At 34.1% G+C, this 115343-nt stretch carries 112 protein-coding genes, 1 tRNA gene and 1 pseudogene; 20 read left to right on the top strand and 94 right to left on the bottom strand.

All coding sequences use genetic code 11. The annotated features are described in order from the left end of the window. Positions 1-98 precede the first annotated feature (98 nt). Positions 99-1055 (top strand): L-threonine 3-dehydrogenase, encoded by a 957-nt coding sequence (locus RT412_RS12830; protein ID WP_313341049.1) that lies wholly within the window; start codon positions 99-101, stop codon positions 1053-1055. Positions 1056-1095: 40 nt separating this feature from the next. Here RT412_RS12830 and RT412_RS12825 read toward each other — a convergent pair whose 3' ends face one another. The 5 genes from RT412_RS12825 to RT412_RS12805 form a co-directional block, all read right to left on the bottom strand. After that, positions 1096-1581: a CD3072 family TudS-related putative desulfidase gene (locus tag RT412_RS12825; protein WP_313341051.1), complete on the bottom strand. Its 486-nt coding sequence runs from the start codon at positions 1579-1581 to the stop codon at positions 1096-1098. Continuing rightward, a complete protein-coding gene (locus tag RT412_RS12820; protein ID WP_313341053.1) occupies positions 1582-2139 on the bottom strand; it encodes a CD3073 family putative ECF transporter S component in 558 nt (185 codons plus the stop codon). Positions 2140-2333: 194 nt separating this feature from the next. Further along, on the bottom strand, positions 2334-3164 hold the full coding sequence (gene amrS, locus RT412_RS12815) for an AmmeMemoRadiSam system radical SAM enzyme (protein WP_313341055.1): 831 nt from the start codon (positions 3162-3164) through the stop codon (positions 2334-2336). A 21-nt stretch (positions 3165-3185) separates the two neighbouring features. Continuing rightward, entirely contained in the window at positions 3186-4052 is an 867-nt protein-coding gene (locus RT412_RS12810) for a GNAT family N-acetyltransferase (protein WP_313341058.1), read from the bottom strand. Between the two features lie 61 nt (positions 4053-4113). After that, the gene (locus RT412_RS12805) at positions 4114-4599 is read right to left on the bottom strand and encodes a flavodoxin (RefSeq protein ID WP_313341061.1); all 486 of its coding nucleotides are present in this window, start codon (positions 4597-4599) and stop codon (positions 4114-4116) included. A 181-nt stretch (positions 4600-4780) separates the two neighbouring features. Here RT412_RS12805 and RT412_RS12800 point away from each other — a divergent pair, with 181 nt between their 5' ends. Continuing rightward, positions 4781-5284 (top strand): hypothetical protein, encoded by a 504-nt coding sequence (locus tag RT412_RS12800; RefSeq protein ID WP_313370801.1) that lies wholly within the window; start codon positions 4781-4783, stop codon positions 5282-5284. Positions 5285-5533: 249 nt separating this feature from the next. Here the strand turns inward: RT412_RS12800 and RT412_RS12795 are convergent, their stop codons facing one another. The 18 genes and pseudogenes from RT412_RS12795 to RT412_RS12710 all read right to left on the bottom strand — a co-directional run bounded on the left by RT412_RS12795 (position 5534) and on the right by RT412_RS12710 (position 21420). Next, positions 5534-6121, bottom strand: coding sequence for a HutD family protein (locus RT412_RS12795; protein WP_313341067.1), 588 nt, complete (start codon positions 6119-6121; stop codon positions 5534-5536). Positions 6122-6228: 107 nt separating this feature from the next. Beyond that, the gene (locus RT412_RS12790) at positions 6229-6777 is read right to left on the bottom strand and encodes a GNAT family N-acetyltransferase (protein ID WP_313341069.1); all 549 of its coding nucleotides are present in this window, start codon (positions 6775-6777) and stop codon (positions 6229-6231) included. Positions 6778-6858: 81 nt separating this feature from the next. Further along, on the bottom strand, positions 6859-7521 hold the full coding sequence (locus RT412_RS12785) for a DUF4268 domain-containing protein (RefSeq protein WP_313413293.1): 663 nt from the start codon (positions 7519-7521) through the stop codon (positions 6859-6861). Between the two features lie 124 nt (positions 7522-7645). Continuing rightward, positions 7646-7939, bottom strand: a pseudogene (tnpA, locus tag RT412_RS12780) (IS200/IS605 family transposase); the annotation flags it as partial. Then, complete coding sequence (locus tag RT412_RS12775) at positions 7924-8151, bottom strand: DUF488 family protein (protein ID WP_313341075.1); 228 nt, start codon at positions 8149-8151, stop codon at positions 7924-7926. The gene RT412_RS12775 and the pseudogene tnpA, both read right to left, overlap by 16 nt. Positions 8152-8250: 99 nt before the next feature. Then, a complete protein-coding gene (locus RT412_RS12770) occupies positions 8251-9312 on the bottom strand; it encodes a 4Fe-4S dicluster domain-containing protein (protein WP_313341077.1) in 1062 nt (353 codons plus the stop codon). A gap of 11 nt (positions 9313-9323) precedes the next feature. Next, the gene (msrB, locus tag RT412_RS12765) at positions 9324-9794 is read right to left on the bottom strand and encodes a peptide-methionine (R)-S-oxide reductase MsrB (protein ID WP_313341080.1); all 471 of its coding nucleotides are present in this window, start codon (positions 9792-9794) and stop codon (positions 9324-9326) included. Positions 9795-9806: 12 nt separating this feature from the next. After that, the gene (locus RT412_RS12760) at positions 9807-10397 is read right to left on the bottom strand and encodes a GNAT family N-acetyltransferase (protein ID WP_313341083.1); all 591 of its coding nucleotides are present in this window, start codon (positions 10395-10397) and stop codon (positions 9807-9809) included. Positions 10398-10416: 19 nt separating this feature from the next. After that, on the bottom strand, positions 10417-10959 hold the full coding sequence (locus RT412_RS12755; protein ID WP_313341086.1) for a prolyl-tRNA synthetase associated domain-containing protein: 543 nt from the start codon (positions 10957-10959) through the stop codon (positions 10417-10419). A gap of 135 nt (positions 10960-11094) precedes the next feature. Further along, positions 11095-12483 carry a dihydrolipoyl dehydrogenase gene (gene lpdA / locus RT412_RS12750; protein WP_313341088.1) on the bottom strand — a complete coding sequence of 463 codons (1389 nt, stop codon included), beginning with the start codon at positions 12481-12483 and terminating at the stop codon, positions 11095-11097. Between the two features lie 12 nt (positions 12484-12495). Next, a complete protein-coding gene (locus RT412_RS12745) occupies positions 12496-13797 on the bottom strand; it encodes a dihydrolipoamide acetyltransferase family protein (RefSeq protein ID WP_313341091.1) in 1302 nt (433 codons plus the stop codon). 32 nt (positions 13798-13829) lie between these two features. Then, a complete protein-coding gene (locus tag RT412_RS12740; protein WP_313341093.1) occupies positions 13830-14837 on the bottom strand; it encodes an NAD(+)/NADH kinase in 1008 nt (335 codons plus the stop codon). A gap of 72 nt (positions 14838-14909) precedes the next feature. Beyond that, positions 14910-15881 (bottom strand): alpha-ketoacid dehydrogenase subunit beta, encoded by a 972-nt coding sequence (locus RT412_RS12735; RefSeq protein ID WP_313341096.1) that lies wholly within the window; start codon positions 15879-15881, stop codon positions 14910-14912. Next, positions 15878-16834: a thiamine pyrophosphate-dependent dehydrogenase E1 component subunit alpha gene (locus tag RT412_RS12730; RefSeq protein WP_313341504.1), complete on the bottom strand. Its 957-nt coding sequence runs from the start codon at positions 16832-16834 to the stop codon at positions 15878-15880. The genes RT412_RS12735 and RT412_RS12730 overlap by 4 nt, the downstream gene beginning before the upstream one ends. A gap of 35 nt (positions 16835-16869) precedes the next feature. Next, entirely contained in the window at positions 16870-17229 is a 360-nt protein-coding gene (locus RT412_RS12725; RefSeq protein ID WP_313370365.1) for a Lin0512 family protein, read from the bottom strand. 344 nt (positions 17230-17573) lie between these two features. Beyond that, a complete protein-coding gene (locus RT412_RS12720; protein WP_313341099.1) occupies positions 17574-19502 on the bottom strand; it encodes a sigma-54-dependent Fis family transcriptional regulator in 1929 nt (642 codons plus the stop codon). Positions 19503-19607: 105 nt separating this feature from the next. Next, positions 19608-20285 (bottom strand): ElyC/SanA/YdcF family protein, encoded by a 678-nt coding sequence (locus RT412_RS12715; RefSeq protein WP_313341102.1) that lies wholly within the window; start codon positions 20283-20285, stop codon positions 19608-19610. 268 nt (positions 20286-20553) lie between these two features. Further along, positions 20554-21420, bottom strand: a complete 867-nt coding sequence (locus RT412_RS12710; RefSeq protein WP_313341105.1) for a patatin-like phospholipase family protein — start codon at positions 21418-21420, stop codon at positions 20554-20556. Between the two features lie 112 nt (positions 21421-21532). Here RT412_RS12710 and RT412_RS12705 point away from each other — a divergent pair, with 112 nt between their 5' ends. Further along, positions 21533-21703 (top strand): hypothetical protein, encoded by a 171-nt coding sequence (locus RT412_RS12705; RefSeq protein ID WP_313341108.1) that lies wholly within the window; start codon positions 21533-21535, stop codon positions 21701-21703. A gap of 70 nt (positions 21704-21773) precedes the next feature. Here RT412_RS12705 and RT412_RS12700 read toward each other — a convergent pair whose 3' ends face one another. Then, positions 21774-22454 (bottom strand): hypothetical protein, encoded by a 681-nt coding sequence (locus RT412_RS12700; RefSeq protein ID WP_313341111.1) that lies wholly within the window; start codon positions 22452-22454, stop codon positions 21774-21776. Between the two features lie 96 nt (positions 22455-22550). Beyond that, positions 22551-22946: a nucleoside-diphosphate kinase gene (ndk, locus tag RT412_RS12695; RefSeq protein WP_313341114.1), complete on the bottom strand. Its 396-nt coding sequence runs from the start codon at positions 22944-22946 to the stop codon at positions 22551-22553. Positions 22947-23077: 131 nt separating this feature from the next. Here ndk and RT412_RS12690 point away from each other — a divergent pair, with 131 nt between their 5' ends. Both RT412_RS12690 and RT412_RS12685 read left to right on the top strand, forming a co-directional pair. Further along, the gene (locus RT412_RS12690) at positions 23078-23425 is read left to right on the top strand and encodes a hypothetical protein (RefSeq protein ID WP_313341117.1); all 348 of its coding nucleotides are present in this window, start codon (positions 23078-23080) and stop codon (positions 23423-23425) included. An 11-nt stretch (positions 23426-23436) separates the two neighbouring features. Beyond that, positions 23437-23916 (top strand): S-ribosylhomocysteine lyase, encoded by a 480-nt coding sequence (locus RT412_RS12685; protein WP_313341120.1) that lies wholly within the window; start codon positions 23437-23439, stop codon positions 23914-23916. Between the two features lie 74 nt (positions 23917-23990). Here the strand turns inward: RT412_RS12685 and typA are convergent, their stop codons facing one another. The 6 genes from typA to RT412_RS12655 all read right to left on the bottom strand — a co-directional run bounded on the left by typA (position 23991) and on the right by RT412_RS12655 (position 31740). After that, positions 23991-25814 carry a translational GTPase TypA gene (typA, locus tag RT412_RS12680; protein ID WP_398439425.1) on the bottom strand — a complete coding sequence of 608 codons (1824 nt, stop codon included), beginning with the start codon at positions 25812-25814 and terminating at the stop codon, positions 23991-23993. 245 nt (positions 25815-26059) lie between these two features. Beyond that, positions 26060-27235, bottom strand: a complete 1176-nt coding sequence (locus tag RT412_RS12675) for an amidohydrolase (protein WP_313370358.1) — start codon at positions 27233-27235, stop codon at positions 26060-26062. 16 nt (positions 27236-27251) lie between these two features. Further along, complete coding sequence (gene trpS / locus RT412_RS12670; RefSeq protein ID WP_313341129.1) at positions 27252-28250, bottom strand: tryptophan--tRNA ligase; 999 nt, start codon at positions 28248-28250, stop codon at positions 27252-27254. Positions 28251-28383: 133 nt separating this feature from the next. Continuing rightward, positions 28384-29634 (bottom strand): diguanylate cyclase, encoded by a 1251-nt coding sequence (locus tag RT412_RS12665; RefSeq protein WP_313370356.1) that lies wholly within the window; start codon positions 29632-29634, stop codon positions 28384-28386. A 65-nt stretch (positions 29635-29699) separates the two neighbouring features. Continuing rightward, positions 29700-30401, bottom strand: coding sequence for a hypothetical protein (locus RT412_RS12660; RefSeq protein ID WP_313341138.1), 702 nt, complete (start codon positions 30399-30401; stop codon positions 29700-29702). A gap of 70 nt (positions 30402-30471) precedes the next feature. Next, positions 30472-31740, bottom strand: a complete 1269-nt coding sequence (locus RT412_RS12655) for a hypothetical protein (RefSeq protein WP_313341141.1) — start codon at positions 31738-31740, stop codon at positions 30472-30474. A 175-nt stretch (positions 31741-31915) separates the two neighbouring features. On the opposite strand from RT412_RS12655, the gene rlmH reads away from it, so the two are divergent. Then, positions 31916-32395, top strand: a complete 480-nt coding sequence (rlmH, locus tag RT412_RS12650; RefSeq protein WP_313341144.1) for a 23S rRNA (pseudouridine(1915)-N(3))-methyltransferase RlmH — start codon at positions 31916-31918, stop codon at positions 32393-32395. A 39-nt stretch (positions 32396-32434) separates the two neighbouring features. Here rlmH and RT412_RS12645 read toward each other — a convergent pair whose 3' ends face one another. From RT412_RS12645 to RT412_RS12600, 10 genes are all read right to left on the bottom strand, one after another. Beyond that, the gene (locus tag RT412_RS12645) at positions 32435-32701 is read right to left on the bottom strand and encodes a VOC family protein (protein ID WP_313370363.1); all 267 of its coding nucleotides are present in this window, start codon (positions 32699-32701) and stop codon (positions 32435-32437) included. Positions 32702-33199: 498 nt separating this feature from the next. Further along, positions 33200-33463 carry a DUF5050 domain-containing protein gene (locus tag RT412_RS12640; RefSeq protein ID WP_313341147.1) on the bottom strand — a complete coding sequence of 88 codons (264 nt, stop codon included), beginning with the start codon at positions 33461-33463 and terminating at the stop codon, positions 33200-33202. Next, positions 33460-33963: a hypothetical protein gene (locus tag RT412_RS12635; protein WP_313413292.1), complete on the bottom strand. Its 504-nt coding sequence runs from the start codon at positions 33961-33963 to the stop codon at positions 33460-33462. Before RT412_RS12635 ends, RT412_RS12640 begins: the two co-directional genes overlap by 4 nt. Positions 33964-34097: 134 nt before the next feature. Beyond that, complete coding sequence (locus RT412_RS12630; RefSeq protein ID WP_313341153.1) at positions 34098-34307, bottom strand: hypothetical protein; 210 nt, start codon at positions 34305-34307, stop codon at positions 34098-34100. 110 nt (positions 34308-34417) lie between these two features. Continuing rightward, positions 34418-34834, bottom strand: coding sequence for a hypothetical protein (locus RT412_RS12625; protein ID WP_313341156.1), 417 nt, complete (start codon positions 34832-34834; stop codon positions 34418-34420). Between the two features lie 39 nt (positions 34835-34873). Further along, on the bottom strand, positions 34874-35557 hold the full coding sequence (locus tag RT412_RS12620) for a response regulator transcription factor (protein ID WP_313341159.1): 684 nt from the start codon (positions 35555-35557) through the stop codon (positions 34874-34876). 14 nt (positions 35558-35571) lie between these two features. Continuing rightward, positions 35572-36879: a HAMP domain-containing sensor histidine kinase gene (locus RT412_RS12615; protein WP_313341162.1), complete on the bottom strand. Its 1308-nt coding sequence runs from the start codon at positions 36877-36879 to the stop codon at positions 35572-35574. 9 nt (positions 36880-36888) lie between these two features. Further along, the gene (locus RT412_RS12610) at positions 36889-37632 is read right to left on the bottom strand and encodes an ABC transporter permease subunit (protein WP_313341165.1); all 744 of its coding nucleotides are present in this window, start codon (positions 37630-37632) and stop codon (positions 36889-36891) included. After that, positions 37633-38343, bottom strand: coding sequence for an ABC transporter ATP-binding protein (locus RT412_RS12605; RefSeq protein WP_313341168.1), 711 nt, complete (start codon positions 38341-38343; stop codon positions 37633-37635). It lies immediately after the preceding gene. A gap of 61 nt (positions 38344-38404) precedes the next feature. After that, positions 38405-39673 (bottom strand): hypothetical protein, encoded by a 1269-nt coding sequence (locus tag RT412_RS12600; protein ID WP_313341171.1) that lies wholly within the window; start codon positions 39671-39673, stop codon positions 38405-38407. 321 nt (positions 39674-39994) lie between these two features. On the opposite strand from RT412_RS12600, the gene RT412_RS12595 reads away from it, so the two are divergent. From RT412_RS12595 to RT412_RS12560, 8 genes are all read left to right on the top strand, one after another. Next, positions 39995-40219: a MoaD/ThiS family protein gene (locus tag RT412_RS12595; RefSeq protein WP_313341174.1), complete on the top strand. Its 225-nt coding sequence runs from the start codon at positions 39995-39997 to the stop codon at positions 40217-40219. 255 nt (positions 40220-40474) lie between these two features. Continuing rightward, positions 40475-40954, top strand: coding sequence for a 4Fe-4S dicluster domain-containing protein (locus tag RT412_RS12590; RefSeq protein WP_313341177.1), 480 nt, complete (start codon positions 40475-40477; stop codon positions 40952-40954). Then, the gene (locus RT412_RS12585; RefSeq protein WP_313341180.1) at positions 40955-42790 is read left to right on the top strand and encodes an aldehyde ferredoxin oxidoreductase family protein; all 1836 of its coding nucleotides are present in this window, start codon (positions 40955-40957) and stop codon (positions 42788-42790) included. A 139-nt stretch (positions 42791-42929) separates the two neighbouring features. Then, the gene (nuoE, locus tag RT412_RS12580) at positions 42930-43418 is read left to right on the top strand and encodes an NADH-quinone oxidoreductase subunit NuoE (protein ID WP_313370967.1); all 489 of its coding nucleotides are present in this window, start codon (positions 42930-42932) and stop codon (positions 43416-43418) included. After that, positions 43411-45210 carry an NADH-quinone oxidoreductase subunit NuoF gene (locus tag RT412_RS12575; RefSeq protein WP_313341186.1) on the top strand — a complete coding sequence of 600 codons (1800 nt, stop codon included), beginning with the start codon at positions 43411-43413 and terminating at the stop codon, positions 45208-45210. The genes nuoE and RT412_RS12575 overlap by 8 nt, the downstream gene beginning before the upstream one ends. Continuing rightward, entirely contained in the window at positions 45200-45946 is a 747-nt protein-coding gene (locus RT412_RS12570; RefSeq protein WP_313341189.1) for a 2Fe-2S iron-sulfur cluster-binding protein, read from the top strand. Before RT412_RS12575 ends, RT412_RS12570 begins: the two co-directional genes overlap by 11 nt. Positions 45947-46003: 57 nt before the next feature. Then, the gene (locus RT412_RS12565) at positions 46004-46318 is read left to right on the top strand and encodes a hypothetical protein (protein WP_313341192.1); all 315 of its coding nucleotides are present in this window, start codon (positions 46004-46006) and stop codon (positions 46316-46318) included. Between the two features lie 306 nt (positions 46319-46624). Then, positions 46625-46843, top strand: coding sequence for a small, acid-soluble spore protein, alpha/beta type (locus RT412_RS12560; protein ID WP_313341195.1), 219 nt, complete (start codon positions 46625-46627; stop codon positions 46841-46843). 31 nt (positions 46844-46874) lie between these two features. Here RT412_RS12560 and RT412_RS12555 read toward each other — a convergent pair whose 3' ends face one another. The 14 genes from RT412_RS12555 to RT412_RS12490 all read right to left on the bottom strand — a co-directional run bounded on the left by RT412_RS12555 (position 46875) and on the right by RT412_RS12490 (position 62222). After that, positions 46875-47774 (bottom strand): LCP family protein, encoded by a 900-nt coding sequence (locus RT412_RS12555; RefSeq protein WP_313341198.1) that lies wholly within the window; start codon positions 47772-47774, stop codon positions 46875-46877. Between the two features lie 89 nt (positions 47775-47863). Next, positions 47864-48415, bottom strand: coding sequence for a cob(I)yrinic acid a,c-diamide adenosyltransferase (locus tag RT412_RS12550; RefSeq protein WP_313341201.1), 552 nt, complete (start codon positions 48413-48415; stop codon positions 47864-47866). A 12-nt stretch (positions 48416-48427) separates the two neighbouring features. Then, the gene (gene rsmA, locus RT412_RS12545; protein WP_313341204.1) at positions 48428-49294 is read right to left on the bottom strand and encodes a 16S rRNA (adenine(1518)-N(6)/adenine(1519)-N(6))-dimethyltransferase RsmA; all 867 of its coding nucleotides are present in this window, start codon (positions 49292-49294) and stop codon (positions 48428-48430) included. An 8-nt stretch (positions 49295-49302) separates the two neighbouring features. After that, a complete protein-coding gene (gene rnmV / locus RT412_RS12540; protein ID WP_313341207.1) occupies positions 49303-49848 on the bottom strand; it encodes a ribonuclease M5 in 546 nt (181 codons plus the stop codon). 18 nt (positions 49849-49866) lie between these two features. After that, positions 49867-50499 (bottom strand): uridine kinase, encoded by a 633-nt coding sequence (gene udk, locus RT412_RS12535; RefSeq protein ID WP_313341210.1) that lies wholly within the window; start codon positions 50497-50499, stop codon positions 49867-49869. Between the two features lie 234 nt (positions 50500-50733). Next, positions 50734-51435: a response regulator transcription factor gene (locus tag RT412_RS12530; RefSeq protein WP_313341213.1), complete on the bottom strand. Its 702-nt coding sequence runs from the start codon at positions 51433-51435 to the stop codon at positions 50734-50736. Further along, a complete protein-coding gene (locus tag RT412_RS12525) occupies positions 51425-54133 on the bottom strand; it encodes a sensor histidine kinase KdpD (protein WP_313341216.1) in 2709 nt (902 codons plus the stop codon). Before RT412_RS12525 ends, RT412_RS12530 begins: the two co-directional genes overlap by 11 nt. 36 nt (positions 54134-54169) lie before the next feature. Further along, positions 54170-54730, bottom strand: coding sequence for a K(+)-transporting ATPase subunit C (gene kdpC, locus RT412_RS12520; protein WP_313341219.1), 561 nt, complete (start codon positions 54728-54730; stop codon positions 54170-54172). Positions 54731-54741: 11 nt separating this feature from the next. Beyond that, complete coding sequence (kdpB, locus tag RT412_RS12515; protein WP_313341222.1) at positions 54742-56799, bottom strand: potassium-transporting ATPase subunit KdpB; 2058 nt, start codon at positions 56797-56799, stop codon at positions 54742-54744. A gap of 15 nt (positions 56800-56814) precedes the next feature. Next, positions 56815-58500 carry a potassium-transporting ATPase subunit KdpA gene (gene kdpA, locus RT412_RS12510; RefSeq protein ID WP_313341225.1) on the bottom strand — a complete coding sequence of 562 codons (1686 nt, stop codon included), beginning with the start codon at positions 58498-58500 and terminating at the stop codon, positions 56815-56817. Next, the gene (locus RT412_RS12505; protein WP_313341228.1) at positions 58497-58586 is read right to left on the bottom strand and encodes a potassium-transporting ATPase subunit F; all 90 of its coding nucleotides are present in this window, start codon (positions 58584-58586) and stop codon (positions 58497-58499) included. Before RT412_RS12505 ends, kdpA begins: the two co-directional genes overlap by 4 nt. Positions 58587-59098: 512 nt before the next feature. Next, a complete protein-coding gene (locus tag RT412_RS12500; RefSeq protein WP_313341231.1) occupies positions 59099-59833 on the bottom strand; it encodes a 3D domain-containing protein in 735 nt (244 codons plus the stop codon). A gap of 385 nt (positions 59834-60218) precedes the next feature. Continuing rightward, positions 60219-61085, bottom strand: coding sequence for a pyridoxamine kinase (locus RT412_RS12495; protein ID WP_313341234.1), 867 nt, complete (start codon positions 61083-61085; stop codon positions 60219-60221). 309 nt (positions 61086-61394) lie between these two features. Beyond that, complete coding sequence (locus RT412_RS12490) at positions 61395-62222, bottom strand: glycosyltransferase family 8 protein (RefSeq protein ID WP_313341237.1); 828 nt, start codon at positions 62220-62222, stop codon at positions 61395-61397. 416 nt (positions 62223-62638) lie between these two features. Between RT412_RS12490 and RT412_RS12485 the strand changes: the two genes are divergently transcribed. Continuing rightward, entirely contained in the window at positions 62639-64129 is a 1491-nt protein-coding gene (locus RT412_RS12485) for an IMP dehydrogenase (protein WP_313341241.1), read from the top strand. Between the two features lie 67 nt (positions 64130-64196). On the opposite strand, the gene RT412_RS12480 is transcribed toward RT412_RS12485, so the two are convergent. Beyond that, a tRNA-Pro gene (locus tag RT412_RS12480) sits at positions 64197-64270 on the bottom strand. Positions 64271-64414: 144 nt separating this feature from the next. On the opposite strand from RT412_RS12480, the gene RT412_RS12475 reads away from it, so the two are divergent. Beyond that, positions 64415-64783, top strand: coding sequence for a DUF1292 domain-containing protein (locus RT412_RS12475; protein WP_398439413.1), 369 nt, complete (start codon positions 64415-64417; stop codon positions 64781-64783). Positions 64784-64873: 90 nt separating this feature from the next. Here the strand turns inward: RT412_RS12475 and RT412_RS12470 are convergent, their stop codons facing one another. The 3 genes from RT412_RS12470 to RT412_RS12460 are packed head-to-tail and all read right to left on the bottom strand — an operon-like array spanning position 64874 to position 72030. Then, positions 64874-65923, bottom strand: a complete 1050-nt coding sequence (locus RT412_RS12470) for an NAD(P)H-dependent oxidoreductase (protein WP_313341244.1) — start codon at positions 65921-65923, stop codon at positions 64874-64876. Positions 65924-65962: 39 nt separating this feature from the next. Then, on the bottom strand, positions 65963-67177 hold the full coding sequence (locus RT412_RS12465; protein ID WP_313341247.1) for a lactate dehydrogenase: 1215 nt from the start codon (positions 67175-67177) through the stop codon (positions 65963-65965). Further along, entirely contained in the window at positions 67177-72030 is a 4854-nt protein-coding gene (locus RT412_RS12460; protein ID WP_313341250.1) for a cytidyltransferase, read from the bottom strand. The genes RT412_RS12465 and RT412_RS12460 overlap by 1 nt, the downstream gene beginning before the upstream one ends. Before the next feature lie 159 nt (positions 72031-72189). Here RT412_RS12460 and RT412_RS12455 point away from each other — a divergent pair, with 159 nt between their 5' ends. Continuing rightward, complete coding sequence (locus RT412_RS12455) at positions 72190-73083, top strand: fumarylacetoacetate hydrolase family protein (protein ID WP_313341253.1); 894 nt, start codon at positions 72190-72192, stop codon at positions 73081-73083. Here RT412_RS12455 and RT412_RS12450 read toward each other — a convergent pair. The 11 genes from RT412_RS12450 to RT412_RS12400 all read right to left on the bottom strand — a co-directional run bounded on the left by RT412_RS12450 (position 73080) and on the right by RT412_RS12400 (position 83361). Then, positions 73080-73463 (bottom strand): DUF4363 family protein, encoded by a 384-nt coding sequence (locus RT412_RS12450; RefSeq protein WP_313341256.1) that lies wholly within the window; start codon positions 73461-73463, stop codon positions 73080-73082. The genes RT412_RS12455 and RT412_RS12450 overlap by 4 nt on opposite strands. Positions 73464-73466: 3 nt before the next feature. Further along, positions 73467-74105: a DUF421 domain-containing protein gene (locus RT412_RS12445; protein ID WP_313341259.1), complete on the bottom strand. Its 639-nt coding sequence runs from the start codon at positions 74103-74105 to the stop codon at positions 73467-73469. Between the two features lie 78 nt (positions 74106-74183). Continuing rightward, positions 74184-75281 carry a PIN domain-containing protein gene (locus RT412_RS12440; protein ID WP_313341262.1) on the bottom strand — a complete coding sequence of 366 codons (1098 nt, stop codon included), beginning with the start codon at positions 75279-75281 and terminating at the stop codon, positions 74184-74186. Positions 75282-75425: 144 nt separating this feature from the next. Further along, positions 75426-75935, bottom strand: coding sequence for a CarD family transcriptional regulator (locus RT412_RS12435; protein WP_313341265.1), 510 nt, complete (start codon positions 75933-75935; stop codon positions 75426-75428). Positions 75936-76144: 209 nt separating this feature from the next. Beyond that, on the bottom strand, positions 76145-77068 hold the full coding sequence (locus RT412_RS12430) for a transketolase family protein (RefSeq protein ID WP_313341268.1): 924 nt from the start codon (positions 77066-77068) through the stop codon (positions 76145-76147). Beyond that, a complete protein-coding gene (locus RT412_RS12425) occupies positions 77061-77879 on the bottom strand; it encodes a transketolase (protein WP_313341271.1) in 819 nt (272 codons plus the stop codon). Before RT412_RS12425 ends, RT412_RS12430 begins: the two co-directional genes overlap by 8 nt. 9 nt (positions 77880-77888) lie before the next feature. Further along, the gene (gene fsa / locus RT412_RS12420; RefSeq protein ID WP_313341274.1) at positions 77889-78533 is read right to left on the bottom strand and encodes a fructose-6-phosphate aldolase; all 645 of its coding nucleotides are present in this window, start codon (positions 78531-78533) and stop codon (positions 77889-77891) included. Next, positions 78534-79307: a WecB/TagA/CpsF family glycosyltransferase gene (locus RT412_RS12415; RefSeq protein WP_313341277.1), complete on the bottom strand. Its 774-nt coding sequence runs from the start codon at positions 79305-79307 to the stop codon at positions 78534-78536. Between the two features lie 2 nt (positions 79308-79309). Next, on the bottom strand, positions 79310-80362 hold the full coding sequence (csaB, locus tag RT412_RS12410; protein ID WP_313341280.1) for a polysaccharide pyruvyl transferase CsaB: 1053 nt from the start codon (positions 80360-80362) through the stop codon (positions 79310-79312). After that, a complete protein-coding gene (locus tag RT412_RS12405; protein WP_313341283.1) occupies positions 80359-82506 on the bottom strand; it encodes a DUF5693 family protein in 2148 nt (715 codons plus the stop codon). Before RT412_RS12405 ends, csaB begins: the two co-directional genes overlap by 4 nt. 18 nt (positions 82507-82524) lie before the next feature. Further along, the gene (locus RT412_RS12400) at positions 82525-83361 is read right to left on the bottom strand and encodes a class I SAM-dependent methyltransferase (RefSeq protein WP_313341286.1); all 837 of its coding nucleotides are present in this window, start codon (positions 83359-83361) and stop codon (positions 82525-82527) included. A gap of 191 nt (positions 83362-83552) precedes the next feature. Here RT412_RS12400 and RT412_RS12395 point away from each other — a divergent pair, with 191 nt between their 5' ends. After that, entirely contained in the window at positions 83553-84041 is a 489-nt protein-coding gene (locus RT412_RS12395; protein WP_313341289.1) for a hypothetical protein, read from the top strand. A 44-nt stretch (positions 84042-84085) separates the two neighbouring features. On the opposite strand, the gene RT412_RS12390 is transcribed toward RT412_RS12395, so the two are convergent. The 9 genes from RT412_RS12390 to RT412_RS12350 all read right to left on the bottom strand — a co-directional run bounded on the left by RT412_RS12390 (position 84086) and on the right by RT412_RS12350 (position 94904). Beyond that, positions 84086-84682, bottom strand: coding sequence for a hypothetical protein (locus tag RT412_RS12390; protein ID WP_313370851.1), 597 nt, complete (start codon positions 84680-84682; stop codon positions 84086-84088). A 21-nt stretch (positions 84683-84703) separates the two neighbouring features. Further along, the gene (gene coaE, locus RT412_RS12385; RefSeq protein WP_313341295.1) at positions 84704-85330 is read right to left on the bottom strand and encodes a dephospho-CoA kinase; all 627 of its coding nucleotides are present in this window, start codon (positions 85328-85330) and stop codon (positions 84704-84706) included. Beyond that, the gene (gene polA, locus RT412_RS12380) at positions 85317-88037 is read right to left on the bottom strand and encodes a DNA polymerase I (protein WP_313341298.1); all 2721 of its coding nucleotides are present in this window, start codon (positions 88035-88037) and stop codon (positions 85317-85319) included. The genes coaE and polA overlap by 14 nt, the downstream gene beginning before the upstream one ends. A gap of 178 nt (positions 88038-88215) precedes the next feature. After that, positions 88216-88794, bottom strand: coding sequence for a hypothetical protein (locus RT412_RS12375; RefSeq protein WP_313341301.1), 579 nt, complete (start codon positions 88792-88794; stop codon positions 88216-88218). Next, positions 88795-90198 (bottom strand): sodium:solute symporter family protein, encoded by a 1404-nt coding sequence (locus tag RT412_RS12370; protein WP_313341304.1) that lies wholly within the window; start codon positions 90196-90198, stop codon positions 88795-88797. 235 nt (positions 90199-90433) lie between these two features. Further along, complete coding sequence (alr, locus tag RT412_RS12365) at positions 90434-91591, bottom strand: alanine racemase (RefSeq protein WP_313341307.1); 1158 nt, start codon at positions 91589-91591, stop codon at positions 90434-90436. A 79-nt stretch (positions 91592-91670) separates the two neighbouring features. After that, positions 91671-91976 (bottom strand): hypothetical protein, encoded by a 306-nt coding sequence (locus RT412_RS12360; RefSeq protein ID WP_313341310.1) that lies wholly within the window; start codon positions 91974-91976, stop codon positions 91671-91673. A gap of 221 nt (positions 91977-92197) precedes the next feature. Then, a complete protein-coding gene (nhaC, locus tag RT412_RS12355; RefSeq protein ID WP_313341313.1) occupies positions 92198-93625 on the bottom strand; it encodes a Na+/H+ antiporter NhaC in 1428 nt (475 codons plus the stop codon). Positions 93626-93725: 100 nt separating this feature from the next. Then, positions 93726-94904: a pyridoxal phosphate-dependent aminotransferase gene (locus tag RT412_RS12350; protein WP_313341316.1), complete on the bottom strand. Its 1179-nt coding sequence runs from the start codon at positions 94902-94904 to the stop codon at positions 93726-93728. A 335-nt stretch (positions 94905-95239) separates the two neighbouring features. Between RT412_RS12350 and RT412_RS12345 the strand changes: the two genes are divergently transcribed. Next, positions 95240-97189: a sigma 54-interacting transcriptional regulator gene (locus RT412_RS12345; RefSeq protein WP_313341319.1), complete on the top strand. Its 1950-nt coding sequence runs from the start codon at positions 95240-95242 to the stop codon at positions 97187-97189. 121 nt (positions 97190-97310) lie between these two features. On the opposite strand, the gene RT412_RS12340 is transcribed toward RT412_RS12345, so the two are convergent. The 12 genes from RT412_RS12340 to RT412_RS12285 form a co-directional block, all read right to left on the bottom strand. After that, on the bottom strand, positions 97311-97850 hold the full coding sequence (locus tag RT412_RS12340) for a 2-oxoacid:acceptor oxidoreductase family protein (RefSeq protein ID WP_313341322.1): 540 nt from the start codon (positions 97848-97850) through the stop codon (positions 97311-97313). Further along, positions 97850-98674, bottom strand: a complete 825-nt coding sequence (locus tag RT412_RS12335) for a thiamine pyrophosphate-dependent enzyme (protein ID WP_313341325.1) — start codon at positions 98672-98674, stop codon at positions 97850-97852. Before RT412_RS12335 ends, RT412_RS12340 begins: the two co-directional genes overlap by 1 nt. After that, complete coding sequence (locus RT412_RS12330; protein ID WP_313341328.1) at positions 98649-99812, bottom strand: 2-oxoacid:acceptor oxidoreductase subunit alpha; 1164 nt, start codon at positions 99810-99812, stop codon at positions 98649-98651. The genes RT412_RS12335 and RT412_RS12330 overlap by 26 nt, the downstream gene beginning before the upstream one ends. Then, positions 99812-100006: a 4Fe-4S binding protein gene (locus RT412_RS12325; RefSeq protein WP_313341331.1), complete on the bottom strand. Its 195-nt coding sequence runs from the start codon at positions 100004-100006 to the stop codon at positions 99812-99814. Before RT412_RS12325 ends, RT412_RS12330 begins: the two co-directional genes overlap by 1 nt. 15 nt (positions 100007-100021) lie before the next feature. Beyond that, positions 100022-101098, bottom strand: a complete 1077-nt coding sequence (gene buk / locus RT412_RS12320) for a butyrate kinase (protein ID WP_313341334.1) — start codon at positions 101096-101098, stop codon at positions 100022-100024. Positions 101099-101120: 22 nt separating this feature from the next. Next, positions 101121-102032, bottom strand: a complete 912-nt coding sequence (locus RT412_RS12315; RefSeq protein WP_313341337.1) for a bifunctional enoyl-CoA hydratase/phosphate acetyltransferase — start codon at positions 102030-102032, stop codon at positions 101121-101123. 518 nt (positions 102033-102550) lie between these two features. After that, positions 102551-102988, bottom strand: a complete 438-nt coding sequence (locus tag RT412_RS12310; protein WP_313341340.1) for a HutP family protein — start codon at positions 102986-102988, stop codon at positions 102551-102553. Positions 102989-103008: 20 nt separating this feature from the next. Continuing rightward, positions 103009-103623: a cyclodeaminase/cyclohydrolase family protein gene (locus RT412_RS12305; RefSeq protein ID WP_313341343.1), complete on the bottom strand. Its 615-nt coding sequence runs from the start codon at positions 103621-103623 to the stop codon at positions 103009-103011. Between the two features lies 1 nt (position 103624). After that, entirely contained in the window at positions 103625-104866 is a 1242-nt protein-coding gene (gene hutI, locus RT412_RS12300; protein WP_313341345.1) for an imidazolonepropionase, read from the bottom strand. Positions 104867-104957: 91 nt separating this feature from the next. Next, complete coding sequence (gene ftcD / locus RT412_RS12295) at positions 104958-105848, bottom strand: glutamate formimidoyltransferase (protein ID WP_313341348.1); 891 nt, start codon at positions 105846-105848, stop codon at positions 104958-104960. An 11-nt stretch (positions 105849-105859) separates the two neighbouring features. Beyond that, the gene (locus tag RT412_RS12290) at positions 105860-107881 is read right to left on the bottom strand and encodes a urocanate hydratase (RefSeq protein WP_313341351.1); all 2022 of its coding nucleotides are present in this window, start codon (positions 107879-107881) and stop codon (positions 105860-105862) included. A gap of 194 nt (positions 107882-108075) precedes the next feature. Further along, the gene (locus tag RT412_RS12285) at positions 108076-109257 is read right to left on the bottom strand and encodes a M20 family metallopeptidase (RefSeq protein WP_313341354.1); all 1182 of its coding nucleotides are present in this window, start codon (positions 109255-109257) and stop codon (positions 108076-108078) included. 217 nt (positions 109258-109474) lie between these two features. On the opposite strand from RT412_RS12285, the gene RT412_RS12280 reads away from it, so the two are divergent. Continuing rightward, positions 109475-111148, top strand: a complete 1674-nt coding sequence (locus RT412_RS12280) for a BTAD domain-containing putative transcriptional regulator (RefSeq protein ID WP_313341357.1) — start codon at positions 109475-109477, stop codon at positions 111146-111148. Positions 111149-111264: 116 nt separating this feature from the next. Here the strand turns inward: RT412_RS12280 and RT412_RS12275 are convergent, their stop codons facing one another. The 3 genes from RT412_RS12275 to RT412_RS12265 form a co-directional block, all read right to left on the bottom strand. Then, the gene (locus RT412_RS12275; protein ID WP_313341360.1) at positions 111265-113628 is read right to left on the bottom strand and encodes a PEP/pyruvate-binding domain-containing protein; all 2364 of its coding nucleotides are present in this window, start codon (positions 113626-113628) and stop codon (positions 111265-111267) included. A gap of 29 nt (positions 113629-113657) precedes the next feature. Further along, positions 113658-114269: a TetR/AcrR family transcriptional regulator gene (locus tag RT412_RS12270; RefSeq protein WP_313341363.1), complete on the bottom strand. Its 612-nt coding sequence runs from the start codon at positions 114267-114269 to the stop codon at positions 113658-113660. Positions 114270-114563: 294 nt separating this feature from the next. Continuing rightward, a complete protein-coding gene (locus tag RT412_RS12265; protein WP_313341366.1) occupies positions 114564-115124 on the bottom strand; it encodes a hypothetical protein in 561 nt (186 codons plus the stop codon). Positions 115125-115343 lie beyond the last annotated feature (219 nt).

The following is a 115343-nucleotide window of genomic DNA, read 5'->3' as shown; positions in this document are numbered from 1 at the left end:
AACAATAACGATATTCAGATTATTATTTATATTCCATAATTTTTTTGTTATCATATATAATAACAAAATAGCTTGATGCTAAATATGGGAGGTATATTGTGAGAAAAATATTAATTACGGGAGCATTAGGGCAAATAGGCACTGAATTAACAGCAGAAATGCGTAAAATTTACGGTTCGGGCAATGTAGTGGCCAGTAACAGAAGAATAAAAGAAGGACATGAGCAGCTAATTGAATCCGGACCATTTGAAATCATAGATGTCAATGACCCTGTAGCATTGGCATCAGCTGTAGATAAACATAAAATAAACACCATTGTAAATCTTGCAGCCATTCTATCGGCCACAGGAGAAAAAGATCCGCAACAATGCTGGAATATAAATATGAACGGACTGTACAACGTCTTAGAAATATCCAGAGAAAAAAACTGCATGTTATTCACACCGTCATCCATTGCTGCTTTCGGTCCTTTAACTCCAAAGGACGAAACTCCTCAGGACACAATACAAAGACCCACTACTATGTACGGAGTAACAAAGGCAGCAGGTGAATTGTTATGTGATTATTACTTTAAAAAATTCGGAGTTGATACAAGAGGCGTCCGTTTTCCGGGACTTATTTCATACAAAACACTGCCAGGAGGAGGAACTACGGATTATGCGGTACATATTTATTATGAGGCTTTAAAAAACCAAGAATACACTTGTTTTATCCAAAAAGGAACTTACATGGATATGATGTATATGCCAGATGCTATAAGTGCCATTATTGATTTAATTGAGGCAGATTCAGGCAGATTAAAACACCGTAATGCTTTTAACGTTACCGCTATGAGCTTTGAACCCGAGATGATAGCTGCATCCATAAGAAAATTTATACCGGAATTTAAACTAAGTTATGACGTTGACCCAATAAGACAGGAAATAGCCAATTCATGGCCTAATTCATTAGACGACTCTGCAGCAAGAGAAGAATGGGACTGGAACCCTAAATATAACTTAGATACCATGACACAAGACATGCTTGAGAAATTAAGAGTTAAATTAGACGTTTGACAAGATGTCAGGCTGTTGAAAAAGTTCAGCAGCCTATACTCTATTTTATTAAATTATTTAATTCTGCCATAAACTTATTGCCTTTTTCACCATCATAGTAATCTGTTGGAACATCTATATGTTTTAGCTGGATATTTTCTTTATTTAATATGTATATCAGCTCTTCCATCAAGATTCCTTTATTCCCGTTAATACCGCATGTAGGGCTTTCATTTATTCCTATGATTCCCAGCACTTCATAACCATTGCTTAAATATTCTTTTATAACAATAACCGTATCATTTGCAATTCTTTTATTAATATTTCTGAAATTTTTATTATCATATTGTTCTTTTGTCATCGGCTCTCTTTTTAATCCCAAATATCTGTATTCAGGACATGGAAGCTGATGTATGCCTATATCATTGTTAATTAATTCAATAATGATATCTTTGTATGCGCCCTTAGCCCTTGCCAAAGGATAAACCACTGAGTTTTGATTTAATATACAATGAGATATTAGTATAATTCGCTTGTTTCTTTCCATTTAATTAGAACCTTGAGTAAATTTCTTGGGTATTTTGCTTATTAACAGTGATACTATTATACAGCTTGCAATTTTATCAACAATATTGCTTGTGATTCTTGGTATGAAGGCTGCAGTAAAAACGGACTGTCCGGATTTAACCAACCATGTAAAAAATACATCGTTAAAATCCCCTGTAATTCCTCCATAAACGTATGTAGCAATCGGTGTACCTATAAGAGGTGCAGCGACCGCTAAAATTAATCCTGTAACAATTGATGTTACAATGTTGAATTTCCACTTTCTTGCTATTAACCCTACTATAATACCTACTGCAATATTAACCAATGCAAATGGAATATTTTTTGGGTTTGTCAATATACCCTGAATTACGTTTGTTAATCCTCCTACTGCCGCTCCATACCAAGGTCCGAACAATGCAGCAGAGAAAATTGTGCCAACTGTATCTAAAAACAGCAAAGGTATATTCAATAATCCGACTACAGTTCCTAATACAATATTAATTGCTATTGCTACTGCTGAAAAAACCAATTTAAAATTAGAGTTATTTCTATTCATGACTGCCTCCTCGCTTGTCAATTAAATATCATGCTCAGAATATCATATTAATTGAATTCAAGTCAAATTCGTGTGTTTTATACTTAAACGTCCAATTATTAAATTAAGCTATAATAGAAAAAATCAAACGCCTCCGATTTTCGTATTTCTTCGAAATCAGAGGCAATATATCGTAACTAAATTTTTTCTTTCAATTAACAATTTCCTTCATAAACATATTTGAGTTTATATCTGGCTGTTTCAGCAAGCTCATATAGCTTTTTTACGTCCGTAGGATTTTTATCCTTCATTTTATGGCAAGGAAAAAACCTTGATATATGCAAAGGTATTTCATAATCTACGGAAGCTATAAATTCAGATAAATTTACAATTTCCTGTTCACTGTCATTTTCACCCGGAATTATAAGTGTGGTTATTTCTATATGGGACCGGACATGAGCTGTTTTAATAAATTTTTTAACGGTTTCAAAATCTCCGCCTATATTTTTATAAAACTTTTCGTTAAAACCCTTTAGGTCAATATTAAAAGCGTCAATATATGGAAGTAGTTCCTTTAATATTTCTTCATTAACGCAGCCATTAGTCACTACCACATTTTTTAATTTGTTCTTTTGTGCCAAGACAGCACAATCTCTTACATATTCATAGCCGATTAATGGTTCATTGTATGTATATGCAATACCGATATTTCCCCGAGTCTCAAAGTCCAATGCGACTTGTACCAAATTTTCCGGCCCAGCATATTGGGTTTTTATATCATTATTTTTTGCCATGGAAATATCATGGTTCTGACAGAATGCACATTTCAGATTGCAACCAAAGCTTCCCACAGATAAAATCATGCTGCCGGGATAAAAGTGTCTGAGGGGTTTCTTTTCTATAGGATCTAAAGCTAAGCATGTAATTTCTCCATAATTAACAGAAGCAATCTTTCCGTCTATATTGCTTCTTGCATTGCATAATCCTGTTTGATTTTCACCTAATTTACATTGATGATGACATACCCTGCATTCTAATTTGCTCATTTTCATTACCTGATAACCCATTTATTTTGTAATTCTATAATAATCCATAGTGTAATTTTCTTTGAAACCACACGTTTTATACAGGTTCAAAGCATTTTTATTGCTTGTTTCAACCTGTAAAGTAATTATTTCAACATTCTTTTCTTTTAATTCCTTAATTGACAGCAGCAATAATTCCCTGCCGTAGCCCTTGCCGCGATATTCAGGCAAAACTTCGAGACCGTATATACCCCCGATATTATCATTAATTTCTAATCTTGTCTTTCCGATTAAAGCATCATCTTTTTTGATAATATAAGTAGGTGATAATAATAATTCTTCAATATCACTTTCATTAAGGAATTCAAAATCAGCCTTTGCAATTTTATTTATATCGTCGCAAACTACTTTTCTGAAAACTAAATCATCAAATTTAATTTCGTGTATTACATTCATATCCAGATTCATGTCGTATTCTGAATGATGATATTCACAATTTAAGCTTTTAATAAATGCAATACCACCAGTAGAATTATTGTCGCTCAGCAAGAGCATTTCATTGGATTTCCTCTTATAAAATTCATCCTTTACCAAAGAAAACAATCTTGTAAAAATCCCTTTTCTTCTGTAATCAGGATGCACCATGCCGTTAACTTCTAATGCATCCCCGCCAAAACTGCCAATTCCTATATATCCGATAAGCTTATTATCTTCATAAAGCATAAATTCATTTATATGATTTAAATTATCACTATTCTTTTCATCCCTGTTTAGCTTATAGTCAATTTCTAATTTTAAATAAGTCTTATCATAATCGAAACAAATATTTTTCAAATTATTGATATCTGTATAATCATCTTTATCTAAATTTTCTTTTAATTTAACAAATAAATTGTTAGAAATAGTCATTAATCACCTCTAATTAATATATTTATTGTTCAATTTAACCTTCTATTTGAGCAATATCTTATCATAAATAAGTACGATTTTTATTAATCCAATCTGATATATGTCTTGCTGCCTGTGTTGATGTTAATGGACTTTTCATGTCTGTTTGTATAAAGTAGCTGTCGATTACCTTTCCTCCTTTTGATTCTACACGTTCTGCAACTGATTCGTATACAGGATATGGGGTTTTATCGTCGGCTTGTGTAATAAAAACAAATACATTCTTATCTGTAAAGTCAACATTACTGAGAAATGTATTGATTGGTATTGAACTTTTACTTGCCCATACGGGAGAACCGATAAATATATTGTCATAATTCTTTACATTAAAATCAATTGATTTTATTTTACCTTTTAATCCAAGCAATGCTTTGAATGCTGCACCTGCAAAGCTTATATCTTTAATAAGTTCAATTTTTTTAATATCACCATTTACTTCTTTCGATATTTCTTGTGCGATCGTTTCCGTGTTGCCGCTTCTTGAATAATACACAACTAAATTTTTCATCGCTCTCCTCCAATATACAAAATTAATTACCTTATTATACCACATATAATTAAATTAAACAGCAAATGATTATAAGAAATAAAAATACTACCGTTATAAGTAAACATATTGTGACTTTTATTATTTACTTACATAAAATATAACATAGTTCTTCAAATTTTTATCGAAATAGGAGAGTGCGATGAATAATAATATATTTAATAGAATGCCACATATTTATCGAAACAATATACACAGTGCCAATGAAAGCTATAATAACAAAGTTTTTATGAACGAATTTCAAGTACCGATTAATCGTAATATAGGTTTTGTAGAGGTTTTTGTATTTACGGACCGTGGAGAATTTGCTATACCCGGTGCATTAATAACAATATATGTAAGACAAGAAAACAATGATGTTCCTATTTTTAATATACCTACCGAAAATTCTCCTATTATAGTAGGTTTACCGGTTGCTCATCCTTTAGGAACCTTAATCAGAGGTCCGGAATATTATTTCACAGCATATGATATCACTGTGAATGCTGCAAATTTTGCGCCGTATAGATGCAATAATATCCGTCTATTTGAAGGGATTACAACGAAATTTAATGTTGATATGCTTAGATTAGTACCGCAACAATATCCTCTTCCCGAGAATGTAGTTAATATACCACCTCATCCAAGGGATGTACTAAATGCCTAAAATTATTAATTAAGCAGATGATCCAAATCTTTAAGCAGATGACCCAAATTTATAATTTGGTGTCAGTCGCTTATACTGTAAGTATAAAAGTGTGACAGTTGAGTTGAAATGATATATATATATATACCATACTCGCTGTCACAATTTATTATCGGATAACTCTATTAATTCATATTATGACATAGGCTTTATTATGCCTTTTCACACCTTGCCCCTGAGGGGTATTAATCTCATCCTGACATCTCACAATCAGATGGCAGCAAATATTTTAATTAATTTTGAATCATTTATCTGAACTTTAATTTTTATGTTACCTTCAATGTCTTCAAAAATAATTAAATCATTTTTAACAATATCAATGCTTTCGCTGTTTGGTAATTCAAAGGAAGCACTGCCATATCCGCAGAAAAACATCAACCAACTTTTATTATTTAATGTATTATCTGTTTTAATAACTTCACTTTTATCTATTACAGACATACTTGCTGATACGTTTTTATTAGTCATTAAATTAAAATCTACAACCTTTCCTGTTGCTGATGATTCCCAGCCACCATCAAACACATCTATATTTTCATATGGTTTTAAAACTATATCATAATGATTTTTATGAAATACATGCGCAGTTCCTTGAAGCATGATTAAATGACGCGTCAAATTTTCAAGATTAGTATATTTTACTTCTTCATCTGAATACGATGTCGCCATACTGACTCTAAACAAAAAATCTCTAAATACATAAGAAGCTTCAGGCGGATAAATAAAGTATTGTCTGCTTTCACCACCAGCCCATTTTGAAACTATAATATCTTTTTCGCTTATCACCGTTGTTTTCAATTTTATTACCTCTTTTTTATAATATATCTCCTCAGCTTTGACCATCAATAAAATCATGAAAAAAGTCGTAGCATAAATCTACATAAATGTGAAGACAGTCCCAACTGTCACAATGATTTAATCATAATTATTTCTCCATAATAGCTTTCATCTTTTAATTTAAAAGCTTTATTAATAACTCCACATTTTACAAAACCGAACTTTTCATAAAGGTTAATTGCCTTATAATTATTTTCTACAACTGTAAGTTCTATTTGCTCAAAACCAATTTCTTTAGCTTTATCGATTATTTCGATTAATATAATATTGCCTATTCCCATACCCCAAAACTTTCGCTTAACAGCAATTCCAAATGATGCACGGTGAGATAATTTTATTCTTTCGCTGACACAGCTAATACTTGCATTTCCTGCTAATTCTCCCTCTATAAATGCTGCAATCATGATGCTGTTTTTACTGTAAATCATTCTTTTTAATATATTTTCCTCTTCCTCAATAGTCATAGTGACTTCTTCCGGATAGCGAACCATGAATTCCGTTTCGCCGGATGTAGCTTTTAAATAGTCTATCATACTTTCCGCATCTTCAACTAACGGACTCCTTAAAATACAGCTTACATCGTTTTTTAAAACTACCTCTTTTTTCTCAAAAATCATATTGATACCCCTTCTTTAGTTAAAGTTTTAAACGATAGAAAGGTTAAATACAGAAATAAACTATATCATATTTATCTGTAATTACTTTGCATCAGATGCTTTTTTTAGTGGTTCCTTTATAGCTTTTTCCAATCTAACCATACGATCACATAAGAATATTTTAATCTTATCCCAATCATCTTTATTTGTAATATTGACCTCTATAAGTTTATCACTAATACGGGAAGATTTTTTATTATCTAACCTTTCCCAAATAAGTGGATAACCATATGCACTCTCTATATTATCTTTATGTAAAAAAAGCAAATCATATATTTTTTTATTGTCTTCTTTAACGCTCTTACTTATTGCTAATTCTACACTTGCATAATTCTTAGTCACGATAAAATTAAAAGGACATCCACCAACTCCTGACCCGTTGGATAACCAATGGTCTAAACCCGGATTTACATTTTTGTACTGTGGAGATATTTTGTTGAATTCATTTAATAATTCAGTCCAAAATAATTTTCTTAATTCTATAGTGTTACGATTTGTTTCCTTAAATTCCTTTTCTTCACGATTTTTATCAGCCATTTTTATTAAGTAATCTTCGGCTTCTTTTACAGGTATTATTTGTTCAATATCAAGTAATACCTGCTCGTTGTATTCATATGGAGTAACCTTAAAGCATTGAATTTTTATACCATGATTTAGCATCCACATAACAGTTGATGTAACTTCTTTTCTAAAATTCCCTGCCACTAATATCATTCTCTGATCATTCTCATTCAAAGAAATTTCATTAAATGGTTTGCCATTAAAAAACTCTACTATGTTTTCTTCTGCATTTTCATTTATTGAATATTTATCTAAAAATGCTTGGTAAATATCTTTGTGACCAGAATGTTTCTTTCCACAATTTTTCCCGTATACTTGGATATTCTTTCTTCAATAATCTGCTGCTTGCACTTTTATATGCATTGATAAATTTACTGATTTCTGATTTGGGATGTGCCTTGAATAATATATGTACATGATCTTCATCATGATTCCATTCTAACAGTGTTATATTGTAATTTGGACAAATGTACTCAAATATTTCTTTCGCCCTGTTTGATATGCTTTCGTCAAATACTTTTCTTCTGTATTTTGGAATAAGGTAATTTAGAGTTGGGGGAATTCTTGGAGTTTTAGGTTAAACTCGTCCATTGTATCCGGATTATGATTGAAAATCTTTCTTAATTCATTGCTTGGACTTATTTCTTTTGCCCATTTACTTATATTTATTTTTTCTTTACTGATACCCCTTGGCCACAGACGATCTACCAATATCCTGTAACCGTCATCTTCTGAAAGTTCTGCGTATACTCTTTTAACTTTTATAGTGTACATTTTGTATTCTCCTTACTGAAACAAATATTTTACTAAATATACTATACCAAATCCTGCAAACAGCAGAATATACATCATTACTCATTAATATTGACTTCTCTATCTTAACCAAGGTGCATCTTCTCTGATTATCGGACGTACGCCATACTTTTCATCAAATCCTTTTAATATCTTTCCCCGCACTTCACTTGATGTTTTAATTTCGGATATTAATTCTTCCGATATACCATACGTGAACGGACAGTTCGCTATACATATCGCACAATCCGTTCCCAGACACCTCCATCGTCTGTAGCATTCCTCAGCATTTATTTTCCATCTTAAAACTCCGTCCTTTTCCTCTCTGTCGGTTTTAGAGATTGCTTTGCCGGGACATGTTCTTGCACATCTGCCACAGTCGGTACAAAATTCTTTCACACCAAAATACTGTTTTTCGTCAGGTATCAAAGGAAGATCCGTAGTTACCACACCTAATCTGACGCATGATCCGTATTCCTTAGTTACAATAAGTCCGTTTCTTCCAAACTCACCTATACCTGCATCCATAGCAACCAATGGAGCAACAACCAAGTAATTCCCGTCCATATGATTCATTGCATCGTAGCCAAGCTCTCTTATATAGTACGAAAGAACCATACCGATAGTGGCTGCCTCCACATATCCTTTTACCACTCCTATTGCCTCTGATAACTTTGGCGCCCTCATTATCATTTCATTGTCCATTGCATATGCGAAAACTATTCCGTATTTATGTTTATTTGTTACTACTTCACCGTAGTTTTCCTTATGTCTGCCTCTGTGAGAATAGTAATGGTAATCTTTCATTTCTGTTATACCCACTAATCCGGCATTATAAAACTTAGCGAGACCTTTTAATTTTTCAGTCATAGATATGGCATCAACTTCTACCTTGTTTTTTGCAGGCTTTCCTTCACTTAATTTCCTTATATCACCTAAATATCTAAATGCTGAATCGACTATAGGTGAATTAATCTTATCATACATAACGGAGCCCTCTTGTCCCATTTGAGGCAGTGCTCTTAATGAATCATCTATTTCCTTCATGTGAGGGTTTCTGCAGTAATAATCGTTGTATATTTCGCTTCCCTCTTCATAATTCATTCTTGAAAACATGATGTTTCTTTCATCGTATTTATTCATCGGCGACTCCTTTACTTAATTAATTCAACAAATTCTCCGTATCCTTCTTTCTCCATTTCCGACAATGGTATAAATTTCAAGGAGGCACTGTTAATGCAATATCTTAATCCGCCCTCTTCTACAGGGCCGTCATTAAAAACATGACCTAAGTGGGAATCGCTGTTCTTGCTTCTTACTTCTGTTCTTTCCATGCCAAATGATTTATCTCTTTTGTATACAATTACATTTTTGTCTATTGGCTTAGTAAAACTTGGCCATCCGCAGCCGGAGTCATATTTGTCCGTGGATACAAAAATAGGCATACCTGTAACTATATCTACATAGATTCCCGTTTCTTTATTGCTCCAATATTCATTGTCAAATGGTGGCTCTGTATAATTCTTCTGTGTTACGTTATATTGCTCTTTAGTAAGTTTTTTCTTGATTTCCTCATCAATAGGCTTGCTGTATTTTTCAATCTCTACTTTTTTATTATTATCCATAGTACTCCTTTGTTAACTTAAATCCCATGCTTCCAAAATTTTCTTGTTCATTCTTTCATAGTCTTCTTTTAGTATTGAATAAATTGCCGAATCGCAAATTCCCATATTATTTTTACCGGCTTGTCGTAAAATACCCTCAAATTGCATTCCTGATTTTATCATAACTTTCCCTGAGCCGGGATTTTTAGTATCATGCCTTGCTTCTACTCTGTTTACTCCAACCTCTTCAAAGAAAAACTTCAATAATGTCTTCAATGCTTCAGTTGTAATTCCTTTATTCCAGAATCTTTTTCCGACAACGTATCCTACCTCAAATAATTTCAGATCATCAAACAATCTGAATGCTCCTATTCCTCCGATTACTTCATTTGTTTCCTTAAGCACAATACACCAATGATAATAATTGTCTCTTTCATAATCATCGACATATCCTTGTACGACCTTCTCTGTTTCCTCCATATTTCTATGTGTAGCCCAGGTTATATATCTTGTAACATCATCATCATTAGCCCAATTGTTATACATTTCTTCAACATCTGTTAATTCAAACTTCCTTAAAATCAATCTTTCGGTTTCGATTGTCTTTGTTCCTAAATGATTCATATTTGCCCCCTGTATTTTATTATAGCTCTAATATAACAGGTTCATGACCTGTATATGGCAAAAAAACATTTATAATATCTGATGTTTTAATTTTTAAACTTGTGGTATTTACGCATGGATGACATCCAAAATATTCACTTTCTAAAACATCCTTATCGATAACTAATCTAACCTTATGTTCCTTGTCATACATAAGACCCATTATACTGAGAGAACCCGGTGCAATATTTAAAAATTCCTCCATATATTTACCGTCCGCAAAAGATAATCTTGAGCTTCTTATTTGTTTAGATAAATCTTTAGTCAGAAATCTTTTATCTCCCAACATAACCAAAAGATAAAAATCCTTCTTTGAGGAATTACACAGAAAAAGATTTTTGGCTATACTAACTCCCAGTAAGGATTCCGTATTACCTAAATCTTGTATTGTCTTTGCTTCAGGATGATCAATTCCTGTGAATTGTATATTCAATTTATTTAATAAGTCATATGTGTCGATTTCCTTCTGTAACCTGTTGCTATCATTAGGTTTATTGTAAAACAGAGTGTTTTCTTTATGCATCTTTTGCACTTCCTTTCTGTTGCTCGGCACTAAGGATAGATCTCTATTTCTTAATCATTTGTTATATTTTACTATAGTATTATTATTCTTACAACAATAAAAAAAGTGACAGCGTTTTGTAACTGTCACAATAAGTTATTTCTTAGGAATATGAATGGCATTTCCATAAGCTGAATGTGCGGCCTCATGGAGAATTTCTCCTACTGTTGGATGGGCATGTATTGTAGAAGTAATTTCATCTATTGTAGCTTCCAGTCTGATGGCAAGTGCTCCTTCCACTATTAAATCGGTTGCTCTCGGTCCTGATATATGGAGACCTAATATTTCTCCGGTGTCAGCGTCTGCAATGTATTTTGCAATTCCGTCAGTATCCCCTTCTATTATTGATTTCCCATTTATATACATGGGAGCAATACCAACCTTTATAGCATAACCTCTTTCTTTTGCTTGTTTTTCTGTTAGTCCTACTCCTGCAAGCTCAGGCTTTGTGTAAACACAATATGGTATTGTTTTAAAATCAATTTGAGATTTTCTATTCATTATGTACTCTGCCGCGACGATACCTTGTGCTGATGATACATGAGCTAACATTGCCCCTCCTGTACAGTCTCCCACAGCATAAATGTTATCTATATTAGTTTTCATATTTTTATTAACTTTTACTCTTCCTTTTTCAGTTGTTACTCCTGCTTTTTCTAAGGATAAGCTTTCTGTAACCGGCCTTCTGCCTATTGACAAAAGAACCTTTTCTGCCTGTATTGTTGTTTTCCCTGAAGCTGAAGAAACATTTAACTGTAATCCATTATTTGAATTATTAATTGATTCAAGCTTTGTATTATTGTAAATTTTCACTCCATTTTTTAACAGCTTATCCTTTAGCGGCTTTACTATGTCCTGATCCATATTTGAAACTATGTCGGGGAGCATTTCAACTATGGAAACCTTGCAGCCTAACGAAGAGTAAATGCTTGCTATTTCTGCCCCTATTACTCCTCCCCCTATTATTGCCATGCTTTTGGGAATTTCTTTTAAAGCCAGAACCTCGTCACTGGTTATAACCCCCGGTAAATTTATTCCGGGCAATGGAATTATAACAGGAGCTGAACCGGTTGCTATGATGGCATAGTCAAAATATAAAATAATTTCACCTTCATCGTTTTTTATTTTTATCTGATGGCTGTTAACAAAGCTTCCTTCACCTGCTATTTTCGTTACTTTATTGCTTCTTAATAACGTTTGTACTCCGCCTACTAATCTGTTTACAATTGTTTCTTTTCTTTTTTGCAGCTTCTCCCAATTTATTTCAGCTCCTTTTATGTCAATGCCTATTTCCTTAAACTCTTTATTGACATTTTCCATTTCAACAGAGGTATACAGCAGAACCTTTGTTGGAATACAGCCTCTGTTTAAACAAGTTCCGCCTAACTTATCTTTCTCAACAATAGTTACCTCAGCTCCCAATTGTGCAGCACGTATAGCTGCAACATAACCACCAGGACCTCCTCCTAAAATCACTATTTTCATTGCAGTTCCTCCCTATAATAAAAGAAGCCCCGGCTTCTCGATATAATCTTTTAATTTTGCTAAAAATTCTGCCGCTACTGCTCCGTCCACCACTCTATGATCTGCTGTTAAGCTTAAATTCATCATAGGCTTGATTTTTAATTCTCCATTAATGACCACTGCTTCTTCCTTTATTGAATTTATTCCAAGTATAGCAACTTCCGGTTGATTAACAATGGGTGCGAATGATTCAATTCCATACATACCCAAATTACTTATTGTAAATGTTCCACCGGTAAGTTCGTCCGGTAATAATTCGTTGTTCCTGGCTTTTTCAGCCATTGCTTTTATTTCTTCAGAAATTTCTTTTAATCCTTTAACGTTGGCATATTTAACAACGGGTACTAAAAGACCTTCAGGAAGTGCAACGGCAACTCCGATATTTACGTAATTTCTGATTATTATATCATTTTCTTCAACCGAACTGTTTAATAATGGAAATTCTAATAAAATTCGGGATAAAATCTTTACTAATATGTCATTATATGATATTTTAGCTGTTTCCTTTATTTCTTCCCTGAATTGTTTCATTGTAGTTATATCAACCTTTATATTAAAGGTGACAGTTGGTGATATCTGCTTGCTTTCAAGCATCCTTTTTGCAATAATTCTTCTCATTGCACTCATTGGCTTTCTGAATTCCTGAGGATCTGCAAACCTTTGAAGTTCTTCACTCAGCTTAAATTTAATAACATCATCCTTCATTATACGAGTATCTTTTTCAATTTTAGATATATCAACTCCAATATTGTCTGCTACCAATAATGCTGTAGGCGATATTTTTTTCTTGCTTTCTTTTTCTTGCTCTGAATAATTTTTAATGTCATTTTCAGTTATAGAGCCATCCGCTCCCGTACCGTTAATTAAATTTATATCTACTCCTAATTCTGCAGCTATTTTCTTAGCTCTTGGGGAAGCTTTAACTCTTCCGCCTGTGACTGCGACCATAGTTGACGGCTTAACGCTATTATCTGCTTTTATCTCTGTTTTTTCCGATTCTTCAGCACCTGTCTTATTTAGTAATTCTGTTATATCTTCATCCTCATCTGCAATAATTGCAACGGGAGCTAAAACAGGAACCGTTCCGCCGCTTACTAAAATTTTTCTTAATATACCTTCATTTATTGCTTCATATTCATTTGTTAATTTATCTGTTTCAACATCGAAAAGAATTTCACCCTTCTTTATTATATCTCCTTCTTGCTTTCTCCAATTTGAGATAACACCTTCACTCATAGTGAGCCCTAATTTAGGCATTACTAAGATATTTGCCATATTGTCCTCCTTATTAAACGTTACAAATTATATTAAATCCTCATTTTGCATATTAAAAAACCATTGCTTTGTGCTGTTTCCAAAACTCTTTTAACATTTATACGTCTTGGTCCGTTACGTGTTATCTTAAAAACAAATTCTTGATTTTCAAAAAATTGTATTTCTCTTTCTCCATCAAGAGCTATAGTTCCTCTGAAGCTCGTAGTATATTTATATTCATCGTCTAAATTTAAAATTATCGGCTCTGAAACAGACACCGGAGTAACAACTCCTGCCGCTACGGCTGCAAATACTTTAAAGTTATTATTATTTATATCTACATATGCACCATAATCATCTTTTGATGAAATAATTTTTTTACTCCCGACAATTGCGGAAAATCCTATTGATGCCGGATGACACCTTGAAACAAAAATTTTGTCAATGCTATCCATATCCCATATTGCCTTTGAGCCAACAAAAGCTTCTTTAGATATAACTGCATCAATAAGTGCTATATCCTTAAGCACATCATCCTTAAAGATTTCTATACGCTTATCTCTTTCCACATATAAGCTTTCATCAAAGCACCTATGAGCTACTGCCGCAGCGGCCATTCCTGCAACTGTACCCTCCATCATAACTGGATAAGCATTATTTGTTCCAGTAGAAATAGAAATTAAGGGAGTATTTTTTACAACCTTTGCTACCGCTCTGTTTGTACCGTCACCTCCAAGTACAACTATACAGCCGACATTTGCTTTTTCCATCTGTTCTGCAGCTGTAAGCGTATCTTCGATACCATCATACCGATACATATTTATTACATTTATTTCACACCTTAATTCATTACAAGTATTTAGTTTATCTTCAATCCTATATCCCATATTGAAGGAATCCGGCATCATATATACTCTATCAACACCAAGTGCTTGAGCTCCCAGAATAATTCTCTCCACAATATTTATTTTTTCATTGTTATCTATAACCGTGGCATGGGACACCAACCTTCTAATATCTTTGCCGGATGCGGGATTTGCTATTATTCCTATGGAAATCATATGCCAACCTCCTATTAAAAAAGAAACAAGTAGCTTTAATAATAATAATTAAAGCTACAAAATTCTTGTTACTTAAAACAATGATTTAACTGCAGCTACAATATCCTGATCATTAGGCAACACATAATTTTCTAAATTTGCAGTGAAAGGAATAGGTGTATTTAATGCTCCTACTCTTTTAATCGGAGCGTCTAATTCAAAGAAATACTCTTCAGCTATTACAGATGCAATTTCTCCGGTAAATGCCCCTCTTTTAGCTTCCTCGCTTACTAACACTACCTTGTGTGTTTTTTCTAATGATTTGAAAATTGTTTCTTTATCAAGAGGGAATAAACTTCTCAAATCTATAACCTCAGCATTTATTCCGTCTTTAGCCAATATTTCTGCAGACTTTAATGAATCAAGCACCTGTCGTCCATAGGTTACGATAGTTACATCTGTACCTTCCTTTGTAACCGAAGCTTTGCCAAGTGGAATAGGTTCAATTTTATCTTCAACCTCGCTTTTAACAGAATACAGTACCTTATTTTCTATAAATACAACAGGATTATCATCGTCTATGGCCGTAAGCATCAATCCATATGCATCCTGAGCATTTGATGGATATACAACTTTTAGCCCAGGTACATGTATCAGCCATGATTCAATGGATTGAGAGTGCTGTGCAGCAGCACCGATACCGCCACCTGCAGGTACTCTTACCACCATAGGAAGAGCAAGCTTTCCACCAAACATATATCTCATTTTAGCTGCCTGGTTTACTAACTGATCCATTCCAACAGTTACAAAGTCAATAAACATTAATTCAGCTATCGGTCTCAATCCGCATGCTGCCGAGCCAACTGCGGCTCCTATTATAACTCCCTCGGAAATCGGAGTATCTCTTACTCTCATCTCACCGAATTCTTCCCACATTCCGGATGATACTCCGAAGCATCCGCCAAACTTTCCAACATCTTCGCCAAAAAGTAGAACATCAGTATTTTCTCTCATTCTTTGGCTCATACCTTCTCTTATACCTTCTGCATACGTCATTTTTCTCATCTCACTCTGCCCTCCTCAACTATATCAGTATATACATCTTCAAGAGCTGACTCTAACGCAGGCACATTGCTTTCGTCTGCAAATCTTTCGGCTTCTTTTACCATATTTTCAACATAGGAAATTTGTTTTTTTATTTCATCTTCAGTCATAATATTATTTTCTACCATATATTTTTCAATTCTTGGAATCGGGTCTTTTTTTAACCACGCTTCTAATTCATTATCAGGTCTGTAAACAGTCATATCACCTTCAAAATGTCCCCTGTGTCTATATGTCTTACATTCAATTAGTGTGGGACCTTGTCCTTTTCTTGCTCTTGCAACGGCTTCACCTACAGCTTCATAAACTGCAAACACATCATTACCGTCAACAGTTATACCTGGTATATTATAAGCTGTAGCTCTTACAGATACATCTGTTATTGCTTGATGTCTTTCCTGGCTCACTGAAATACCATATCCGTTATTTTCGCAAACAAATACTACCGGCAACTTCCAAACACTTGCTAAATTCAAGGCCTCATGGAATGTACTTTGGTTTGTTGAAGCATCACCAAAGAAGCAAACACATACCTGACCTGTTTTTTTGTATTGTACAGCCAATCCTGCTCCGACAGCTATATTGTGGCCTGCACCAACAATGCCGTTAGCTCCAAGTATACCTTTTGTTGCATCGGCAATGTGCATTGATCCGCCTTTACCTTTACAATAGCCTGTTTCTTTTCCAAACAGCTCAGCCATCATATTGTCTAAGTTTCCGCCTTTAGCAATGATGTGACCATGGCCTCTGTGTGTACTTGTAATGTAGTCATCATTGTTCAGATTAGCACACGCACCTGTTGCTACGGCTTCTTCACCTATGTATAGATGAACGAATCCGGGGATTTTGCCTTCTGCAAATAAGTCCTTTGCCCTTGATTCAAATTTACGAATCTTCAGCATTGTTTCATACATGTTTTTAATTTGTTCGTTTGTAATGTTCAAAATTATTACCTCCCATCATTTTTTATTTCTACTTTTACACTTGCAACTGCGACCTCTATCGAACCATCTTTGTCTCCAAATTTAGTGAAATAAAGACCATCTGTTTTTAAGCCGCCATAAACGCACTTAACTGTAATCTGCCCTACCGGAAAGCATTTAATTACTTCTTCTTTTATTACTTCATCCGGTCTTGATACCGCAACTGTCGCCTCAATAAATACGTTTTCATCTATGTTGCCCTGAGTGAATCCGCACACTTCATTTAATCCAATAAGACAACTTTTAGATACTGCATCCTTTGCCGCTTTTACCGAAGCCTTAGTAACGTCCTGTCCATGAAAGTCTATACCAATGCCAAATTCTATTATGTATCTTTTCGTATCATCACCCCCTGCTTGTTTGTATTTATGAGTAGCAATATATATGCCAATGATATAAAATTAATATAATTGTGTAAAATAACTTAATTATAGTTGAAATTTAAGCATAAAATTAATCCTTTAAAAAAACATATCGACAATTGTTTTATGGATTAGGATATAAAAAAATATCAATATGAGACTATTTTCTCAAATTGATACTATTACAAAAATAAACAGCTAATACGATAAAAAAACTGTCTCAATTTGAGAATTAATTTGAGACAGTTTTATTGCACTCACAGTATAAGCGACCGACACCAAGACAGAGATTTGGATCGTCTGCTTAATTATTGTGCTAATTTTTCTATTTTATCCAAATCTATTGAATACAATTTTATTTTTCTATATATTGTTGCCTTGCTTATATTTAAGTCCTGTGCTGCTTTTGCTGCATTTTTGTTGTTTACTGATAAGGCTTGGAGAATGCTGTCTTTTTCAATTTCCTTCAGATTAAAAGACGTTAATTCCTTGTTAACATAACCGCTTTGCTTTGACAGTACAATATTATTAATAACTTCTCCTTCTGACATGTGATAAGCTCTTTGAATAATGTTTTTCAGCTCTCTGACATTTCCTACCCATTCGTGTTGCATTAGCTTACCTTCAAAAGAAGAACTGAATGTTTTATTGATTTCTTCATTTTCTTTATTAAGTTCATTTAAAAAGTATTTTGCAAGCTCTAATATATCCTCTTTTCTATCCTTTAGAGGAGGAATTCTTAAATTAATAACATTTAATCTATAGTATAAATCCTGCCTGAAAGAGCCGTCTCTTATTTCATCAAGCAAGTTTCTATTAGTTGCTGCAATTACTCTTACATCTAGATCTCTTTCAAATGTACCGCCAATTCTTACAATTTTATTATTATCTAATACCCTTAAAAGCTTAGGCTGTATATCTAATGGTATTTCTCCGATTTCATCTAAAAATATAGTGCCGCCTCTTGCCAGCTCAAATTTTCCGGGTCTGCCACCCTTCATTGCACCTGTAAAGGAACCGCTTTCATAACCAAAAAGCTCGCTTTCAAATAACTCCTTTGGAATTGCAGAGCAATTTATTGCTATGAAAGGTGCGTTCCTTCTGAAACTTTCATTATGTATTGATTGAGCATACAATTCCTTTCCCACTCCGCTTTCACCTTCAATCAAAACGGAACAATTTGTTTTAGAAATCTTCTTTGCTGTTTTTATTAATTCTTCCATTTTGCTACTAACTGTAACAATGCTGTCAAATGTATAGTTTGCTTTAAAACCGGCTAATTTGCTTATTTCTTTTCTTATTTGTTTAGCTTCTCTGACTAAAAAAACTGCCCCTATAACATCATTACCTAAAATAATTGGAGATATGGTCAAAGAGCATTCAATTTTTTTATCGTTTATAACAAGTGTTATATCTGAGTATTTAATTTTTTGTTTATTATTGAATATGTTGCTAACAATATTAAAATCTTTAAATACTTCCATAATTTTTATATTGTATATTTCAGTTTCATCCAATTTAAATATTTCCGGTATTTGATGGTTAAATTTATAAATTTTCATTTCGCTGTTCATAATCATTAAACCATCAAGGATTGAATCAAAGGTCGTATCCATGAGCTTGTATGATTCAAGTATAGTGAATTGTTTTTCAATGCTGTTGGCACTTGATACTGCTATGCCATATGTATGTGCCTGTACATCTTCAGCTCTTCCCGATAAATCAAAACATCCAATTAATTCACCTTTACTGTTATGTATGGGTGCGGCGGAGCAGGTCCATCTATGATGATATTCGCAATAATGCTCGGCTCCTATTACCTGTATAGGCTTATTCATTGCAAGACAAGAGCCTATTGCATTATTCCCAACACTTTTTTCATCCCATAGGGAGCCCAACACAAAATTTAGTTTTTTATGATTTTCTTCTAAGGCTTTGTTAATAATCAAATCAATTATTATACCTTTTTCATCAGTCAGAACGACGCTATAGCTTGTATCTTTTACTATTTCAAATACATTCTCCATAATGGGTCTGGCTACTTCTATAAGGTCCTTCCTTTTACTTAAGCTTTCAGCCAAAACCTTATCGGTTACCTTAGTTCCCTTTCCAAATTCGAAATCTACTTTCATTTCTTCGCATCTATACCAGGACGATAAAATTTCAGGTCTTATGTCTTTAGATACCTCATAACCTCTAACAAACTTTTCCCAATCTTCTTTTAGTTTATTAAACAATTCTATTCCTCCCCTCCTAACAATAGGTATATTATATGATATGTTTTTCAGTTAAGGAATTATGTTATTTTGAATTATAACACAGAATGAAAATGTTTTTAATTTTTAATCGTTGGTTACATCTCCATTACCGCTCACGGGTATCGCTTCTCCTCCTATTTTCGAACCCGGCTTTACTGTAGCTTTTATAAAATCTTTTACTCTTGCTGCTTTTTCTCTGAATTCTCTTAAATCCTGCCCTGCATAAATCCTGACATCTGCCGAAACTCCATATGCTTCTACTCCAAGCCTTTCGGCAATGTGAAGAGCTCTGTAAAGGTGATAACTTTGTGTTACAATTACTATTTTATCCGCTTGAAATATTTCCTTTGCGCGATATATACTGTCGTAGGTGGATATGCCTGCATGATCCATGAATATATGCTCCGATGGTATCCCCTTATCTATGGCATATCCTTTCATAATATTTACTTCATCATATCCTTTTTTGGTATGATCTCCGCTCATCAATAATCTGTCCGAAACCCCTTTTTCATACAACTCAATTCCGGTTATTAACCTGTCCTGCAGCATCGGACTTGGCGAGCCATCGCTTCTCACCCCTGCACCAAGAACTATTATACAATCCGGCTTAATATTTAATGCTTCGTCCAATGAAACAATTAAATCCTTGGTTGATGACTTAACGTATGCATTTATAAATATAGATGACAGAAAAACAACTACAGCTAATATTAAAAATGTTATAGATATATATTTTGCTAATTCAAGTGATTTCTTCATAATTTCTCCCGTTGTTAAAAATACGTTTATTTTACAGTTCTACTCCGTCTAATCTGTCTTTGAGACCCTTTACATATTCTATCAGCCTTGTAACTCTTTGATTTCCATTATTCATATAAACACCTCTTTTATCATCAGCTAAACATAAAATTTAATTAATTACATTTTACCAAATTTATTGAAAATATAAAAGATATTATATTATCTATCTGCAGCAGTTATTAAGTTAATAACTGTTTCCGGCTCAAGTTCATTGTCATCGAATATTTTATCGGCATCCGGACGATAATACTATATCAATTTTTTTAATTGCTTTTTTAACATCCCTATAACCTAAGTAATATGTGTCTTTAAGTTTTCTGTTATCAAAATTTAATGTTCCGTTAAACAAATTACCTAAGTACCTTGATGGCTGTATTAATAGAATTTCTGAATATGGATATTTTCTTTTCAAAGCTTGAGGATTTATTCTTTCGCAAGAAATAGCAATTATTTTGTTTACTCCTCTTTTGTTCAGCGGATAAATCGGTAATGCATCATTGATTGCACCATCCACATAATATTGATCCCCGATTTTTTCGGGAGGATATATGATCGGTATGGCTGAAGTTGCTAATAATATATCTTTGATAAAGTTTGCTTCCGGTTTCTTTATATGTATATATTGAGTGAAGCCGGATTTTCTGCCTTTATACCAATCCATTGCAGTTTTTAATACTCTTTCTTCTTCTGGGATTTCTGTTACATTTGCTACGGTTACATAAGTATCTAAGGTTGTTCCTTCTAAATTTTCAAGTCCTATCGTATCGAATAAGTTAACAAATCCGTCTCTTGTAAACAAACTGTCAAACTGAACCTTTTTACCAAATAAAATCATTCTGATAGTTTTTACTAAGCTATCTAAATCCACACCATCTGTAAAAAACACCTTAGATAAATTATAATTCAGCCATATATTTGCTGTTTCTTTCCAATCCATTGTTTGAATCAGAAAACTATTTATAGCTCCAATGGAGGAACCGGAATAAATATCTATATAATTGTTATACCCAAATTCACAAAGCGCCTTCCATGCTCCTATTTGATAGACTCCTTTAGCTCCTCCGCCACCTAATACTAATCCTATTCCGGACATAAAATCACCTCCATTCATTTTATGCAAATCTGAACGGAGGGTTAGGATTTTTTGTATAAATTTCAAAGGTTAATAGATACTAAAAATATAATCATTACAGGAAGGGATGCTTATGAAAAATAATAAAAACAGAATGAGATACAGAGAAAAAAGCAATGCAGAGTTAAGAAAAATGGAACCAAAGGATAATGCTGATATTGGAATAATTGATGGCAAAATATTGGGTATTCATGACGGTGGTCATGAAAAAATGAGAACAGATATTAAAAATAAAAAAGATTGATAAAAATAAAAACGGGAGCAAAGAAATTTATCGCTCCTGTTTTTATTTTAGAAATTTAAATTATTTCAATTTATTGTATAATTCGTATACCTTTTGTTGTTATATCGTTGCCTATGTTAGCTTCAGAATCATTCGATTTATTTATTCCTTGATTATTAATATCCGACCAAAGAATCTGAGTTTGTGCCATTACTAAATTCCCGTATATTGCATTTTGAAATTTACTATCTAAATTTATTTTCCAGCTGCTACCTTCCTTCGTCAGGATAACATCCACTACTTCTTTAAATTCTGTATATTCGCATTCATCAACTATATCTACGAACAAATCATTATATTTTTGCTTCATGGCTGCATCATCAAGCTTGTTATCTCCAAGATTATTGTTTTCATTGGCCAAAGCTACTGATTTATTAGCATAATCTTGAGGAACAGTCGTTAAATCCTTTGTTTTAATTTCCAACTTGATTTTGGCAGATTCCTCAATTTCCTCAACCGATAAAATATTATACTCCAAAGCTTCAAATATTTTTTTATTTCTTATAACATTTCTATCATCTGCACTGCCTATTAATTTTATTGCATCGTAATTTGTTAATACTTCTTTATTAGTCTCTTTTACTGCTGTCATAATATTTATCAAGGCCTGACTTGGCGTCTCTTTTTCCGTTTCCACTCCAGATACTATATCACAAGCTGTTAGAGCAAATACTAATGCAATTAAAAGTATAACCGTCGTAATTTTCTTCACTTTCTTATCCCTCATTATGTAATTTATACTGTATGATTATACCATTTTATCAAATTTTGTCAAAGAAAATAATTTTATAGTCCAATATTATCATTTTCAAAACCAAATGCCTATTTCCCGTTCTGAGCTTTCCTTGGAATCTGAAGAATGCACGCTGTTTTCTGTTTTGGATATACCATATTTTCCTCGTATTGATGTTGGTTCTGCTTTTTCCGGATCAGTAGCACCATTAATTTTTCTTGCTTCTGTTATGGCATTTTCTCCTTCAATTATTAAAGCGCAAATTTCTCCTCTTGTAATATAACGTATTAATTCTCCGTAAAATGGTTTTTCTTTATGTTCTATATAATGTTTTTCTGCTATTTGTTCAGTTGGCTTAATTATTTTTATTGCTGATATATGAAGATTAGTTTTTTCATAAACTGAAATTATCTCCCCCATTAATTTTCTTTCCAGAACATCCGGTTTTATGAGTACTAAAGTTCTTTCCATTATTATCCCTCCGTGTTTTTCCCATATCTTACTACAAAGTTAACAAAAAAGGAATATTAAATTTACATTTCCCAATTGAAATAGTATAATGTAAACAAATATTACAATATAATATAGGAGATTTTTGATTAATGAAAGAAATCAACGGTTCAGAAAAACAAAAAAAATTAGTGCGAATTGTTCTTGAAGAAAAAGAAGTTCCATTGATTATAAAAGATATTGAAGAATTAGAATTTAATGATACTAAATACAAAAGCGCAGAAAAGTTTGAATATGACAGAAGGATTATTTTAGAAACACCTTGGAATATAAGTGTTGTTCTGCAAAACAAAACAAGTAAAATCAGCGAAATTCTCGACATAAATTTAAACAGAAACGGAATCACTGATGTAAACGGCAAAAAAATATTTTCAGCTCTCAGAGCAAAATATAAGGCATCTAATATAATTGACAACAACGAATTAGCAGAGAAAATTTAGGGGGAATAAAAATGAAAAAAATTGAGAGCTTTCAGGTTAATCATCTGAATTTGAAGCGAGGAATTTATGTATCAAGAAAGGATATTATATGTGAGCATACGCTTACTACCTTTGACATAAGAATGAAGGAACCGAATAACGAACCGGTTATAAATACAGCTGAGCTGCACACCGTTGAGCATTTAGGTGCCACTTTTCTTAGAAATCACAATGAATATGATACTTTAACCGTATATTTCGGACCTATGGGATGCAGAACAGGGCTTTACGTTATATTTAAGGGTGATTTAAAGTCAACTGATGTCATTGACATAATCAAAGAAATGTTTGATTTTATTATGAATTATGAAGGTGATGTGCCTGGTGCCGATGCAAAGTCCTGCGGAAATTATCAGGATATGAATTTAAATATGGCTAAATATGAAGCCGCTAAGTTTTATAATGAAGTACTCTTAAACTTAAAGGAAGAAAATCTTAATTATCCGGAATAATAAACAATAGATTTGCAAGCATAGGTATTAAAAGGGGCGCATAGCGCCCTTTTTATCAACTGCTTCTCAATTGCTTACTCTCGTGTCTTTAATTTATTTGCTTGTTTTCTTCTTTCCATTTCAGTTAAATATCTTTTTCTTAATCTGATGTTGTCCGGAGTTACTTCAACCAATTCATCATCATTGATAAATTCAAGTGCTGATTCTAATGTCATAACTCTTGGAGGTGTTAATTTTATTGCATCATCTGCTGATGAAGAACGAGTATTGGATTGTTTTTTCGCTTTACAAGGATTAACGGTTATATCCTCTCCTCGGGCACACATTCCTATAATCATTCCTTCATACACCTTATCGCCGGGATTAATAAACAATGTTCCTCTGCTTTCAAGGTTTGCCAATGAATAAGCAATTGCCTCGCCTTGTTCGGTGGATATTAGAACTCCGTTTATTCTTTGAGGTATTTCACCTTTATATTTTTCATAATGATCAAAACTTCTGACTATGGTCCCTTCGCCTCTTGTATCATTGATTAACTCTGTTCGGTAGCCAAGAAGTCCCCTTGTCGGTACCATGTATTCAATCTTTACATAGTTTCCGTCAGGAACCATTGAAACCATCATTCCTTTTCTTACATTGAGCTTTGATATAACTGAGCCGGAATAAATTTCAGGTGTGTTTACGAAAACTCTTTCAATCGGCTCCATTACTACGCCTTCAATTCTCCTTAATATTACTTCAGGTCTTGAAACTGAAACCTCATATCCTTCTCTTCTCATATTTTCAAGCAATATGGATAAATGAAGCTCTCCTCTTCCAGAAACCTTGTATCCGTCAACTGCTCCTTCCAATGGCTCAACCTTTAACCCCACATTAACCTCAAGTTCTTTTTCTAATCTTGCCTTTAAATGTCTTGTAGTCACATATTTGCCTGATAATCCGACGAATGGTGAAGTATTGATTAGGAAATTCATTGACAGTGTCGGTTCTTCAATTTTTATTGTTTCCATCGGAATTACTTTATTTTCATTGCATATGGTATCACCTATGGAAATATTGGAAATTCCTGATACAACAACTATATCTCCGCTGTATGCCTCGCTTACACTGATTCTGCTAAGTCCCTGATATACATATATGTTTGATATTTTTTGCTTTTCCACCGATCCGTCATGCTTGGCAACAGAAACTGTCTGCCCTTCTTTTATGGTGCCGGCTGTAACTCTTCCTATTCCTAATCTGCCTATATAATCATCATAAGCAAGTGATGATATCTGCATCTGCAAATCATCATTGTCTTTGTCCGGGTATGATTCCACATGTTTTATTATTGTATCAAATAAAGGTGTTATACTGTCACTCGGTTGATTCAATTCATATTGAACTATACCTTGTTTAGCTATACCGTAAAGTATCGGGAAATCTAATTGCTCATCTGTTGCATTTAATTCAACGAATAAATCAAATACCATATCAACAACTTCTTCAGCTCTGTGATTTTTTTTATCAATTTTATTTATTAACAATATTGGTCTTAAGCCGACTTCCAAGGATTTTTGTAAAACAAACCTTGTTTGAGGCATAGGACCTTCTATTGAATCAACCAAAAGAATTACTGTATCAACAGTCTTCATGATTCTTTCAACTTCAGATGAAAAGTCAGCATGACCAGGTGTATCAACTATATTTATTTTATAGTCATTATGCATTACTGAACAGTTTTTAGAATAAATAGTAATTCCTCTTTCACGTTCAATAGCATTTGAATCCATTACCTGATCCACTAACTCTTGATTTTCTCTAAAAACTCCGCTTTGCTGCAAAAAAGCATCTACTAATGTAGATTTTCCTGCATCAACGTGGGCTATTACTGCTATATTTATAATATTATTTTTCATACATACCATCCTTTTTTTAACCACGGATTATTTTATTCTTTTTAAAGACAATATGCAAGTTTTTTTTATACATTAACTTGTTATTTTTTCATATTTAAAAGGGAACGTTGAAAAGCGTCCCCCTACTTGATAGCAGGCTGTTGAAAAGGTTCATCCTGCAAGGCGCCGGAAGACGGGCAACCGCAGCGTATTCAAATATACGTGAGGATTGACCGGCTGAACGGCAACGAAGCAGGGGGGCTTTTTCAGCAGCCTATTTTATTGTTTTTATAAACCACTTTCCCATCTATAATGGTCATTACTGTTTCATAGTCAATATCCAACAACGGATTACCTTTGAATATGGCTATATCCGCATCCTTTCCAACCTCTATGCTTCCTACCCTGTCAGCAATTCCGGTTATCTGTGCAGGATTAATAGTTATTGCCTTCCAAGCTTCTTCCTCAGGTAATCCTGCTTTAACTGCCATGCCGGCGCACATATTTATATGTTGAATCGGTATAACATTAGAATCAGTTATTATTGCTATTTTTATACCTGCTTCATGCAATATTTTTGGTGTTTCGAAGCTTTTATTTTTAAGCTCGTATTTCACTCTTGAACCGAAGGTTGGTCCTATTAAGCATGGTTTTCCTGCCGCTTTTAATTCATCGGCTATCAAATGTCCTTCTGTGCAGTGATCCAATGTTATGTCTAAATCAAATTCCTTAGCGATTCTGAGAGCCGTAAATATATCATCAGTTCTGTGAGCATGAGCTTTTAACGGTATTTCCTTTCTCATAACAGGCAGCAGTGCTTCAAGCTTCAAGTCAAAGTCAGGTTTTTTATCGGGGTCTTCCACGGAAGCCTCTAAATCCTCTTTATATTGCTTTGCTTCATATAATGTTTCTCTTAACAATGCTGCAATAGCCATTCTTGTAACAGGAGATTTATGTTGTTCATCATAAACTCTCTTTGGATTTTCACCAAAGGCAATTTTCATGGCAACAGGGTCTTTTATAACCATGTCATCAACTCTCTTGCCGTATGTTTTCATGGCAAGGAAGGATCCTCCTATAACATTTGCGCTGCCGGGTCCTGTTACTGCACAGGTTACTCCTCCTTCAATGGCATCTATGAAGCCCTGGTCCAATGGATTAATGGCATCAATTGCTCTTAGCTGCGGTGTAATCGGTTCAACTGCTTCATTACCGTCCTCACCCTCAAAGCCGATACCCTCTTCCCACAAGCCTATATGGCAATGTCCGTCTACAAATCCGGGTGTGACCAGCATACCGTTTGCGTCTATTATTTCCGCATCATCAGGCATTTCCAAATCGGTCCCTACGGCTTTTATTTTGCCTTCTTCAATAATTATTTGTCCGTTAGAGATATCTTCGCCTGCCATTGTTTTTATATAACCATTTTTAATTACTAACATTCTTCCTCCAAATATATTATTTAGGTAAAAATCCAACCTTTTTTGATACTTTTCTAAGTGTTTTGTTTGCTGCAGTATCTGCCTTTTCTGCACCTGTTTTGTAGATTTTCTCTAAATAATCTTTATTTTTCAATAAATAATCAATTTTTTCCTGTATCGGTCGAAGTTCATTGATAACAACCTCCGCCACATCGTCCTTAAACTGAGCGTAGCCTTTACCCTCATAATCGGCTACTATTTCACCATATGATTTGTTTGTTATTTTAGAATAAATGTTTAACAAGTTTTTAATTCCCGGTTGTTCATCAGAATATTTAACCACTCCAAAGGAATCTGTTACTGATCTTTTGAATTTTCTTCTTATTACATCAATATCATCTGAAAGCAATATATATGCATTTTCATTGGAATCTGATTTAGACATTTTACTTAACGGGTCCTGCAAACTCATTATTTTAGCACCTTCCTTTTCAATGAAAGGTTCGGGAATTTTAAAAGTTTCACTGAATCTGTTATTAAATCGCATAGCAATATCTCTTGTGATTTCCAGGTGCTGTCTCTGGTCCTCACCTACAGGTACCAAATCTGTCTGATAAAGAAGAATATCTGCTGCCATTAAAACGGGATATGTAAACAACCCTGCAGTAATTGCACTGTGGTCAAGCTTCTTGGATTTATCCTTAAATTGAGTCATTCTGCCTAATTCACCGTAATATGAAAAGCAGTTTAAAATCCAACTAAGCTCTGCATGTGCCGGCACATGTGATTGTATAAACAATGTTACTTGTTCAGGATCAATGCCTGCCGCTATGTAATTTGCAAGTACTTCAAGTGTATTTTTTCTTAAATCCTTTGGTTCTTTTGGAACTGTTATAGCATGCATATCTACAACACAATAATAACTGTCATATTCGCTTTGAAGTTTAACCCAGTTTTTCAGTGCTCCTAAATAGTTTCCAAGAGTAAGTGAACCGGATGGCTGCATACCGCTGAATATTACCTTTTTATTTTCCATTGTTATCCTCCATATATAAAATTGCTATCCTACATATATAAAAAGAACTTTCTTCCACAATGGAGCAGAAAGCTCTCAAGTTTTTTTGATTATACTACAATGATTTTTATTTGTCAAAAATACTTTAAACAAATTATATCATATATTTTATACAATTTCTTCCGCATGTTTTTGCTTTATACATCATATTATCCGCTTTTTGTATCATCATATCTGCAGTATCACCATACATATATCCTACCGCGCCAAAGCTTCCCGTAAATTCATCAATATTTGGAATTTTAATTTTACTGATACCTAATCGCAAATCTTCCAATAATACACCGGCATCAGCTATAGGCGTATCAGCTAATAATATTATAAATTCTTCTCCGCCCCAACGTGCAAGACAATCCGCTTTACGTATCCTTTTCTTTATAAAATCAGTTATATTTTGTAAAACCAAATCACCTACACTATGACCATATTTGTCATTTATTGTTTTAAATTTATCAACATCTAACATTGCAATCGAAAAGACTCTTCCCGTTCTTTTAAAGCGTTCAATTTCTTCTTCCAATCTGTTTACAAAAAACCTTCTGTTATAAGTATTGGTTAAATAGTCTGTTACAGATAATTTTTCTAATTCTTCTCTCGCTTTAATTCTATCGCTTATGTCACGGAAAATTCCTACATAATAATCTTTATCATTAATTTTTAAAGATGAAATCGAAACCTCAGCATCAAAAACTTGTCCATCTTTATGCTTGATTTTTAACTCTTTTACTTTTTTATCTGCAAATAAGCTATTAATGGTACCATTATTATTCATGTTTTCAAAATCATTACTTACAGTAAGCTCATGAAGCTCTTTGCCAAGAATCTCATCTTTTGTATATCCAAACAACTGAACTGCAGCAGGATTCCAAAGAGAAACATAACCTTTATCATCTGTCATAATCATACCGTCCTGAACAGAATTAATTACAGCATTTAAAATAGATTCCTTCTCCTTGATTTCAACTTTAACCGCATGCAGCTTTAAAGCCATCTCAATTGTAACAAGCAAGGCAGAGTTGTCCATTCCCTTTTCTATAAAACCGTAAGCACTTATATTCCTTATTTGGTCAATTATTTTATCAGAAGCATTAGCCGTAAGAAATATTATAGGCAGCTCCTTGTGGTTGTTTATGATTTTAGCAGCTTCTATACCATTCATCTTACCTGCCAATTCTATATCCATAAGTATTAAATCAGGAGCTGAATTGTCGTATACTTTTTCTACTGCCTCTTCACCGGTTATAACATTATCTATTTCAAAACCGTTCTTTTCTAAATAATCTCCTACTACTGCTGCTATAAAATGACTGTCTTCAACTAACAGTATTTTTTTACCGGAATACATAATCTCACCTTTCAAAGATAATAATGATTTATTATAATAAGCAAAAATGTCAATAAAAATTATTGCTATAAATACATCATATACGTTATTATCAAAAACAATGCTTGCGTTATTTCTATTATAAAGCCCTCGAATGAATCAGTAATTTTGCCGATTCTTTCATCCAATAAGCTTATTACTATTCCTGTAATCATGTATGTCAATGATAATGAAATAATTAAACGGTAATTAAAAATTACAGTCAACAAAAATGAAATTACGAATGCAGAAATAATATGATATTTTTCACAGTATTTCATAACTGATGTGTCGTCTTTATTGCTTTTAATAATAAAGCTCAATAAGATAAGATTCGAATATCCTGCAACAGGCATAATTATCAAGCCGGTTGAAGGAATAATTCCAATTAATGAAAAGTACAATAAATTTATTAATATTATACCGACCATACCGGTTATTTGATCATTGTTATCCTTAGTTTTTAAAAGGTAATTTAATGAGGTATATGTATCTTTTATATTAACTGATTTTGTAATTATATTAAAATAAATTAAAATTAATACGCCAATAAAAAAGCTGTCATAAAAAAATTTTAGGCCAGCTATAAAAAATGCAACAAAACCAATGACAAATCCTATTAAAGGTAAAACAAGAATGCCCCTTTTATAATCCTCATCAGTTGTATTTGCATATATGGTAATATTGATGCAAGTATATTTTTTAAGCATTAATATAATGCCGGCAACAATACTTCTTAAGTCAAACATAATCCACCCTCATTGTTTTTACCATTATATCACAATATGAGCTATTATTAAAATATAAATTATTAATCTGTTACAAGAAGTTGTATAATCTCATCAACATTAAATATGACTCTTGATAGGTGCAATTTTCAAAGGGTTTAAAGCTTATACCGTTTCCCTTTAATAATCCGTTACTTGAAACATAATAGATAAATAATTTTTCTGATTCGCTTACACTTGAAATATCATCAAATTCAGCTATTTTATAATCAGAAATATCCTTATTTAGTTTATTGCTGACATAACCGAAAAATTTAGCTATTTCTAATCGTGTTATGTAGTTATCTTCTTCAGCATCATAATTTACGTCTATATCAACATACACTTCTCCCTTTAGCGGGTCCAAGCTTGTATATTCTTCCTTTTCTACTATTCCAAATATATTTGAAAAACGTTCCTTCCCTATTTTTTTCTCAATAATATTAAATGTCAAATTATAAAAATCTTTTTTTGTAATATATGATCTGTATATTCCTTCATATTCCTCCGGTATCAGGGAAGCTGATTTCATTTTTTCAATTGTTTCTCGCGCCCATTCATCCGGTTTTTGAGGCAGTGCTTCATTCCAAAGGTTCGTTTCTTTTGTTATGGATGAAAAACTCTGTTCTGCTGCATTAGATAATAATTCAATTTTCTTATGTATAACCGTAAAGTTTCCATTATTAATATTTCTAAGCTTATCGGGATGAATTTCAATATACCAAATTATATTAGCAACTTCCTCTTTAAAAGACGAAGCTGAGTGCTTATTTAAAAACACATTTTCATAACCTTTTTCCCAAGTGCCGTAATTATATCCTGAATTTAAGTTTTCAAATTCATTTCTTAATTTATCATAACCGTATATTTTAAATATGTAATCACTTATGAAATGACCTATTCCATAAACAAATCCTTCTTCGGAAGCAACGCATGAATTTCTGTATAGGCTGTTTTGCAATGTATTTATATAAATATTTGCAGATTCATCGCTCATTACATATTCGGAAAATAAGTCACTGATTTTTTCAGTTTCATTAATGATAATATTGATGCTTATTCCTTTTTTAGTATAATAATCTGTTATTTCTTTAATTAAACCGTCAGGAAATCTGCTTAGACCCTTGTCCAGCACTATCAAACAATCATTATAATTTATGTTATCATCCTTATCCTGTATTGTTACTTTAATGCCATATGTACTCTCTAAATCGTCAATCAATTTATCTGCATTAACAGGTTCTTCGGTTGCTCCGTAAGCTTGTATACTAAAAAAACAAATTAATAATGAAATAATCAGTATTATTCTTATCTTCATCATAATATACCTCAATTGTATCGTTATAATAAAAAATTATAACACATAGTTAAAATTTAATCAACAAAAAACTTGTAAACGTTTCCTCTGAAATTCAAAAAATATGTAAATAATTGTTTTTTTATGATATACTATATTAACAAAACAGATAAATATATATTGCAAATAAGGTGAAAATATGAAAATAACAACTATATCCGTAGGAAAGATAAGAGAAAGGTTTTTTATTGATGCAATTAACGAATATACAAAGAGATTATCGAAATTTTGTAAACTGACGGAAGAAATAATACCTGACGAAAGAGCAGACGACAGTTACTCTCAGGCAGAAATAGAACAGGTTAAAATAAAGGAAGGTATAAAAATAGCTAACAGCATACCTAAAAATTCATTTGTAATTGTTATGGATATAAAGGGAAAACAGCTCAGCTCAAAAGAGTTAGCAGAAAAAATAAATAATTTAGGTATCAATGGTATTTCGGATATAACCTTTATCATCGGAGGCAGCAACGGTCTGTCGGAAGATGTAATAAAAAAAGCTGACTTTAAGCTGTCATTTTCTAAAATGACATTTCCCCATCAGCTGTTTAAAATCATATTATTAGAGCAAATATACCGAGCATTCAAAATAAATGCGGGGGAAATTTATCATAAGTAGGTCTTTTATAATGTTAATTTGGATACTTTTTCAATAATTTTATATACTTCTAAAATATATATGATTACCATCCGGGTCACAAAAATGCATATTCTTTGCTCCCCATGGCTGAAGTTTGGGAATATCAATAATATATATCCCTAATTTTAGTAATCTTTCATATTCTTCATCTACATCATCAACTGCAAATGCTATACTGATATTTTGATTTTGATTATTCTTTACTTCTCCATTATTATATATACTTAAACTTGTACCTTCTGTAATAATAAATTGATGTACTTCGTCTCTGCAGTCTGAAGAAATATTTAAAATTTTTCTATAGATTATCCGTTTTAATTATAGGTCTATCTCCAAGAACAAATTTGTTTTCTGTATTTAGCCAATCTGTCCATGCTTCTTCAAAGCAATCCATCTCTTAAATTTTTTTAAAAAATTATCTGATTTTAAAAATATTTTTCCCACCAATCGCAAGAATTCCATATTTTAAGTGCATCTTCATCCCAATAAGGTTTCATTTCATCTGGAAGGAGCAGTTTTACTATTAATAATTAGTTTATAATAATATGTGTTACGGCGAGACTTATCATAAGTAGGTTTTCTATTAATATTAATACTTACTCTCCATAATTCAAAAAACGTTCTTTATTTGTTTTCACAATCTCAGCCTCTCTTAGCCTCATCTCAATTACGTATTATCATTATTCGTTTCTATTTTATCATAATTCCGTCCATATTAATAATTTTTAAACGTGGTTGTTGCTTACCATTTGTAGCAACATAGAAAATATAATCTTCGGTTACTCACATACCCATCTCATATAAATAGATATCACCGTCAAGGGCTACAACATTGCTGCCGTCAGTATTCATTCTATATAATCCTTTAAATCTCCAATCTGAATCATCAGGAACTTTTAATGTATAATATATATGGCAGTCATCTTTAATAAATTTAAGTACTTGTCTATTTGACAGAGGTTCACTCGTTTTATCACTTAAATTCATTCGATATAATTTTTCTTCAATATCATCCAAATAATAAATATATTCTTCATCAGCAATCATATTTTAATATTTATTTTTTCTGAAACTTCAATGGGTGGTCGATAAGAAAGAATTTTTATAAATATGAATACAACTGCTAATGTAATTATAACAGGGACAGCTACTGTCTTAACATAGTAATTCAAATAATTAGCAATTGTATATTTTTCCTTGTTTTCATCAATATAATTTCCGATTAATGATATGCATTCCTTGATTTGCAGCTTACTTAACCTATTAAAAACTATACTGTTCTTTTCAAAGTATATGGATGCTTCATCATCTAAATTGTTATTTTTATAATCCTGCAATATATGTGATATTTCATTATTTCTTGATTTAATAAATTTTTTGTCTATTCCCTTGAAATAATAAATTTTATTCTTTTTTAATACAGTGAATACTACAATTGCCGCTACCATAATTAAAAATATGTAAAATGAATCGTATAATCCATTTAAAAATCCGTTTTTATACCGTAATCTACCTATTACCATAAAATATATAACAATAATTAACATTTTGTTATATATTTCCGGTATTAAATTTTTAAATTTGAAATTGATTATCATATAAAAAATCAAAAATACTAAAATGATATTATATATTCAAGCGTTTTTTCTCCCATATAACCCCCTTAAAAATTATTCTGATATTACTTTTGTTTTTTAAATTTAAAATAGTCTAAGAGCAAGTAAATTAAGAAAGCCACAATGTACGATGCAACAAATTGCACAACAGCCTGCACAAAAATGGGTGGATATATTTTGTTTAAATTTGGATCCATAATTCTTGGAATAATTACCATTCCTATTGTTGCTCCTAAGCCTATGCCTAAAGCACCTTTTAATGCTCGTTTTAACATTTTTATCACCTCATAATTCATAATTCTACAATTATGAACTACCTAACTTGAACATATAATATTATACCACTAATTACCATGAATTTATATATTTTATTTATCAAGTGATCCTATATCTTGTAATTTCTATACCTGCTAATGTATTCTTTCAGCACTTTTCTCCCGCGAACAAGTTCTTCAAGCAGTTCTTCATAAGTGCAGTCTGGTACAGGTATGTTATCATATATTGAATATCCTAACACATCTCTCCAAATTAGTACTGCTCTGTTTATAGGTTTAATTTCTAATAAAGCCCTTTGAATTCCTTTTAAATTATAATTGCAATGTGACTTCGGTACATTCAGGAATATTTTTATTAGTTCTATAATTGTTAATTGAAACAAATTCTCTGTTACTTTATAATCTTCATCCAATTCATTAACAGTATGCATGATTGCATGAGCAGCCATTTCTGCTGCAAGCTCTTCTTCACCGGTAAGTCTAAAAGCAACTGTGTATACTCTTTTGAAAAATAAGTCCATATCCATAAACCTTCCACCTATATATAAAAGAATCAATATTTTATACTAAATTTTAAATCTATATCCTGCTCCCCATACGGTTTCAATATACTGACAACCTTCAGAGTTCGTCTCAATTTTTTCTCTTATTCTTGCTATATGTACAGTTATTGTTGTTGTATCTGATAAAGCATCATACCCCCAAACTTTTTCAAACAGCTCTTCTTTGCTAAAAACCCTATTTGGGTTTTCAGCTAAAAATAAAAGTAAATCAAATTCCTTTTGAGGTAAAAAAACTTCATTATCTTCTATAAAAACTCTGCGGTCTTCTTTATCAATAGATAACGCTCCTGTTCTTATTAGTTTTTTCTTTGAATTGTTATTAAACCTTTCATATGTTTTTAGGTGACTGTTTACCCTTGCAACCAATTCACCCATGCTAAAAGGCTTAGTTATGTAATCATCAGCACCTAAGTTTAATCCTTTAATTTTATATATTTCATCGGATTTTGCAGACACAATAAGTACCGGTATTTGTTTTGAATCGGATATCTCTTTTAATATATCAAATCCACCCTTTTGAGGAAGCATCAAATCCAAAATAACCAGATCAAATCTATCGTTTTTTATATGCTCAAGACCGGTATCACCATCGAAAACACAAACAACCTCATAGCCGCTCATTTCCAAATAATCCTTTTGCAGCTCTGATATGCTTTTATCATCTTCAATAATTAATATCCTTTTCATGCTATCATTTCCTCTCAATTAACTTTTTTTAAAGAAATAATGATGGAAGAACCTTCGCCAATTTCAGAAATTGCCCAAATTCGTCCACCTAAGACTTCTACTATCTGCTTTGCGATTGCAAGCCCCAAACCACTTGAACCCTCAACCGCCCTTGCAGTATCCGCTCTGTAAAATCTATCAAAAACATAGGGCAAATCATCCTTGCTGATTCCTTTGCCATTATCCTTAAACTCTATTATAACTGATGAATTTGTTTCTCTTAATATAATTTTCAGTTGACCGGATTCTTTTTCAATGTTTCTCTTAGCATTATCTAATATATTTTGTATCACGCGCTTAAATTTTTCACTATCTATTATTACGAAATATACAGCTGAAAGTTCATTCGCTAAAATTATACTTTTATTCTCACGTTCAAATTCCGCTGAACTATCCTCAACACAGCCTTCCATATATTTCACAATATTAACCTTTTCTTTTTCAAAGGGCATTTGATTTAAATCCAGCTTGGAATACAGCAGTAAATCCTCTATCATGGTGTTTATCAGCTTTGTTTTGTCAACAGCTTTTGATAAATAATACTGCTTCTTTTCGTCAGTGTCAGCAACGCCGTCCAGAACCCCATCTATATATCCTCTTATGGATGTAACCGGGGTTTTAAGATCATGTGATATGCTTGATATTAAGAATTTTCTGTTTTCATCATATTTTTGCTGATAGTATATAGAGTTTTTAAGTTGAAGACGCAACTGTTCTACAGCACTTCCAAGCTCTTTGACCTCACCATAGCCATGATCTGTAATTGCTGTTTCAAGCTCGCCGGTTCTTAACTTCTCTGTTTCCTTTGTTAAATTTGTAATGGGTATTATGATATTTTTCATATTTTGCTTTTGAACAACTGTACTTGCTGCAACAAAGACTATCAGAAAAGTTATAAAAACAAATACAATAAGAAATCTATAATTATCATCTGTATTTATAATAGGATTAAGGGTTATTATCATATATTTATCGCCACTTAATGTTGTAAAGTTTTCTGCATTTATGCTGTAATTTGTATCGCCATTGTCATAATAATTATTTTTAACACTTATATTCATCAGCATTTCTTTAATTTGCAGGGTGCTGAAATCCTCATTATTATATATAATATTATCGTCTTCCATAACTACTATGGCTGCTTCTCCCAAGCTTCCGGAAATGGGGGATTTATGTAATAAATTATAAAAATAGACATAAGCAAAACCAACACAACCGGTAATAATAATTGTGCCTATGAGCGTCATCATACTTTGTGTTAAAAATCTTTGTTTTAAATTCATAAAATCATCCTAAATATTTTTATTTTCAAACAGATAATACCCTGCTGTAAATAACATTATACCGTAACCGAGCAAAATTAGAAATACCCTGAGTATCTTGCTGAAATTTATATAGCTACCTAAGGCCAATCTGTACCAATCAAAGGTCGATGTAAATAACAAGCTTTTTAAGTGCGGAAAAGCCAAACCTACTCCGTTAAACACCAAAAACACAAAAACAGAAAGCATAAAAGCACTTGTTGTTCCCTTTGTAACATTTGAAATCAAGACAACCGCCAATGCAAAGATAAAAACCGGAAAGAATTCCATGATATATGCAATTAATATTTTAAAAAAATTTGGCATACTTCTGTTTATAAACAAGGAAGCCACAAGGGATAAGACCATTACAAGAATAAGATTAGTTATTATGAATCCGGCAATAGCAAGAATTTTCCCCAAAAATACCTTAAACCTTGATGCAGGTCCTGTAAGAGTAAATTTAATCGTATGATCAGCAAATTCTCCGGCAAACATATCTATACAGATAAAAGCAGTAAAAAGAGGGAAAAATGTGTAGCTTAAAACCGCCAAAACCATAATTGAAAATTCTGAGCTTCCCGTTATACTTATTCCCGCGAAGTTATTTAAGGCATATACTGCAATTGCTGTAACAATAACTGAAAAAAAAGAAAATATCAATGCTGCTGTGACCTTTTTCTTTTTAGACATTTTAAATATTTCATTTATGTATATTGCTTTAAGAGTCTGCATTCATATTACCTCACTTAAATAATAATTCTCCAAAGAAGAATAATTTTTTAAAATATTATGTGTGCTGTCTACAGCTAAAAGTTTACCATTATATAAAATGCCAACTTTATTGCATGTGAGTTCTATATCATGTATTAAATGGCTGGATATAAAAAATGTTGTCTTGTGCTGATCTGACAGATTAAGGATTAATCTTCTCATCTCTACCATCCCTTCAACATCCAAGCCATTTAGTGGCTCGTCCAAAATTAAAACCTCAGGATTTGATAAAATTGCCATGGCGATGCCGATTCTTTGCTTCATACCTAAGGAATAGTGCTTTATCTTTTCATTTTTATATTTAATAAGCCCTGTAATCTCCAGACATTCATCAATTCTCACTCCATCCACATCATCATGAAACCGTCCGCACAGCTTCATATTTTCATATGCGGTCAGATAAGGAAAGGGGGTTACATTCTCTATAATGCAGCCGACCTTTTTCATTGCCTTTTCATAGTCCTCTGAAATTCTATAACCGTTTAACACAACATCGCCCTTGTCGGCTTTCATAAGACCCACCATAATCTTCATTGCAGTAGTCTTCCCTGCCCCATTTGGTCCTAAAAATCCGAATATTTCCCCGCGGTCAATTTCCAGATTAATGTCCTGTATTCCGCGGTTGTTTTTATATTTTTTTGAAAGATTTTCAATTATAATTGCTTTATCCAACATAACCTCCCGACAAAATGGTTTTGGGGCGAAAAGACCGAAGCCTTTACGCCCTTTACTGTTATTCTAATATTCTAAAGAAATGACTGTCAAAATTATCATCATGATTTGAATATGAATACCCATTCACATTCCCATCGTCATCTTCACTAAATTCGACATCAAATGATACACTGATATTTTGTAACCCTTCGCGATGAATAATTCCCTTTTGCTTCTCGCCGTTACTGTCTGTATAGTTCAGTATGGTGTAATGTCTTGACTCACCATAATTTGAACTAAACTCAAAGTTTCTTATCATATCAGGTTCATATCCCTCATTATAAGCTTCATAGTATCTGCCTGTCATGCTTTCTTCATCGACAGAGGTTATCTCAACAATTCTTTCACCTATTTTTGAAAAGGAATTATTCTCTTTTTTTACAATGTCATTTTTATATTTTCCTATATATTTCGTATCAAATTCAAAGCCTTCCTTGGTATAAGTTACCTTTTGTCCATCTAAGTTTGGAGCAGTAACAATTGTATTATCAATATCTTTTACGTCAATTGAAAATTCTATAGTATAAATATGTTCAGTACCGTTACTGTCCTCCGCGGATATACTTGCAGTAAAAATACCGCTTTCTATAATTCCCTCTTCGTTTTCAATTGCCTTGCCTGATGCATCCATAACAAATATATTTGATTTAGGATATGGAATATTCAGCCTTTTTGCTGTATGCTCACTGATTATTGAATATTTTAACATAAAGGATGAAACAGCATTAACAAGAGGTGGGATTTCTGCGTCTGATATATTTCCCATATACATTTTCTTTCCGCCCGATTCTTCGATTTGAATAACATCCTCTAAGCTTCCTACAAAAGCATCCATAATCTTTTCTGCATCAGTAACTCGTTCTTCTTCAAAAGGATTTTCAAATATTTTTCTGTTATTGTTATCAGATTCTTGTTTCTCAGTAACATTATATGAACCATCCTTAAAATTTTTATGTATAGACTGATTTTCATCACTATACCAGTAGCTCTCCCTTATTTCACCTTTTTCAAGATTTTTTCCGCTTGTTTCCTGGGCTTGTTTTGCAATGTCAAATTTTGTATTATCAGTTGATTCCACATAAGTCTTACCGTCAACTTTTATAGATACAATAACATCAACACTAAAGTTGTCAACCTCATTTGACAATTTTTCCGCTGTTATCTTTGCGGAATTTTTCAAGCTGTGATATCCCGAACCAAGCATAATATCCGCAAAGGCTGATGTTGCAAAAATCAATACACCAAGAACAAAAACCGCAACGATAGCTGATTTTTTATTAAAATTCATTTTCCTTCCTCCGATATATAATTAATCACTCTAAAATCATAAACGTTTATGTATTATATATTTACATAATACATTATTAGTCTTGAATAACTATAAACTAATTATTAACAATTTATTAATTTTTGAGCTTTCACTTACTTAAATAAAGAGACCGAGAATAACATCTCAGTCCATAAGTGGTATTGGTCATAACATTTTCACCAGTATGGTTACTTGCTTACCACTCCAATAAATAAAAACTTTATTGTCTTTTAAAACTTTATATGAAAAGAGTTGTAATATCGTTTGCCTTGCTGTATAATATATAGAAAGGTGATATTTATGGAAGTTGAAATAAGACTGTTTGCATCTTTTAGAAAAGGACGCTGGAAATGCAAACGTTTAACCTATGATAATGGGGACAAAATTACAAACATTCTTAATTCTCTTAATATTAATAAAGATGAAATAGGAATGATTTTAGTAAACGGCGAATACCGAAATTCTGAATATATATTAAGTGACGGAGATATTCTTTCTATATTTCCTCCTGTTGCAGGAGGATAATGTTCCGATTCACAGCTGACCTTAATGGCCTCTATGAACGTTAGGGCGTAAAAAGCAATTTTTACACCTGCCATTGCGCAAAGGGACACAAATTAACTAAGTTAATTTGTGTCTTTTTATTGCAATTGAAACAAGGTTACCCACAATCATATCTCTTATTGTTTGTTGAGCTTAAGTTTCTTTTTAACGGTTGATTAGTATTAATGCACTAATTAATATTAAATATTTATATTACACTAAGGAGGTTTTATTTTTATGTCAAAAGGTTTAGTTGTTTCACCTGAAAAATGTACCGGCTGCAGAATATGTGAGCTTGCATGTTCTTACAGCAAGTACGATAACTTTAACCCTAAGGATTCTGCTGTTTCTGTGTTGTTTTTTGACGAGGTCGGTCTGCAGGTTCCTATGATGTGCATGCAATGTGATGAGCCTCATTGTATGACGGTATGTATGGTTAATGCTCTAACAAAAGATGAAAAGACAGGTATAGTAAATTACGACAAAGAAAAATGTATCGGATGCAAAATGTGTGTGAGTGCATGTCCATTTGGTAATATGACCTACAGCTCAAGATTGAAAAGTGTTATAAAATGCGATATGTGCGGCGGTGACCCCGAGTGTGTAAAAATGTGCAGCTTCAAAGCAATTGAATACAAAGAATTAGACAGCACCTTGGATAAGAGAAAAATACTTGCCAACCAGTTCAAAGTGGCATATGGAGAGGGGGCTAAATAAATGAAAGGCTATACTGAAAAATTAATAAGAGTAAATCTAACTGATAAAAGTATCAAAATCGAAAAGCTGAACATGGACTATGCAAAAGAATATATAGGAGGCAGAGGTCTTGGTTCTAAATACTTATACGAAGAAATAGACCCTGAAATAGATGCATTAAGCCCTGAAAACAAACTTATATTCATGACCGGACCGATGACCGGAACATATGCAACCTGTGCCGGAAGATTTAATGTAGTAGCAAAGGCTCCTTTAACGGGTACAATCGGTGCAGCAAATTCCGGAGGATATTGGGGACCAGAATTAAAATTTGCAGGATATGACGGAATAATATTTGAAGGCAAATCAAAAGAATTAGTTTATTTACATATAAATGATGACATAGTTGAATTAAAAAGCGCTGCTCATTTATGGGGTAAAAATGTTTTTGAAACAACTGATACTTTATTAAAAGAGAACGAAGAGGATGCGAAGATAGCATGTATCGGCCCCGCAGGAGAAAATCTTGTGCTTTTTGCAGCTGTTATGAACGACAAGGACAGGGCAGCAGGAAGATCAGGGCTTGGAGCAGTTATGGGGTCTAAAAATCTAAAGGCAGTAGTTGTTAAAGGAACAAAAGGTATCAATGTAGCAAATAAAGAACAGTTTAATGAAGCGGCAGCCGACGCAAAACAGAAGGTTAATGCAAATGGTGTAACAGGAATAGGCGGCGGACTTGCAACCTTCGGAACAGAAATTTTGGTTAATATATTAAATGAAATGCATGCTCTTCCTACTAACAATTGGCTGTTTTCAAGATTTGAAGATGGTGAAAAAATAAGCGGTGAGTATCTAAACGAACATTACTTGGTTAAAAATAAAGCTTGCTATGCATGTCCGATTGGATGTGGCAGAGTTATTAAAATTCCTGACGGTGAATATAAAGGAATAGTTGGCGGTCCTGAATACGAAGCTGCCTGGGCGTACGGTGCATCCTGCGGAGTAAGCGACTTAAATACTATAAACAAGGCGAACCATGTGTGCAATATGCTTGGTTTAGACCCTATAACAATGGGGGCTACAATCGCATGTGCTATGGAACTTTATGAAAAAGGTTATATTACAGATGAAGAGCTTGGAGGCAAGCAGTTAAAATTCGGTGATGCCGACAGCATTTTGGAGTGGACTGAAAAGACGGGTACAAGAGAAGGCTTTGGAAATTTATTAGCTCTTGGTTCCTACAGATTAGCCGAAAAATACGGTCATCCTGAATTCTCTATGACAGTTAAAAAACAAGAAATGCCTGCTTATGACGGAAGAGCTATACAAGGAATGGGACTCTCTTACGCAACAAGCAACCGAGGCGGTTGCCATGTTAGAGGATATGTAACTTCAACCGAAGTTCTCGGAATACCAATGAAGACTGACCCTCTAACAACCGAAGGAAAAGCACCGCTGGTAAAATTATTCCAAGACTTAACTGCTCTTGTTGATTCATCTGATATATGTCTGTTCTCAACTTTTGCAATCGGTTTGCCTGAAATATCAAGCATGTTAAGAGGAACTACCGGTATAGAAATGTCTGATGAGGAATTGTTGATGGCCGGTGAAAGAATTTGGAACCTTGAAAAGCTTTTTAACCTTGAAGCCGGGTTAACAAGACAGGATGATTTGCTTCCTCCAAGATTACTTAACGAACCGGTAACAAGCGGGCCATCCATAGGAAAAGTTACTGAACTGATAGCTATGCTTGATGAATATTATCAGATTAGAGGCTGGGATATGGAAGGTATTCCTACTGAAGAAAAACTCGAAGAATTATCACTTATTAACAGAAAATTAGCAGAAGCCTTTTAAGCAGACGACCCAAATCTTAATTTAGTGTCAGTCGCTTATGCTGTATGTGAGATTTGGTGTCGGTCGCTTATACTGTAAGTGTAAATAAGATGCAATGGTATACCATTGCATCTTATGAATTTTTATTTTAGGTGGTGACATAGTGGAACTTAAATCTATTAACGATTATAAAGAATCAATTGAATTAATTAAGAAATACCCGCCAGAAAAGCAACACACATTAGCAATTCTGCAGGATGTTCAAAATAATTACGGATTTATACCCAGAGATACTATTAATTATGTTGCTGAATATTTAGGATTGCCGGTCAGCGAAATTTACAGCATGGCAACCTTTTATAAGGCTTTGAGCTTGAAGCCTAAAGGAAAATATGTTATAAAGGTGTGCAATGGAACAGCTTGTCACATCAGGGGTTCTAACACATTGATAGAAGAATTAACAGAATATCTTGACATTTCTTTAGGTGAAACAACAGAGGATGGATTATTTTCAATAGAAATAGTAAATTGTCTCGGTGCTTGTGCTTTAGCTCCTGTCATGGTCGTGGACGGTAAATACTATGGTGCCGTGACAAAGGAAAAAGTAAAGCTGATTCTTGATGAATATAAGGAGGCAGCTTATGCGTAAAATATTAGTCTGTTGCGGTACAGGCTGTTTGGCTAACGACAGCTATAAAGTTTATGAAAAATTTATAGATTTGCTGTTAAACACCGATATAGAAATCGAGCCGTCCATAAAACCGACAGGATGTAATGGATTGTGCGAAAAAGGTCCAGTTGTTAAAATACTACCGGATGATATATCTTATTTCAAGGTATCAGAAAACGATGTAGAAGAAATTATTAATAAGACCATATTAAATGGAGAAATAATAGAAAGACTTTTATATTTTGACACTAACTCTAAAAAAAGAATTGTATCTCATAAGGATGCTTCTTTTTATAAACACCAGCATAAAATTGCTCTCAGAAACATCGGTGAAACAGACCCCAACAGTATTGAAGATTATATAGAAAGAGACGGTTTTAAAGCTCTCAAAAAAACTCTTACGTCAATGAGTTCTGAGGAAATTATTAAAGAAGTTGAATTGTCCGGATTAAGAGGAAGAGGCGGCGCCGGATTCCCTACCGGCAGCAAATGGAGAAGCTGCGCTAATTACAATAATAATCCAAAATATGTCGTTTGTAATGGTGACGAAGGCGACCCTGGTGCTTTTATGGATAGAAGCATTATGGAGGGAGATCCTTTTACTGTAATTGAAGGTATGATTATCTGTGCTTTCGCTGTTGACTCTAATAAGGGTTATCTCTATATCAGGGATGAATACGAACTTGCAAGAAAAAACATGCAAAAAGCAATCAATAGTGCAAAAGAACAAGGATACTTAGGAAACAATATTCTTAAAAGCGGTTACGATTTTGATTTAGAAATCGTAAGAGGCGGTGGCGCATTTGTATGTGGTGAGTCAAGCGCTCTGATGGCATCAATTGAAGGCAACGTAGGTGAGCCAAGAGCTAAATATATTAGAAGCGTTGAAAAAGGCCTTTGGAATAAACCTACAGTTTTAAACAATGTTGAAACATGGGCAAACATACCACCCATTATACTTAATGGAGCTGATTGGTTTAAAAATATAGGAACTGATAATAATTCAGGAACAAAGGTATTTTCATTGGTCGGAAAGGTTAAAAACACAGGATTGGTTGAAATCCCAATGGGAACAACATTAAGAGAGCTGATTTACAGCATAGGAGGCGGCATTATTAAAGACAGATCTTTTAAAGCAGCTCAAACAGGAGGTCCTTCCGGAGGATGTATACCTAAAGAATTTTTGGATATATCACTTAACTTTGATTCATTAAGCAACATCGGCTCGATGATGGGCTCAGGCGGAGTTATAGTTATGGATGATACAACATGTATGGTTGACCTTGCAAAATATTACATGGAGTTTTTATCTGAGGAATCCTGCGGTAAATGCACTACATGCAGAGAAGGTATCAAAATGATGCTTAATATACTCAATAATATAACAGAAGGCAATGCTGACTTAGAAGATTTGAATCTGCTTGAACAATTAAGCGAAACAATTATGTCTGCATCTCTATGCGGACTTGGCAAAACTGCTCCTAATCCTGTCATAACTACATTAAAGTATTTTAGAGACGAATATATTGACCATATAGAAAATAAAAAATGCACTGCAGGAGTGTGCAAAAATCTAACTACATACTTTATATCAGAAGAAGAATGTATAGGTTGCGGATTATGCGAAAGAAAATGTCCTGTAAATGCGATAACAGGAAATTCAAAAGAACCTCATTTAATTAATGACACAATCTGCATTAAGTGCGGTACCTGCTATCAAATCTGTCCTACAGATTCTATTAAGATTGGAGGTGCAAAAAATGAAAATTAAAATAAACGGTAATCTGTATGATGGTTATAAAGGTGAAACTTTAATGGAACTTGCTAAAAGAAATCACATTGATATTCCCAATTTGTGCCATAAAAAAGGTTTTGAGGGACAAGGCAGATGCAGATTATGTATGGTTGAAGTAAAAGATAAAAATAAGGTTAAAACCGTTTCTGCATGCGTATACCCTATAAAAGACGGAATTGAAGTTTTTACCGATTCTGAAAACATCAGAAAGTTAAGAAAAGATATAATTCTGCTTCTTTTATTAAGAGCTCCTAACAACGAATACATAAATAAATTATCCATGGATTATAACATCATTGCACCTCATAAGTATATTGACAGTACCGGCACAGAAAACTGCATATTGTGTGGCTTATGTGTAAAAGCATGCGAAAAAATGGGAACAAAATCTATATCATTAGTAAACAGAGGAACTTCAAAAAAAGTATCCACTCCTTATGATGATGCATCTAAGGATTGTATCGGATGTGGTGCTTGTGCAGAGGTATGCCCAACCAAAGCAATCAACTTGAAGGATGAAGAAGGTATCAGAACTATATGGAACAAGAAGTTTGAATTAGTTAAATGCTCTATGTGCGGTAAGTATTGTACTACAAAAGAATCCATAGAATTTATAAAAAATAGAATTGGTGAATACGAAATATTGTGTGATAGTTGCAGAAAAAAAGAAATTTCTAAAAAATTTAAAGATGTATGTCGTAACACTTTATAAACTGTCGAATATGATAATATTGAGCTTGACTCAAATAAAATAGAATAAGGTGTTATTATGAGTTGTGATAGATTTATTAATAGGTCCGGAGATTGCGGCCAAGTAATGGGTACATTCGGAATTCAAAGAATTGCTTTAAGAGGACCCGGATGCATCGACGGCACAGGACAGTGTACAGGCGTAGCAGGCACCGGCGGAAGACGATGCTTCTGTTTTGAAGATGTTGCAGGTACAGGCGATTTCAGATGCGATAATGTATTAGGCACTGGTGGAAGACGCTTTCGTAAAGAGGTTGCAGGCACCGGCGGAAGAAAAAGATTTTTGGATAAATGCGAATTTTGCCTGAAAACACCTATTACAGTTCCAAGATAAGCGATAGGGGAAAGCAGATGACCCAAGTCTTTAAGCAGATGACCCAAATTTTAATTTGGTGTCAGTCGCTTATGCTGTATGCGAGATTTGGTGTCAGTCGCCTATCCTGAACGTAGTGATAGGGAAAACTGAATTTATAATGAGCAGTTTCTGTTAATTCAGTTTCTGCTCATTTTTTTTCATATTATTTTTATTTTTTGAAATATTTTTCAGTTTATATTATTTTTTTAGGTTAATAATAATTTTATAGCTTCATATGAAAATTGGAGCTTGTGTAGGTAAATAATCATAAAGGAGCTGTAAAAAATGAGTAACAGAAATAAATTAGTAGTTCCTGAAGCCCAGCAAGCTGTTAACAATTTAAAAATGGAAATAGCTCAGGATTTAGGTGTGCCTGTTTTAAAAAATTCAACTTCAGAAATGTATCCTGCTGTTGTTAATGGATTAAGTGTAAGAGAAATGGTACGAATGGGCGAAAAAATGCTTATAAATAATCAACCGCCTACAGACAGAGATATTTATTAATTTTATTTAAAAAACGCCGATTAGGCGTTTTTTATTCTATATCAAGTATACTATATACCAAGTTTTTCGTTTCCTCTTGATTAATTATATAAAATGAAATATCATTTATTGTTTTAGGTGCTCCCGGCAAAGTATGAAAGTTTATATTATCAACAGAAAGTCCCACACTGCTCACTGCTAATGAGGTTACTTCCGTTAAAGCAAAATCTGTTTTCACGTGGGGATATACCTCGCTTACTACCTTAGGCAATCTAAATGATAAAGCTTTCTTTATAGCTGCTTTAATAAAACCCTGCTGAGCTTCTATTCTTCCTAAGTCACCTTCTGCATATCCTCGATAACCTGCATAATTGGTTTTTCTGAATCTTAAAAACTCCATTGCTCTGTCACCCTTAATCAGCTGTTCTCCCGCAGGTATATTGATATCTAACGGTGGGTCTGAGTAAGGATCTGTATATCTCATATGGAACGGTACATCTACCTCCACTCCTCCTACTGCATCAACGGCTGCTCTTACACCGTCATAGTCAACAGTAACGTATTTGTCAATTTTCATGCCTGTTATACCTAAAATAATTTCATTAAGACCTTCTATTCCTTTTACGGTATAAACAGTATTAATTTTATTGTTGCCGCTGTTTCTAAATCCATCCCTTTCTATGTATGTATCTCTTGGGATTGATATAATATCAGCTGTCTTCGTCTTCGTATTATAGCTTGCAACCATTATTGTATCAGAACGTTCATGCTCTAAACCCAATAATAACACATTAATTCTTTCATTTTTATTGTTACCTATTATATTATTGAAAATATCTGTAGCTTCTACATTTATGCCGCTATTGAAACCCGTCAGCATAAATAAGCCACCGGTAACTATCAATGAAAAGCATATGAGCGAAGTCAAGAATACTTTTAAAAAACGCTTCAATTTAAATTCCTCCAATCATATTACTTTTATATGATATCATAAATATATTATTTGTAAAGAATTCAAATATTAAGAATTTATGAAAATTTTTACAACTTTTCATTGTAACTTTTTTCAAAATCCATAATAGCTAAATCACTTTCCAAGTATCTTGCATAGGTGTAGAGAACATCAGACAGACGGTTCACAAATTTTAACAGAGTATCACTTACCGGCTCTTCTCTTTTAAGTGCCAATATTCTTCTTTCGGCTCTTCTGCATATTGTTCTTGAAACGTGAAGCGCTGCAGCAGCTTTTGATGAGCCGGGCACTATAAATTTATCAACACCTTTTATTTTAGGCAGATAATCATCAATTATCTTTTCTAATGCGGTGATATCATCATCCTTTATTTTGTACACATATTTACCTTCTTCTACCGTTGCCAATTCACCTGCTACAAAGAATAGCCTCATTTGAATTTTCTTTAACTTTTCTTTTATTTTCTCATCTTCTACAGATTTCATCGCAAAACCGATTGATGAATTAAGTTCGTCAACTGTTCCATAGGATTCTACTCTCAATGAATCCTTATCTACTCTTGTACCATCATACAGAGACGTTTGTCCCTTATCACCTGTCTTTGTGTAAATTTTCATCATATATTCCTCCCATTATTTTAAAATTTTACTGATTTCATCTGAAATTTTTCCAAATTCCTCAAGTCCCAAATTTTCTCCTCTAATGCCGGGATCTATATTTGAATTTTCTAAGGCAGTTTTTATTACTTCCTTAGGAATTTTAAGATTGTTACTTAAGCCGTTTAATAATGTTTTTCTTCTCTGTCCGAATGATGCTTTTATTATATCAAACATCAGTTTTTCATCATTAACCTTTATCTTTGGCTCGTTCAATATATTAAATTCAATAACCGCCGAATCAACCTTAGGTCTTGGCATAAATACGGTGTTAGGCACAATCATAACAATGTCGGTATCTGCTCTGTACTGAACAGCTAATGTTATTGCTCCGAACTCTTTGCTTCCCGGTTGTGAATTTAATCTCTGTGCAACTTCCTTTTGTACCATTACAACAATTTTGGATACTTTGTAGCCCTCTTCCAATATTTTCATGATTATTGGTGTTGTAATGTAATATGGCAGATTTGCTACTATTTTTACATCAAGGCCTTTAAACTCCTCTTCTATCAGCTTATTCACATTAACCTTCATAAAGTCATCATAAATTATTTTAAGATTGTCAAAATTTAAAGTTTCCTTGTGAACTTCAACCAAGCCTTTATCAACTTCAACAGCAACAACCTTCTTTGCCTTGCCGCATAAAATCTGAGTAAGTGTTCCAAACCCCGGACCTATTTCCAAAACACCCGAATTTTCATCTAACTCTGCTGTTTCTGCTATTTTATTAATTATATTTCCGTCAATAAGAAAATTTTGACCTAAGCTTTTGCTGAATTTAAATCCGTATTTATCAAGTATATATTTCATCACCTTAGGTGAATATAGCTTTTTATCATCCATTAATTTATCTATTCCTCGTTATTTTCAACTTTAATTATCGCTTTTTCTAATTCTTCTCTTGTAATACCAAAAGAATTCAATCTTTTTAAAAATTGTTTTGCACTGCAATAGCCTATGGCAAGCTCATCACCAAGAAATCCTCTCCTTTTTGAAGCATTGTCATTACCTGCAAGACCGTAATAAATCATATCTTTATTTGTAAATTCCCCAACGCTGTCTGAAATTTCTGCTCTTGCATTTTTTAGCGCTTCTCTGATATCCTCCGGAGATGCATTTTCAACACCTATGTCGCCATCCTTTTTTGCCTTATCTCTGGATATATATGCGTGCTTGCAATTTTCTATTTCCTCTGAAAGAATATTTCTGATTTTTTTGCCCGGAAAATCAGGATCCGTCAAAATTATTATACCTCTGTTTTTAGAAGCTTTCTTTATAATCTTAATTATATTTTCATTTATACCAAGACCACTGGTTGCTATTACCTCTGCATCCACTGCTCTTTTTACAGCTGATATATCAGATTTTCCTTCAACCACTATTATTTCTTTTATCAAATTTTACACCTCTTTAAGCTAAGCTCTGTAAGCATATTCAAGCAACGATTTAATTTTTGTAACCATCAAATCAACTGCTACCAAATTATTACCGCCTTCTGTAACAATGATATCCGCATATTTTTTGCTTGGCTCGATAAATTGTTCATGTGCAGGCCTTACAGTACTTAAATACTGATTAATAACCGAATCCAAGCTTCTTTTTCTTTCATTCATATCTCTTACAATTCTTCTTAAAATCCTTATATCGGCATCAGTGTCTACAAATATTTTTATATCTAACAGCTCCCTGATTCTTTCTTCATAAAAAATCAGCAAACCTTCAACTATGATTATTTCCTTTGGTTCAGAGATAATTGTTTCCTTTGTTCTGTTATGTATTCCATAATCATAAATGGGTTTTTGTATCGTATTTCCCTTTTTTAATTCCTTTATATGCTCCACAAACAAATCCGTATCAAATGCAAATGGATGATCGTAATTAGTCTTGCATCTTTGCTCGTATGTTAAGTGGCTTTGATCCTTATAATATGCATCATGTTCCATTATAGATATACTTTTTTCCGGAACCTCTGAATTAATCCTGTTAACAATTGTTGTTTTGCCTGACCCGCTGCCTCCACATACTCCAATAAAAATAGGTTGCTTCATAATTTCCTCTCATATATTGTTTTCTATTTACAATATACACTATTTTTTAAATTTTGTACATACGATTTTGATTTCAATTTGCAGTATCATTACTAAACAGTATACAATCTCGTTGCGGTTGTCCTAAATACATTAAGGTTTTATATAGAGAAACGGCTGATATCCGAAATTTTACATCTTTACAACCACAATTCAGATACCAGCCGTTGATTTTTATGTTAATCTAACATTCTATTATAAGTCTTCAACCATTCGATAACCTACGCTAACCTCTGTTACAATATATTTTGGTTCTGCAGGGTTCACCTCAAGCTTTCTTCTGATATTCGCCATATTGACCCGCAGCGCTTGTATTTCATTAGTATATGGTCCCCACACTTCCTTTATAATAAAATCATGCGTAAGCACCTTTCCTATGTGGCGTGAAAGTAACACAATAATTTTATATTCAATTGGTGTAAGGTGTATTTCATTTCCGGCAATGGTAACCAGTCTCTTGCTATAATCAATTTCAAGTTCTCCAACGTTAATTTTACCAGTTTCAGATGGATTTTCGGTCATACTCTTTTGACTGTGCCGCATCGCAGTTCTTATTCTTGCCAGCAGCTCCGATGTTCCAAAGGGCTTTGTTATATAGTCATCAGCTCCCAAATCAAGCGCTTCGACCTTTTCACGTTCATGTCCACGTGCCGATACGACAACAACGGGTATACGGGTCCATTGCCTAATAGTTTTTAATACCTCTACACCGTCCATATCCGGCAAGCCCAAATCAAGCAAAATCAAATCAGGGCAATAAGAAGCCGCCATTGAAACAGCTTCCTTTCCCTTTGCTGCTTTTATTACATTGTACTCATTAGATAACAATATAGCAGAAATAAAATTGCATATGCCTTCCTCATCCTCAACAATTAAAATCAGTGGTTTATTGTTCATTATCATCACTCTCCTCAAGCGGCAGTGTAAAACGGAAAACTGCGCCGCCTTCCTTTTTATTAGCTGCTTCAATTTTCCCATGATGCGCCTTTACAATAGACATGCAGATAGACAGACCAATTCCCATGCCTCTTGATGAATCCAAGCTTCGTTTACTATTAGGTACGTAGCTCTCAAATAGATAAGGGAAATCCTGCTCGGAAATCCCTTCGCCGCTGTCAATAACCTCAAATACTGCGTAATTTCCGTTCTTTTTCACATTCACTTCTATTGTTGAACCCCCAGGTGAATGCTTGACGGCGTTCTCAAGCAGATTGATAAGGACCTGCTCTATCAATGTACCGTCCATGGGGACTATTAAAAGCTCATTAGGCACTTTCACAGATATTTTTTGAAATGCAAACCTCTTCCGAATACGGCTGATGGCTGCCGCTATGATTTCCTCGGCAGCTTCTGATGTTTTGGCAACATTCATTGTGCCTTCATTGATACGTGTGACAGACAGGAGATTCTCCACCATGCGTATGAGCCATTGGGAATCTTCCTTGATATTCAGAACGAGCTTGTCATGAGTAGCTTTGTCCATAGATCCGCCGTTTTCAATAATAGCGGAGCTTGCGCCCAAAATACAGGTGAGGGGAGTCCGTAGGTCATGAGAAATGGCCCGAAGCAAATTGCTTCTCATTTTCTCCTTTTCCGTTTCAACCAATATGCGCCGCTGCTCATTCGATAATTGTTGACGTTCGAGTGCCATGGCCACCTGTGAAGAGATCATCCTTAGGAAAAACCGATTATTTTGATCTATTTTACCCTTGGCACAGGATAACCCAATAACTCCCAGGACATTGCCCTGTGAAATGACAGGCATATAAAATGCACCTGCACCCATCAGAGTATCCGTACCTGCGCCCGCCCGTTTTTGATTAATAAATACCCAATGCGCAACCGCTCGTTCATCCTCAGATAATAAAAAAGAAGAATCCGTCTCTGAAGAAGATTGCAGCAACGTGCCTGTTGAACCATTTTCCGGATTTTGTGTGTAAAAGATGACGGAACGTCCAAATAGCTTTGTAATATATTCATTGGTCAATGCTACGATGTTTTCCAGCCCCCTGGTTGTAAGAAGCTTTTTGTTTATTTCATATAATACCCCCGTGCGATTTTCTCTTTCTACGGCAAGCCGTGCCTGTATTTTAATACGGACGGTCAATGCGCTTGTAATGAATGCCACAAAGAACATAATGACAAATGTGATGGGATAACCCGGCTGTATTGTATTAAGTGTATAATATGGAACAGTAAAAAAGAAATTAAATGCAAGTACGCTTAATACGGAGACGACAATTCCATACAAGTATCCCATAGTAATCCTTGATACAATTAATACGGAAAGAATATACATCATAATAATATTATGATCGCCAATATTCAGAGCACGCATTCCCATTGAAAGCAAGGTCGCCGTCGTTAACAGCACAAATGTTTTCAGCGTATCCAGCCATGATAAATACAGGTTTTTTCTAATGTGTAGTCTTCTTGGCTTCCGGTATGATCTTTGCGCTGATCTGCCCGGTATAATGTGAATCTCAATGGACGATAACAGAGAAATGAGCTTATCTTCAAGATCCATTTCAAATAGGTTTTTCAGGGTCTTCTTATTTCTGCTTTTCCCTATGACAATGTTTGTGATCCCGGAAAGCTTGGCATACTCCGCAATAACGGTTGCAACATCATCACCGTTGAGCGTTGTCGTTTTAGCGCCCAGCCGTTCTGCCAGGTCTAAATTTGCCCGGATGTTTTTCTTTTCGCTTTCAGTAAAATCCTGACTTTCTATGTTTTCCACGTATACTGCGACCCATGGTGCATGGAAAACGTCGGCAGTTCTTGCCGTCCACCGTATAAGCTTTGCGGAAAACGGCGAAGAACCTACACAAACCAGAAATTTACTGCCGGCTGATTTCTCAGCCATGTGGAACTCATTCTGATTATCCTGGCTGATTCTGTTTGTAGCCTTACGCATGGCAATCTCACGAAGAAGGCGCAGATTCTCTTTGGAAAAAAAATTTTTTAGTGCTGTTTCAGTTCTTTCAGGACGATAAATTTTGCCTTCTTCAAAGCGTATCAGCAATTCTTCCGGTTCGATATCTATGAGCTTTACTTTGTCGGCGTTATCAAAAATATAGTCAGGGATGGTTTCCCGTACATTAACTTTCGTGATGTCCTGAACCACATCATTCAGACTCTCTATATGTTGAACATTTACTGTTGTATAGACATCTATTCCCGCATTGAGAAGCTCTTCAATATCCTGATATCGTTTTTTGTTGCGCACTCCGTCAGCATTGGAGTGCGCAAGTTCATCCACCAGGATTAATTCGGGCTTTATCTTAAGTGCTGCGTCCAAATCGAATTCTTTAAGCTGAATGTTTCTATGATTCACAACCTTGGGCGGCAATACAGGCAATCCGTCAATCAATTGCATTGTCTCAGGTCTGGTATGCGGTTCCACATATCCGACCAATACATTAACGCCGCTTTTTAACTGCTCCCGGGCATCATCCAGCATAGCGTAGGTTTTTCCCACGCCTGCGGCATATCCAAAGAAAATCTTCAGCTTCCCGGTCTTTTTCGGCTCATCCGTACGGATGTTTTCAAGAAGAATATCCGGATCCGGACGCCCATCATCATAATTTACCATAAATTCACCCCCTTAAAGTATACCACTTTACCCATCCTAAAGCAATCCGTCAAGAGTTAAATTGACTTTCAGAACATTTATCGCGGGTTCACCCCAAAAGCCCAGGAATCTACCTGCAGTATACTTGTTAATAATTTCTCTTACGTCATCTTCGCTGATACCTCTTACTCTTGCTATACGGGCAACCTGATATTCTGCTGCCTCCGGCGTAATATTAGGATCAACGCCGCTGCCTGATGCTGTAACCAGATCCATTGGGATCTCCGCTATATTTTCCGGATCAAGGGAATGCCACCAATCGATTCGCTGCTGAACCAGTTTTTTCTGCTCCTCACCGACCGGCGACAGGTTTGTTGTACCCATCGGTCTTCCTATCAGATATTCAGGCTTCGTAAATTCCTGCGCAATTAACGCGGAACCGAAAGCTTTCTTTGTTCCATCATTTAATGTTACGGTAATGATGCTTCCATTAGCCTGATTTGGAAACACTGCTTGTGCAATACCGGTGACAACGCCGGGATAAATGACACCGCAGAGTATTGTCATCACAATGAAGCATAAAACTGCAGACTTTAACACTCTAATAATCTTATTCATATCCATCCTCCTCATACAATACCGCATGCAGTCAATAACATATCAATCAGCTTAATTGCCGCAAAGGGGGCTATAATTCCTCCTAAGCCATAAATTAGCATATTCTTCTTTAACAGCTTTCCGGCCGGCAGCTCGAGGTATTTGACACCCTTTAGAGCTAAAGGAATAAGTGCAACAATAATCAGCGCGTTGTAAATAATAGCTGAAAGAATAGCACTTGTAGCACTTGTAAGACCCATAATGTTAAGCGACTCTAATTGTGGGAAAATACCGAAAAACAGCACCGGGATTATGGCAAAATACTTTGCTACATCATTTGCCACACTGAAAGTAGTAAGTGAGCCTCTCGTCATTAAAAGCTGCTTTCCAATCCTTACAATATCAATGAGTTTGGTAGGGCTTGAATCCAAGTCCACCATGTTTCCCGCTTCCTTGGCGGCCTGAGTTCCCGTGTTCATCGCAACCGCCACATCCGCCTGCGCAAGTGCCGGTGCATCATTGGTACCGTCACCGGTCATAGCCACAAGGTGACCTTTCGACTGATAATCACGAATCAATGCCAGCTTGGCTTCCGGTGTTGCTTCGGCAAGAAAATCATCCACACCCGCCTCCGCTGCAATTGCCGCAGCCGTCATCGGATTATCCCCGGTTATCATGATTGTCTTAATACCCATCTTACGCAAATCTTCAAATCGTTCTTTAACGCCGTTCTTAACAATATCTTTCAGATAAATAACACCCAATACGCCGTCATTTTTAGCAACCACAAGAGGAGTTCCGCCTTCACCGGCTACCCTTTTGACGATTTTCTCACATTCCTCCGGATAATCACCACCTTTGTCAATTACAAAGGTCTTTACCGAATCGGCGGCACCCTTGCGTATTTCATTCCCCTGATAGTCGATTCCACTCATCCTGGTTTTTGCCGTAAATTCAACAAAGGCTGCGCCAAGTTTGGATAGATCGCGCCCTCTGATGCCGAAGCGCTCTTTTGCAAGTATTACAATGCTTCTACCTTCGGGAGTTTCGTCCGCTATGGAGGAAAGCTGCGCAGCATCGGCAAGCTCTTGCTCCTTTACCCCTTTTAACGGGATGAACTCACTGGCCTGCCTGTTTCCAAGTGTAATAGTGCCCGTCTTATCCAATAAGAGTACATCCACATCACCGGCCGCTTCGATAGCACGGCCGCTCATTGCCAGCACATTAGACTGATTCAGGCGGCTCATACCTGCGATGCCTATGGAGGAAAGGAGTGCTCCGATGGTTGTCGGTGCCAGACATACCAGCAGTGCAATCACATTTGTAACAGAAATTGCCGAGCCTGCTCCTGCCTGGCTGCTTGCGAAGCCTGAAAAAGGCAGCAGCGTCGCTGTTACCACAAGAAAAATAATTGTGAGCGTTACAAGCAATATTTGAAGTGCTATTTCATTCGGCGTTTTCTTTCTGGAGGCTCCCTCAACCATAGCAATCATCTTATCAAGAAAACTGCTCCCCGGCTCAGCGGTGACCCGGATAACCAGCCAGTCGGAAATTATCGTTGTGCCTCCGGTAACCGCGCTTCTGTCACCGCCGGATTCACGGATGACCGGAGCGGATTCACCGGTAATAGCGCTTTCATCCACGGATGCGGCTCCCTCAATCACCTCGCCGTCCATAGGTATCTGTTCGCCTGCTTTTACATAGACGATATCACCTTTTTTCAGATTGCTGGATAATACCTCGGTATATTCTTCAATATTTGATGCTGATTTCAGCTTTTTAGCCTTCACATCTTTTCGGGCGCTCCTCAGGCTGTCGGCCTGTGCACGTCCTCGTCCTTCCGCAATGGCTTCTGCAAAATTGGCGAACAGCACCGTGAACCATAATATAAGGGATATAGTAAGGATATATCCTGAATTCTCATCTTTAATTCCTGTAAAAGACAGTATATATAAAGCGGTTGTGAGTATAGCCCCTATATACACTACCAGCATGACAGGGTTTCTAACCTGTACGCGAGGCGCAAGCTTCACAAATGACTGGCGTATCGCGTCTCTGAATATGCTTTTATTGACACTTTTTTGTTTCATATCTATCACCTCAATCTATAGGTTTGTAAAATAATCCGCTATCGGACCAAGCGCTAAGGCGGGTAAAAAGCTAAGCGCTCCGATAATGAATATAACAGCAATCAACAGCCCGACAAACATGGTATTGGTGGTTGACAGCGTTCCTTCACCGGCAGCAACGGTTTCCTTCCGGGCAAGATTCTCTGCCAGAAAAATTGCTGCTCCCATAGGAATAAAGCGTACCGACAGCATAATAACCCCACCTGTAACATTGGTAAATACCGTGTTTGCGTTAAATCCCGCAAAAGCACTTCCGTTGTTGTTACCCATTGAAGAAAAACCATACAGGATCTCCGAAAATCCGTGAGCGCCGGGATTTGTCAGCCATGACACTGCTTCCGGCATCACAACGGCAGCGGCTGTGCCTATGAGTGTTAACAGCGGCGGAGTCAGAACAATCAGACACACCATTTTCATGTCAAAGGGTTCAATTTTTTTGCCCAAATATTCGGGAGTTCGACCAACCATTAACCCCGCAATAAATACCGTGAGCAGGACAAAAGCCAGCATCCCGTAAAGTCCGCTACCAACTCCTCCGAAGACAATTTCACCAAGCTGCATCAGGAACATGAGAACCATTCCACCGAAGGGGGTATAGCTGTCATGCATAGAGTTGACCGAACCATTGGAAGCAGCGGTGGTTGCCGCAGCCCATAATGACGATGTACCCATGCCGTGGATAACTTCCTTCCCTTCCATATTTGCCGATGCCGTTACACCTGCAAAATTTGGAGCTGTAAATTGCTCGCTAACTGTTACAGCCGCAAGGCACACCACAAATAAAATAATCATGGCGATATAGATTGATCTTCCTTGTTTGCTGTCCTTTACCGCTTTTCCAAAAGATATACAAAGGGACGCCGGAATTAAAAGGATGGACAAAAGCTGTATCAAGTTGGAGAACGGTGTTGGATTTTCAAGCGGAAAACTTGAGTTGACGCCAAAAAATCCACCGCCGTTTGTTCCAAGCTGCTTTATCGCTATCTGACTTGCCGCCGGACCTAACGGTATGGTCTGAACAACTCCGTTTTCCAACGCCACAACATCCTTATACGGACTCAGAGTCTGTACCGAGCCCTGTGATGCAAGGAGAACTGCAACGATCAATGAAAGTGGAATCAAAATATAGAGTGTTGTTTTTGTTAAATCCACCCAGAAGCTACCGATGGTACTTTTCTTTTTGAGAATAAAACCCCTGATCAATACAAACAATACGGCGATTCCTGCCGCTGCCGACACGAAGTTCTGGACGGTAAGCCCCAACGCCTGTGACAGATAAGACAATGTGGATTCACCGGAATACGCCTGCCAGTTTGTATTTGAAACGAAGCTTGCAGATGTATTGAACGCCAGATGCCAGCTTGTTCCTTTAATTCCTTCGGGGTTTAAAGGCAAAAATCCTTGCAGCATTTGCAGTCCCCAGAGAAAAACAAGACAAACGGCACTAAAGGCGACCACTGCAAAAGTATATTCTTTTGCTCCCATTTCCTCATCGTCGCGAACCCCCATGATTTTATAAATTCCCCTTTCGACAGGAGAAAGTATAGGTGTTAAAAACACCTTCTGTCCTGCCATTACCTTGTACATATAAATGCCTAATGGAAATGAAAGTCCTATCAATAGGATCAAATAAATTATATCTTCTACTACAATATAGCTCATATTTCTTCTCCCTTAAATAATACATAGAATAAATAGATAAGCAATGCCAGTGCAATGAGCCCTGAAATCGCTAAAACTGCTCCCATTTTATCAACTCCTTATATATTTTTTTTGCCCATAAAGATTAATTCCTCCTCAAGCTTAGTTACCATAATCGATGCGCTTCTGCCGAAGCGGGAATCAAAGGCTGTGATCCGCTCCATGTTCCGAATTGCAGGCTTAATAGATGAATGAGGATTTATAATCATGGACTGCCTACTATTTTCCTCCGCCTGAAAATATTATTTCGCTTTTAATGCAATAATATCCATTTTAATGTAATTCTGATAGTTACTTGAATAATCTGTCATGTTTCTCACCTCCACCAAATAAAGTTTTTCCGGTAATATCCAGCTTGTGTATGAATTTTACCTTCTTGTTTTTTAGCAACTTCATTATAATTCGTATTCTGATAAAGACAGTGTAAAGGAAAACTATCATGAAATTAAGATTGTATAAAGAATGTAGGATTAGATTATAATGATAAATTTTACTACTATTAAACAAAAAAAGAAAAAATTCCGAAGAATTTTTTCTTTTTCTCTAACTTAATGATGTTTTACTCTAAAATATAAACTTTTACTTGTCTGATTCCAAACCAGTACGCATCATTGCCGTCTTCCATAAACAAGTCTATTCTGTTTCCCTTGATTGCTCCACCCGTATCAAGTGCCGTTGCGAACCCGTAGTCAGGACTGCCATCTGTGGAAGCTACGTATAGCTTCGTTCCAAGAGGTATTACTTTTGGGTCTACCGCTACTGTACCTGGCTGAGCTTTTGTGCCAGATGCCGTAATACCGTAGTAGGGATCTCCGGGTCTTTTACCTGTGCTTTCAAACGATAAGTCATAGGCTGTTGCAACCATATCAAGTTCTTCTCTGAATCTGAACCCGCCTCTTGAGGTTGCCACCGTATTTTCCTTTGTACCTACTTCGATAATTTTGTCAACAGGTTCTTTGATAATTATTTCTTCTTCTAATGATCTAAGTATCATTTTTCCGTCAATATAGCATTCTTGATATACTGATTTCTTCAAACCATCTGAACCTTGTTGAATTACTTGTTTATAATCTACATATTTTTCGTCATTATATAATATTTGTGTATTATGCTCTACTTTACTTCTGTCAATATCATACTTTAATTCCTTTAATGGAGGTTTTGTTTTTACATTATCTTCTTTGAATATGCTTGCAAAAACACTGTATTTAGAGTTTCCTTCATTACTATCATTAGTTACAATAAAGCTCATTATTAAAATTGTTACAACTATTAATGGGTATATTTTTTTCATATTACCACCAACCTTTAATAATATCCAAAATTGACCTCTGCATTGTCAATTAAAGGTATAAATTTTTACTTGAAAAATTTACTTTTTGTATAAGTATGAACTCATACATTATTGGCAATCCCTATGCAAAATCCCATAATTTTTTGCACAAGACGTATTATAACCTTAATCTAAAAAAAACACAAGTTTTTTTTTGTCAAAATGTAATTTTTTTTATAAATCATCTGTCTTTTGTATATCTTATGGGATTTTTCAAGTAAAATTTTCTGTAAATTATTTTTATTATTAACAATTTTTATAAAAATATACCATAATAAACAATAAAAAACAGAGAATGTATTTTAGGCACAATCTCTGTTAATCAAATGTCTGTTTTTATATTAATTCAAATTCGTGAATAATCAAAACTTTTCTTTTCAACGTACAATTCTTTCATTATTTTTTCAAATAATACACCTTCCGAACCGGGGGTTTTAGCTTCATACGTAGCTGACACAGCTTTTGAAACAAAAGTTGATGCATATTCCATTGCTTCAGGAAGAATTTTACCCTGCAACAAATAGCCCAAAAATAATGAAGTAAACAAATCACCTGTTCCCGGATATCTTGTATTAATGTAATCAAACGGTACCTTGTAAAACTTATCATTATCTTTGTCATAGCATCCGTTTATATGTTCACCATCTTCAGTAATGACTCCTGTTATTACTGATACTCTCGGTCCCATATCGCAAAGACGTTTTAAATATTGTTTAAGCTCTTCAATATTTATCTTTTCGCATTTATATTTTTCTCCCAAAAGAATTTCCGCCTCTGTCAAATTTGGAGTTATAATATCTGCAACGCTTACAAGAGTGTTCATTTTTTCTACCATTTTCTTTGTATAGGTTTGGTAGATAATACCGTGATCACCCATTACGGGATCCACAACTATTAAAGGATTACTGACTTTTTTAATCCTCTCAATAATATCTTCCATTATATCTATTTGTCTTTCAGAGCCAATAAAACCGCTGTATACGCAGTCAAAAGTTGCATTGTTTTTTTCCCACATATTAAAGTACTCTTCCATGTGGTCAGTAAAATCAAAGAAATAAAAATCCTTAAATTCCGAATGACTGCTCAGTAATGCTGTGGGAAGCGGACACACCTGACAGCCTAAAGCCGACATAATAGGCATTATAACTGTCATTGAGCATCTTCCTATACCTGACATATCATGAATTGCTGCAACCTTTGGAATGTTATACATAGTTCTCTCCTTCAATAAGATTATTACCCGTCATTCACCCGTCCCTATTGAGACGGAGGATATCTTAGTTTAATTATAATTAGTTATACATATATTATAAATCTATCTGTATCTTTCAAAAGGTACAGAACTGCATATATTGATAATGACAGATTTTCACGTAGGGTTAGGGGCTCGCAGGCTTTAAAATATAAAGATGATTTCATTTGAAATCATCTTTATAAAAAGTAAAGTGTATGTAATACTCTTTACAAGGGGGGCTAAATTGTTAAACATGTTCAGGGTACTTTGAAAAATTTCCAAATAATGCTAACTGCTTATATTTCTATTTACTAAATTTTCAAAATAATAATAAAAAACTCCAAGTTCTCCTTTGTAACCATTCTTCCAAGGTTTATTCCTGCCGCAATAATGAACGATTGATGTGTTATGTGCTACCCATCTCATATCTTTTTTTGTGTTGATATTCTTAGGATTCGCATTATATAAATATAAATATCTATCGCTTAAATTATATATCATTGCGTCAATATGAACTGTTTTGTCCGCATATACACCATTAATCACATCTTGGTCAGGTAATAGGAAAAAAACTTTTTTATTTTCGATATAATCATATACTTCCTGAATATTTTGCTTTTTCCTTAATTCTTTTAGATTTAAAAGCATCACTCCTGAATTAATATACATGCTGTCCTCAGGCATGTCAAGCCTTATTTCATTAATTTTTTTCAGACCTTTATTTACATGAGATGCAGCAGCAAAAAAATTGTTGCCCATCTCCATATTATATAAGTTCCTGATGCTGTTAATAACTACTATATCAGGGTCAAGATATAAAATCCTGTCCAAAAATCCGGGAAGGTATTGTGATGCAAAAATGCGATAATACATTTCTTTCGGATATCTATCTGTTATAGGTGCTTCATTAAACATGCTGTCTGGTATTTTTAAATTAATAATTGCGCACCTATCTTTACATACACTGTTGTTTATTAAATTAATATCATCTTCATCTAAAGACGAATGAGCAATATATATATCAAAGCTTTCATTGGCATTAGATTTAACGAGTGAAGTAAGCATAACTATCAATTGTTCAATATAATTTGAATTAAGGGTTACTAAAATATTCATTTACATTCACTCCTGATTGCTTATTCTTTTTCAAATTCCTTCAATAATTCATTAAGAGTATTTATGCCTTTAATTATAGAAAAAAATTGCTCTTCTTCAGCTACCTGCATTATATAACCCAGTGCGCCAGAAGTACGCAGTACTATAGTAATTTTATGAACCGTGCTGATTCGGTTTGTTTCGCAGCTATCAAAGCATGTCCAATCTCATGATATAGGAGATATTACTGCATTTTTTCTTTGATACTCCTCCAATAATTATCTCAAACATTTATACTTCATATATAATATATTTTATAATTATTAATCAAACCTTAAGTAAAATATAAAGATCCTAAAAATATAAAGGGTTGACAATACAAAATTGTTGTGATAATCTAACAGGAATAATTATACATAAGAAAAGGAGATATACAAATGGCGAATATAGTCAATGAGCCGTCCAGAACCTTTGGAGAATATTTACTTTTACCAAATTTGACAACTAAGGATTGTGTTGTAGAAAATGTTGATTTAAATACACCTATCTGCAGATTCAAAAAAGGTGAAAAACCCGAATTAATGCTGAACATACCTTTTTCTTCTGCAATCATGCAGTCGGTTTCTGACAACAACATGGCTATTGCACTTGCGAAAAACGGCGGAATTTCATTTATATATTGCTCACAATCAATTGAAAACGAAGCAGAAATGGTTCGTAAGGTAAAAAAATACAAAGCCGGTTTCGTTATAAGCGATTCAAATCTTACTCCCGAAAACACACTGAAGGATGTACTTGAATTAAAAGAAAGAACCGGTCATTCTACAATGGCTATAACAGAAGACGGTTCCTCTGACGGAAAATTATTAGGAATCGTAACAGGCAGAGATTACAGAATAACGAGAGACCCTTTAGATAAAAAGGTTAAGGAATTCATGACTCCGGGAGAACAGCTTATAGTTGGCAGGGAAGGAATTACTCTTTCAGAAGCAAATGATATTATATGGGAACATAAATTAAATGCACTTCCTATAGTTGATGAGGATTTTAATTTAGTGTACATGGTCTTTAGAAAAGACTATTCGGAAGACAAAGAAAATCCTCGTTCTCTGTTAGATGAACAAAAAAGATATGTTGTCGGCGCAGGTATCAACTCAAGAGACTATAAGGAAAGAGTTCCCGCATTAGTTGAAGCAGGAGCCGATATTCTATGTATTGACTCATCTGAAGGTTTCAGCGAATGGCAATTTGATACCATAAAATGGATAAAGGGAAAATACGGTGATAAAGTAAAAGTTGGTGCCGGAAATGTTGTTGAAAAAGAAGGGTTCAAATATTTAGCAGATTCAGGCGCTGATTTTATAAAAGTCGGTATCGGCGGAGGTTCCATCTGTATTACGAGAGAACAAAAGGGTATCGGCAGAGGTCAGGCATCGTCAGTATTGGATGTTGCTAAAGCTCGGAACGAATACTTTGAGAAAAACGGCATTTATGTTCCTATTTGTTCTGACGGTGGTATTGTTTTGGATTATCACATTACTTTAGCTTTAGCTATGGGTGCGGACTTTGTAATGCTTGGAAGATATTTTGCCGGCTTTGACGAAAGTCCTACTTCAAAAATCAAATACGGAAACGGATACGTTAAGGAATATTGGGGCGAAGGTTCTAACAGAGCAAGAAACTGGGCAAGATATGACCTGGGAGGAAAAGCCGGACTTCAATTTGAAGAAGGTGTTGATTCTTATGTACCGTATGCCGGTAAGCTGGATGACGGACTCGGTTCAACTCTGCACAAAATAAAATCAACAATGTGCAACTGCGGTGCAAAATCCATAAAAGAATTGCAGCAATTAGGAAGATTGACCGTAGTTTCTTCTACATCATTAACCGAAGGCGGCGCGCACGACGTTATATTGAAAAATCAATAGATCTTGGCTTCAAATAATATAAATCAAAAAAGCATCTATCTCAAATTTGATAGATGCCTTTACTTAATCGGGATGACAGGATTTGAACCTGCGGCCCCAAACACCCCATGCTTGTGCGCTACCAAACTGCGCTACATCCCGATATCACTGATTATTATAGCTTAAAAGTAAAAACTTGTAAAGTATAAATAATTAGCAAATTTCGTCTTGCAATTTATAAATTATTCTGTTACAGTTTAAATAACTATCTATAACAGATAAATAAATTATAAGGAAGTATATCAAATGAGTGAAGATAAAGATTTATTTGACTGCGGATGCGGTGACGGTTGCGATCATGACCATGATGAATGTGAATGCGGATGTGGACATGAAGAAGATATAATGACCATTACTCTTGAAGATGGAACTGAAGTAGAGTGTGCTATAATAGCAATATTCCCTGTTGGAGAAAAAGACTACATAGCATTATTGCCTTTAGTAAATGAAGAAGAAGGCGAAGTTTATCTTTATGGTTTTGAAGAATATGAAGACGGAAGCTTTGAACTTTTAACTATTGAATCTGATGATGAATACGAAGAAGTTACTAAAGCATTTGACGAAATATTAGACGAAGCGGAAATGGATGAATTATTAGACGAAGACGAGGAATAAAATTTAGGATAAGAGAAACAAAAGACATTTAGGATAAAATTCTGAATGTCTTTTATTTATTATATACTGTTGTCTTTCACTCATAATCTGTTATGACATAAATCTTTTAATATTCATTGCAAATTCTTTTGCCTTTTCATTTATATTTTCTACTTGTTCTATATCTCCTATATCGTTGGCGGTTTCCATAAAAGCAAAATTTGGCGGCAATATGAAGGTCTTATTAATATTTATTGCGCTTATGAGCTGCTGGGCTAAAATATCGCTTCCGCTGAAGCCGGAAACTATAATGGTATATATATATTTGTCATAAAATTTAACCTTTCGGAACAATGCAGTCAGACGGTTAATCGTTGCCGATAAATTAGCACTTATTGAATCATTGTAATTGGGGCAAAGCATTATCAGTATGTCGCAATCTATGATAGAGGGATAAACCTCTTCTACCATTATGCCTCCGTAAAAGCAGTTATGGCTTTGAGAATAGTGCTTACATGCCTTGTATGAGCATGCTTTACAATCCTTAACAGAGCCATTTTCTATATGTATTTCATTTATGCTGCAACCATCTAAATTTTCCTTTACCATTTGCCAAAGTAATAATGTATTAGAGGTTTTGTAATTGCTTGCATGAAGAATCAGTATTTTGGGCTCGGTAAATTTTTCAGCTTGGAAATTTATTAATTTTTCTACTACGGTCCTGCTATCAATAAGACAGATTTCCTCCAAGCTTAAATCAGGTGATAATTTTTGCTGTGTTTTAAAATTTTTTAAATAACCTGCCGCCTCACACAACGGTCTCCCGGGAAATGTGCATCCTGCCATATTGCAATACAGTATTGTCTTACGTGCCACGTCCCTCGTATAAAGCTCATTATTTGAATTTATTAATATGCTTCCCACAGAATTTCTCATAAATGATTTTCCCGACAAGCTTATTTTCTCAAGCATCCTGTAAAACTCTGAGTTTATGCCCGAGTCACCTAACTCAATGGCAAAAAGGATTTTTCTGTTTTGTAAATTTTCTGTTTCGTCAAGATGTGTTAATACCTCATGTTCAATACCTCGAATTGAATATTCTATAATTTTGTTAAGTCTCTCTGATACATCACCGGGAATCAATATCAGTAATTTTTCCATAAATACACCCCCAAATAGCAATTAGAGCTTCGCTCAGTATTACAAGTCCCCTAATTTCTTTAAATTATTATACGTATATTTTATTCTTTCGAACAGCTCATCCGGCATATTTATTTTTTCTATTTCTAAGCCTGAAGACAGATTTCTGTTTTTAGCCCCCATGTATACACCTGCTATATAATTTGAGCTGTAATGCCATTCACCTTTTAAAGTATAAACGATGGATATTGCTCCTGATGATAGAGCCGGAGCAATATATGGCTTAAACCCTGTCTTTCTGACTTGAAGATTTGCTTCAACGGCTAATTTTGTCAGCTCTTTAGATAATTTATCATCATAATCAGCTATGCTGTTTGCAATAACAAGGTCATTTCCATGTGGTCCGAAAGCTCTTCCCTCATTAAGGTACATGGAATATCCTTGGTTCTTTTTGGCATAATACATAGCTCTTGCGTTCATTACTCCAAGTCCATAGCCCTTAATTTGTTCCGGCAAAAGTTCGTTATTGCTTTCTTTTAAAACAGTGGCACATAACGGGTCAACAGGGTCCGACACAACTGCAAATATACCCTTAAAGCTTTTATCCGCTGCCAAAACTGCATATTCTTTAATGAGCTTTGCATTTTCCTCAAGCTGCACCATCCGAACGTCTTTACCTTCATCTCCTATCGCCGGTACTCCCTTTGAAGCGCAAAAAACAAACATATCACAATCAAACAATTCATCTTTGGAAATTCCATGCACCTCCGGCAATACGTCATATTCGAAGGGAAATGATGTTTGATTCATTTCATATTCAAACCTTTGAATTTTCCCGGAGCTTCTGTCGTATATGCCGATGGATTCAATAATATCGGCTCCAAGAAGCTTGAGCCCCATAAGCAAGGTGCTTCCTACATCTCCTAATGCTAAAATGTTTACTGTCTTTTTTTTATTTTCAGCAAAATAAAATCTTTCTTCATAATTTTCATAGGATGTATTGACTGCTTTTATTTTTCTGTTATCTATAAGCCATTTTATATTTTCCGGAATAATTTCTTTAGTTTCTTTTAACCTTAACAAGTCTATTGATTCTTCATAGCTAAACAAATCTGAAACATCAGATATTGCATATGATCCTTTTGAAGCTTTTTTATCTGATTCATATAAAAAGTATAATTCATCAGTAATCAAAGGAATGTTATTCACTTTAGGATAATCGTATTTATCTTCAATTGAAAACAAATATTTATTTTTATATAAATAATAAAACATTATATTATTATCCTCTCAAGCTTAATTAAATTTTCTATGCATACATCCATATATCCTGAAGCTTCCTTGTTCAAATCATAATAAATACTATCTCCCAAATACGGAATCCTTGGAGATATCAGAACCTCTCCCAATCTTTTTAAAGTAAGCTTCTTCTCATACAATTCCTGATATTCATCCTCTAATGCCTGAAGTATCATCTTTGCGTTTGTCAGGCAGGTCATTGATAAGTTATATATTGACTCCTTGGTTGCTTGATTTAAATACATAGGTGAATAAAACGGAAGTATTAAATTTGTGGACGGAATCAAATTAAATGATTGTTCGTTCTGCCACATACCGTCGCCGCCTAAAAACGGATACATGAGATTTTCATTAAACCATATCCTTAGGTTAGGTATGAAGTATGCACAATCGGCATCTCTTCCCTGTATATCCATTAAATCCTTTCCTCTTCCTGACATTATCCCAACGATAATCTTTTTAACCTCAATATTGTATCTTTTTAAAATAGGGTCAATTTCTTTAATTCTATATCCCTTATGCATCAAATCATCAACTAAAATAACCTGTTTATCAAATGATTTGATTGTATTTACCTGTATCTCAATAGGTGAATAATTGGGATATTCGGTTATTTTAAATGACTTAGCATCTGTTGAATATACCTTCTCCGTATGAAGTGATTTTGTAACCGTATTTGGCACTACCAAGCCCTTTAATATATTTCCGAACGGCACGCACATATATTCTCCTAAAATTCTCGGATCCTGCATTTCATTGCTTACATTATTAATGCTGCATATTTTATTTATAAGTATTTGATTAATCATGTCATTGTCAATTGACAAAACTAATGAGCCGGGATACAACTCGGTCATTGACTTTTGCAATCTTTTTCTTGCATAAACTATTTTCTCGTAAACTTTTGGATTGCTGTTCAAAGAATCCTTTATAAAGCTTCTCATATTTAATGTTAAGCAAATCGGGAATTTCATATCTGCCGCGTAAATTGTTTTATTGCCGTCATTAATTTTATTAAACCCTTGAAGCTCTAAGGTTTCTAATACTGCATCCGTGTTAGTATTTGACAAGATGTTGTAATATAATGCATATATAAAATCATTTTTTAAACAGTAAGCAAGTGTTTCGGTTAAAATTATCTGCTCCATATTGTCATATGTTTTGCTTGGATTAATAAAAATACCGTCAATAACGATTATTCTTCCTGCTGTTTTATCTCTTACATAATTAGCAATATATTGGCTTTGGAATTCTCCATAAACTTCAGACGAGCCGATTTTATGGAACGCAGAAAATCCTAACAGCTTATTGGAATTCTTACTATCTCTTATAACCATCAGCTTAATATCTTTGGATATAAGCTTTTCTCCTATATTTTCATACAAATTCGTATGCATGAAAATATAATGACCGATTTCATCAACAATTTTTTTACTTAAGTCTTCGATTATTTCTATCGTAAAAGGTTTTGATTTTAAAACGCCTTTATCTAAAGGTTCTCTCATATATATGTTTTTGTCATAGATAAAGCTTTGTGCAAGAGAATCTATTAAATTTGATATATCTCTGTTGTTGTCTATATTTTCTCTTATTTGAGTGGAGCTGATATCCTCTAAATACATAGGCAGCTTAAGCTCAACGATGTTTCCTTTTATTCTTAACTTATTTTCTTCTGCTTTTTTCAATGTAGCAGGAGTAGTTTCATCCTTAGCGCGCTTAAATACTATATGATTAAAGCTGTGAATAGAATTTTTAGTTGGCCTTGATTTATATGCTGTGGCATTTATCAATACATCGCTTCCCACCACTATATATATCTCTTTATTGCCAAAAATCTCTCTTAAATTCTTTAAATCATTTGCATTCGATAAGTTAACAGGTATGTCATCAGGAAATAAAAACACTCCTAATTCATCAGCTACGGACATATTGATTATTTGTCTTCTTATCATACGGGGTTGAACTTTTTTGGACCAGGAAAATTCATCTACCGCTAAATAAACCTCATAACCCAAGTTTCTGATAGCAGTAACTATTCCCTTGTGACTCAATGAAAACGGATCAAATGTTCCCGGAAAAAATGCAATATTCTTATTTTCAATAATTTCAAAATCCTTATAATAGAATTCATAATCACTTATAAATCTGTATATATGATTAAAGGAAGCTGAGTTATTGAAAAAGAACAAATCTCCCGATTCCTTTTCATTTATCAATGTTAACAACTTTTTATACATAAGCAAAAATATCTTATGCTTTTCCTTTAAGCTTAATTTTTTTGAACAAAAAATATTTTGACCGATAACTAAAAATGCCTCTTGCTTTACGGATGTATTATAATTGGAAAGTCCGCTTAAAACTATCCCGATCATTTTTATAAGCCTGTTGTTATAGGTTGTACCATCCTCATTAAATCTATTTTTGTATTCGTGATAATATTGAATCATTATACCTAAAGTATTTATTACCAAGGCACTTGCTCTATCATTTGTGCCCTTGTATATAATTCTTAATTCAGTTATAAGCTCATCTAATTCCTTAGGAGTTAAAAGCATAACAAAACGACCAAGGTATTCAGGTATATATTTGGCATATTGCAACTCATCTATTTCCAGACCCTTTATCAGCTCGATTGCTATTTCATTTCTTTGTTCAACTGTCAAAAACGCTCCCAATTCAACCAATGAATTACCCGCCTTATTTCTCACCGACTCCTTAGCGCTCACCTTTACCAGATTAGCCAAATGTGTTGCAGTTTGCAGTAATGTAACTTCATTTTTATCCTTGATGAAATCCATTATATAATCAATGCTGATTGTTTTTTCATTCCATGGTGTTGCAGTTTTAAGATTATTTAAAAACAAATCTGAACTCTTATACCTGCTGCTTGTAATTAAAATGCTGTATTGATTGATTATTTCTTGCGTCATATTTAAATTTATAGACATTTTATATTTTAAATAGTTTATGCAAAGACCTTCATCGACAGATATATCCGTTACATAATCTCTTATTTTTTCTAAGCTTACATGAACTTTATCTTTATTATTAATTAGCATATTAAAAAACTGTACAGCCATCAAATGTATATCTTGCGGATATTTAGTTGATTTTAAGCTATATTCAATTACAAAAGACAGCTGCTCCGGAGCATATAATTCAACAGGGATGCTCAAAAGTGAATTTAAGCAGCTAAATAATGCAGCATTATCTTCTTGCTGCTGCAAGTATTTTATAAAAATATCCAAATAACTTTTTTTATCTTCATTTCTGTTTGAGTTAATAACGGAATCCACAAAGACTCTTAAGGAATAGCCAATCCATTCCTTGTGGTTTTCGGTTACCTTGTGTCCAGGATCAATAAAAAGCCCTATATATTTATCCCATAGAGACAAGCCGTTTATTTCTTCGTTTAAATTTATTTTGACATCTCCGGGAATTTCCTTTGAATACTCTAAATCATATGTTACTATGATGTTCCCCATTAGATTTGCTGCTTTTCGTCTTATGTCACTTTCCCTGTATACTAAAAGCTCATACAAAAAATTTAACGTGAACAGCTTTTCCTTCTGTGACAAATAAATAGAATATTCATCCAACAAATCCAAGTATGCTCTTAAATTCTTCCAATTTTGTTCACTTCTTGCAGATTCAATCATGCCTGTAAAAATTACTTCATTGTTAAGCTTGCTCATGAGAGATGTATTGTGTTCTATAGCCATGAACTTAAAGTTTTCCACAACTTCATAACCGTCTATTAAAGCATAGTCGATAAGCTTTGTAGGGTTTGGCTCGTCAGATTTCAAATCTATGCTTATCCCTTTATGTACCATGTAATTTTCAAAATCCTTAAGCTTGGAATAAACTCTGATATATCTTTTTTCTTTTTTCTCATCCACATTATCAAGCTTATCAAGGATTATATGAAATGACTCAGACAAACTGTAAATGTACATTTCAAAACCGTTTTTAACAGGCTTATTTTTAACCCTAAAATCTGCATAAATTAATATCAACGACTCCAATGGTAAATTTTCAAGCTCCAGATCCCACGTTGAATGATTTGCTGCGATTAAGCCGATTGAGGACATATTGTATCTTGTAAACCATTGATCCGTGTAATAATAATGAAGATATGCAACACGCCTTTTTTCAAGCCCTTTGCAACCGTATTTCCCTATGTCATGACCTGCGGCAGCGCCCGAAACTAAGCCTAAGTTTACTTGAATTCCTACTTTCTTCATTTGCCTTGCAACATGCATAGCAACATAGTGAACTGCCGCAACATGTTTTAATGTATTGAATCCGTTAACTTCTTCATCAAGCATCATAAGTTCATATATATAATTTTTATCAAAATAATTCAAGAAATTAATATATTCCTCCGGATTTTCAAGTTCATTTATTTCATCTTGATTCAGAAAATTGAAATCCGAAAATTTATCATAAACACCGCTGTTACCTGCATGACGAAGTATAGTTCTCAAAATTTCTAAGTATATAAGAACTCCGCTTTCATATTTTGGATATAGCTTTATGGTTGCAGCGTCGGGAAATGATTTATGTAAGGTGTATTGAAAAATATAAGAAAGCCAATCACAGGGAGAATCCGGATAAACACTGCTTAAAACATCAGAGCTTAGCTCCAATACATCTTTGCATGATAAATGTTTTTTGTTTATTAATATAAGTAAATTATTAACGAATTTTTTGTTTATAATATTAGCTTGTATCTTTTCTTCAGTGACATTTATTCTTTTTAAGAATTCCTTTTTTGTTAGCTGTTGTAATATTTCCTTATGTAATTCATTCAACATAAATCTGCTCATCTTATACCTCAAATTATATGATTTCAATTTATTTATTATAGCACATATGCAATTTTCATGCAAATATTTTCATATTCGTCACAATGCGAATATCATTCTTGAAATTTAATTGTTATTGTATTATATTATATATATAATTAAATTTTAACGGAGGTAATAATGTATTTATTAACGTATATTTATAAAAATAAAGAGTACATAGGGTTTTTGGATGAGGGAAAAAAAGGTATAATACCTGCTTCTAAGGTTTTTTCAGCATTAAATATTGATGAACCAAAAGATATGTTGGATCTTATTGATATTTTCGATAATATAGGTGCTGAAAAAATTAAAGAAGCATTATGTTTATGCGAAGCAGAAATAACACTGAATCAGATAAAAATATCTGCTCCTATACCTTATCCTCGGAGAAATATATTTTGCTTAGGAAAAAACTATCTTGATCATGTTCATGAGGTAAAAAGCTTAAAAAACGTTAATGCTGATGTACCTAAAAAACCGATTTATTTCAGCAAGGTCGCGTATCCTGCCATAGGTCACGAGGATTTTATAGATTCTCATTCTCATATCGTAAAGGATTTGGATTATGAAGTAGAATTAGCTGTAATTATCGGCAAAAAATGCAAGAATGTATCAAAGGATGACGCAGAAAATGTAATTTTCGGATATACAATTTGCAATGACATATCTGCAAGAGATTTACAGCAGGATCATATTCAATGGCACAAAGGAAAATCAGTAGATACTTTTACACCGCTTGGACCCTATATTGCACATAAATCGAATATATCATTTCCTCCGTGCTTAGAAATCAAAAGCTATGTAAATGATGAGCTGAGACAAAACTCAAACACAAGCCAATTAATATTTGATATACCGACAATTATCAGTGACCTTTCATCATGTATTACGCTGTATCCCGGAGATATTATACTAACAGGAACCCCGGCAGGTGTGGGAGCAGGTTTTAATCCGCCAAACTACCTGAAGCAAAGCGATGTTGTAAAGTGTTATATAGAAAATATAGGTGAACTTTCCAATACGGTTAATTAAAAAATATTACTTATCGTCAAACATTCATTTTCTTTAATAATATTAAATAAAATCATCATATGCTCAAGCTCTGCTTGAGCCTGTATTTTATCTTTATTTTTTATGTAGACATCGGTTTTTTTCATTGATGATTCAATGTTATCTAAATTTTTTTGAGATATGAAATAAGTCCAGATATTTTTAACTTCGCCCCATTTATCTATGTAAAGCCGTATATCTTTATCTGCTTTCTCCCATTGCTCATTTTCTATAATTTTTAATAAATCATTTATGCTTTCATTATAAAAATCAGTCATTGGCTCAATTGAGGTAAAGTGATACCATATCCATATTCCAATCATTAATAATAAAAATATTAAAGAAATAATCAGCATTTTCATAGCTTACCTCACATAAAAAACAAAATTATCATCTTCATCCACAAAACCGTACAATATATCTTTTGGCTTTAGCTTTTTCTTTTTCAATTCCTTTTCAAAATCCAAATAAGAAATATTGTGCTTTTTAAAATTATTATGCATTATCTGACCATCAAGTATTGTAGAAACCGGCAGCCTCTTGCATTTTGTTCCAGGTGGATCATCCGCTGCAATAATGCTCATTTCTCCGTTAGTTTCCACAATCAGATAATCTATATCGTTGATATTACAATATCCTTTTAATCTTATCTGACCTAAGACATCATTAACATTTATTCTCAGCTTTTTCATTTCTTTGACATTGAATCTGCCATGATCAAAAATAATTGAGGGCATTCCAGATATTATTTTTCTTGCACTATTGTTTTTTAAAGTAATGTACGATATTAAGCATTGTAAAAACATAATTGTTGCTATTGCAATAAATCCATGAAATAATGGCTCGCCTAAATCGCCTAAAGGTATAACCGCAAGTTCCGCAAGCATTAATGATACAACCAGATCAAATGGCTGAAGCTCGCCAAGCTCTCCTTTTCCCATTATTCTCATTGATATCAATAAAAATGTATATAATATCAGTGCTCTTACGGCAACTATAATCATAATTAACACCACCTAAAAACATAGATAAAGAAGGTACCCTTTACGAGTACCTTCTTATCATTATTAAATTATTGAATTTTATACCGCTTTATTAATTACATTTTTTAGCTTTGCAAAAATCATTCTGCCGGCTGCCGTCTGAAGCACACTTGTTACTGTTACTACAACCGAATCACCTATGCATTTTTTGCCGCCTTCTACTACTATCATAGTACCGTCATCCAAATAAGCAAGACCTTGACCTGATTCCTTGCCATCCTTAACAACCATAACATTCATTTCTTCGCCCGGTAATACAACCGGTTTTACTGCATTTGCCAATTCGTTTATATTTAATACTTCAACTCCTTGGAATTCAGCTACCTTGTTTAAGTTGAAATCATTTGTCAGCACTTTACCGCCAAGCTCTTTCGCAAGCTTCAGAAGTTTAACATCAACTTCAATGTTATCACCGTAATCCTTGGATTCAATAACAACATGTACATCATCATCCTTTTGAAGAATGTTCAAAATATCTAAACCTCTTCTGCCTCTGTTTCTTTTTAAGCTGTCTGACGAGTCAGCTATATGTCTTAATTCCTTTAGAACAAACTCCGGAATAATCAACGTTCCTTCCACAAAACCTGTCTTGCATATATCTGAAATTCTTCCGTCAATAATTACACTTGTATCAAGAATTTTAGGCGATATAATTTCTTTTTTAGAACCTTTTTCCTGTTTTTTAACTGTTGCAGCTGCTTTCTTTAAATTAATCTGCGGCCACAGCATATCATCTTTCTTTCCGGTGGATATTTTAATTCCTAAGTATCCGAACATTAAATATGACAAAATTGAAACAATCGTGCCCACATATTTAATATCCGAAAACGGTTGACTGATTAGAGCAGCAATTATAAATCCAACAATTAACCCAATTGCCCCCCATATAATATCCATTATAGAGAATTTCAGTAATTCCCTTTCAAAAGCTCCTACTATACTAAGTCCGATCTTTTTGATTTTAGAAGAAAAAAGAAAAAATATGATTCCAAAAGCTAAACTAATACCTAAAATTATTAATACATTTTGCAAACTTGTAAAATTGAGAAGTCCGTTCTGATTCAGCAATAATCCTATAAATGCACCAAATGATGCCCCCACAACAGTGATTACTGCTTTAACTATTTTATCAATCATATCCTCACCTCCTTTTAAGTATACCCATTATTTGTTATAATATTAAATGTAACATATTTTTTATTGTTTGGCTATAGCGTTTTATGAAATTATACATAATATTTATTAATTTTACCTTAATTTTGCAACAAAAAGAAATATGCACTAAAGCACATTGTCTTCCTGTGTTAGTGCATCTTCATTTATAATATTGTCCAAATAATCAGAAATACCCTTGCCGTCCTTATCAGTTGAAAGAGCTATTTCGCTAATCAACATCTGTTTAGCACTTACCAGCATTTTTTTCTCACCGGTTGACAATCCTTTTTCTCTGTCTCTGTACGTTAAATCTCTTACTACCTGGGCTACCGCAAATATATCTCCCGTCTTCATTTTTACTAAATTATCACGATATCTTTTATTCCAGTTTGAATCATTCAATACAGCAGCTTGCCTTAAAATATCATATACTTTTTCAACTTTGTCTTTTTCAATAATATTCCTAAGTCCTATATTATTAACGTTGTCTACCGGTATCATTAATTTCATTTCACCGATAGGCATCTTAAGTACATAGTAACTTTTGATTACACCTAATATTTCTTTTGACTCCATCGTTTCAATAACGCCGGCTCCATGCATTGGGTATACTACTTTGTCGCCTAATTTAAACATACAAATACCTCCTAAATTATAGTATACACCATTTGCAAAGATATGTCAAATCGAATATTATACCCTGTTGTCTACATTATGTCAATATAAAATTTTAATTTTTTTTGCTCTTTTTTTTACAATTTCATCTTATTTTTAATATTTTTGCCAAAAGAAAAACACGATTTTAATTACAAGTCATAATATAATAGGCTGTTGAAAAAGTTCGTCTATAGCATGCTCTTGCATGCTTCCACTATATTAGTATCTGTCAGTTGGTATTTTTCAAGTAAATCCTTCGGTTTCCCTGATTCGCCGAATTTATCCATTACACCTATTCTTTTAACTTTAACAGGATAGGTATCGGATAGAACCTCTAAGACAGCACTGCCAAGTCCGCCTATGATGCTGTGCTCTTCTGCCGTTACTATTTTTTTCGTTTCCATAGCAGCTTTTATAATAATCTCAGTGTCTATTGGTTTAATAGTATGAATATTAATTACTCTTGCATCTACGCCTTCTTCAGACAGCTTATTTGCTGCCTTCAAAGCTTCCTGAACCATTAAGCCGGTAGCGATTATTGTAACATCATTACCTTTTTTAAGCTCAACACCTTTTCCTAATTCAAATTTGTATGAATCGTCATAAACATCTTCAACTGCCATTCTTCCCAGCCTGATGTAAACAGGTCCGACATATTCAGCTGCGCTTAACACTGCTTGTTCCGCTTCAGCTGCATCAGCAGGACTGATAACCGTCATATTAGGTATACTTCTCATTAAGCTTATATCTTCTATTGCCTGATGTGAGCCGCCGTCTTCTCCTACAGTAAGGCCAGCATGAGTAGCAGCAATCTTTACGTTTAATTTAGGGTATGCTACTGTATTTCTTATAATTTCGAAGGCTCTTCCCGCAGCAAACATAGCAAATGTACTTGCAAACGGAATTTTCCCTGCCAAGGACATGCCTGCTGCTGTTCCTATAAGATTCTGTTCTGCTATACCCACATTATAGAACCTTTCAGGGCTGACCTTTTTAAACTCTGACGTCTTAGTTGATCCGGATAAATCCGCATCTAAAACCACTATGTCAGGATTGCCTGCAGCTAATTTTTTCAACGCCTCTCCATATGCTTCTCTTGTTGCTTTAGCCATTATACTCACCCCCTAATTCTTCCATTGCTATACAATACTCATCATTGTTCGGAGCTTTGCCGTGCCATCCCGCCTTATCCTCCATAAATGAACAGCCCTTACCCTTTATTGTTTTCGCAATAATCAATACAGGTTTTTCCTTTATAGTTTTTCTTTCCTCAAATGCCTTCTCAAGCGAAGAAAAATCATGACCGTCCACATGAATAACATGCCAGCCAAAGCCCTCAAATTTTTTATCTATCGGTTCCACGCTCATAACATCTTCGTTTCTACCATCTATCTGAAGCCCGTTATGATCCATTATAGCCGTTAAATTATCTAATTTGTAATGATTAGCAAGCATTGCTGCTTCCCAAATCATTCCTTCTTGTATTTCACCGTCTCCTAACAGTACAAACACTCTGTTTTTCCTGTTATCAAGCTTGAAAGCAAGAGCCATACCATTAGCAATAGATAATCCTTGACCTAAGGAGCCGGTTGAAGCTTCAACACCCTTTAATTTTTTCATATCGGGATGTCCTTGAAGCTTTGAATTAACTTGTCTCAATGTCTTCATTAAATCCTTGCTTACAAAACCCTTTTCCATTAATGCAGCGTATAATACAGGAGCACCGTGACCCTTTGATAATATAAAACGGTCTCTGTCATCATCATCAACGTCCTTAATATTCATTTCCTTAAAATATAAATAAGTTAAAATTTCAACTGAAGAAAGCGATCCTCCCGGATGCCCCGAATTTGCTGCATGAACCATAGTCAAAATATTTCTGCGCATATTTTTTGCTATGACACTTAATTCATCGTAGTTCATTTAATCCTCCTATTGTTTTCTATTTTCCCAATCTTTTAAAAATTGTTCTATTCCTTTGTCTGTCAATGGATGCTTCGTTAACTGCATCAATACCTTAAATGGAACCGTAGCAATATGGCAGCCGTATTTTGCAGCTTCAGTTACATGCATAGGATGTCTTATGCTTGCTGCTATTACTTCTGTATCAATATCATAATTCATAAATATATTTGTTATTTCTTCTATCAACTTAATTCCGTCACTATTAATATCATCTAATCTTCCTACAAAGGGGCTCACGTATGAAGCTCCTGCCTTTGCGGCCAAAAGAGCCTGACCCGCCGAGAAAACCAAAGTAACATTTGTCTTAATTCCTTCCTTATTTAAAACCTTCACAGCTTTAAGCCCTTCGTCAGTCATAGGAATTTTAATGACAATGTTTTTATGTATTTTAGAAAGTTCAACCGCTTCTCTTATCATGCCTTCAGAGTTTAAGCTTATAACTTCTGCACTTATAGGACCGTCAACTATATTTGTGATTTCACGAACAACTTCTTCAAATACCCTGCCTTCTTTTACAATTAAAGATGGATTTGTGGTTACTCCGCAAATAATACCCATGTCGTTTGCTATTCTTATTTCATCAACATTAGCCGTATCGATAAATAACTTCATTTAACCCTCCTTTATTTCCTTTATAATATCCTTACCGCCAAGGATAACCTTAACTATGAACATCGGAAGCAATATTTGTCTCTTAATCCTTTTAGGTTCTTTAATTAATCTATATAACCACTCAAGACCTAATTTTATGAATATATCAGGAGCTCTTTTAACCTTTCCTGCAAGACCGTCTAACGTGCCTCCGTTTCCAATGATTATCTTTGCATTAATTTTATCCCTGTTATACTCTATCCACTGCTCTTGTTTCTTAGCACCGAAACCGACAAATAAAATATCCGGCTCTGCTTTATTTATTTTATCTAATACAATTAACTCTTCGTCATCACCATTCTTACCTAAATGTGTGCCTTTGAAATATCCATGCTGACTTCCTGCAACATTGATGTTCGGATATTTTTTATGGACATTTTCCATTGCTTCTTCAGCAACCCCCGGTTTTCCTCCAACTACGAACAGCTTTAAATTATTGTCATTTGCCAACTTTAACATGTTCACTGATAAGTCATAACCGGCTACTTTTTCCTTTAAAGGATGCTTTTTAATTTTTGATGCATATATTAAACCGATACCATCTGGTACATTTATATGAGACTTATTTATTAAATCCATAAATTCTTCATCTTTATAGCACATCATTACAAATTCGGTATTGGGCGTATAAATTATGTATTGCTCTTTATTTTTTATTTTATTTTTAATTATTTCCATGGTTTCATTCATTGACTTATTGTCAATTCGAACACCCATTATACTTAATTTATCCATAACTATATTTCCTTTAGTATTTGGTAATTAACCTTAATTAGCTCTCTCAGCTTTGACACATTATCATATAGATTTTTTTTCTCTATATCCTCATTTTTTATTTTTTCTATTATTTCGTCATAAAGCAAATTCTCATCTATATTGTCAATACTTGATGAAACCTTCATATTGACGCTGTTTACAAAATGGTCAACCTTATGGTCGTATGAAACTGCTACGAAAGGTACATTTGCAGATGCTGCAAATATCAACGAGTGCAATCTTACTCCTACCAATACATCCATACTTTTGATAATATCAAATGCCTCGTTTGTAGTAAGACGTTCCTTATAATAAACAGCCTTTTCACCAAGATGATTTTCCACCTGATCAATCAGTTCTAAGTCCTCATTGTAGTAAAAAGGAATAAAGTAGCAATCTATATTATTTTCAATCAATTTTTTTGCTATTTTGCTTATTTTATTACTTACATCAGTATTCTTCCAATTTCTCAGAGAAAAACAAACTTTTTTTCTGCCACCTGTTTTATTGACGAAATTTTCGCCTGCTCTTAAATTTATAACAGGGTCTATGGATAAAAACACTTTATTTCTATCCAGTCCCATTTCTTCTAACAATTCCATCGAATGCTTATCTCTTACAGTTATATAATCAACTAATTTTAGTGTATTTTTAACCGCATTTTTGCTGTTTTTATTAATCAACGGTCCAATGCCCTGACTGAGCATAATTATTTTATTGCTCATCAGTTTGGCTAACCTGATTAAAAACAAATAATAATAAATGCTTCTTTTGCTTGTTATGTCCTGCAGCAAGCTTCCGCCGCCAAAAACAAGAGCATCTGCATTTCTTAGCTTATGGATAATCGAAAGCACATTATAGCGGTCTATAGTATCTATGTTGTATTTTTTACTTGTTATTTCTTTATTTCCTGATAAAACAACAATATTTTTTCTGTCGGTTATCTCCAGTATTTGTTTAAGTGTCATTTCTAATATTGCCTCATCACCTAAATTTCCAAACCCGTAATATCCTGCCAACAATATTTTTTTCACTTAAACCTCTCCTGTAATCTTAAGTATATTTTGTTAAATATGTCTATTATTATCACTGCAATTATACCGATAGCTATTCCGAATCCTAATGCGATTACTGTTCTTGCCAGTGATAAATATATTGGGGTTCTTAAATGTGAAAATGTATTAATTATTGAAGAAGTTCCCATAGCAGCTGCTAACATGAAAACTCCCGTAAAAAACTCGGATTTTTTGCTGGCTGCGTAAACTGCCGCAAAAATCGCGGGAAACGCAATCAGGAATTCCTTGGTTCTTGGTCTTGCCAATAATACATATTCCATAAAGTTTCTTGAAATCATTTCAATGCTTGACGGCTGTATGTTTGTTTCGTGCCCCGTTCTTGAAATATAAATATAAGCTGCAGCACCGATAATTCCAACTATAATTCCGTAATAGATTTTTACCTCTTTATTCAAAAATCTTGCGGTAGTTTTAACAACACTTTTAACTGATTCATCTTCCTCTTTATTCATAAAGTAAATTATGAACATAACTATAAAGATACCGAAAGGAAGTATTTGTGCAAACTTAACTCCTCTGAAAATATCCATCTCAAGGAAATATTTCACATCTGCAAGCATTGCATCAAGAAAGATCGCACCTACAAGGGAAATAATTACCGCTCCCGTTAATATCAGTGTTGAATACGAAATAATGTTTATGAATGAATATTTTTTTGTTTCACCATATATTTTTTTAATCTGAGCCATATAAAAGTAGATTCCCAAACCTGAAAAAATAACTGCTGCCGCAAATGCAAATCCTTTTTCGGCAATACCTCTTGCAACAAGGGGTATAAATGCTGCCGGGACTGCAAACAAATATAAATAGTTTGCCCTTGAGTCTTTTATATTAAACATTTTTATAAACAACAGCACTGCCGCTAAAGTTATACCAAAGGCTAAAACAGATAGTCTCTTTGAGCCCACATGAAATTCTTTCATCGGCTCAGCTTTGCCAAGCTTGATATTGTGCTCGCTTAATCTGTTTTTCAAACTGCTGAAGGTTCTTTCATATTCTTCGGCGTCAGTTAAATACTTATTGCTTTTCTGTTCTTCAAAGAACGGCTTAAAATAAATTGCTCTTATGTTACGTTCAGTTATTGCCCTGAACATTGTGTTTTCAATTTCTTCTGCACCTTCATAATTATAGTATTTATTTCTTTCTCTTATGTAATCCCACATGGTGAAGACTCTCATAGCGCTGTAGCCGGAATTTTCAACTAACTTATTTAATCCTTTTCCGTCTAAATGCTCTCTTTGAGTAGAGTTCTCTATCAGAGCTATCGCAATGTTGTTTTCCTTAACATAATCTAAGATGCTTTGCTCATTTTCGGGATATCCCAAGATTTCCTTGCTGCCAAGCAGGTATATCCTGGGCTCCAGATCATATTTCTCGTTTGTTGATTTGTATACATCAGCTAACTTTTCATTATATGTAGGGAAGTTAATAGGTCTCAATATGACATCCAAGCCGGAATCCTTTATCAAATTTATTTTTTCCTCATCATAGCCTATACCTATGTTCAGCAATCTTGAATCGACCACAATCTTTGATTCATAAACTCCTTTTCCCTCCAGATCCCAGATTTTCTGAATGTCAGAGTAATATATATCATCACTTGTACCCTTTAATACTATATAATAATCATCGTTCATATGATATGTATCAAAAAATGACCTATCATACCTTTCCGTTAACCCGCTGTTTAAATAATCAAACAATGATTCATCCTGTGTTGTTATAATCACGTCGTTGTTTTTTATACTACCTTCATCAACCATTGCTGAAATCTGTTCGTTGTAATCATTCTGCCAGTTGTAATTCTTTATCATCTCCGATACCATTTCAGCTCTTAGGGGCTTTCCTGATTCAATTAAAAGCTTAACCGTTTCTTCCGGTACTGCAACCGACTCGGCTCCATACTTTTTAAATTCTCTCAGCCACCAGCCTAAATCTTCTTCAGAGCTGTCGGCAAATTTTTTCATTTCGCTGTAATCTAATATAATTTCCGCTGTTTTATATTGCTTTTCTATTTCTGTTCTTTGGTAAATTGTATAAATCCCGATTAAAAGGGACAAGGATATTAGTACTAATACAATTTTATCTATTTTTAATTTCATTTTAACTCCCCACTCGATTTATTTTTTTAAAACACATACTACCATTTTAACAAGAAATTCCTTTATCCCCGGCAATTTAGCAGGATACTTAAATATATTCCTCAAGGGCTCCTCAGAATAATATTCCACTTTAAAATCGCTGTTTTCTATTATTTGTTTTGCCCTTTTTATTGTCATTTTATTAATATACGAAAAATATTCGGTCCCGTCAGCTCTCTTGCCGATTCTGAACTCAATTCGATCATTGCCGTCAGGCAAGTCCTTGACTAATTCTTTATATGTATTTATCAATGTTTTTTCGCTGAAGAACACATGAACCCAGGGCATTCCTATGGCATCACTTAAATGAGCACCGTAAGGGTGATTATATGGCGGGAAATTCAAATACAGCTTCCCGTTCTTTTTAAGAATTCTGTAGCATTCCTTAAGTACTTTTTCCGGTTCATCCACATGCTCCATGGCATCATTCATTATGACAGTATCGAAATATTCGTCTTCAAAAGGAGTATTTGAAGCATCTGCTCTGACAAATTCAAATTTATCCTCCATACCATACTTTCCTGCCAATTCCTCAGCTTCCTGTTTGTACTTACCTAATATTTCAACACCTACGATTTTTTCAACTCCCTTGGAAGCATAAAAAATTGTTTTGCCTGCAGCCCCGCAGCCAATATCCAAAACAACTTTGTCCTTAAACATTTCATCAACATCAGTATGCTTTAAATAAAATTTAATTGTATCGATTCCCTTTTCATATTGCCACTCTGCATAAGATTTTTTCCCTTCATTGTTTAAATTAAAAGGGTGTACAGGCAGTTTGAAAAACTTATTTACTGTCATACATAATTTCTGCATATTTTAACCTTCTTCATCATTTTTTTATTCCTTATGAATTATAACATTACAATCAGCTAAATTCAATGATTTGTTTCTTCTTATTGGCAAATTGTGCTACTGTTTTTAAGTCGATTTATGTTGAATAATTTATTATTTTGATATAAAATATTTTTAACCTGTCTTCATCATATAATTAAGGGAGTGGTAATTTGAAAAAAATACTGATTTTTACAGTTGTACTGTTACTGATTTTAACACCGGCGATTTTTGCTGCAGCCGGCGATTCAAACGACCCGATAGTGGTGTTAAGCTATTTAAACGATCGTATTAATAGTTTGATAAAGGATTATAGCTTAGGAGACATTCAGACAATTAAAGAACAAGTGAATAAACTAAGTACAGGCGGTTCTTCAACAGGTTCAGGCACAGCTGCAAGCTTAGAGGTTGTTGAAATTAAAGATGGTGAAAGATTAATAGGAGGCGCCGGAACAGAGCTTATATTAAGAGGCGGAAAGGCAACTATTATCGGAAGCGAATTAGGCGGTCTTGCTAATATTACTGTCGGTAAGGATTTTGTTTCAGGCATGGAAGCCGTTCCGAATAATCTGATGATAGTTCCGCGAGATGACGGCAGAGGTGTTTATACCGACTCATACGCTGTTTTCATGGTAAGAGGTACATACGAAATAATAAAATAAGTGAAATAAAATGAAAAAACAAGAGATAAGCTCTTGTTTTTTCATTATTTGGTTAACCCTTCTATTATTCTTACAAACTCATCAGTCGCTTCATATCCCTGTAGCTCTGTCTTATTGTTCTTCTTGCTGAATTCATTAAAATACTTTTCCTTGACATATACTGTTTTTTCTTCAATATCATAATACAAGTCAAAATTATATTCATTTTCGTCCTTAATAAATAATTTACGGTCTTCAACGGTGAAATTTGCATCAATCCAATAATATCCGTTTTCCTTTAAAGGCAAATCCTTAACTTTAGATTTTGCATTGGATTTAATGAGATTATCGAATAAACGCTTGACATCATTAGATTTTTCTTTATCCTCTGTCTTAGTCCCGTCAATTATATTAAGCTGTATAATATTTTCATGTTGATTGGAATATCTTATACCATCGTTTGAATAAACGCTATAATCAACATCTGACACGCTGTTAACCGAACCTGATATTTGGGTTATTTTTGAATTTAACGCTTCTTCAACAACTCCTATATAATCATTTTTCTTGAAAAATTTAAACACTAAGACAATTAAAACAACAAGTATTAAAAGCAATAATAAAATACGTCCGTAATTAATTCTTTTCCTTTTTGAATACATATTTCGCCGTCTTGCCATAGCTCACCAACCTATACCTTTTATTTTAAGAAGCTCATTAATTCTAATTCTGAGTTCCTCAATTGTACCTTCATTATCAATCACTTCATTGACCATTGATACCTTTTCATCAATAGGTATTTGCTTTTTTATAATATTTAATACATCATCCGGATTTTTATTTTCTTGTATGGCTCTTTTTCTCAATCTTTCAATTTGAACATCGGGACTTACATATATTAACCATATTTCATCAAATTTTAATTCATAATATTTATTTTGTTTTATATTTTCTAATATTAAGGGAATATCTAAAAATATTACTTCGTCCTCATTTTCATTTATTTCCTTGTTAAGCTCCATAAGCACATAGCTATGGACTATTTCATTTAAAATATACAGCTTTTCATTATCGTTAAAAACAATTTTCCCAAGCTTATGTCTGTTTATTGTACCGTCTTCATTTAATATCTGCTTGCCGAAAGCCTCCGTTACATGATTGTAGAGAAGGCTGTCAACTGTATATCCTTCGTGGACTATTTTATCAGAATCAATCACTTTAAATCCAAAGCTTTTTATTATGTTAACTGCAGTTGTCTTGCCTGTACCTATACTTCCCGTAATTACGATAACCCTTTTATTTTGCTTCATACCAGCTTCCGCCCACATTAATATCTGATTCGAGACGAACCTTGAAATTATCAACTACATTTTCCATTTCTTCTTTTATAATTTTTTTAACTTCATTCAATTCTTCCTCAACAGCTTCCACTATAAGCTCATCGTGAACCTGCAATATTAACCTTGATTTCATGTTGTTATCTTTTAATTTTTTATAAACTCCGACCATTGCTGCCTTTATAATATCGGCAGCAGTACCTTGGACAGGAGTATTGAGGGCTATTCTTTCACCAAATGAGCGAATGTTAAAGTTTCTTGACGATAATTCCGGAATATATCTCCTTCTGCCAAAATATGTTGTAACGTAACCGTCCTTTTTCCCAAATTCAACTATATCCTTCATATACTTATCAATATTTGAATAAAATGAAAGATAATTATCTATATATTGCTTAGCTTCTTTTCTCGGTATATTCAAATCCCTGCTCAATCCAAAGTCACTGATTCCGTATACTATACCGAAGTTAACTGCCTTTGCTCTGCTTCGCATTATCGGAGTAACTTCCCCAATATCCACATGGAAAACCTGTGAAGCAGTCTTTGTGTGTATGTCTACATTATGCAAGAATGCATCTATAAGATTTTGTTCATTTGCAAGGTGAGCTAAAACTCTCAATTCAATCTGGGAATAGTCGGCATCGCAAAGCACATAACCATCCTCTGCAACAAAGGCTTTTCTTAGCTCTCTTCCTTCTTCCGTCCTGGTGGGGATATTTTGAAGATTTGGCTCGGTACTTGAAATTCTGCCTGTTGCAGCAATTGTTTGATTGAATACTGAATGAACTCTTCCCGTCTTTGTATCTACTACATTTTTCAATCCTTCAACGTAGGTAGAGTTTAGCTTAACCATTTGCCTGTATTCAACTATTGAACCAACCATTTCGTGTTCAGATTTAAGTCTGTCAAGAACCTCTGCATCTGTCGATATACCTGTCTTTGTTTTCTTTATGATCGGGAGACCTAATTTTTCAAACAATATAACCGAAAGCTGCTTAGGAGAATTAATATTGAATTTCTCTCCTGCCATTTCGTATATTTCTTTTTCTAAATACTGTATTTTTCTCTGGAAATGATTTCCTAAGCCATCCAAGACATTTAAATCAACCTTGAAGCCCACATATTCCATATATGCTAAAACTTCAATTAAAGGAAGCTCAATTTTTTCATAAAGCTCAGTCATTTGAAGCTCTTCAATTTCTGTCTTCATTAAGCTTTCACACCTAATAACGGTGCTTAAATAATTATATATATACTCTTTCTTTTTATCTAAGCTTAACTCTTTAAATGAAATTTTTGACCTGCCGGTTCCCAATATGTCATTTTCAGATAATAATTCTTCTTTTAAATATTCGTATGCAATTTTATCGATTGAATATGAGCTTTCGGAAGGATTTAACAGATATTTTCCTATTTCAGAGTCAAATGTAATATTATTTAAATCAATTTTATGTTTCATTAAATAAATAACTTCATTTTTGATGCTGTGACCTATAATAGATATTTCGTTACTTTCAAAAATATTTTTCAAACTGCTCAATACTTTTTCTTCACTTAATTTTTCTAAGTCTATATAATAAATATCAATTCCGTCATAAATTCCAAGGGCTATTGCCTCACTGTACAAAGCTCTGTCATTATCTAAAAGGAACTTTATTGCTGCTTTTTTACTTTTTTTTATATTACCTATTATATTTTTTATATCGTCTTCGACTTCTAAATAATTAATTCTTACAGAATTTTTATTAACAATTACATCGCTCTTATCATCCTCATTATCAAATAAGGACATCTGAGTTTCTATCTTGCTTTGAATTTTTTCTTCACCTATTCTTTTCTTGAATGTTCTGAATTCAAGCTCATCATATAAGTCAGACAGCTTTTTATAATCAGGCTCCAAAACCTTGTATTCATCCAAGTTAAACTCAATGGGAATATCAGTTATAATAGTTGCAAGTGTTTGGCTCATATATGCCTGCATTTTGTCGTTTTCAAGCTTTTCTTTCAGTTTTCCCTTTATATTATCAATATTTTCATACAGATTATCCAAATTGTTATACTCCTGGATGAGCTTAAGTGCAGTTTTTTCACCTACGCCGGATACTCCCGGAATGTTATCTGACTGATCTCCCATCAGTGCTTTCAAATCTATAAATTGTAACGGTGTTATTCCATACTGGATATTCATTTCTTCAATACTCATTTCCTCAGTATTTGTAACACCTTTTTTAGTTAAAATAACTTTAGTGTTTTTGTCTATAAGCTGTAAATAATCCTTGTCGCTTGTAACTAAATAAACATCATCCACCAATTCTTTAGCTGCATTTGCAAATGTGCCTGCAACGTCATCGGCTTCAAATCCATCTATTTCTACACATTTTATATTATGTATATCCAAGACATCTCTTATAAGCTGAAACTGTTCCACCAATTCATTTGGTGCTTTTGCTCTTGTTGCTTTGTAATCCTTGTACTGCTCATGTCTGAATGAAGGTTTCTTAGGATCAAAGGCAACACATATATACTCAGGAGAATATGTATCTAAAAGTTTATACAACATGCTTAAAAATCCATAAACTGCATTTGTATATTGTCCTTTTTTGGTTTTCAAAGGAGGCATAGCATAAAAAGCTCTAAACAATAAGCTATTGCCGTCCAATATCATAATTTTATTATTCATGGTATCTCCTTGTATCGATATTAAAGTTTTTATTCTTTTAATTATAACAATTTATTACAAACGGGTAAAGCAATATTTTTATTTGAGTTTCCACATTTTAAAAGATCATGCTATAAAACAAAACTAATTCATATAAAAAACAGATAACCAAAGCCAACCATGGTTACCCATTAATTTACTAAATAATATATTGATTATAAATATCATTAAATGTGTCAGAAACAATGTTGCTTTGTCTGAGTATATTATTATATAACTTCTCCAATTTCTCATTAAATTCTTTGTCGCTAAAATTAGAGCTATTGCTTCTAAATTTATCAATTTCATTTAAGTATTCTTCAATACTCTCTATTAATGGATTTATTTCTTCCATACATAGCATATTTTCCTGATATTTAAATTCAAAATTATTTAACTTGTCAATGTTAGAAACAACATCCTTTTTTTTCTTATCGTAATCCTGCCAAACCTTTGTACTGAACTCATATGGATTGCTTTTGATGTTATTATCAATAAAACGTGCTATTTCTGTAAATTTTGCAGCTAATCTGTTGTAATCTTTTATTACATTATTATACTCATTTGCAAATTCGTTGTTATTTTTAACTTTATCTAAGTTATTAACACTACAAGAGGGAAGAATTAATATAATAAGGAATAATATTAACCATAATATTTTTTTATACTTTAAGCAGACGACCCAAATCTTCCGATTTGGTGTCGGTCGCTTATACTGTAAGTGCAATGATAATTTCATTTAATTTGCCTTAAATTCTATCTTATCTTTAAACATAGAATTAAAAACTAATGCTGAAACAAAAGCAACAATTACAGATGCGTAAGTTTCAGTTAATGCCTCATGAATGGGGAATGAACCTGTAATTGATTTATACGCTACCCAGAATACACCTACTACACCAGTTGTTATCATAGCATAAACCGCTCCTTTTTCCGATGTCTTCTTTCCGTAAATGGCCAATAACAATATAACGAAAATTGATCCTCTAATAGTATATGCAAAATATACCATATCCAGTATCATTGTACTTCCATACATAAGTATTGCAAGAAATATACAGACTAAGCCGGCAATTCCGGTGGATATCCTGGATACTCGCAGTATTTTTTTGTCATCAGCACTTTTATTAATTTTTCCTTCATATAAGTCTTTTGTAAACATTGTTCCGGATGCTAATATTATAGGTGAAACCGTTGACAATATTGCTGCCATTATGGAAGCCAGTACAATACCGCCGGCAACCGGATGAAGGTCCATCATAAGTGTTGGAAGTGCAAGTTTAGCATTGCCTAACTCCGGATATTGTACCCTAGCAGCCATGCCAAGAAGTGCCGTTAAAATACCAAATGGAGCTACTGCAAAAGCAGTTATAACTGCAGCTTTTTTTGCAACATTAATATCTTTTGCTGCAAGTATAGGCTGAATTCCTGCTTGAGCCGTACAAGCTCCCAATATTGAAGCAATAATCCATGATGAAACTTTTGGTACACCTATTCCAAACATTGAAAAGAATGGATTTGCCGGTAACGCTCTTTGTAATCCTGCTAAACCTCCGGTATTACCTCCTACAAGCATCAAAGCTAACAATGTACCACCGTACATAGCTGCTAAGTGCATTACATTTGTAGAGGCTACCGCATTCATACCACCTGCCAAAGTATAAAAAATAAATCCTATTCCCAATATAATTACTGAAATATTATAGTCCAATCCAAGTACTGTAACTCCAAGTGTACCTGCGGCAATTATCTGCGATGTGCCAACCATTACCATAACAAATATCAGCATTACACTTGCTACAGTTCGTGCATTGGTGCCAAGAAACTTTTCTACAATTCCTGGAACCGTAACAGTATCCAAACTTCTATATAATTTAGCAAAAAAAATCGCTAACACCATTACACCAACTCCATTTGCTATTGTATACCATGAACCGGAAATTCCATATGTAAATCCGTATTCTGCGACACCTGTTGTAGATGTTCCTCCTAGCCATTCTCCTGTGCCTGCAGCTACACACATTAATATACCTAGCCCTGCTCCATGAAATGAGTCGGAACTTTTAGAATGTTTAAGAGAATGTATTCCAATTCCTATAGTAAGTGCAAAATAAATAAGAATAATTAAAAACTGTACAGACATTTTGTATTTCTCCTTTATTATTATAATTTACTATGTATTATGCAAGATATATGCCAAATTCCCTACTGTTTAAAGATTATAAATTAAACGTTAATATTTCAACACTATTTCATAACAGAGTATTTTAATATATAGTATGTTTAAATGTTATACATAATTGTTTGTTTATATTTTTAACATCAACTATATTAAGAATTTAACCTATGCATATTGCGGATTAGAGAACACTTTCTTATTAATCTATTAAATGATCTACAATCTTACATATATTTCCGTTTTTTGTATATACTCTGGGTGTCCTTCGTGATATCCGGCTTAGTATTTCCCCTCTGGTCACATCCAATAGCTGCGATGCCTGTTCAATAGTAATAGAACCATTCTTTCCATCTCCAAAAATAATAACTTCATCACCTATTTTTGCATTTGGAATATCAGTCAGATCTATCATACATTGATCCATACAAACCCTTCCTACTACCTTTGCCTTTTTGCCGTTTACGATCATATATCCTAATCCTCCGCTAAATTTTCTGGAGTAACCATCTGCAAATCCAAAAGGTAATGTTCCAATCACAATATCCTTATCCGCTTTCCATGCATACCTATATCCAACTCCTTCGCCTTTTCTTACATTTCTGATACTGCATATTCTTGTTTTTAATATCAATGCCTGTTTTAGAAAAACGTTTTCTTTGTTGTATGGTTTTATCCCGTAAATGACAGTACCTGGCCTTACCATATTAAACCGGTACTCAGGATATGCTATAGTTGCTATACTTTCACATAAGTGTTTATATTTAAACTCATAGCCTTTTGATTCTATTTCTGAAATTGCTTGGATAAACTTTTCATATTGTTCTTTATCGTCTTCTGTACTTGCCTGAGCCAAATGAGAAAATATTCCTTCAACACATATATTCTTTAATTCCAATATCTTCCTGATTTCTTCAATGCTTTCTCTTTTATGTTCATATCCTAATCTATGAAGTCCCGTATCATATTTTATATGAACAATCGGCTTTTTGCTGCTGTATTTACCAAGTTCATCCAATATTTGGGCTTGTTCTATTGAATATATTGTTTGTACAATATCATTATCTACAACATAATGCAAAACCTCATTGGGAGTATATCCTAAGATAAATAATTTATAATCTTTATAAAGTTTCCTTAATTCCAATGCTTCCGTCAATGTAGCTACTGCAAGATAGTCTGCACCATTTTCTATCATGATTGGTGCTATCGTAGACGCGCCATGACCGTAGCCATCGCCTTTAATAACAGTCATCATGGATACATCATTTCCGATCATTTCCTTTATTATTCTTACATTATGTGCAATACTATCAAGATTTATTTCTGCTACAGTATCTCTTAATACTTCATAATTCATTATTATATCCCTCCTATCTTTATTTTTATAATCAGTAGGGCTGTACTTCTATTATTATTTATAGGTTATTATCAGTTTATTAAAATTTCCTATGAGCTAATCTTCCTAATAATGAAGCAATCATAATAAACACTATACTAATAAACCATGTTTGTAGGCCTCTATTGAACAATACGAGATTGATACCTGAAAATATTAGCATTACACTACCAATTAGACATATAATATTTTTTAATTTTTTGCTCAATCTAAAAATATCTAAAAAATATATAATGGATAATTTCAGCCCAAGCATAAGTATCAATATACCTGCTACATCTGCTATTATTAAATAAGAACTAATTCCGGTATTATTCCTCTGTGAAAAAAAATAATTAAAATCCATTTTTCCCTCCTTAATAAATATAATCCAATATTATAATTTTAGATCTGCCTAATATCTTCAATAAGGGCATTGCTTGTCATTAACGATTTCAGTGAGAGATTGTAATCCCACTTAGTTATATTTCCGGATAGATTAATTACTACCGTTTGATGATAATAGGAGAAGAAATTTCTTCTCCTATCACTATGCTAATAGCAAATTGTTTTATAAAATGATAAAGTTTAAACTCCTGTTAATGCTTCTTTTCTTTCTAATTCCTCAAGTTCTTCATCAGTATATTTCTTCATTGAGAATCCCGTGAATCCGTAAATTATAGAAATTATTGGAGTTAGGTAGTTTATGAAACAATACGGAGCGTATACAACTGTTGGAACTTGTAACATAGTAGCTGTGTATACACCGCTTCCGCCCCACGGAATCAAAGGTGCTACTAATGTACCTGCATCCTCCAAAACCCTTGATAAGTTTTCAGGTTTTAATTTAAACTCTCTGAATAACGGTGACATTAAGGTTCCAGCCATAACATGTGTAAATGCCATTGAACCTCCAACCGAAAGACCCAATATACATATTATAATAGTATTAGTAACAAGAACTCCTACCGATTTAATATATTCAGTAAGTTTATTTACAATAGCAGGCAACACACCGGATACTCTTAGCATACCTCCCAATCCTAACCCTGCTATCATAATAGTTGCTAACTCTTGCATTCTTACAATACCGCCACGATTTAACAAATTGTTTAAGAATTCATTTCCAAATTCTCCGGAAAAACCGGTATACAAAGTAGCGGCTGCATCGTTTAAAGTTTGACCTTGATATAAAACAGCAACGGTTACTCCAAGTACTCCACCAATCAGAATAGAAGTAACAGGTGATTGCCGCATTACAAGAAGTGTTATAACAACTATTGCCGGTATATATACAACAAAACCTACATTAAATATTCCGGATATTGCATCCATTAAGCTTTGTACACTATGCATGTCTGCACTGCCTGAACCGTATTTAAAACCAAACACAAGAAAAATAATTGCTGAAAGTACATACGCAGGACCGGTAGTATAAATCATATGTTTTATATGAGTTATAACATCTGTACCCGCAACAGCAGGACACATATTTGTAGTGTCCGACAAAGGTGACATTTTATCACCAAAAAATGCTCCGCAAACTACAGCTCCGGCTGTCATTCCCGCAGGAATTCCCAACCCTTCACCAATTCCCATACATGCTAAACCCGCTGTTGCAAGCGTTCCCCAAGAAGTACCTGTAGCAAGCGAAACGATAGAACAAAGAAACAAGGTTGTAATCAAGAAGAATGTTGGTGACATTATTTTTAATCCTAAATAGATTAATCCGGGAACTGTCCCTGATGCTATCCAAGCGCCTGTTAATGCACCTACTGCTAATATAATCACAACTGCTTCAAACCCTTTTCTAATCATGTCAAAGCCGCCATTTTGCAGTTCAGAATATGATATTCCAATTTTTTTAGCAAATGGCACAACAATTAGCCAGCATAAAAATAACAACGTTGGTAATTTGATCTTGTAAATAAGTATTCCAATCATCATGACAGCAACAATTAGTCCCATGCATAAGGCAGCCATGCCAAACGACATCTTAGATCTTTCTTTTTCCATTGTAATCCTCCTATTTTTAATGGTAATATCTCTATGATATTCCTATAATTTATATATAAGGGTTCTATCCCCCCTATTTACATCATGCCAATAAGCTATACTATTTATTTCTTAATTTATTTAAAGCTGTCATCATTCTTTCCATCCCCTGATCTATCTCTTCATAAGATGCAGAAAATGCAATTCTTATATGACCTTCTCCGGCTGCTCCGAAAGCTGATCCCGGGACAATAGCTACTCTCGCTTCATGTAACAGATGCATACATAGTTCTTTTGAATCAAGACCAAATTCTTTAACAGATGGGAAAATATAAAAAGCACCCTTCGGTCTGACATATGATATCTTATTCTCATCAAAATATTTCATAATCAAACGTCTTCTTCGGTCGAACTCTTTTACCATATCTTCTACGCACTTCTGTGAATCTGTTAATGCTTTTGCTGCTCCAATCTGAACAAACGTATTAGGGCAACTTACCATGTGCTGATGAATTTTAAATATACCTTTATAAAGTTCCTGCGGGATAATAAGATATCCGATTCTCCAACCATCCATAGCATATGTTTTCGAAAAACTACCTATGATAATGGTTCTCTCTTTCATTCCCGGAACTTTTGCAATAGGTAAATAATCAACATCATCATAAAGAATTTTATCGTAAATATCGTCTGCTATAACTATAAGATTATGCTTTATTGCCAATTGAGAAATTTTAATAATTGTCTCTTTATCGATAACTTGTCCTGTAGGATTATTGGGAGAAGTTAGGATTATAGCTTTAGTTTTAGGAGTAATATACTTATCCAACACTTCTGCCTTGACAATAAATTCATCTTCATCGCTAATAGGAACGTTTATCAACTTGGCACCTGCCAAGAATGATAAACCTCCATAATATACATACATGGGCTCAGGTGCAATAATTTCATCCCCCGGATTTAATATTCCTTGCAAAGCTGAATATATTGCCTGAGAAGCACCTACTGTTGCAATAACCTGATTAGGTTCGAATTGCAATTGATAGTCCTCATAATACCTACGGCAAACCGCTTCCTGAAAAATTAAGGATCCGGCACTTGAAGTGTAATGTACCAAACCTTTGTCAAGGGCTTGTTTTGCAGCTTCCTTTATATGCTCCGGAGTATCAAAATCCGGTCTGCCCACTGTAAAGTCAGCCACTTCAACACCTTGCTTTTTCAATGCACTAGCTTGATCTAAAACCTCTCGTATTTTTGATGGATAAATACCATTAGTTCTGTCTGCGATTTGTAAAGTCATTTTTTTACCTCCAATAATTTAATTTTCTTTATTATTATCTTTTACAACGTTTTCCCCCCTTGTTAATTGTCTGAATCTTATGTTTACAAAATATTCAAAACTATTTCAACTTAATTGATAGCAACTTTTATGCCAACATATATTTATGCTTATGTATTAACTGTAAATGACTGATAGGCTCACAAAACGTTTATTAAAGTGTTTAGGTCATTATGAAATTGTTAAATTTAATGTTTATTAAAAAAACATTGTTTAAATTTTATACGCACAAGATTGACTTTAATATCAAAGAATTATATAATAATGTAAATATTTTAAGGAGCGAATTGCCATTTATGAATGAAAAGATACTTTTTGTATCCACAAGCAAAAATATGGCTGATATAGCTAAAGATTCAGCAAAAAAAATAGGAATTAATATACATGTTCATGATGGTGGTATATTAAAAAGTGGGCATATTTATGCTCAACAACATGAACAAGATTATGATGTAATAATAAGTCACGGTAATTCTGCCGAATCTATTAGAAGGTTGGTTAAAATCCCTGTTGTTTCAATAGAAATAACTATAGCAAACGTACTAAATACACTTTTAAAAGCTAAAAAATATGGTAATACTGTTGCGCTAATTCTTTTTAAGCATGACAGCTTAAAAGAATTATATATGCTGAATGGTATTCTAAATATTAATTTTGAGTTATTTACCTATACTAACAATATAGAATTAAGAAATTCAATAAATAAAGCCGTTAATTCAGGTCTCACCTCATTAGTTGGAATAGGCGATTGTATAATTGAAGAAGCTGCAAAATATAATGTAAATGCAATTTCTATTGAATGTGACAGAAAAGGAATTGAATCCGCTTTAAACTCGGCAAAAAATATCAGTGATTTATCTAAAAGAGAAAGAGAATTAAACAAAAGATATAAAAATATATTAGATCATTCAAATAATGGTGTTTTAACAATAGATAGCAACAATAAAATTATTACGCTTAATTCATTAGCTGAAAAAATTTTTAATGTTAAAACTTCCGAAATAATTAATAATTCTATTTTAACTATTGCCCCTTTTAAAGTAATCGCAGATACAATGACAAATGAAAAAATAACTTTTAATAAAATAGTAGAAATTAATAATAACAAATTTATTGCGAATATTATTCCTATCATAATGGAAAATGACGAATATAATACGATTATTTCTTTACAAGAAGTATCAAAATTGCAGCAATTGGAGCTTAAGGTAAGATCTCAACTATATAAAAAAGGATTGTACGCAAAATATCATTTAGAGGATATTGTAGGCGAAAGCAAAGAACTTAAGGAATTAAAGACAAAAATTAAAAAAATTGCTAAGACGGATACTACTGTTTTAATATTGGCTGAAACCGGCTCAGGGAAAGAACTTTTTGCACAAAGCATACATAATATAAGTTTGAGAAAAAACGGACCTTTTGTTACCGTAAATTGTGCTGCTATGCCGGAGAACCTGTTGGAAAGCGAATTATTCGGATATGAAGAAGGAGCCTTCACAGGTGCTAAAAAAGGAGGAAGGCCGGGATTATTTGAACTTGCCCATAACGGCACAATATTTCTTGATGAAGTAAGTGAGTTGCCTTTAAGTCTCCAAGGACGGCTGCTTAGAGTGCTTCAGGAAAAGGAAATTCTAAGGATAGGCGGAGATTATATTTTAAATGTTAATATAAGAGTCATAGCAGCAACAAATAAAAATTTATTAAATATGGTAAATGAAGGTAAATTCAGACAAGACTTATATTACAGATTAAACGTTATAGACGTGATAATACCTCCTCTCAGAGAAAGAAAGGAAGATATTCCCAATTTAGCAAACATGTTCCTTGATAGAATGAATGATAAGTATGACACAAAAATCTCCCCTGTTTCAAATGAAATAATAAAAATATTAACTATATACAACTGGCCTGGTAACGTGAGACAATTAGAGAATTTTATTGAAAAATCAGCAATATTGTCGGACGGTTTTTCTATTGATCCGATTTTTGTCACTAATTCCTTATTGAACGAAGAAAATTATTTTAAAAAAAATACAGTTTATGAAAACGTAAGGAATGATAATCGTAATGAGGATGACAGTATTTCTATCCGTCTTTCGAGCTTAAGTGATATTGAGCTTCAAGTAATTGAACAAGCAAGTAAAATATATAAAGGCGACAAATCAGATTTAGCTAATATTCTTGGAATAAGCAGGTCGACCTTATGGAAAAGACTTAAGCAAATTGAAGAATCGTACGAGTCTTAAAATATAGATTAGACAATTAATTATTATGGTGCAATAGAAACAGCATATGAATCTCTCAGGATATCGAATACTGTTTCTATTTTGTTATTTAACAATCAAGGTTTTTTAGAATTATTTACAGTTACTCTGCCATTTTCAACCCCTTATTAAATGCATTAAGGTTCATTTCATATATGTTAGGCTTCTTAAAAAACTTCTCTTGCAAAACATTAATCACTGACTCTACAGAAACAACTCCTGTCATTTTCACTATAAGTCCTAAGGAGATAATGTTAGCGGTAGCTATATTTCCAATTTCTCTGGCTGTATCTGTTATTGGGAATCCATACTGTATAACTTTCAAATTATCAATAGGTTCTATAGAATTACAATCATAAACAAGAATACAATTTTCATTTATTGATTTCGCATATTTATCGTAGGCAACCTGCGCCAATGCCAACACAAAATCTTCTTCTACAACTTCCGGAAAGAAAATCTCATCTTTGCTGATAATAACATCTGACTTAGTAAATGTTCCTCTGGTTTCAACACCATATGAAGTTGTAAGTGTTGAATTTAGATTTTCAAACATTGTAGCTGCTTCACCAAGTATTGTACCCCCAACTACTAAGCCTTGACCGCCAACACCGCTTAAGATTATTTCATATCTGCCTTTCATTATTTACCTCCTTCTTTGCTTTTTTTTGCTTCACTGATAACTCTTAGATATTTTGTACTGTAGTCTTCTTTTTCTTTATCTGCAAATTTTCCTAATATAAACTTATTTTCTTTCTCACTGTCTGAAAGATGATTTGCAGAAGAAATTGAGACAGAATTTTCTTTAATCCAATTCAACATATCAGCAGGTTCTTTCATTCCATTAAGTCTGCCAAAATGTGTCGGGCACTGAGAAATTGCTTCTACAAATGAAAATCCTTTTTTCTTGAGCGCTTCGAGTATAAACCTTTCCAGCTGAACTATGCCATATGTGGTTCCTCTTGCGACATAAGGTGCTCCCGCAGCTGCCACTAAACCACTTAGATCAAAACCATGCTCTATATGACCATATCTTGAAGTTGATGTTGTTTTTTCGTAAGGAGTTGTACCTGAGTATTGACCACCTGTCATCCCGTAGTTTAAATTATTTACTACGACTGCTGTAACATCAACATTTCTTCTTGCAGCGTGAATTAAATGATTACCGCCAATTGTTGCTCCGTCTCCATCTCCCATTAATACTACAACATTTAACTCCGGATTAGCCAATTTTATACCTGTTCCGAAAGCTAATGCTCTGCCATGAGTTCCATGAAATGTATTAGTATTAATATAATCGTCTCCTTTTCCCCAGCACCCTATGCCGGTTACAACAACTGTATTCTCTCTGGTGTAATTCAATTTTTCAAAACATCTTATGATTGCATGCATTACACTTCCATTTCCACATCCGGTACACCAAAATAACGGAAACTTTTCTTTAACCAAATATTCTTGAGCTTTCATTTTCCACCTCCGCAATTTTATCCAGAATTTCTTTAGGTGTAATAGGCATGCTATCTATCCTATTAACGCCTTGTACCGGTGTATTAAAATCATTTAGCCTGTTAACTTCTCTTATCATCTGCCCTAAATTCATTTCCGGTACTATTACAGCGTTTGAATTTACCAATACATCTCTAACCTCATCTTCGGGGAATGGCCATAGTGTAATTAATTGTAGTACACCAATCTTCTTGCCTTCTTTGCGCGCCATATTCATAGCTTCTAAAGCAGATCTGGTACTTCCCCCAAAAGCTACAAGTGTTATATCCGCATCTTCTAAATTATATTTTCTAACCTTTACTATATCCTTATAGTTCTTTTCAATTTTATCTGTATAATGTCTGATAAATTTATCTGCGTTATCAGGTCTTGAACATGGAAAACCCCTTTCATCATGAGTTGAACCAGACAATCTAACTACATATTTACCTCCATAAGGAGCAAGAGGAGCGACTCCATCCTCAGTATGGTTAAACGGCTTATATTCTTCAGGCTCGCAGTCGGGCTGAGCTCTGTTTATTATTTCATTTTCACCCACTTCTCTTATAACAACCTTTTCTCTTATATGTCCAACAATTTCATCAGCTAGGAAAATTACAGGTGTTCTATATTTTTCGGCATAATTAAATGCATCAATCATTAAATCAAAACAATCTTGTACTGTCGAAGGTGATAAGACAATTATTCCATGATCACCGTGTGTTCCCCATCTACTCTGCAGGAAATCTCCTTGAGCAGGTTTAGTTGCCAATCCGGTACTTGGTCCGGAACGTTGAACGTTTATAATAACACAAGGTACCTCAGCCATAATAGCTACACCTAAATTTTCCTGCATTAAAGAAAACCCGGGACCGCTGGTAGCCGTATAAGATTTTTTTCCTGAAGCAGATGCTCCTATTATTGCTGCAATACTGGCAATCTCATCCTCCATCTGCACATATAACCCACCCTCTTGCGGCAATCTGATTGATGATGCTTCCGCTACTTCAGAGGAAGGAGTTATGGGGTATCCTGCATAAAATCTTGCTCCGGCTGCTATTGCTCCTTCAACCATTGCAACATTACCCTGAATAAATCTAATATCTTGTTTTTTGGTCATTACTCTTTACCTCCAGTTAATGTTAATGCTATATCCGGACATCGTAATACACATAAATTGCATCCGGTACATTTTTCCTGATATGTGTGTACCGGCAATCCGTCAATTTTACATGTAAATACTTTTACAGGACAGAATGTTGAGCAAATACCGCACCTCTTACATAATTTTTCGTTTACTTCAACTTTCCACATATGTGCCTCCTTTTTTTAACTATATACTTTTAATTTTTCTTCTCCATTTAATATTCTTATAACACCCTGAACCATTGCCTGCATTTCGTTTTCTCCGGGATATACCTTTACAGGTGCTATAAATTCAACCCTTTCTTTTATCCATTGAACAAGATCTTCGTCATATGCTAAACCGCCGGTCAATACTATATTATCAATCTTTCCTTTTAAAGCTGTTGATGCTGCTCCAATATCTTTGGCAGTCTGATATGCCATTGTTTCATAGATTAATTTCGCATACTCATCTCCTTCAGCTATTTTCTTTTTCACTTCTCTTGCATCATTTGTACCCAAATATGCTACTAACCCGCCTTTGCCGGTTATCTTTTTCTTTATTTCCTGCATAGTATATTTTCCCGAAAAACACATTTCAACTAATGAACCTACAGGTAAACTGCCGGCTCTCTCAGGAGAAAATGTTCCCTCTCCGTCTAAACAATTATTTACATCTATTATCCTGCCTTTTTTGTGTATTCCAATAGATATTCCTCCACCCATATGTACAACTACAAAATTATAATCAGAATACACTCCTCCTAACTCACTTGCCGCAAGTCTGGCTACTGCTTTCTGATTTAAAGGATGATCTTTAGATTTTCTCTTTATTTCAGGTATTCCCGAAATTCTTGCATAATCTTCAAATTCATCTACAACAACAGGGTCAACTACATATGCTGATAACTCCAAATCTTTAGCAATAGCATCAGCTATTATCCCGCCAAGATTAGAAGCATGTTGTCCCATAACACCAATTATTAAATCTCTGACCATTTCCTCATTAACTTCATAGGTACCACCTTCAACAGGCTTCATATTTCCGCCTCTACCTACAACGGCATTAAGTTCGCTCAGGTTGAATTTTTGTTCTCTTATTGTATCTAATATTATTTCTTTACGATATTCAAATTGATCGCTTATTTTATCAAATTTTTCCAAATCAGAATTGCTGTGAGATATTGTTTCTTTAAAAACTAAGTTATCATTTTCATATATTGCTATTTTTGTAGAGGTAGATCCCGGGTTAATAGCTAAAATTTTATATGAGTTCTTCATAAATCCTCCTAATGTTTATTTATTAACTTAAACTTTTTTGTGCTATTAAAACAGATAATGCAATAGAATTTAGCTTGGATTTACTTGAACTCGCTCTGGAAGTAAGAATTATCGGAACTCCTGCGCCCATTATTACTCCAGCTTTTTCTGTATGTCCAAAATACTCAATTGCTTTATTCAAAACATTTCCGACTTCTAAATTATGTGCTATAAGTATATCTGCCTTGCCTGCAATAGGATTAATAATACCCTTATGAGCTGCTGCCTCTTCAGATACAGCATTGTCCAATGCAAAGGGTCCTCCGACTATGCATCCGGTAATTTCTTTTTGTTTATATAAACTTACTAATTCAGCTGCATGTACAGTTGATTCAATCTTTTCGTTTACCTTTTCAACCGGACAAATAATTGCAACTTTTGGTTCTTCAATTCCTAAAGCTTTTGCAACGGATACAGCATTATTGATTATGCTGACCTTGTCCTGAACTGTTGGTGATACAACAACAGCTGAATCACTGATTAAGAAAAGTTTGTCAAATTTATCAACCTTTAAAACGCCTACATGACTTATTAAACCATTAACCTCCAAGCCCGTTTCTTTATTAATTACTGCTTTTAAAACAATTGATGTATCTACAATGCCCTTCATTATTGTGGAAGCCTTTCCTTCTTTAACGAGCTGTACCGCTTTAAAACATGATTCTTCTTTATTTCCAGCATCAATAATTTCATAGTTTTTGGAATCAATAGAATTATTATTCAGAATATCTTTAATTCTGTCTTTATAACCTATTAAAATAGCATTAATTATGCCTAAAGATCTAGCTTCTTCAATTGCTGTTAAAACTTCAAAATCATCTGCTGCTGCAACGGCTACATTTATTGGTGAACACCTTTTCGCACTATTAATTACTTCTTGAAAATTATTAACCAATTTTTCTCTCCTTTCCATTCTTAAAAATAATAACTGTTAAACAAATTATAGCAAGATGTATGCCAACTTTAGCAAAATAAACTGTCAAACAAACCTATAATTGTCACAACTCTTTATATTTTAACCGATAATTTATTATCAAAGAAAAACAAATAATTAAATGTACGACATTTAATTATTTGTTTTTCTTTGATAATTGGTTTATTTTAAACAAGCTCGTTTAAATTTTTAACACTTTATTTAATTGAAGTTTTTTCGAAAAGACAATTTCAATTTAAGTTTCCCATTTTTATAAATTAAAGCAGTAACCGACTTAAAGTAAAGTCATATAATATCATAAACAATACTTTAAGGAGGTTTAAATATGGGATTTAAAAGAGATAGAGTTGGTGGAGCAGGCGGATCTAATTTACTATTTTTCTTCTTATTATTAGTAGTTTTATTTCAGTTTTGCGACGATAAACAATGTTGTTGAAGATAAAAAGGGGTCTGGAATTTTCCAGACCTTATTTTATTATTTATATGGGCTGTATTCCCATACCGATTGCTTCGTGTTCAAAACCTTTTCTTGGAGAACCGATTTGTCCGTAAAGAACAACAGCTATCCAATTTCCGCTGCTTGGTTCATCTTCTACTAAGGTACCTCTTACAATAGTAAATGTTAGTCCGGCGCTTCTTAAAAACTCACCAAGCATTACCTGACCTCTGCAATATCCACTTAAAGCTTCAATAATAGCATGGTAAAGAGCATGTTCTTCATGATAATTTTCTCTTATTATATCCTCTCTCAAAGCGGCCGTTTCAATGGCAGCTATAATTTTCTTCGAATCCATTGAGCCAGCCTGTCCGCTGTAAATTATATAATTCTTATTTTCATAATATTTTTGCAAATTTTCAATATCGCCATCTCCTAAAGCAAGTAATACTGCAATTTTGCCTATTCCTCTCTTTTCCATAAGCAGCTCCGCTATTTTCCTTAAAACGGCGAATAATTTAATATCTTTTTCTCATATTCACACGCTTTTGCTTTAAGTTCATCCGTTAAAGCTTTGTACTTAGTTACAAAATCAACATCAGTTATATAATCCAAGTTAATTTGTACATTCAGTATACCTGCAAGTACAGCAGTTCTCGCGAGCATTGCCGAAATTAATCCATCTGTTATTGCATTTGAGTTTCCGTTTTTAACAACAGCTTCTGTCAAAGGGAATATTTCAAATGCTGTTTCAGCAATTTCAAATGGGATAATTGCAGCACCCTTTGAATATTCTTCAATAGCTTTTGCTCTAAGAACCTTTTCTTCTTCTGTTTCCTTAGCCATTTTATAAGCTTCCATAACCTTATTATAGGCATTGCTGTCTTTCTCAATATAATCCAACAGCTTATTTCTTAATACGGTTGTTTTTTCGATTATAGAGTTCATTTCTTCTTCAAATTGAATGTATTTCTTTTTACCTAAGGTTAAATTTGCTACCATTTCCGCCAAAGCGGCACTTAGTGTTCCGCACACTGCTGCTACACTCCCGCCGCCCGGGACAGGCGAATTAGAAGCAAGCTTTTCGGTAAAATCATTTAATGTAAAATCTCTCATTTTATTCTCCTATTATTTTGCCGTTTTTTATTACTGTTTCTACTATATTGACAGCCGCATGATAGGGCAGAAAATGCATCGATGGATATTCTAATATTATAATATCTGCTTTTTTTCCTGCTTCTATACTTCCTATTGTACTGCTGCGATTAACAGCTGCTGCTGCATTTATTGTTAAAGCCGTTATTATCTCTTCCACAGACATTTTCATATGCAAGGCTGCAAGTGCTGTTACCAAGGGGACGGAATTTGTAAAGCAGCTGCCGGGATTAAAATCAGTTGCCAAAGCTACAGCGCATCCTGAATCAATCATTTCTCTTGCTCTTGCATATTCTTCCTTCAGGCAAAACGCCGTAGCCGGCAGCAGGGTTGCAACTGTATCCGATTCTGAGAGCATTTTTATACCTTTGTCTGATGCCTGAAGCAGATGGTCCGCCGATGTACAGCCTAATTCAACAGCTAACTCGGTTCCGCCTAATTGCACAATTTCATCAGCGTGTATTTTTAAATTCAGACCTGATTTTTTTGCTTCAGATAAAAATCTTCTTGACTGCTCAACGGTAAATACATTTTTCTCACAAAATATATCGGCAAATTCAGCTAAATCTTCACTGACTACGTCTTTCATTACATCAATCATATAATCAATAAATTCATCTTCCTTGCCCTTATATTCCGGCAGAACACTGTGAGGTCCTAAAAATGTAGGCACTACGTCAACAGCATGTATTTCATTCAGCTTCTTCATTGCCTGAAGCTGTCTTATTTCCGTTTCCCTGTCTAAGCCATAACCGCTTTTACCTTCAACTGTTGTAACTCCCATGGCGATAAGTTTGTCTAATCTCTTTTTACCTATTTCAATAAATTCATCTAAAGAAGTGTTTCTTGTAGCTCTGACCGAGCTCGTAATGCCGCCTCCGCGTTCCATAATGGACATATAGCTGTCGCCCTTCAGTCTCCATGAAAATTCATCAGCCCTGTAGCCGCCGAATACAAGATGTGTGTGCGAATCAATAAATCCGGGTAACACTGCCTTACCGTCCGCTTCTATTACTCTACATTCATTCTCATCGTATTTTTTTAGTATATCATCTGTCGAGCCTACATCAATGATTATATCATCCTCTATTACAACGCATCCGTTTTTAATCATGCCGATATCAGACATTTCCTTGCCGTGTTTCGGTGCTTTACCTTTACAGGTAATAAGCTCCGATGCATTTTTTATAATAATTTTACTCATCCGTTCCTCCTTCTCCTAAATTGTTTTCAGTTGGGGACATTCCTCCTATCCCCAGAGACTATCCCTTAAAAAGAGGTGTGTCCCCTTTCCTCTACAGCCTTGTTTCCAACACCTGATTGAAGTTAAAGTTCTCCAATCTCAAATAGTAATCAGCCGTATCTACAAGTGCCTGTAAAGGAACGAGCCCCACTATTTCGCTTCCGACAACATTAACTCCGTATCTTTCGGCTTCCATTTTTACCGTTTCAAACACTCTGTAAATTGATGTTTTGGTATAATCTGTTAAGTTCATTGAAACCTGTACGATGCCTCTGTCTTCAAGCTCAATGCCTAAAGCTTTAACGTACCTGAATCCACCATTCATAAATCTGACATTTTTAGCTATTTTGCTTGCAATTTCAAGATTATTGGTTCCGAGATTCACATTGTAAGCAACAAGAGGCATTCTTGCTCCTATTGCTGTTACTCCTGCTGTAGGGTGAATTGTACTTGGACCAAAATCAGGAATCCACTGTTCATCCTTCATTTTTTCAGTCATTCCTTCAAATTGACCCTTTCTTATATTTGCAAGGTTTTCTCTGTGTGGAGCAGAAGCAGATTTTTCATATAAGAAAAACGGAAGACCGTAAGCTTCAGAAGCTGCCTTTGCTACTTCCTTAGCAAGTGCATCGGCTTCTTCAACAGTTACATTTCTTATAGGAATAAAAGGTACGACGTCTACAGCTCCCATACGTGGATGCTGACCTTCATGCTTGGTTAAATCTATCAATTCTACCGCCTTGCCTATTGCTTCAACCATAGCAACCTTTAATGCTTCCGGCTCTCCAACTATGGTTACAACAGATCTGTTATGATCTTCATCGCTTGAATAATCCAACAGCTTTACATTATGTCTTCCTCTGAACACATCAAGTATTTTCTCTAATTTTTGTAAATCTCTGCCTTCACTGAAATTAGGCACACATTCAATAATTCTTTCCATTTCTTCCTCCGTTATTTCTTGTAATTTTTAAATGCTTTTTCTATTAATTCATCACTTGCAACGAAAGGTATCGTTATATGGTCATCACCTTTATTCATTTTATTATATTCAATTGTAGTTTCGATTGAATGCTCGTTTCTTGACCATGACCTTCTTGAAACTCCTACCATTGTATCCCAAGTCATTGCCTTCTTAAGTATTTCATCAACTCTTTCGCTTCCGTCCAGTACCATACCAAATCCACCGTTTATTGATTTGCTTATGCCTACTCCGCCTCCATTATGAAGTGCTATTAAGGACATTCCTCTTGCTGCATTACCTGCATAGCAGTGTACTGCCATATCAGCAGTTACATTGCTGCCGTCATATATATTGGATGTTTCTCTATATGGTGAATCTGTTCCGCCGGTGTCGTGATGATCCCTGCCGAGCATTACAGGTCCTATTTCCTTATTTCTTACCATTTCGTTGAATTTTAAAGCGATATCTCTTCTGCCAAGTGCATCCTGATATAGTATTCTTGCTTTAGTTCCAACTACTAATTTATTTTTTTCTGCATCTCTTATCCATATATAATTGTCTCTGTCCTGCCCTCTTCTGTCCGGATTTATAACTGACATTGCTGCATGGTCCGTCTTTCTTAAGTCCTCTTCCTTACCGCTTAAGCATACCCATCTGAAGGGTCCGTATCCATAATCAAAGAGCATAGGTCCCATTATATCTTCTACGTAGGACGGGAATATGAACCCTTCGCTGGTATCAACACCGTTTTTAGCAATTTCTTTAATACCCGCATCATATACTGCCCTCATAAATGCATTGCCGTAATCAAAGAAATATGTTCCCTTATCAACCAAAGCTTTAACTGCTCTGTAATGTTCAGCCAATGATTTGTCAACCAACTTTACAAACTCTTCTTTGTTTGTATTCAGCATTTGCGTTCTTTGTTCAAATGTTAATCCCTTTGGACAATAACCTCCGTCATATGGCACATGGCATGAAGTTTGATCTGACAGCAAATCGATATGGATATTATTGTTTACTGCATATTCCAATAAATCAACTATATTGCCATGATAAGCAATTGATATAGTCTGTTTTTTATCTTTATATTCCTGTGCTATTTTAAAGCATTCTTCAAGGTTATCGGTAACCTCAGACACCCATCCTTGGTTTAACCTTGTTTCAATTCTTGAATAATCAACTTCAGCAATTATTCCAACTCCGTTAGCTATTTCAATGGCTTTTGGCTGAGCTCCGCTCATGCCTCCAAGACCTGAGGTTACGAACAGATGTCCTGCCAAATCCTTGTCAGCCGGAATTCCCAACTCCTTTCTTCCGGCATTTATCAACGTATTGAACGTACCGTGTACAATTCCCTGAGGTCCGATATACATCCATCCTCCTGCAGTCATCTGTCCGTAGCTTGAGCATCCCATCGCAGTTGCCTTTGCCCAGTCGTGAGGATTATCGAACATTCCTACCATCAATCCGTTTGATACTATTACGCGAGGACTCATTTTATGTGATTTAAAAAGTCCTAAGGGATGACCTGACATAACAGCAAGAGTTTGCTCATCCGTCAGCTGCTCCAGATATTTTTTCAATAATTGATACTGCATCCAGTTTTGACACACCTGACCGGTCTCTCCGTAAGTAACTAATTCATAAGGATAAAGAGCTACCTCATGATCTAAGTTATTGTCGATCATTACCTGAAACGCTTTGCCTTCAACACAATTTCCTTTATATTTATCTATGGGTTTCCCGTAAATTTCTTCCTTAGGCATAAATCTGTAGCCGTAAATTCTGCCTCTTGTCATCAATTCCTCTAAAAATTCCGGAGCCAATTTTTCATGTAAGCTTTCAGGCACATACCTTAATGCATTTTTCAATGCAAGCTTAATTTCTCTTTCATTTAATGTAAGCTCTCTTTTAGGAGCTCTCCTTACATTCTCCTTAAAGACCGGATATTCCGGTAAAACATCATCTAATTTTATGATCATTGCATTTGAAATATCTAAATTGTTCATAAATACACCTCCATTTATCTTTAATATATATTATAAACAAAACCCGTCGAAAAAACGTCTAATCTTAAGATTAGTTAAAGCTTTTAACTTTATAATTAATTTATAGTTAATAAGTACAACTTATTAATACCCTCTCCCCCTTGTTTTTTTATAAATATTGATTAGGTCTTACGTTCGCGTAAGACCTAATTTTTTTAATATTCAGTATTAAGATAGTTAAGTGCAATCTCACATAATGCCCTTACACCGATAGGCAGACAATCCTCCGGAAACAAGAATTTAGGATTGTGAATCTCAATGACCGGCTTGTCAGCCTCCGAGCTTCCAATAAACATGAATAGCCCCGGCACATAGTCCTGATAGACCGAAAATTCCTCACAGCCCATACTGATATCATAGTCCGTGGTAATGCCTGATTCACCAAGTGCGCGTGTCAGAGAATCCATTGCCATTGCGGTTAATTCAGGATCATTGGACAGTGGTGGCATGACCCTGTTATATTCCAAGGTATAAGAACCTCTGGCAGCTTTTGTTACCCCATCAGCAATCTCGTCAATTCTGTTCTGAATAAAACTCCTCGCCGTTGAGTCCAAAGTTCTTACAGTGCCGAACATTGTGACTGTTTCAGAAACAATATTGGCAGCCGTTCCATACTCGAGTTTTCCAATAGACAAACAAGCGGGAATCATAGGATCAATCTCACGGGAGATAACCTTCTGTAGAGAAAGGATTAACTCAGCCGCAATGGGAAGCGGATCAACCGCAAGGTGCGGCCACGCTCCGTGACCTGCAACACCATGAACCTCTAATTTGAATAGATCGCTGCTTGCCATTACAGAACCTGCCTTAAGGCAGATTTTTCCTTTCGGAATGCCATGCCAGACGTGTGGTGTGATGATTGCATCCACATCAGGATTTTTCAAGCCGCCTGCTTCCACAATTTTAGCTGCACCGCCTGTATTTTCTTCTGAAGGCTGAAATATGACTTTAATATTGCCATTCAGTACATCCTTATATTGCATTAGGATTTTAGCAGCACCCAAGGTTACTGTCATATTACCATCGTGACCACAAGCATGCATACGCCCCGGAATCTCAGAAGCATAGTCAATGCCAGTCTGTTCAGGAACCTCCAAAGCATCCAAACAAGCCCTGAGAGCGAAGGTAGGACCTTCATTAGCTCCATACATGACCCCAATCACTCCGGTACCGCCTACACCGGTAGTAACTTCGTAACCGCAATCTTTCAAATAATTCGCTACTTTATCAGCAGTATAATATTCTTCAAATCCTATCTCCGGATGCCGATGCAAATCACGGCGAATGGCAATCAATTCATTCTTAATCTCTTCTACTTTTTGTTCAATCTTTGTCATAACACTTTCCTCCTAATTTTATAATTAAGTTTTTTAATTACTCTTCATTGTACTCTTTTTGTATTTGATATAATATTACTATAAAAGTGTACACCATACAATTAATTGATTGTATGGTGTACACTTTTTTATTTATATATTAACAGCTCTTTATGTTTTAATTGAAAAAAAGCCAAGAATAATGTATCATTAAGGTAACATAATTCGAGGTATAAATATGAATATTATTTCTGTAAAGTTATTGGGGACTCCGTCGGTAAAACTTAATAATGAATTGATAAGCTTTCCGTACAAAAAATCGGAGGCCTTATTTTACTATGTCGTCGTAAACAAAAAAATATCCCGAGAAGAAGCAATCAACATGTTCTGGTCCGAATCCGGAGAGGAAACGGGCAAAAAAAATTTAAGAGATGCTCTGTACAAAATAAAGACAAGCACATCCGAAAATATTTTTTCCAATTCAAAATCTGTAATAGAATTTTCAAATGATTTAACAGTTGAATCCGATACGGACAATATTACCGAAGCAAATGCGGTTAATCTGTATACCGGCGACTTCCTGCTGAACTTTTCTGTGAAAAACTGCTATGATTTTGAAAACTGGATGCAGGAAAAAAGAGATTACTATAAAGAAATTTATATTAAATCAATACATAACAAAATTAATGAGCTCATAAGTATAAGCGACTACAGCAGCATAGAAAAATACGGAAATATTTTAATAAAAAATGACCCTTACAATGAAAAAACCTACCGCTATCTGATGAAGATACATGCATTGTCCGAGGATTACAACAAAGCAATCAGGCTTTATTATGAACTTTCGAACATATTGAAAAACGATTTAGATGTTGAACCTGAAATAAAAACGAAGAAACTGTTCAAAGAAATTTTAGAGCTGAAAAATACAATTAATTCAGACCATAACGGCAATTATGTCAACTTAAAGAGTAAGGTTGAAAATTTAACCTATTACTATACCATGTACCATGAAACTTATCCGTCTTTATCATCAGAAACAATAAATTCTTTAAGCTCTTCAAATATTTCAGATATTGAGTCAGAGCTGAAAAATATCGAGAAGGATTTAACTGTCATAGATGATTTGGATACAGAGTACATTAAAATAAAAATGGAAGCTTCTTATTTGGCAGGAAGATATTACATTTCCATAGGCGAATATGAAAAAGGAATTAAAAATATACAAATAAGCATTAGGCTGGCACATAAGCTTGACAATTTAATATATTTGCTAAATAATCACAAGCAAATGATTTTTTATGCCATACAAACCGGCAATAACGATATAATGAATGATTATATTAACAGATGCTTAAACCTTCTTGAAAAAAGAGACATAATAGATGAAAGAGGCATAATTCTAAGGTTGCAGGGACTTTATTTTATCAAGACAGGAAACTTCAAAGAAGCAGACAGAGTATTAAACGAATCAATCAACATTTTTTCAAGCTTGAATAAATTCAGCAGCAAGTACAGCGTCAACATTTCCGCAAGCTATAATTATTTAGGTCAAATGAACAAGGATTTGGGAAATTATGAAGACGCATATGACTATTTCATGAAGGCGATAAATATATGTATGGAAAACTCAGTTGTCAAGGGATTAGAAATCTTTTATTCAAATGCCGGACAAGCGCTGTACAGCATGGGCAGATTTAAAGAATCTGAAGACTTAATAAATAAATCCATTGAATATTTTGATAAATTCAATGTTATTTGGGGCAGAGATTTTACAGAGTATTATAAAGCATTGTTAGAAATAAAAAAAGGAAATTATGCAGAAGCCCAAATCCACTCCAAAAAAGCATACAATCTTGCAAAAAAACTCAACAATCCAAAATCTCTATGCCTGATTGAAAAGCTGATTTGACAATATCGACCTAACAAGTTAATGGCATTACATCATCATTTACATGTTAGGCCGATGAATTTATAAAACTTCTTGATTTTATCATCAAGAAAAAATTTTTTATTATATAGCAAATATTAATCTAATATATGCACGATTCCTTGTCCTCCATCAACAATAACTTTGTCTCCGGTTTTAAGTCTTGATGAAGCATTCCCACATCCAACGACAGCAGGTATTCCAAGCTCCCTCGCTACTATTGCGGCATGAGAAAGGGGTGCTCCGATATCAGTAATAACTGCAGCCGCCTTAGGGAAAATAGGTGTCCAGCCTATATTTGTAGTTGCTGCTACCAATATTTCACCCGGAAGAAGCTTTTCTCCTTCCTCAGGATGTGATAAAACTCGTACAATTCCTTCTATCCTGCCGGCTGCACCAGCATGTCCTTTGAGTATTTGTGAATCAGGTAATTTAATTGTTGGAATAGAAGCATCATAATAATCTGTTCTTCTGTTTGGATCGTTAAGCCATTCATCAGGATTAAATCTCCCCTTTATAATTGATGGAAAAGTCGGAAAAGTTTTATATTTTTCATAATTTTCTTTTCTTAACGGTATATAATTTAACTCCGACATCTCACCTGAAAGCAGTTTCTCAATCTCATCAATATAAAGGAAAAATATATCATTTCCTAACTCTAATATCTCTCCTGCCTTAAGAGCAAAAGCTCGTATTACTCTGAATGCTCTTACAAACTCCGAACGAGCCTCTTCCCTTAGCTGCGCCCCTTCCGCTGCTTTACCTAATTTATTGCTTAGCCATTTTTCTTTGTTGGGATATTTACAAATAAACCTATTTTTTGCAGTTTCATATTGAACATGTTGCTTCTCCAAAAGTGCATATACATCAATTTTGGACTTTTTATATTCCCTAATTTGTTTATCAAGCCAGCCTGTATCTTCCATCGGATCAGGAATTGACAATTCATACTCATGAACTCCCCGGTGCCCATATTTATTCAGATACTCGTCTCGGCTCAGTTCTCCCATATTAACTTTATAAATTCCGACTACAGGTCCAAGGCTTTCCAATTCAGAATCTCCTCTAAGATTAGATAGGAGTGTGTTTGCATCTTCACTTCCGACTAATTTTGTAAGCGCATTATCCAATGCTGTAACATTGGTTATTTTAGCAGCTCCTGCGCCTGCATTATTCCATGCTCTAATCACATAAGGCTGTATTTCATTTTTCCATAATGACAGCAATTCTGCTTTATCGCTCAAGTTTGCAATTTTGACTCTTATATTTTTGCACCATTCAGGTGTTTCTCGTAAAAAACCTTTCAGATTTTTAGTATCTTTTGTTGAACTTATTATTATTTTTAAAATTCTTGGCATTATGTTCCTGATTATCTCCAACCGCCTAAACGGATACATAGGTATATTAATTTCATCGGGAATATCTCCATAAAAATCTCCTAAAATATTAAATGAACTTTTGGCATCTTTACCAAGTAACGCAGATATTACAGAAACTCTTCTGCTGATATTCATATATGGCCTGCCACAAATATTGCCTGACAATACATAATATCCCGGTATAAAATTAAGGGCATCATCCAATCGTCTTGCAACACTCCAGTTAAATGGAGACAGAACATCAGGTATTGCTTCTGCCACATTTGTATTTATCCAAAGTTCATCGCCCATCATACTATAATTTATTTCGTAGGTATCTAAATTTCCGATTGACAAAGTTGTAATCGGTCTTGCCTGTAATATATATATCTTACCATTAGTAACAGCCCATTCAATATCCTGGGGATTAACAAATTCCTTTTCAAGACTTGCAGCATACATGTATAATTTCGAAGCATATTTCTTAAATTCTTCCGGGCCTTCATATTTTCCTTTAGGTCTTGAAATTTTAAAGTCATATGCATCAGCTTCACCGGATACAAGTTGTTCCCCTAACCCAAAAACATAATTTCCTGTCATACTTGTATAGCTTCCGGTAATAGGATCTGCTGAAAACAACACTCCGGAAATTTCAGACTGAACCATTAATTGAACAATTATTGCCATTTGATGAGATTGCTCAATTCCTTGAACTGAGCTATATGTTCTTACTCTTTCAGATTCCTTTGATTTAAACACCATAAAAACAGCATCCAGTATACCGCTATATGTTTCAATATTAAGAAACGATTCAAACTCTCCTGCAAAAGATGCCTGTGAAGAATCTTCGCTTAAAGCAGATGACCTCACTGCAAACTTTGCATCTGCATTATTTTTTCTGATATCAGTCAGTAAGGATTTAATTTCTTCCCGGGCTTCATCAAGTAATTTTTCATCTTGAAATGCTGCCGGAAAAATAACAAATCCATCCGGAACGGGATATCCTCTTTGAAACATTTTGGCAAGCATGCTACCTTTTCCGCCTGCTATTGACTGAAGCTCAGGTGTTATATCTTTAAAAGACTTTACCATAATATTATTCATACAACCTCCGGCTTTACGTTTTTGAATTCTTAAAGTATTTTCACCATATCATCTAATCCCAAAGCTCTTATCAAAACCTCATTTATAGATATTTTATAGTTAGAATGTTTTGTTTGGTCATGAGTATATTCATGGTAATAAACACTTTGAGGAAGAGAAACAACAGTTCTTAACAATATATCTGCAGTTTCATATGGAAACTTTACATCAAAAATATTTTCCTTTACACCTTGTTCAATAATTCTGCCAAATGGCACAACAAACTTTTGTGCAACAATTATATAGTACTTATATAATGTAAAATCAGATTTTAATAACATACTCAAATATTTAGCATATTCCCTATTAGAATTTTGAAATTCGGATTTCTTCTCCATAAACACTCTTAGCTTTTCTAAAGCATTAAGCTGTTTATCTATAACTATGGGTTCAAGCTTTTCCAGTAATTCTTCTATAATGTTTTTAATGCTGTCTGTAAGTACATCTTCCTTTGATTTAAAATAATGATAAAAGCCGCCCTTTGAAATACCTGAAGCCTTTAAAATGTCATCTACGCTTGTTTCTTCATATCCTTTTTCCACAAATAATTTCCCTGCTATACTTATAAGTTCTTTTTTTTTATTGCTATATTTTTCTGACATATTTACCTCCTTCAACAGACCGACGTCGGTTTATTTTTATTATAAATTAATAAGTCAATTTTGTCAAATGAAAATATATCTTTTTAATGAACCTAACTGAACAGGGCAGGAACGAGGGCTATCTCGATAACAGTATTTCCACTGAAGCAATACTCTTATATATAGATTCAATCAATGGCGTTCTTCAAACAAATATAAGAAAAAAATAAGAATAAATTTAAGAAAATTGTTTTATTGTGGCTTATTAGGTAAAAACACAGTCTTATAGTAAAACAAGAAGACTGTGTTTTGCTGCTACCTTTTTTCCATTTTTTTATATCCAAAATATATCAAAGCTATACAAATTATCAATCCCGCTATTGCCGGAATGAAAATTGACTTGCCTGCTTCTCCTCCAAATACAACGCTCCATGCCATTTTGGCAACAGCTATAAATACCATTACCAAAATACCAAAATATAAGTTGCGTTTCCAAAATGCCGCCGCTAAAGCTGTAAGCGATACCGGAACCAGCATTGTAATTAAAATTTTGGTTAATCCCCAATCACCCAGCAAATAATCCATTTCCATCCGCAAAAATTCCTTAACCTGTTCACTGACAACCTCAGGCTTTGGAAACCAAAACATACTTGTTAACAGCAGAAAAATCGTAGTTGAAATACCTGCCCAGCTTCTTTTATAAGCAAAATAGCAAAACGGTATCAGAAACAAGGGTCTTATATACCAGCTTATCTGGTTTTGATGACGACCGTAAGCCCAATTAAAAAATTGGTTGTTTGTAAATGCCAACACAAGAAAAAACACAGTGCCCAAAGCAAATATCAATGCTATAATTTTATCATGATTTTTTTTCATATATCCTCCTGCATAATTTTATTGCCTAAACCATTCTTCATAAAATCAACGTAATAATCAAGGTTTTTGATTATATTTTCAAGCTCCATATCATCTTCAGAATTAAAAACATCCTCAAAATGTGCAAATAAATGATTGATTATTTTTATTATGAATTCCTCAGGTGTTTATGCTAATCTAAAAATAGGTCAGCTGGCTCATCGAAAACTAGGTCAATAT

This window comes from Sedimentibacter sp. (genome assembly GCF_032080165.1).
Lineage (GTDB): Bacteria > Bacillota > Clostridia > Tissierellales > Sedimentibacteraceae > Sedimentibacter.
The sequence above is the reverse complement of the archived record's forward strand: the minus strand, read 5'-3'. Positions and strand labels throughout refer to the sequence as shown.

Excerpts from the sequence above, each read along its gene's own strand:
- RT412_RS12825 (WP_313341051.1), bottom strand. The coding sequence starts at position 1,581 with ATGGAAAGAAACAAGCGAATTATACTAATATCTCATTGTATATTAAAT.
- RT412_RS12820 (WP_313341053.1), bottom strand. The coding sequence starts at position 2,139 with ATGAATAGAAATAACTCTAATTTTAAATTGGTTTTTTCAGCAGTAGCA.
- amrS (WP_313341055.1), bottom strand. The coding sequence starts at position 3,164 with ATGAGCAAATTAGAATGCAGGGTATGTCATCATCAATGTAAATTAGGT.
- RT412_RS12810 (WP_313341058.1), bottom strand. The coding sequence starts at position 4,052 with ATGACTATTTCTAACAATTTATTTGTTAAATTAAAAGAAAATTTAGAT.
- RT412_RS12805 (WP_313341061.1), bottom strand. The coding sequence starts at position 4,599 with ATGAAAAATTTAGTTGTGTATTATTCAAGAAGCGGCAACACGGAAACG.
- RT412_RS12800 (WP_313370801.1), top strand. The coding sequence starts at position 4,781 with ATGAATAATAATATATTTAATAGAATGCCACATATTTATCGAAACAAT.
- RT412_RS12790 (WP_313341069.1), bottom strand. The coding sequence starts at position 6,777 with ATGATTTTTGAGAAAAAAGAGGTAGTTTTAAAAAACGATGTAAGCTGT.
- RT412_RS12775 (WP_313341075.1), bottom strand. The coding sequence starts at position 8,151 with ATGTACACTATAAAAGTTAAAAGAGTATACGCAGAACTTTCAGAAGAT.
- RT412_RS12770 (WP_313341077.1), bottom strand. The coding sequence starts at position 9,312 with ATGAATAAATACGATGAAAGAAACATCATGTTTTCAAGAATGAATTAT.
- msrB (WP_313341080.1), bottom strand. The coding sequence starts at position 9,794 with ATGGATAATAATAAAAAAGTAGAGATTGAAAAATACAGCAAGCCTATT.
- RT412_RS12760 (WP_313341083.1), bottom strand. The coding sequence starts at position 10,397 with ATGAATCATTTAGGAACAAAGACAATCGAAACCGAAAGATTGATTTTA.
- RT412_RS12755 (WP_313341086.1), bottom strand. The coding sequence starts at position 10,959 with ATGCATAAAGAAAACACTCTGTTTTACAATAAACCTAATGATAGCAAC.
- lpdA (WP_313341088.1), bottom strand. The coding sequence starts at position 12,483 with ATGAAAATAGTGATTTTAGGAGGAGGTCCTGGTGGTTATGTTGCAGCT.
- RT412_RS12745 (WP_313341091.1), bottom strand. The coding sequence starts at position 13,797 with ATGGCAAATATCTTAGTAATGCCTAAATTAGGGCTCACTATGAGTGAA.
- RT412_RS12740 (WP_313341093.1), bottom strand. The coding sequence starts at position 14,837 with ATGATTTCCATAGGAATAATAGCAAATCCCGCATCCGGCAAAGATATT.
- RT412_RS12735 (WP_313341096.1), bottom strand. The coding sequence starts at position 15,881 with ATGAGAAAAATGACGTATGCAGAAGGTATAAGAGAAGGTATGAGCCAA.
- RT412_RS12730 (WP_313341504.1), bottom strand. The coding sequence starts at position 16,834 with ATGTATGAAACAATGCTGAAGATTCGTAAATTTGAATCAAGGGCAAAG.
- RT412_RS12715 (WP_313341102.1), bottom strand. The coding sequence starts at position 20,285 with ATGAAGAAATCACTTGAATTAGCAAAATATATATCTATAACATTTTTA.
- RT412_RS12710 (WP_313341105.1), bottom strand. The coding sequence starts at position 21,420 with ATGTCCGGAATAGGATTAGTATTAGGTGGCGGAGGAGCTAAAGGAGTC.
- RT412_RS12705 (WP_313341108.1), top strand. The coding sequence starts at position 21,533 with ATGAAAAATAATAAAAACAGAATGAGATACAGAGAAAAAAGCAATGCA.
- ndk (WP_313341114.1), bottom strand. The coding sequence starts at position 22,946 with ATGGAAAGAACTTTAGTACTCATAAAACCGGATGTTCTGGAAAGAAAA.
- RT412_RS12690 (WP_313341117.1), top strand. The coding sequence starts at position 23,078 with ATGAAAGAAATCAACGGTTCAGAAAAACAAAAAAAATTAGTGCGAATT.
- RT412_RS12685 (WP_313341120.1), top strand. The coding sequence starts at position 23,437 with ATGAAAAAAATTGAGAGCTTTCAGGTTAATCATCTGAATTTGAAGCGA.
- typA (WP_398439425.1), bottom strand. The coding sequence starts at position 25,814 with ATGAAAAATAATATTATAAATATAGCAGTAATAGCCCACGTTGATGCA.
- RT412_RS12675 (WP_313370358.1), bottom strand. The coding sequence starts at position 27,235 with ATGTTAGTAATTAAAAATGGTTATATAAAAACAATGGCAGGCGAAGAT.
- trpS (WP_313341129.1), bottom strand. The coding sequence starts at position 28,250 with ATGGAAAATAAAAAGGTAATATTCAGCGGTATGCAGCCATCCGGTTCA.
- RT412_RS12665 (WP_313370356.1), bottom strand. The coding sequence starts at position 29,634 with ATGTATTCCGGTAAAAAAATACTGTTAGTTGAAGACAGTCATTTTATA.
- RT412_RS12660 (WP_313341138.1), bottom strand. The coding sequence starts at position 30,401 with ATGTTTGACTTAAGAAGTATTGTTGCCGGCATTATATTAATGCTTAAA.
- RT412_RS12655 (WP_313341141.1), bottom strand. The coding sequence starts at position 31,740 with ATGATGAAGATAAGAATAATACTGATTATTTCATTATTAATTTGTTTT.
- rlmH (WP_313341144.1), top strand. The coding sequence starts at position 31,916 with ATGAAAATAACAACTATATCCGTAGGAAAGATAAGAGAAAGGTTTTTT.
- RT412_RS12640 (WP_313341147.1), bottom strand. The coding sequence starts at position 33,463 with ATGATTGCTGATGAAGAATATATTTATTATTTGGATGATATTGAAGAA.
- RT412_RS12635 (WP_313413292.1), bottom strand. The coding sequence starts at position 33,963 with ATGTTAATTATTGTTATATATTTTATGGTAATAGGTAGATTACGGTAT.
- RT412_RS12630 (WP_313341153.1), bottom strand. The coding sequence starts at position 34,307 with ATGTTAAAACGAGCATTAAAAGGTGCTTTAGGCATAGGCTTAGGAGCA.
- RT412_RS12625 (WP_313341156.1), bottom strand. The coding sequence starts at position 34,834 with ATGGATATGGACTTATTTTTCAAAAGAGTATACACAGTTGCTTTTAGA.
- RT412_RS12620 (WP_313341159.1), bottom strand. The coding sequence starts at position 35,557 with ATGAAAAGGATATTAATTATTGAAGATGATAAAAGCATATCAGAGCTG.
- RT412_RS12615 (WP_313341162.1), bottom strand. The coding sequence starts at position 36,879 with ATGAATTTAAAACAAAGATTTTTAACACAAAGTATGATGACGCTCATA.
- RT412_RS12610 (WP_313341165.1), bottom strand. The coding sequence starts at position 37,632 with ATGCAGACTCTTAAAGCAATATACATAAATGAAATATTTAAAATGTCT.
- RT412_RS12600 (WP_313341171.1), bottom strand. The coding sequence starts at position 39,673 with ATGAATTTTAATAAAAAATCAGCTATCGTTGCGGTTTTTGTTCTTGGT.
- RT412_RS12595 (WP_313341174.1), top strand. The coding sequence starts at position 39,995 with ATGGAAGTTGAAATAAGACTGTTTGCATCTTTTAGAAAAGGACGCTGG.
- RT412_RS12590 (WP_313341177.1), top strand. The coding sequence starts at position 40,475 with ATGTCAAAAGGTTTAGTTGTTTCACCTGAAAAATGTACCGGCTGCAGA.
- RT412_RS12585 (WP_313341180.1), top strand. The coding sequence starts at position 40,955 with ATGAAAGGCTATACTGAAAAATTAATAAGAGTAAATCTAACTGATAAA.
- RT412_RS12575 (WP_313341186.1), top strand. The coding sequence starts at position 43,411 with ATGCGTAAAATATTAGTCTGTTGCGGTACAGGCTGTTTGGCTAACGAC.
- RT412_RS12570 (WP_313341189.1), top strand. The coding sequence starts at position 45,200 with ATGAAAATTAAAATAAACGGTAATCTGTATGATGGTTATAAAGGTGAA.
- RT412_RS12565 (WP_313341192.1), top strand. The coding sequence starts at position 46,004 with ATGAGTTGTGATAGATTTATTAATAGGTCCGGAGATTGCGGCCAAGTA.
- RT412_RS12560 (WP_313341195.1), top strand. The coding sequence starts at position 46,625 with ATGAGTAACAGAAATAAATTAGTAGTTCCTGAAGCCCAGCAAGCTGTT.
- RT412_RS12550 (WP_313341201.1), bottom strand. The coding sequence starts at position 48,415 with ATGATGAAAATTTACACAAAGACAGGTGATAAGGGACAAACGTCTCTG.
- rsmA (WP_313341204.1), bottom strand. The coding sequence starts at position 49,294 with ATGGATGATAAAAAGCTATATTCACCTAAGGTGATGAAATATATACTT.
- udk (WP_313341210.1), bottom strand. The coding sequence starts at position 50,499 with ATGAAGCAACCTATTTTTATTGGAGTATGTGGAGGCAGCGGGTCAGGC.
- RT412_RS12530 (WP_313341213.1), bottom strand. The coding sequence starts at position 51,435 with ATGAACAATAAACCACTGATTTTAATTGTTGAGGATGAGGAAGGCATA.
- RT412_RS12525 (WP_313341216.1), bottom strand. The coding sequence starts at position 54,133 with ATGGTAAATTATGATGATGGGCGTCCGGATCCGGATATTCTTCTTGAA.
- kdpC (WP_313341219.1), bottom strand. The coding sequence starts at position 54,730 with ATGAATAAGATTATTAGAGTGTTAAAGTCTGCAGTTTTATGCTTCATT.
- kdpB (WP_313341222.1), bottom strand. The coding sequence starts at position 56,799 with ATGAAACAAAAAAGTGTCAATAAAAGCATATTCAGAGACGCGATACGC.
- kdpA (WP_313341225.1), bottom strand. The coding sequence starts at position 58,500 with ATGAGCTATATTGTAGTAGAAGATATAATTTATTTGATCCTATTGATA.
- RT412_RS12505 (WP_313341228.1), bottom strand. The coding sequence starts at position 58,586 with ATGGGAGCAGTTTTAGCGATTTCAGGGCTCATTGCACTGGCATTGCTT.
- RT412_RS12500 (WP_313341231.1), bottom strand. The coding sequence starts at position 59,833 with ATGAAAAAAATATACCCATTAATAGTTGTAACAATTTTAATAATGAGC.
- RT412_RS12495 (WP_313341234.1), bottom strand. The coding sequence starts at position 61,085 with ATGTATAACATTCCAAAGGTTGCAGCAATTCATGATATGTCAGGTATA.
- RT412_RS12490 (WP_313341237.1), bottom strand. The coding sequence starts at position 62,222 with ATGAATATTTTAGTAACCCTTAATTCAAATTATATTGAACAATTGATA.
- RT412_RS12485 (WP_313341241.1), top strand. The coding sequence starts at position 62,639 with ATGGCGAATATAGTCAATGAGCCGTCCAGAACCTTTGGAGAATATTTA.
- RT412_RS12475 (WP_398439413.1), top strand. The coding sequence starts at position 64,415 with ATGAGTGAAGATAAAGATTTATTTGACTGCGGATGCGGTGACGGTTGC.
- RT412_RS12470 (WP_313341244.1), bottom strand. The coding sequence starts at position 65,923 with ATGGAAAAATTACTGATATTGATTCCCGGTGATGTATCAGAGAGACTT.
- RT412_RS12465 (WP_313341247.1), bottom strand. The coding sequence starts at position 67,177 with ATGTTTTATTATTTATATAAAAATAAATATTTGTTTTCAATTGAAGAT.
- RT412_RS12460 (WP_313341250.1), bottom strand. The coding sequence starts at position 72,030 with ATGAGCAGATTTATGTTGAATGAATTACATAAGGAAATATTACAACAG.
- RT412_RS12455 (WP_313341253.1), top strand. The coding sequence starts at position 72,190 with ATGTATTTATTAACGTATATTTATAAAAATAAAGAGTACATAGGGTTT.
- RT412_RS12450 (WP_313341256.1), bottom strand. The coding sequence starts at position 73,463 with ATGAAAATGCTGATTATTTCTTTAATATTTTTATTATTAATGATTGGA.
- RT412_RS12445 (WP_313341259.1), bottom strand. The coding sequence starts at position 74,105 with ATGATTATAGTTGCCGTAAGAGCACTGATATTATATACATTTTTATTG.
- RT412_RS12440 (WP_313341262.1), bottom strand. The coding sequence starts at position 75,281 with ATGATTGATAAAATAGTTAAAGCAGTAATCACTGTTGTGGGGGCATCA.
- RT412_RS12435 (WP_313341265.1), bottom strand. The coding sequence starts at position 75,935 with ATGTTTAAATTAGGCGACAAAGTAGTATACCCAATGCATGGAGCCGGC.
- RT412_RS12430 (WP_313341268.1), bottom strand. The coding sequence starts at position 77,068 with ATGGCTAAAGCAACAAGAGAAGCATATGGAGAGGCGTTGAAAAAATTA.
- RT412_RS12425 (WP_313341271.1), bottom strand. The coding sequence starts at position 77,879 with ATGAACTACGATGAATTAAGTGTCATAGCAAAAAATATGCGCAGAAAT.
- fsa (WP_313341274.1), bottom strand. The coding sequence starts at position 78,533 with ATGAAGTTATTTATCGATACGGCTAATGTTGATGAAATAAGAATAGCA.
- RT412_RS12415 (WP_313341277.1), bottom strand. The coding sequence starts at position 79,307 with ATGGATAAATTAAGTATAATGGGTGTTCGAATTGACAATAAGTCAATG.
- RT412_RS12405 (WP_313341283.1), bottom strand. The coding sequence starts at position 82,506 with ATGAAATTAAAAATAGATAAAATTGTATTAGTACTAATATCCTTGTCC.
- RT412_RS12400 (WP_313341286.1), bottom strand. The coding sequence starts at position 83,361 with ATGCAGAAATTATGTATGACAGTAAATAAGTTTTTCAAACTGCCTGTA.
- RT412_RS12390 (WP_313370851.1), bottom strand. The coding sequence starts at position 84,682 with ATGTATTCAAAAAGGAAAAGAATTAATTACGGACGTATTTTATTATTG.
- coaE (WP_313341295.1), bottom strand. The coding sequence starts at position 85,330 with ATGAAGCAAAATAAAAGGGTTATCGTAATTACGGGAAGTATAGGTACA.
- polA (WP_313341298.1), bottom strand. The coding sequence starts at position 88,037 with ATGAATAATAAAATTATGATATTGGACGGCAATAGCTTATTGTTTAGA.
- RT412_RS12375 (WP_313341301.1), bottom strand. The coding sequence starts at position 88,794 with ATGAAATTATCATTGCACTTACAGTATAAGCGACCGACACCAAATCGG.
- RT412_RS12370 (WP_313341304.1), bottom strand. The coding sequence starts at position 90,198 with ATGTCTGTACAGTTTTTAATTATTCTTATTTATTTTGCACTTACTATA.
- alr (WP_313341307.1), bottom strand. The coding sequence starts at position 91,591 with ATGAATTATGAAGTATTAAGAGATACTGTAGCAGAAATAAATCTTGAT.
- RT412_RS12360 (WP_313341310.1), bottom strand. The coding sequence starts at position 91,976 with ATGGATTTTAATTATTTTTTTTCACAGAGGAATAATACCGGAATTAGT.
- nhaC (WP_313341313.1), bottom strand. The coding sequence starts at position 93,625 with ATGGAAAAAGAAAGATCTAAGATGTCGTTTGGCATGGCTGCCTTATGC.
- RT412_RS12350 (WP_313341316.1), bottom strand. The coding sequence starts at position 94,904 with ATGACTTTACAAATCGCAGACAGAACTAATGGTATTTATCCATCAAAA.
- RT412_RS12345 (WP_313341319.1), top strand. The coding sequence starts at position 95,240 with ATGAATGAAAAGATACTTTTTGTATCCACAAGCAAAAATATGGCTGAT.
- RT412_RS12340 (WP_313341322.1), bottom strand. The coding sequence starts at position 97,850 with ATGAAAGGCAGATATGAAATAATCTTAAGCGGTGTTGGCGGTCAAGGC.
- RT412_RS12335 (WP_313341325.1), bottom strand. The coding sequence starts at position 98,674 with ATGAAAGCTCAAGAATATTTGGTTAAAGAAAAGTTTCCGTTATTTTGG.
- RT412_RS12330 (WP_313341328.1), bottom strand. The coding sequence starts at position 99,812 with ATGACCAAAAAACAAGATATTAGATTTATTCAGGGTAATGTTGCAATG.
- RT412_RS12325 (WP_313341331.1), bottom strand. The coding sequence starts at position 100,006 with ATGTGGAAAGTTGAAGTAAACGAAAAATTATGTAAGAGGTGCGGTATT.
- buk (WP_313341334.1), bottom strand. The coding sequence starts at position 101,098 with ATGAAGAACTCATATAAAATTTTAGCTATTAACCCGGGATCTACCTCT.
- RT412_RS12310 (WP_313341340.1), bottom strand. The coding sequence starts at position 102,988 with ATGGAAAAGAGAGGAATAGGCAAAATTGCAGTATTACTTGCTTTAGGA.
- RT412_RS12305 (WP_313341343.1), bottom strand. The coding sequence starts at position 103,623 with ATGAGAGATTTTACATTAAATGATTTTACCGAAAAGCTTGCTTCTAAT.
- hutI (WP_313341345.1), bottom strand. The coding sequence starts at position 104,866 with ATGAGTAAAATTATTATAAAAAATGCATCGGAGCTTATTACCTGTAAA.
- ftcD (WP_313341348.1), bottom strand. The coding sequence starts at position 105,848 with ATGGAAAGAATTATTGAATGTGTGCCTAATTTCAGTGAAGGCAGAGAT.
- RT412_RS12290 (WP_313341351.1), bottom strand. The coding sequence starts at position 107,881 with ATGAACAATTTAGATATTTCAAATGCAATGATCATAAAATTAGATGAT.
- RT412_RS12285 (WP_313341354.1), bottom strand. The coding sequence starts at position 109,257 with ATGACAAAGATTGAACAAAAAGTAGAAGAGATTAAGAATGAATTGATT.
- RT412_RS12280 (WP_313341357.1), top strand. The coding sequence starts at position 109,475 with ATGAATATTATTTCTGTAAAGTTATTGGGGACTCCGTCGGTAAAACTT.
- RT412_RS12275 (WP_313341360.1), bottom strand. The coding sequence starts at position 113,628 with ATGAATAATATTATGGTAAAGTCTTTTAAAGATATAACACCTGAGCTT.
- RT412_RS12270 (WP_313341363.1), bottom strand. The coding sequence starts at position 114,269 with ATGTCAGAAAAATATAGCAATAAAAAAAAAGAACTTATAAGTATAGCA.
- RT412_RS12265 (WP_313341366.1), bottom strand. The coding sequence starts at position 115,124 with ATGAAAAAAAATCATGATAAAATTATAGCATTGATATTTGCTTTGGGC.